We start from the raw sequence: 115343 nt of genomic DNA, 5'->3' as shown, positions 1-115343 counted from the left end.
CGTATCGTGTCGACGGCAAGCGAGGCTAAGTCGCCGAGGCATGCACGTGGCCGTGCACGTTCTGGCAAACTTCCTTCATGCCGCATGGTGACTGGAGTGCCGTTGTCATCAGGACTGCCTTAGAAATGCTCAAGGCAGTGGCGCCATCAGAAGTTTCGACCGCACTCGATCTTGGCGGACCTAGCTTTGACTGGGGAATCGACAAAATTCGTGATCAGCTGAATGGCAATACTGAAAATGCCCTAACTACGGCATGCTCATATGCGGACTTGAATCCGGCTGCCCTAATCGCCGCCTTGACGAAGAGTTCCGAGCACATCGCAGCTCTCGCCGCAGCCCTGAATGCCGCGAGGGAGACAGGGCTCGACGCCAAGGTTCGGGCGCTGGGGAGGTCACTTGGGGCGCTCGCAGTTGACGACGCCAAAATCGACGAAGAACCGCTGTGGATCAACATCTTGAGAGATGTCGAAGCTCCCCACATACGGGTGATGCAGACTCTCCATACCGACCCGGCTGCTTGGCCACTCGGAAGCGGAGGTCCCGTGTCATACGTCCCTTGGCGTGGTTACTCCATATCGGAGGCAACCGGTTTGCGTTCGACTCTACAATCAGTGATGGCCACATTAGAAGCACACGGCTTAGCCTATCGACTCTCAAGCGATGATTATGCCCTCATGGGCGCCGAGCACCGCAAGCAATATGGCATGGCCGACTCGTCCATCCAAGACCGCCGAGAAAATATCTACTTCTGGCGAGAGACGCCAATGGCCCATGAATGCTTGCAGCGATTGCAGGCCTACTGAAACACAGCTAGGGGAACTCCAGCGTCACGGGCGAGAGCTCGCTGCCGACTCGCCGCCCGTGGTCATCGCGCGCGCACGCCATGGAACGATACGCTCATCGGGTGACGTTCCAGGCGCTCGGGCGCATGCAGCAGCGGGTACAGCTCACGAGAACCGACTGCGACGACACGACACTATTCCTAGAATTCTTGTACTTGGGCGAGCTAACGCTGAAGCTCATGGTGGCCGGGATGGTCGCCGCAATTGACGACGACCGAGATCGGCATCGCTACCGGCTGGAATATAGCTTGGTGCGGGCTAGCGGGGTGGGGGAGTGGGCCAGTGCGCTTGACGATCTACTCAGCGGCCCCGCGGCTGCCACGCTCGCACCGTCCGCGCAACGCCTCAGCGGCGAGCTCAAAAAGAACTTCGACTTAGTATCGGACACAACATGGCAGATCGATGCCGTCGCTGGCATCCTCGACGCCTGCCGAGTGCTAGACCCGCGCTATGCCTTTGACGCCCGAAAGGTCTCAGCCCGCGCATGGGCACGACACTTCGCCTGGCTCCGCAACAAAACCCGAGGACACGGAGCGACCACCGCGACGAACTGCGGCCTGATGGCTCCGATGCTCGAAAGGTCAGTCTCCGCCATCATCGGCGGCTTCAGCCTGTTCCATATAGACTGGGCATATCTACACCGCAATCTCTCAGGTAAGTATCGCATCATTCCAATCACGAAGACCGCTGAAAGCTTGGAGCCCCTTAAACGCGCCAATGATGCGTCACTGTCGGACGGAATACATGTTGTGTTTGACAGTCCGCGGCCCGTCCGACTCGTGATGAGCGATGTTGAACTCTCCGACTTCTTCATCTGCAATGGCGGATACAACGGCTCGACTTATGAGACCTTGTCCTATGTCACCGATCAGCGTAAGCACGTCGACGCCGCTGACTTCAGATTTCCTCCGACGCCCCTACCGGAGAGCGAGACGGAGGGACAAGGGACGCTCGAGCCTCAAGGCGCGCTGTTTGGCAACCTTCCTCCGCGCCGCGAGGACTACGTACGGCGACCGCAGTTGGAGGAGGAACTCAGCAGGGTCCTGCTTAATGATCGTCACGCCGTGGTCACCTTGGTCGGCCGCGGCGGTATTGGGAAGACCTCGCTTGCTCTCGAAGTGCTTCATGGATTGGCCGGTGGAGCGCTTGCTGACCGATTCTTCGCGGTCGTGTGGTTCTCGGCCCGCGACGTCGATTTAACCGAACGCGGCCCCAAACTCGTCCGGCCCCGCGTCGTCAGCATCTCAGACATCGCGGATCAGTTTGTGGACCTACTCCGCCCCGCCGCCGCAGGGGAAAAAGGGTTTCGCAAAGTCGACTTCCTTATGGATCAGCTCGGAGCAAAGCATGACGAGCCGATGCTGTACGTTTTTGACAATTTCGAGACGGTCCTCGATCCTCAGCAGATGTATGAATGGCTTGACAACTACGTCAGGACCCCGAACAAGATTCTGATTACTACCCGCCTCCGAGATTTCAAGGGCGACTACCCCGTCGAAGTCAGCGGAATGCGCCGCGTCGAGTTCGACGAGCTGGTCGACCAGACCGCTAGGCAGCTCCGCATCGGCACTATGATGACGCCAACCTTGCGGGATGACCTGTTCGACCAGTCTGATGGACATCCTTACGTCGCAAAGCTTCTCCTTGGCGACCTAGCTAACCTCGGGAAGCCAGTCAACTTCCGTCACCTCGTCGCCAACCGGGACGACGTTCTTCAAGCACTTTTCGAGCGAACCTATAATCAGCTTGCACCCTTGGGTCAGCGGCTGTTCCTCACGCTGTGCGGTTGGCGCTCTGCGGTACCTCGCCTCGCAGTAGAGGCGACACTGCTCCGAGCCGCTGAAGAACCGCTTGACACTGGGCGGGCGGTTGACCAGCTCATCCGGAGTTCGATGGTTGAATCGACGCGGACACCTGATAATGACGAATTCCTTACCATCCCCCTCGCTGCCGCGCTATTTGGACGCAAAAAGCTCGAAGTCAGCGCCCTCCGCAGCGCTATCGACTCCGACTTGGATTTCTTGCGCCTATTCGGGGCGGCGCGCGAAGCGGATGTTCGTCAAGGACTGATGCCGCGACTCCGCCGTCTTGTCAAGGCAATTGCCGAGAAGGCGCAAGGCGATCCGGAAGTTTTGATGACTAACCAGGCCGTGCTGGAGCACATCGCCCGGCAGCACGCGCCAGCATGGCTGCTCTTGGCCGATCTTTATGAGGAACAGCAGGATCTACAGTGGCTGGCCGCCGCTGCGGAAGCAGTCCGGCATTACCTTGAAGAGCAGCCTCAAGACATCATCGCCTGGACTCGGTTGGCGTTGCTGTGTCGACGGCAGGGTGATTTTCATGCGGAGGCGCAGGCGCTCGTCAGCCGCAGCGCTCGGCCCGGCGTGACATATGACCTTGCCAGCGAAGCCGCCTATCGATTGAACAGCCTCTACGCCGACAATCAGCTCCAAACGATGCCAGAGGACGACCGTGCAATTCTGTGCGCTACCCTTCTTGATGTACTGGACGGTGCTCCTAAGGGCGAGCTCACCGCCACAGACCTGTCGCGCATGGCCTGGCTTGCGCTCCACACCAACGACCAAGTTCGCGCTAAGCGGTACATTGCGGAGGGGGTAAACCGCGACCCAGACAACATTCACATTAAGCGACTCGCCGACCGCCTTTTGGCTCACTGAACTCTTATCGGTGGCGTGCGACCTCGACTGGAGGTCGCGCGGCATGACCTGCTGCCGAATCCGCCTTTACTCAATCAAGCGGCCCGCTGCGCGGGCCGTGGCAGCCGCCGGCCCCGGGCTGCGCCGCTTCGCGTCGGTCCCGTGGCCGGCGGCTGCCTGGCGACGGTCGGAGGACTGGCGGAGCAGTCATCACCTGTGCTCCTCGGGGCGACCCGAGTGTCGTAGCGCTGCCGCGGCGAGGAGCATCCGGCTAATCCAGGCGCGGCGTGTTCGGGCAACACTGCGTGGCGCAGGCTTGCCTGCTCACCGGAGGATGGCCTGGACGAGGGGTCGGTCGGGTGCGCGGCCGGCTGCCGTGCCCTCGTCGCTGCCGAGGGCGGCTGCATCTCGACGTCGGCTCACGGCCCCGGTTGGCGAGTCCAAGACGTTCGACCCGGCAGGCCACCCGCTAGGGCGCCATGGCAGTACCGCTTGCGGTAGCCCGGCGGTGTGCCTCTCGCTGCACCGTGTGGCCACCGCCTCAGCCGCCCCTGCGGAAAGGCCTAGTTGTGCTGCCACGGCCCCTACTAAGGTGCCATGCCGCGGAACATGCCTAAGCCTTGCTGCAGACATGACGAGTATGTGGCTCGGGGGCGCCCTGGGGCAGCATGTCCCTTTTTGCGATAGGTGCTTCTCGGTTCACCGCGATGGTATGACGTGGACCCCCTGTGTGATTTTCACGTATATCCCTTGCGTCGGTTGCGCGTTATGAGGCGCGTTCCGGTAGCCAGCGCACTAAGTCGCCCCTCGTAAGCTAGAGCTTCCCGCTTAGGTCAAACCACGCCTGAACCGCCTTACTAGAAGCCGTCATCACGTCCCCAGCGCCGGAGATTGCTCCGCGAATCCGATCCATCCCTGAAAGGATGGCATCTGGCGCAGGCTCGTCTCCGTCAACGGCCTCTTCAAGTTCATTAGCCGCTGCGCGAATCTCTCCACGCAGCGGCTGCGGTGCAGCTTTTGCGTCCGAACGCACAATCTCCAGCAATTCATTGATAACCTTCGGCGTGAAGGCATCGGATGGGGCGGCATTCGTAATATTCCCAACGGAAACTGTCGCATCATTGCCCGCGTTGATTACGGGCGAGTTGTCGAAGTTGCCTTCTACATGCTGGTAGGTCACCGTGCCTCCAATGATTGTCCATCCTGTGACTTCAGGCTGTAGCATGCGCTGAAATGTGCCATCTGTGAGCCGGACCGCCTCGGGTGGCACGGCAAAAGAGTAATTGAGAAACGAAGCAGAAGTGTTGACGAAACCGTCAATTGCGCCTTGAAGCGCATCGTTGATGCTGTCGTGGTACGTGCGCTCCAGGGCGGGCTTCTTGGGCTTTGGTGGGATCACTGGATCCCTGACCCACTTAATATGCTTCTTCTTCTCTAGATCGCTTAGGATTTGCGTACGGTACCGAAGGGCTACTCGCCGACCGAAGGTCTCGCCGGCACCTTTCGACGCCTTCGACTCGCGGCGCCAGAATGTATCCAGACGCACTACTTCCTTCGCGTCTCCACTTTCGCCTTTAATGTAGTCCAGCAACCGCGCTTCGAGTTTCTGCCGTTCCAGCTTTGGGAGAGGCCGCTTATGCTCCAGTCGGTAGCGATTTAAGCAGCCAATCGCAATCAGTGCCAGAATGACAAGGCAAATTTGAACTAGAAGGGTCATCCAGCCGGGCATATCCAAGAAGGGCACGGAACCTCCTGATCGCCTTGAGATGCTTCGAAGAGTACCCGAAGGGCGGTCAAGAAAGTATGTTTTGGCGGACTAGGAAGAGTTTGCGTGCTGCGAGTCGCCTCTCCTCCTAGCTAGAGTCGAGGTCCTCGACCGCCCGATGGCGTCGATGGCCCTTGCTTGGGTAGCGGTCGTCTAGCGTGTTCCATCCGCTCAACTGCGATCCCTCGAGTGTTCCTGGCGTCGCTAGGGCTGCAGCAGGGCGAGTGTCCTGCCTCGAAGGCGCACGCCCGACAGCACATGCAGGCAGAACGTGGAGCCACGGCCAGGCCGCGTCTGTCGCCTTCACTGTCATGCGGTTGCCGTCAAGGATGAGTGCTCGCTGCCTCGTGCCCCCGAGGTGCCCCCGGTGCCGCCGCGCCTGCCCCCAGCAGCCCCCACCAACCGACTGCCGGACAAGCACGGCGGCATCCTCCACGCCACCCCTCCGCACCCGAGAACTGGCTCGTAATGCGTAGGTCCGGGGTTCGATTCCCCGAGGCGGCTCCAAGCAGCCCCGCAGGTCACAGACCTGCGGGGCTCTTCGCGTGCCGAGGTCAATGAGGTTTTGTCAGTAGCTGCCGACCGCTACTGACAAAGGCTCACTGTGCCCGTGACGGGTGGTCCTGGACGAGGTGCGCTCGCGGGCCGGCGCGGACGAGGCGGCGTCCGGGTCGTTCGCGACCGCCACGCGCCTCCTGGCGCCTGCGACGCCCTGACCGTGGGCTGACCCGTGGCCGGTCCTGGTGGTCCCGGGCCCCGACGCCGTCAGCGAGACTGAGAGCATTGCCCGCTCTTCCGACCTGGAGCTTCCCATGCCGCACGCGACCGTCCGCTGGTTTGACGCTGAACGGGGGTTCGGCTTCCTCGCGCCCGAGGACGGCTCACCGGACGTGTTCGTGCACGCCTCCGCGATTGTCGAGGACGGAGGGCCGAAGGTGCTCCGCGAGGGCCAGGCCGTCGAGTTCGAGGCCGGCGAGAACGACCGCGGTCCCCAGGCGCTGCGCGTCCGCGTCACCTCCGAGGCGACCGCCGGCGGCGCCGTGGGCCTGCTCGGCACGGTCAACTGGTACGAGCCGACCAAGGGGTACGGGTTCGCCTCGCCGGACGGCGGAGGCCCCGACATCTTCGTGCACAGCTCTGCCATCGTCACGGGCGGCGTGGTCACCGAGGGGCACCGGGTGGCCTTCGTCGTCGTCGAAGGCGAGCGCGGCCCGCAGGCGGCGCACGTGGTCCCGCTGGGGCCGGGGGCCGGCCTGCCCGTCGGGGTCGACGGTGCCGACGGGGCGGACGGCACCGTCTCCTGGTACGACGAGGACAAGGGCTTCGGCTTCATCGCCCCCGACTCCGGCGCCGGAGACGTCTTCGTCCACGCCCGATCCCTGGCCGAGGGGCTCACCCGGTTGACCGAGGGCGACCGCGTGGCGTACGCGGTGGTCAGCGGCGACAAGGGCCCGCAGGCCCGCGACGTGCAGCTCGTCCGAGGGGCCGAGCCCGCACCGCCACCGCGACAGCCGGCACCGGCCGGGCCGGCACACACCGGGAGGAGGGAGCCGGGGTCACGGGGCGTGCCTGCACGCGCCGGTGAGGGCGTCGTTGCACGTTACGACGGCGACCGCGGGTTCGGGTTCATCACCCCGGACGCCGGAGGTGACGACCTGTTCGTCCACGTGTCCGTGGTCGCAGGGTCGGAACCGCTGCAGCGGGGCGACCGAGTCCGGTACACAGTGCGTCAGAGCGACCGGGGCCCGCAAGCCGATCGCGTGGAGCGCCTCTGAGGCTTCCTACTTCACTCGCGAGGAACTGCGCCCTGGTCATGGTGACAAGGTCGTCGCGCACGCTGGGCGCGTTAGCGCCGCGCGGTCCTGTCGGACCGGCCCGCCATGGTGCGCACCGTGTTCGACGTCGCGCTGCTCACCGCTCACCGGCTGACCAACTCGCTCGGCGGTCGGGTGTCAGCGGAATGGACGGACGCCCCGGAGCCCGGCGAGGTCGTCGTGCGGCTGGTCTGGTCGGACTCGGGTCCGGTGGAGGTTCACGGCTTCGCTGACGCATGGACGACGAACGCCGTGCGCGTGACGTGTAGGGCCTCGCGAGGGGCGAGTGGTTCCCGGCGCACGAGGTGCGGAGGGCGTAACAGGGCCTCGTCCCGCGGGATCGGCCGACGCGGAGGCCTACTCAGGTGCCCGGGTGGGACCGGGCCAGCTCCACCTGTCGGGCGCGCGCCTGCTTGAGCACACTGGGCCTTTGTCAGTAGCGACAGGTCGCTACTGACAAAGGCTCAATGCCCGTCGAGGTGCTGCAGTAGGCGTTCGACAGCACTGCGGAGCTGGGGCAGGTCGTGGGTGACGGTGCTGGCGACGATCGAGTGCCTGTGGGGGCACCTCCCGCGCGAAGCGTGGGGGACGAAGACGAGCCCGTCTGAGACGTCACCTCGGCTGGTGTGGCTGTCGACGGCATCCAGGGCAGCGATGATGTCCGGCAAGCGCCGATGCTCTTCGCGGCTCACAGGATCACCAGGTCGGCTTCGATGCTCGCGCGTACATCAGCTTTCAGGCCGTCAGCCGGGATCACGTCGACAGGGGCGGTGAGCAGCTCCTCCAAATCCTGCCGAAGCCGCCCGAGTGTGAACAGCCCCACGCCCTCAGGCAGGTCGAGCAGGAGGTCGACATCGCTGTCCGGCCGCTCGTCGCCGCGAGCGACGCTGCCGAAGATGCGCACGTTGCCCGCTCCGTGCGCTGCGGCGATCTCTTTGATGCGGTGGCGGTGGCGGTGGACCCGACGTCCGAGGCGGCCGGAAAGGGGGCGAGGAACCGAAGGGGCCGGGACCAGATCGGCGTCCAGAGCGTGGCCGGTCGCGGCGATCAATGCGAGCAAGACCGGTAGGGATGGTTGGCGTTGTCCCGACTCGTATGCGCTGACGACGCTCTGCGTGACTCCGGCGCGTCGGCCGACCTCAACTTGGGTCATGCCCGCGCGCCGACGGGCGTCACGCAGCAGGGTCGCCGCCGAGTCGATGACTGCCATGTCCGCACTACAGCGGATCGTCGATGCTCACTTCCGGAATTCCCGAGGCGGCTCCAGACGGCGAAGAGCCTCGTAGGTCACAGACCTGCGGGGCTCTTCGCCGTCGTGGGGCTGACACTCGCGCTGCACCGCCACCGCGACGCACCGGTGGGCGGGCTCATTGGAGCGGCGTGTCGCGGTGGCGGTGCAGCGCGAGTGTCAGCCCGAGCCGAAACCAGCCCACCACCGCGCCGGGTCAGCGCGGCGGCTCTCCCGCGATCTCGCACCACACCTGCGTGAAGCCGGGCAGCCGGCGCCAGCCCCACTCCCCGCTCAGGGCGTTGAGCAGGACCGCGGCGTCGTCGCGCACGTCGACCTGCTCCAGCCCCGCGAGGTCGACGAGCACGGTGAGCCTGCCGCCGTCCTCGTGCACCGCCACCGCGATCGCCTGGTGCACCCGCCCGCCCAGCGCCATGAGCTCCGCGGCGGCCTGCACCAGGTCATCGGCGCGGTCCTCTCCCAGGCCCGACCGCTCGGCGCAGTGGTGCAGGAAGCGGCGTGCCTGCACCAGCGCGTCGGCGTCCGGGGCCAGGGGCATCCGGAACCGTTCCCCGCTGCGGGTCGTCACGCTCACCGGTCGACCTCCTCGTCGCCGCCGCCCCGGAGGGTTCCACCGCGGGGTGTGAGGTGCACGTCGTCGTCCGGGCCGGCCATCCCGAAGGCCTCCTCCAGGTCGAACATGCGCACCAGGTTCCGCGGGCACCGCTGCAGCCCCGTCACGCGCAGGCGACCGCCGGTTGCCTCGGCCTGGTGGGACAGGGCCACGAGCAGGCCGAGGATGGAGCAGTCCATGAACGTCACCCCAGCCATGTTGAGGCGCACGGGACCCGGCTCCTCCAGCAGGGGAGCCACGCACGAGCGGATGGGGGCGACGGTTCCCATGTCCAGCTCACCGCAGATGACGACACCACGAGGTTCGGATCGCTGAGCCGTGAGCAACAGGTCCACGGGTACCTCCAGGAGCGGGCGACAGCAGGCCACGCTCCGGACCACCAGCCACGTTACGGCGGGACACCTGCCGCGGCAAGCAGACGCCGGCTCCGGGCTCCCGGGAGCGAGCGCTGTCCGGGATCCCCGGACAGCGCCGGGCGGCCTCGCGCCACCCGGGGATCTCCCACCACGACGCCGGGGGGTTGCCGTGTACCGGTGACCTGCGGCGTCGACGCGCCCCCCGCCCCGCCGCGGGGCTGCGGGGAACCGCCGCCGGCAGTCTGGTGGGCCGCTGCCTGACCCACCAGACCCGGCGGGGAGAGGTCGGGACGACTCCCCGCCTGACCAGCCGCGCGGGCGGGTGGCGCAGCCCCGAGCCGGCCGCTGGGCCTCGACCGGGGTCCGGGGTCGTGACACGACAGCGGACCCAGTGAACACCTCGACGGGCCCGGTGCGGTAGCCGCCTGCGCGGATCCGGTCCCGGTCAGCCGAGGGCGGCGCGGGCGACGATGTCGGCGGCGAGGTCGCGCAGCTTGCGGTTGGTGTGCTGGGAGAGCTTGGCCAGGTGCCGGAAGGCCTCTTCCGGGGTGCAGCGCAGCTGGGCGACGAGGACGCCCTGGGCCTGGTCGATCACCGCGCGCGAGCGCATGGCCTGCTGCATCTGCGCGGCCAGGGCGGCGGTGGAGGCGAACAGGGAGGCGTTGGCCAGGGACACCGCGGCGAAGGAGGCGAAGGTCTGCAGGACCTCCACGGCGTGCTCGTCCAGCGGTTCGTCGCTGAAGCGGTAGACGTTGATGCTGCCCAGGATGCGCTGGGGCATGGGCATGCCGATGGAGATGGTGTTGCGCACCCCCTGGCGGGCGGCCGCCGCGGCGAAGTCGGGGTAGGCGGTGTCGGCGGCGGTGTCGTGGATGCGGATGGTGCGCCCCGACTGGGCGGCGTCCAGGCAGGGACCGAAACCGGCGTCGTACTGCCGCTCGTCCAGGGACGCGGCCAGCCTGCCGGTGAAGGCGGCGCTGCGGGCCTTGGAGCTGTCGCCCTCCAGCAGGGTGACGGACACCTCGTCGGCACCGGGGACGCAGGCGTGCGCGAGTTCCGCCACCCGCTGCAGCACCTGCGCCAGGGGCGTCTCGCTCAGGACCAGGCCCCCGAGTTCGGTGAAGGCGTCCCGTGGGTCCATCACGGGACGTTCCGCCTGCGGCGCGCCCGCTCCGTCGCGGTCGGCGGAACCGAGAGGTGTGGAGCCCGGGGGGTGTTCCGGTGATGCGGACGCGAGCCCGTTTCGGGACGAGCGGCGCTGCTCCAGGGGAAAGGGGTGCTCGACCGATTCGGTCATGGCGGATCCGTCCGCTCGTGCGCACGAGCCGAGGTGCTCGACGCCGCCCGCGATGTGGCCTGTCACGGCGGGGAGCCGGGACGGGCACCGCGGGGGGCCGTTGCCTGACCCTGGCCACCGGCCTCCTCCACCGGAGGAGGCGCAGCGGTCGCGCAGATGCAACCCAGGATACCCGGGACCGGGCCAGGTCTCCCCCCCGGCGCCGACGAACCCGCCCGGCCGCGGTGCAGGGGGCGAAGGTCCGCAGCAGCACCACCGCACCGTCCTCCAGCGGTCTGGCGTCGGAACCGTGGACGGTGATCGCGCCCGGACCCCGCAGGCCCACCGAGACCACGGCGCACAGCCCGTCGTCCGCCGAGCACGCGGCATCCGGCACCGCACGACGAGATCGGCACTGCACGTCCGCTTGCGGTGAGGGCCCGTCGGCGGTCAGCCTCTCGTCAGCTCCTCGGCGAGCATCACGATGATGCCGCTGGGGCCGCGGACGTACGTGAGCCTGTAGACGTCCCCGTAGGTGGCCACACCGCGCAGCGGGTGGCAGCCGTGCCGCGCGGCGACGGCGAGGGCCTCGTCGAGGTCGTCGACCGAGAAGGCGACGCGGTGCATGCCGATCTCGTGGGGCCGCGTGGGTTCCGTCTCGATCGCCTCGGGGTGGAGGTACTCGAAAAGCTCGAGGCGGCCGCCGCCGTCCGGCGTCTGCAGCACGGCGATCCTGACGTGGTTGCCGTCGAGGCCCACGGCCGTGTCCGCCCACTCCCCGCTGACCGTGTCCCGGCCCAGGACGGTCAGCCCGAGGTCGGTGAAGAAGGAGATCGTCGCGTCGAGGTCGCGGACGGCGATGCCGACGTTCTCGAGCTTGATGGGCACGCGCCGCACGGTACCGAGCCGACGGGTGGTCACCAAGGGGTCGGGCCCGGAGACGGCCGGTCACGTGGTGGCACCCACGCCGCTCCGCGTCCCGGGACCGGCTGACGATGCGCAGGCCCGGGGTCCGGTTCCCGGAGGCGGTACCGAGCAGCCCTGCAGACCACGGACCCGCGGGGCTGCTCACACGCGCGGTCCGCTGCCCTGTGCCGCGGGTACCGCCGGACGAGCACGGTGGCGCCCGGCCCCGGTCGGGTGGCGACGGGCACGCGGTCGCCGGAACGGCGGAACCCGCTTTGCCGGTGCTCGTCGAACGGTGGCACAGTGATGACCCGACCCCAGCTGGTGGGGTCGATGACGAGCGAGAGGACCTGCGCCGCCGTGCGCGACGACGCAACGCCAGACCCCCCGTCCACCGACACCGAGGCCGACCCCGGCTCATCAGAGCCCTCCAGACCTCAGCGCTCCACCACAGTCCGCTCCCGACCGGGGTGGAGGTGGAGCGCGCGATGACCGAGGTGCTGCTCCTCCTGGCCTCCCTGGTGCTGATCGCCGCGTGCGGGGCGTTCGTGGCCGCGGAGTTCGCCTTCCTGACCGTCGACCGTGCCACGGTGGACCGCGCCGCCGAGGCCGGTGACCGCGGCGCCGCGGGTGTGCAGCGGGCACTGCGGACGCTGTCGACGCAGCTGTCCGGCGCGCAGGTCGGCATCACGATCACCAACCTGGCCATCGGCTTCCTCGCCGAGCCGGCCATCGCCGGGCTCGTCGGGCCCGGTCTGCGGTCGGCGGGCCTGCCGGCCGGCGCGATCCCGGCGGTGTCGGTGACGCTGGCGCTGGTCGTCTCCACGCTGCTGACCATGATCTTCGGTGAGCTGGTCCCGAAGAACCTGGCCATCGCCCGGCCCCTGGGCACCGCCAAGGCGGTCCAGGGCTTCTCCCGGGCCTTCGTGACCGTGATGGCCTGGCCGATCCGGTTCCTCAACGGCGCGGCGAACGTGATCCTGCGGCGGGTGTTCCGGGTCGAGCCGCAGGAGGAGCTGGCCTCGGCCCGTTCCGCCGACGAGCTGCTGTCGCTGGTCCGCCGCTCCGGGGAGCAGGGCACGCTGGAGAGCGAGACCGCGGTGCTGGTGCAGCGCACTCTGGCCTTCGCCGAGCGCAACGCCGCCGACGTGATGACCCCGCGACCGCGCCTGCACACCCTGGGGGCGGAGGAGACCCTGCTGGACCTGCTGCGGGCGGTGCGGTCCACCGGTCGCTCCCGCTTCCCCGTGCTCGGTGAGGGTCTGGACGACCTCGTCGGCGTGGTGCACGCCCGCGCCGTCCTGGGGGTTCCGGAACAGCAGGCCACCTCCACCCCGCTGCGTGCCGTGGCCCAGGCGCCGGTCCTGGTGCCGGAGACGATGGACCTCGACGACCTGCTCGACGTCCTGAAGAACTCCTCCCTGCAGCTCGCCGTCGTGGTCGACGAGTACGGCGGCATCGCCGGGGTGGTCACCCTGGAGGACCTGGTGGAGGAGATCGTCGGTGAGGTCGTCGACGAGCACGACACCGAGACCGCCTCCGTGCGCGAACTCGGCCCCGGTGAGTGGTCGGTGTCCGGACTGCTCCGCCCGGACGAGGTGGCCCGCCACATCGGTGTGCCCCTGCCGGAGGAGGAGGGCTACGAGACCGTCGCCGGCCTGCTCACCTCCCGTCTGGGGCGCCTCCCCGTTCCCGGGGACTCCGTCGAGGTGCCCGTGCAGGGCCGCGTCGACCTGGACGAGGACCCCGGCGACGACCAACCGGGCGAGCGGGTCCGAGGACTCCGCCTGACCGCGGAATCGGTGGACGGCCTGCGTGTCGCCTCCCTCCGCGTCCGCGCCCTGCACGAGGCGCCGCTCGGCGCCCGCGAGCGGCCCGGGGACCACCACCACGAGCAGCAGCGGAACGGGGAACACCGATGAGCGACACCGTGGCGATCGTGATCGCCGTCGTGCTGCTGGGCCTGAACGCCTTCTTCGTCGGCGCGGAGTTCTCCCTGATCTCCGCCCGGCGCACCGTGGTCGAGCCGCAGGCCGCCGCGGGCAGGCGGTCCGCGCTGACCACGCTGAGGGCGATGGAGAACGTCTCGCTGATGATGGCCTGCGCCCAGCTCGGCATCACGCTGTGCTCCCTGGGCCTGGGCGCCATCGGCGAGCCGGCCGTGGCGCACCAGATCGAACCCCTCTTCGCCGCCCTGGGTGTGCCCGAGGCCCTGCTGCACCCGGTGGCGTTCGTCCTCGCCATGTCCGTCGTGGTGTTCCTGCACGTCGTCCTGGGCGAGATGGTGCCCAAGAACATCGCCCTGGCAGGCCCCGAGCGCGTCGCCCTGGTCCTCACCCCGCCGCTCGTCCTCACCGCGAAGCTGCTCCACCCGGTCATCTGGCTGACGAACTGGATCGCCAACCACCTGCTGCGGCTGGTGGGGGTCGAACCCAAGGACGAGGTGACCAGCGCGTTCACCCGCGACGAGGTCGCCGCCCTGGTGGAGCAGTCCCACCGCGAGGGTCTGCTCGACGAGGGCGAGGAGAAGCTCACCCTCGGTGCCCTCGGTTTCGCCGACCGGACCGCCCGGAGCGTCCTGCTGCCGCTGGCGGAGCTGACGACGGTTCCCGCGGACGCCACCGTCGGGGACGTGGAGCGGGCTGCGGTCGGCTCCGGCTACTCCCGCTTCCCCGTCCGCGACGCCGCCGGTGGTCTCGCCGGGTATGTCCACATCAAGGACGTCCTCACCGTCGAGGAGGACGTCAGGACCCGGCCGGTCCCGGCCCGCCACGTCCGCCCGCTGACCACCGTGGCGGCCGACGACCGGCTGCGCACCGTCCTGCGCCGGATGCAGCTCAGCGGCGCCCACCTGGCCCGGGTCCTCGACGACGGGCGTCTCCTCGGCGTCGTCGCGCTCGAGGACGTCCTGGCCGAACTGGTCGGTGAGGTCCGGGCCAGCACCGCAGGCCCGGGCGGCAGGTCCGCATGAGCCGGGCAGGTGGCCGAGGGATCCGCCGGGCCGCGGGAGCGGTGCGTCCACGTGCTGGTGCAGCGCCGTAGGACCTGTGCCCGAGGTGCCCCTGATGCCGCGCCCACCCCCGTCAGCCCCCTCCCACCGACTGCCGGACAGTCACGGCGGCACCACGTCGAGCACCCTCCACACCCCTGGACCGGCTCGTGCTGCGCAGGTCCGGGGTTCGACCTCCCGAGGCGGTTCCAAGAGCCCCGCAGGTCACGGACCTGCGGGGCTCTGCTGTGTCGTGGGACCACACCGGCAGTGCCTCCGGCCGCGCGGGGTCCGCTTCGCTGTGACCGCGTCCCTCTCGCGCCGGCCGTGGTTCAGCTGGTCCTCTTCGCCCGGTACATGCGGGCGTCGGCGGTCTCGACGAGGGCGGCGGGGTCGCTGCCGTCACGGGGTGAGAGGGCGGAGCCGATGCTGGCGCCGAGCCGCACGCTGCCCCCGGCGATCTCGACGGGCACCTCCAGGGCGGTGTGCAGGTGCTCCACCACGCGCTGCACCGCCGTGTCCCCGTCCTGGGGCAGGCCGGGGAGCACCAGGAGGAACTCATCACCTCCCAGGCGGGCGAGCAGGTCTCCCGAGCGCACCACGGACTGCAGCCGCCGGGCGGCGAGGATCAGCACCTGGTCACCGCCGGAGTGACCGAACCGGTCGTTGACGGTCTTGAACCCGTCCAGGTCGATGAAGACGACCCCGACCCCGGCCCCGGACCGTGCGCTGCGCCGCAGTTCCAGGGCGAGGCCCTCCAGCACGTTGGCCCGGTTGGGCAGGCCCGTCAACGAGTCGTGGTACGCCAGGTAGGCGGTGCGCTCCTCGCGGTCGACCCGGTCGCTGACGTCGACCTGGTTGCCGATGAAGTGGGTGAGGCGGCCCTGCGCGTCGTGGACGGGGCTGATGGTGACCTCGTTCCAGAAGCTGCTGCCGTCACGGCGGTAGTTCACCAGCGTCACCCGCACGTTGCGCCCGGCGCGGAGCCGCCGGGCGATGACCCGGACCTGGGTGGGGTCGGTGCCCGGTCCCTGCAGCAGACGGCAGTTGCGGCCCACGACCTCCTGCCGGGTGTAACCGGTCAACTCCTCGAAAGCGGCGTTGACGTAGACGAGCGGCATGTCCGGGGCCCGGGCGTCGACGATGACGATGCCGTTGCTGGCCGTCGAGATGGCCCGGTCCAGCAGGGCCGGCAGGTCGGCGGGGGAGACACCGGGCACCGACGTCGCCCCGCCCACCGGCCCCGGCGGACGCGCTCCCGGTTCCCCGCCGCCGGGGGTGGCCGCGGGCTCGGGAACCGCGCCGGCAGCCGGCCCGGGTCCCTGGCGCCGAGGGGGCGTGCGAGGACCGGCGGCCCGTGCCTGGACCTTGGCCATGAGCAGGCGGGCGGCGGCGATGACCTGGTCCCGGTCGTAGGTGAGCACGTACTCCATGTGCCGCGGCTCACCTCGGCGCTGCGCGGCACCCGCCCCACCGTCGACGCGCTCACCGCTCGGCGCGCGATGGGGTGCGCGCACGTCGCGGGCGGCGAGGGCGGCGGCGAAGTGGGGGGAGACCACGGTGACCACCCACTCCTGGCTGAGGGGGTCGCTCTCGTGGATGGCCGTGCCCAGCACGCCGGGGGCGGGCTCGGAGCGGATCCCGGGAGCCAGGATCGCGGTGAGCGCGGTCACCTCGGCCAGGGACTCGTAGCGGCGCAGGGTGGCGGGGGTGAGGAAGTCGGCGTGCTGGAAGGAGGCCAGGACGACGGTCGTCTCGTCCATCAGCATCGCCTGCCGCTCCACCTGCCGGGTCAGGGGCGCCAGCAGTGCCGGGGTGGTCGGCTGTGCCGGCACGCTGCGGCTGATCAGCTCGAAGGCGGTCGTGGCGAGCCGGGGTCGCGCCGGTGCGGGGGGCAGCTGCAGCGAGGCGTCCCAGTTCCGGGGGAGGGGGCCGGGGTGGGCGAAGTACCAACCCTGCCCGAGCCGGGCACCCGTGCTCAGCGCGCGCTGCAGGTGCTCCGGTGTCTCGATGCCCTCGGCCAGCACCAGCGCACCGGAGCGCTGGGCCTCGGCGTTGACGGCGTTGATGATCGCCGCGGCGTCGAGGGTGGGCCGGGCGCGGACCAGGGCGAGGTCGAGCTTGATGACGTCGGGGTGCAGGAACGGCATGAGCGCGAGCGCCGCCGGCTCGGCACCCACGTCGTCCAGCGCCACCTTCCAGCCCAGTTCCCGCACGTGCTGCACCCCCGCCAGCAGCTCTGCCGGCTGCCGCAGCAGGTCCCGCTCGGTCACCTCGACGACCACCTGCACCGCGGGGGACAGCTGGGCCGCCAGAGCCGCCAGCGCACGGCTGGAGAGCGCAGCCAGGGTCGCCGGCTCGACGTTGACGAAGATCGTCGCATCGGCGCCGAGTGCCGTCGCCGATCCGATGACGCACCGCATGCAGGCCTCGTCCAGGTGCAGCACCGCTGTGGGCCCCGCCTCGCCGGCGGTGGCGAAGAGTTCTGCGGGGGAGATGTTCACGCCCCCGCGTGTACCTCGGACGAGACCCTCCACGGCGACCACCCGGCCGGTGCGCAGGTCGATGATCGGCTGGTACACCCCCCGCAGCTGGGCGCCGTCGGACGACCCGGGGGCCTCGCCCCCTCCGCCCGCAGCGTCCGGAGCGAGCCGTGGCACCGGATCAGCCATCGGTTCACGCTCCTCCACGGCCGACGTGCCGTTGTCCCCACCTCACCATAAGGACATCCACGACCACGGCGCGGCGGAGCCGGCCCGGACGGCGGGAGAGCCGGTCGGGTCGCGTGCCGGTCCCGGGTGTTCCCGACCCTCCTGCTCAGCCCGTACGGCCGAGGAGCCTGCCGGTCCGGCGGGCGGCCTTGCGGATCCCCGCCCTCTCGTCCAGCCAGCCGCCGGCGACGCCGACGACGGGGAGCTTGCCGATCGCGCGGGTGAGGAGGCCACCGCGCGGGCGCTCGTCGAGGAGGTTCTGCACCTCGAAGAAGGCCCGGGCGAGCCGCCAGACGGTGCGGGCCGCCCGCTGGGCGCCGCGGCCGAGCGTCGCGGCGCGGCCGCTGTCGTCCCGCTCCTCCCCGCCCTCGGCGTCGAGGCGGTGCTCGCTCTCCTCCGGTGCGGGGATGGGCGCGGCGACGGAGCGCACGTCGCGGTCGAACAGGACCTTCGCCAGGAGCGGCACCCAGTCGGCGGGTTCGGTCCGGCCGTGCTCGCGGGCGGTGGCGCAGACCGCCAGCCCGGCCGCGGAGGCACCCAGGGCGGCCTGCAGCGGCACCCGGTCCGCCAGGGCCCCGGCGAAGCGGGGGGCGGCGGCGGCGAGCCCCGCGCTGATCCCGATCCGCGTCGTCCACCAGTCCACGCGCTGGGAGACGGGGCGGCTGCGCCACGCCGGTGAGGCGGGGGTGACCTCCCCGAGGGCGCGGTCGCGCAGGGCGTCGAAGGCGCGGGCGGGGAAGGAGGCGGTGGGCGGCGGGTCGTCGTCGAGGCCCAGCCAGCGCTGGGGGTCGCCGAGGATGTGGTCCACCATCCCGGCGTAGAGACCCAGGGCGCGCGTGAGCTGTGCGTCGCTGACAGCGGGGGTCCTGCTCATGTCCGGTTCTCCTCCTGGTCGACGCGTCGCCCGGAACGGCTGGGCCCCGGCGGACGGGAGCCACCCTCCGGTACGGGGGCCGGCCGCGCGAGTCCGACCGCCCGGGGCGTCCCACCCACGCCGGCCGGGCCCGCTACAGCGGCCGGCGCGCCACGAACGTGACGTGCGTGTCCGGCCACGGCACCTGCCTCCCGGTGGAGGCGTCGCGCAGTGCGGCTCCGGCCGAGAGCCGGTTCTCCACGAGCCACTCGTTGCGCCACGACCCGCTCACGGGCTCGACGGTGAACCCGGCGCCCTCCAGCAGCGCGACCCAGTCGGGCCACGTCATGTCGCAGAACCGCTCGTGGCACTCCGACAGCCAGCTGTCGACGTAGTCGCGGGTGTAGAGGAACTCCATCGCGGCCCGCAGGGTGAGCTCCGCGACGCCGTCCGCGACCCAGTGCACGTCGCACGCGCCGCCGGACAGCGCCGGGAAGTCCTGCGCGAACTGCACGAGGCGCTCCGCCGGCGACAGGGCGGCCACGTGCGCGGTGACGGCCTCACCCGTCCACCCGCCCAGGTCCACGGGCGCGACCCCCGCGCCGGTGTCGTCGAGCACGAGGTGCACGAGGCGGTCCCCGCCGGCCGGGCCCAGCACGTCCGAGCAGACCCACACGCCGCCGGGCGCGGTGTGCTCGTGGATCCGCCGCGCCAGGAGTTCCAGGTCGTCGCGGCCCTCGCCGTAGCTGGCGATCTCGTGGGTCAGGGCGACGGTCAGCGTCGTGCTGACCGAGGCGACCGGGAACACCGCCGAGCGCAGCAGGTTCCGCTGCGCGAAGAAGACGTTCGGGTTCGCGAACACGCCCTGCGCGCGCCGGTGCTCGGCCTCGGCGACGAGGTGGCGGGAGACGTCGACGCCGTAGAGGTCGGACTCGGCGAGGCGCGGGTCGCGGGCCGCGCGCTCCAGGAGCCCGCCCGCCGCGCAGCCGAGGTCCACGACCCGGCCGGGCTCGACGAACGGGGCGAGGAGCTGCCACTTGCGGTCCGAGGCGTCGTCGAACGCCGCGGTGTAGCTGCGGTAGTCGCGCGTCGTGGTGAGGTCGCCCTCCGTCGAGACCGTGGGGTCGGCGTGGATCAGCGCGATCTGCGCGTCGAGCCGGTACCTCTCGTAGAAGCGCACGGCCTCGGGGTGGGCCAGGTCGCGCCAGCTCCGGTCGCCGGCGGCCAGGAGTTCGAGCACGTCCCACGGGCGGGCCGGGGCGTCCTCGTGCGCGTCCTCGACCGGGACGACGCGGAACCCCAGGTCGGCGTACATCGCGGCGACCTGCGGGGTCGAGCACGCCACGACCGTCTCGCCGGGGGTCGCCGTGACCCCGGTCGAGAGCTCGACGCTCGCGAGGACCGTGCGCGCGAACCGGGGGCTCGGCGGGACGTCGGCCACGGGGGCGACGAGGGAGGGGAGGCCCTCGACGGCCGAGACGCGCTCGATCATCGCCTCCCGCCGGTGCGCGGGGACCGGGTTGCGCCGCGTGCCGCTGTGGGTGGCCGAGGTGACCGCCCAGACGACGTCCGCGTCCGGGGCGCACCCGACCGGCGCGCCCGAGGAGTCCGCGAGCTCCCCGGCGAGCAGCGCGTGCAGGTACGCCGTCTGGAAGCGCGTCACCAGGTGGTGCCGGCCGGGGAAGAGGACGTGGCGGACACGCGTGGACATGCCGACCACCATGCCAGCCCCGCACGCCGGGCCCCCGGCGTGCGGGGCTGGCCCGCGCCGGTATCACGCCGCGCCCCCGCCCCCTCTTCCCGGGTACGACCGACCCGGGACGCACACGAGCGGATTCCCGGGTCGGCCGCACCAGGCGACGATCACGGATGTGCGGAACCGTTCCCGTCCGGGGGCGCGGCGGGCATCATGGCTGGCACGGCGGACGGGCTCCACCGCACGCCGCGACGGGGAGGCGCCATGGCGCAGGACGGGTCCACACCGCAGGCCACCGGGCCCGTCCCCCCGGGCGTGCCGGACGGGCGGTACCTCGGCACCACCGGGCGCTGGTGGGTGGAGCTGCGGGTCGACACCGCGGGCGGGGGCCTGCTCAGCGCGGACCTGCACACCACCGGCGCCGACGGCCGGGTGCGGCGCCTCAGCGGGCGCAGCAGCGGCCCGGCGCCCGCGGCCACCCGCAGCCCGCGCCGGCCGGTGCGCTGGTCCACCGGCGACGGCACCCCCCGGGACGGCTGGATCGCGCTCACCCCCTCCCCGGACGTGCCCGCCGCCGCGCTGGCGAGGTTCCACGTCGAGGGGGGCGAAGGGGAGGCGGTGACCGTCGCGGCCCGCGTCGCACGCACCGGCGGCCTGCTGCGCGACCTCGGCCTGGAGGTGGAGATCGAGGCCGGGGTGGAGGCGCCCCGGCGCGTCGTCGTCGACGGCGAGCACCTCGACGTCGAGGAGTGCCTGCGCCGCAGCGGTTTCGACGTGGCCCCCATCGGCTCGCCGGGCCGCGTCGAGGCCCCTGCCCGGGGGCGCTGGCACACCGTGGACGCGCTGGAGCAGCTGGGCAGGCTCCACACGACGATGGCCGGCAGCGCCCAGGCCCCCCTGGACGTCGCCGCCTGGGAGGCGCACCTGCTGCTGCTGTCGCGCTCGGACCGCGAGGGCCTGCTCGGGGTGATGTTCGACCTGGAAGGGCCGCTGCCCCGCCAGGGCGCGGCCGTCTTCCTCGACGAGGTGCGGGCGGGGCGGGAGGGCGCCGACGCCGACCGCCGCGTCCTGCAGATGCTGCTGCACGAGCTCGGCCACGTGCTGAACCTCCCGCACCGCTTCGCGGTGGGCCGCTGGGACTCCACGTCGTTCATGAACTACGACTGGTGCTACCTGGGCGGCCGCAACGCGGCGCAGTTCCAGGAGCACTTCGGCTGGTCGTTCGACGACGACGAGCTGGCGTTCCTGCGACACGGCCCCCGGGAGGCGGTCGTGCCCGGCGGCGGTCCCTTCGGCGCCGGCACGGACTGGGCGGACGCAGCGGCGGCGGGCACGGCGCCCGGTCCCGACGGCGGGGCGCCGGGGTTGTCGCTGTGGCTGACGCCCCCGGGCGGCGAGGGCCCCCTCACCATCACCGAGGGCGACCCGGTGTTCCTGGAGGTGTCCCTGGCCAACACCGGCGAGGACGACGTCGCGGTGCCCCGGCACGCGCTGGACGCCAAGGCCGGCCTCCTCGACGTCCTCGTCCTCCCCCCGGACGCGGCGCCCCAGGCGTTCGTGCCGGTCCTGCGCCGCTGCTACGCCGTCGGCGACGACCGGATCGTGCGGCTGCGCTCCGGGGAGTCCCTGCACGAGAACGTCAACCTCACCCTCGGCTCCGCCGGTGCTCCCTTCGACGAGCCGGGCCGCTGGCGCGTGCGCCCCGTGCTGCTCCTGCCGAGCGGTGGAGGCGAGCCGGACGGCACCGCGGTCGTCGGGGAGGAGCTGGAGGTCCTCGTCGAGGCGCGCGCGGCGGACGGGGACGGGGCCCTGGCGCGGCGGCCGGACGTCCGCACCGCCCTCGCGCTGGGCGGGACGGCCGGTCGCGGGGAGGTCCGCCGGACGCTGCAGGCCTACGCCGACGGTGCGGCGCCCGACCCGCTGAGGGCTGCCGCGCAACGGGTGCGCGGCCTGGAACTGGCCCGTGACGCCGGCGACCCCGCGGGGACGGCGGCGGACCGGATCGCGGCGGCGGACCTGCTGGAGGAGGCGCTCGACCGCGGGGAGGACGTGTTCGACCCCCACACCCGCGAGCACACCCGCCGCCTCGCCGCCCGCTGCCGGGCCGGCGCGGACGGCGCGGCGGAACCGCCGCGGGCCGTCGTCGAGTTCGCCACGGGTTCCGGCGATGTCGTCTCGATCGCGGCCGGTTTGCGCGGCAACGCGTCCGGGGCCGCGTGGCGCGTCCTCGTCCCCCTCACCGACCTGCCCGCGCCGCTGTCGGACGCGGTGGCCGGCGCGCAGGAGCTGCACGTCGCGGTGGTCCTGGCGCACCGCGACGGGCTGACCGAGCGCGTCGTCCCGGAACGGGTCGAGCTGCTCGCCCGGGCCGCCGGGGAGGCTCCCTGCCTGGCGGTGCTGGAACTCGCCCGGCCGGTGCCGGCGGCGCCCGCGACGCCGTTCGACGCCTCCCGCGCCGCGGGTGCGGGACAGGACGTCGCCACCGTGCTGGCGGAACAGGGGGTCGTGCCGGCCGGCTCCGCGGACGGCCCCCGTGCGGCGGAGTGGGCGGCGGCGGCGAGCACCGCGCTGGCCGGGCGTGCCGTACCCGCCCCCGCGGTGCCGGTGGTGCGGCCGCAGGTGCTGCGGGACCTCGGCGACGTCGGCGCCTGGGTGTGCTGGTTGATCCGCATCTGCGGCGAGGACGAGCCCGACCGGTTCCGCGGGGACCGGGATCGCTACCCGTGGCCCCCGCCGCGACGGGGGCAGCCCCCCGCGCAGTCCGCGGGGTGAGGCGGTGCGGACGCGCGCCCGCGGGGCGGACCGGCTCCCGTCCCGGCTGTGGGCGACGCCGACGGCAGGGGCGGACGCGGCGCTGGCCGCCGTGCTGGCTGCGGCGGACCTGGTGCTGTTCTCCGCGGTCCTGCCGTCGCAGTCGTGGTGGCAGCCCGCCTACCTGGCGCTGGGTTTCGCGCCCCTGACCTGGCGGCGGCGGGCACCAGGGGCGGTGTTCGCCGCGGTGTGGCTGCACCTGCTCGGCGCCGTCCTGCTGGTGCCGGACCACCTGCCCGTCCTGGCCCTGCTCGTCGCGCTGGGAACCGTCGCCTCCCGGCTGCCGCGGCGGGCCGCGGCGGCGGCGCTGCTGCTGGCGATCCTGCTCTACGTGCCGGCCTCGATCGGGTCCGAGGTGCGCAGCTTCGACCCCGCCGACCCCGTCGGCGCGGCCGCGGTCGTGGCGGTCATCCTCGTCCTCCTGCTGTGCACCGCGACGGGTCTGGGGATGTGGGCGGGGAGCGGGCGCCGCCGCGTCGCGTCCCTCGAGGCCCAGCGCGAGCGCGCCGCACAGGAGGCGGTGGCCGCGGAGCGGCACAGGCTGGCCCGCGAACTGCACGACGTCGTCTCCCACTCGGTGAGCATCGTGGTGCTGCAGGCGGCCGGTGCCCGCCGCGTGCTCGCCACGGACCCCGCCCGCGCCGAGCGCGCCCTCGCGGAGATCGAGAGCCTGGGCAAGGAGTCCATGAGCGAGCTGCGGCGCCTCCTCGGCGTGCTCCGCGACGGGGCCCTGGCCGAGGGGGCTCCGGAGGAGTCCGGCGAGGGCGGTCTGCACGGGCGTCCGGGACTGGCGCGCCTGCCCGAGCTGCTCGAGGGGTTCCGCGGCGCCGGGCTCGTCGTGCGCCGCGACGTCGTGGGCCGGGCCGTGCCCCTCGACGGCAGCGTCGACCTGTCGGCGTACCGGGTCGTGCAGGAGGCGCTGACGAACGTGCGCAAGCACGCGGGTGCCGGCACCTCCGTCCTCGTCCGCGAGGTCTGGTCCGGTGAGGTGCTGCTCGTGGAGGTCGTCGACGACGGCGCCGGTACCGCCCCGCCGGAGGGGCTGTCCACCGGGTACGGGCTGGTCGGCCTGCGCGAGCGGGTCCGGGCGGTCGGAGGCCGTTTCGAGACCGGGCCGCTCCCGGGAGGCGGCTACCGCGTCAGCGCCGTCCTGCCGGTGCGGGCCGAGACGGCCCCGGCCGGCCGGCGCGCGCGGGCGGAGGCCACGTGACCGCGCGCCCCGGTCCCACCGGCCCGGCGCCCGGCGCCCGCGTGCGGGTCCTGCTGGCCGACGACCAGCCGCTCGTGCGCGCCGGCCTGGCGATGCTGCTGGCCGCGGAGCCGGACCTGGAGGTGGTCGGCGAGGTCTCCGACGGGCGCGCCGTCCTCGACAGCCTCGACGCGCTGCGCCCCGACGTCGTCCTCATGGACGTGCGCATGCCCGGCATGAACGGGCTGGAGGCCACCCGCCTCCTCACGCGCGACCCGCCGCCGGACGAGCCCGACCGCATCGTGCGGGTCATCATCCTCACCACGTACCACGTCGACGAGGCGGTCTACGAGGCGCTGCGCGCGGGCGCGTCGGGTTTCGTCCTCAAGGACGCCGCCCCCGACGAGCTGGTCTCCGCGATCCGCGCCGTGGCGGCGGGGGAGGCGTGGCTGGACCCGGCCGTCGCCCGCCGCCTCCTGGCGGACTTCGCCTCCCAGCCGCAGGCCGCCGCGGCCGCACCGGGGCGCCTCGACGTGCTCACGCCCCGGGAGCGGGAGGTCCTGGCCCTGCTCGCGCACGGGCTCTCCAGCCAGGAGATCGCCGCCCACCTCGTCATCGGTGGCGCCACCGTCAAGACGCACCTGGCGCGGGTCCTGGTGAAACTGGGCCTGCGCGACCGCGCCCACGCCGTGGCGCTCGCCTACCAGGCCGGGCTGGTGCGGCCGGGCGACCCGCTGCCGCCCGCCCCGCGCCGCGGCCGGGCCTAGGCCGTGTCTCGTCGGTTCCGGACGGCAGCACACCTCACCACCGGCACGATCTCCCCGCGCCGGGCACGGCCGTCCGGCCCGCCCCCGCGGGGATGGCGGTGCGTCGCAGCGGGACCGAAGAAGGTGACCCGTGGTTGATCGGGTCGTCACCGCTGGTTACGGTACGACGATGATCTCCTGGAAGTCGCGGGCGGCGGGCCTCGGTGCCGCTGTCGTCGTGGCCATCACCACGGCCACCCCCGCCGGGGCCGACCCGCGCGTCAGCGGCGACATCGGCGTGGCCTACGAGCGCGACTACGGCGGTGCCCGCGGCGTGCTGGGCGAGCCGCTCACCCCTGAGGTCCGCACGCCCGGCGGCCGGGGCGCCTACGTCGGCTTCCAGCACGGCTCGATCTACTGGAGCCCGCGGACTGACGCCCACGCCGTCCGCGGGGAGATCCGCGACGGCTACGGCCGACTCGACTGGGAGAACGGCTACCTCGGCTTCCCCGCCGACCGGGAACGGCCCACCCCGTCGCGACGCGGAGCGGTGCAGCAGTTCGAGTTCGGCACCATGTACTGGTCACCCTCCGCCGGAGCGCACGCACTCCGGGGCGACATCAGGAAGACCTACGAGAGCTTCCGCGACTGCACCGGCGGGTGTGTCGACGGCGAGGGCGTCCTCGGCTTCCCGACCACCTCCGAGATCGTGACCCCCGGTGGGCGCGGGGCCTACACCCACTTCCAGCGAGGCTCGATCTACTGGTCCCCCGGGACGGGAGCCCACCCGATCTACGGAGCCATCCGTGACGCGTGGGCCGGCCAGGGCTGGGAGCACGGCCCGCTCGGCTTCCCGCTCTCCGAGGAGACGAACGGTCACGACGCGGGCACGCGTTTCCAGCAGTTCGAGGGCGGCTTCGTCTCCTGGGATCCGGGCCGGGGCGCGACCACCGACTTCCACGTGTCGCCCTCCGCCCGCTGACGCCGAGCCCGCACCGGAGGGCCGGAGCGGGAACTGCTGACGGACCGACCCGCACGGTCCTGCCCGGTACGTGACTCCGCGTCCTGCCGGCTGCGACGCCCTCGCCCGGTCCTGGGCGGCCGGCGGAGCGGACGGTGCCACCCCGGACCACCGGGCCGTGCGCCGCCGGTGCACCCGGGGACGACGGTGCCTGCACCCGGGGACGACGGTGCCTGCACCCGGGGACGACGGTGCCTGCACCCGGGGACGACGGTGCCTGCACCCTGGGACGACACGGTGGCCCTTTCCTGCACCGGAGGACGGCCCGCGGATCACCTCCGGCGGGGACGACCGGCCGGGGTGCCGGCGAGCAGGCTCGGTCCCGGCGGCCACGGTGGCCGCCAGGGATCGACCGGGGGAAACCGTGAACGAGAACATCTGCGAGGCAACGACTTCCACCGCTGCGACGGGCGAGGAGCGCTGCTCGTCGCTGGCCGCGGTGCGGCGGGGGGACCTCGGGGCGTGGGAGAGCCTCCTGCGGGAGTGGCGTCCCCTGGTCGCCGCGACGGTGCGGCGCCAGGGCCTCCGCGACGGCGAGTGCGAGGACGTCGTGCAGACGGTGTGGCTGCGGCTGCTCGGAGGCATCGACGGCATCCGCGACGAGGCCGCGCTGCCCGGCTGGCTCGTCACCACGAGCCGCCGGGAGGCGTGGGCCGCCCGTCACCGCGCCCGCCGGGAGGAACCCTGCGCCGACCTCCCCGCCGACGAGCCGTCCAGCGGCTGCGACGACGTCTTCGACGAGGTGGACCGGAACCTGGCCGCGGCGCGGCTGCGCCCCTGCGTGGCGCTGCTGCCCCCGCGCGAGCGCCGCCTCGTCGAGGCGCTGCTGGACCCGCGGGAGTTCTCCTACCGCGAGATCAGCCGCCGGCTCGACATGCCGGTCGGCGCCATCGGCCCGGTGCGGTGCCGGGCGGTGGCGCGGCTGCGCCGGCTCCTGGGCGCGCGGGACGACTCGCTGCCCGCGGCGGGCTGAGGAGTTCCGGGCGCCGAGGAACGGCGCGTCCCCGCGAGGAGCAGCGCCGGCGCCACGACCGTCCACCCCAGCGCCAGCACGGTGCCGGCCTGGTCGAGCGGCCCGTGCAGGCCCAGGTGGTGCAGGTGGTAGGTGAGGTGGGGGACGCCCGAGGCGAGCCACGCCCACGCCGCGGTGCGGACCTGCCGCACGGCGGGGTCCCGCAGGGCGGCGAGCGTGACGACGAGCAGGGCGAGGTACAGCGCCCCGACGTCGCGGACCAGGTGCTCGTTGAACGGGCCGTCAGCCGACACCCAGCGGCGCCCGGGTGCGGGGAAGTCGCGGTAGAACGACACCGGCTGCAAGAGGGCCCACCCCCCGACCGGCGCGGCGGTGGCGGCCAGCAGGGCGAGGAGGGCGCGGCGGATCGGGAGCGTCATGCCTCCAGGACGAGGCGGCGGCCCCCCGTGTGACACGGGGCCGCCGCGCGGGCCTCAGCCGCCGCGCGGGCCTCAGCCGCCGCGCGGGCCTCAGCCGTCGCGCCCGGCGCCGCGGTCGGGTGCGCCCATGTCCCCCGTCGCGGGAACGCCGTCCGCGAGCCCGTAGCGCAGGTACACGGTGCCCTTCGGGCCGGCCGCCGGCGGCTCGAGGAGGGTGAGGTTCGTGGGCACCGCACCACCGTCGAACACCTTCTTGCCGACGCCCAGCACGATCGGGTGCACCCAGAGGTCCAGGCGGTCGAAGAGCTTCTCGCGCAGCAGGGTCTGCACGAGGTCCAGGCTCCCGACGACCTTCACGTGCTCGTGCCGCTCGCGGATCCCGCGCACCCCGGCGGCCAGGTCCGGGCCGAGCTGCGTGGACCCGGCCCAGGAGAGGTCGGGCCTGCCGCGGGAGGCCACGTACTTCGGGACGCCGTTGAACAGCGCGGCGATCGAGCCGTCCTGGCCGCTCTCCTGGTGCGGCCAGTACGCGGCGAAGATGTCGTACGTGCGCCGCCCGAGCAGCAGGGCGTCCGTGCCCTCGTACGCGGCGCCGACCTGGGCGCCGGCGACCTCGTCCAGCAGGGGTGCCTGCCAGCCGCCGAACGGGAACCCCGCCGGGTCCTCGTCGGGACCGCCGGGCGCCTGCCCGACGAGGTCGAGGGTGGCGAACAGCTCGATGTGGACGAGGCCCATGTGTCTCTCCGGAGGTCGGTCGTCGCGGTCGGGAGGTAGACCTCCGGGCGCGGTGGAACTCATCGCCGCCACGCCGGGCGGCCGGCGTCTCCGGCAGGGATGTCGACCGGTCGCCGGTCTCGCCCACCGGGCGGACTAGTCCGGTGACCGGCTGCACGAGCCGTGAGCACCGAAATTTTCGGTGTGCATGGCCCGCGGCCATCGCGCGATCGAGGCCATCATCGTTGCCCTGCTTGGGTGGAGAGGTGGAGAAGCCACCGCACCGCCGGTTGGGGCAGATAGTTGCACTCGATAGTTTCGGGCGGCGGGTTGACATCTTCCGGAAGATTAACGCAAACTTGGTGTCCCGATGACGACCTCGACGAGGAGGAACTCTTGTCCGGTACCGAAGTCCCCCTGCCGTCCCACCGGCCCCCGTCCCGCCGCTCCGTGCTGCTGCGCAGCCTGGTCGCGTTCGGCCTGGCGACGACCGGGACGACCGTCGTGGCCGGGGTAGAAGCCCCTGCGGCGCAGGCCAACACCACGATCACCAGCAACGGCACGGGGACGAACAACGGCTACTTCTACTCGTACTGGAAGGACAGCGGCAACGTCACCATGACGTTGGGCAGCGGCGGCCAGTACAGCTCGAGCTGGAACAGCATCAACAACTGGGTCGGCGGCAAGGGCTGGCAGACCGGCGGGCGCCGGACCGTCCGCTACTCCGGCACGTTCAACCCGGGGGGGAACTCCTACCTCACGCTGTACGGCTGGACGACCGGTCCGCTCGTCGAGTACTACATCGTCGAGAACTGGGGCACCTACCGCCCGACCGGCACGTTCATGGGCACCGTCTACAGCGACGGCGGCACGTACGACATCTACCGCACCCAGCGGGTCAACCAGCCTTCCATCCAGGGCACGGCGACCTTCTACCAGTACTGGAGCGTGCGGCAGCAGCGGCGCACCGGTGGGACCATCACGACCGGCAACCACTTCGACGCCTGGGCGCGCGCAGGCATGCGGCTCGGCAGCTTCAACTACATGATCATGGCGACCGAGGGGTACCGGAGCGCCGGTAGTTCGAACATCACCGTCAGCTGACGGCGCCGGTGTCCTGACCTCCTCCGGGTCCGTCGCGCCGGTGGCGAACTGCTCGCCACCGGCGCGGCACCACCGCGGCGCCGCGCTGTCGCCCGGAGCCCACCGGGCGGCGTGTCGCGGTGCGGGTGCAGCAGGGGTGTCAGCCGAACCCGGACCGCCGGCGTGCGCAGGACGCTCGCGACCGGACGGGACGCCCGCGTCAGACGTGGACGGGCGGCGTCGGGGAGGGGCCGAAGCGGTTGTGCGCGGGCTCGGAGTCCAGGCAGCACAGCACGACGGCGGCGACCCACCCGAAGATCGGGACGAACCAGAGCAGGACCCACGCCCCCGAGCGGCCGGTGTCGTGCATGCGGCGCCAGAACACCGCCAGACCCGGCACCAGCAGCGCCAGGCTCGTGATCAGCCCCACGATCCCCAAGCCGCTCCCGGTCTCCAGGTCGCTGCCGATGGCGCGGTCGACGAGCCCGGCGACGGCGCTGACGGCGAGGGTGAACAGGGCGAAGTACCAGTACTCCGAACGGCGGGCCCGGCCGGAGAACCCGGCGTACCGGTGCAAGGAGGACCTGACGGCCTCGGCGGCGTTCACGTGCACATCTCCTCGGAGGTGGCCCGGCGGATCCGGGCGTCCGTGGTCCACCGTGCGGTGCTGTGATCGCCTCGTGAAGACCTCCCGGGGTGTCCTGTCCGATCGCCGCGGCATCGGCTCCGAACGCCCGACCTGCCGGGGGAGCGGGTCATCACATCGGTGACCGTCCCGTCCCCACGGCGGACGAGGCACCCGGGCACCGGGCGCCTCCGCGGCCCCGGCGGTTCCGCCCCGGCCGGCGGCACGGTCACCACGTGCGAGTGCGGAACCGTCCGGTGGAGCCCGGCGACCGGCGCCCGGGACGTGGGGGTGCCGTCCTCGACCGGTTCGCCGACGTTCTCCCGGTCCACGGGGCGCGTCGGTCCCAGGGCGCGGGAACTTTCAGGTGGCGGGACGACGTGACCCGTGACACGTTGGGCACATCAGCGGCGTGGACGGCCATCTGGCTGTCGCGCCGCTTTTGTCATGCCCACCCCCAGAAGGAGTTTCGTGAGCACTGCAGGTACCCCCGGCGTTTCCACCCACAGCGACACCGTCGGCGCCGTCCGGCCGCACGAGTCCCGCCGTGCGCGGTCCACCGGTCTCGCGGTGGCCGGCGCCGGCATCGTGCTCTTCAACGTCGCGCCCTTCCTGAACTGGTTCGACCCGAACAGCGAGGAGAACCCCCGCACCGGGTACGAGAGCGACTCGCTCGTCCCGTTCATCGCCTACCTCGGCCTCGGCCTGCTGGCCGCCCTGGTCTACGCCGGCAAGCGCGCCCGCCGCGGCCAGCACCGCGGCCTCACCCTGGTCTCCATGGCCACGGGTATCGCTGCGGCCCTGTGGTGCGCCGCCAACGCCCTCAACCCCATGGGCGGCATGGAGCGCGGTGACGACATCTCCGCGCAGATCGGCATCTTCGTCGCGCTGCTCGGTGCGGCGGTCTGGGCCATCGGCTCGGGTCTGCTCGCCAAGGAGATCGAGGGCGACGACGACGACCGCACCGACGCTTACACCCGCGACGGGTCCCGCAACCGCTGACACCGCGGTGATGCGGGTCGTGCGGGGCGCCTCACCGTCCCCGGTGATCCGAGCCGCACACAGCACTGGACGAGGGGAGCGGCGTGACGCCGCTCCCCTCGCGTCGTCCGGCCGGGGTTCCCCACCGCTCCCGGGCCCGCGGGCGGCGGTGGGCGTGCGGCGGCTAGCGTGCGGAGGGTGAGGCCCTTCCTCCTGCTCGCGACCCGCGCGGACGACACCGTCGCCGACACCGAGCACGCCGCCGTCCTGCGCTACGGCGGCCTGCGCCCCGACGAGCTCGTCCGGGTCCGCCTCGAGCGCGAGCCGATGCCGCCGATCGACCTCGACGACCTCTCCGGCATCGTCGTCGGCGGCAGCCCGTTCTGCACCAGCGACCCGGAGGAGACCAAGTCGCCCACCCAGCACCGGGTCGAGCGGGAGCTCGCTGCGCTGCTGGACCGCGTCGTCGCCGCGGACTTCCCGTTCCTCGGCGCCTGCTACGGGATCGGCACCCTCGGCGTCCACCAGGGCGGTGTCGTCGACCGCACCTACGGCGAGCCCATCAGCACCGTCCCCGTCACCCTGACGGATGCGGGCCACACCGATCCCCTCCTGGCCGGGCTGCCCGGGACGTTCGACGCGTTCGTGGGGCACAAGGAGGCGCTGACCGTCCCACCGCCGCACGCGGTGGTCCTGGCCTCCTCGCCCGGCTGCCCCGTGCAGGCGTTCCGCGTCGGGCAGAACCTCTACGCCACGCAGTTCCACCCCGAGCTCGACGTGGAGGGGATCGTCGAGCGCGTCGCCGTCTACCGCCGGGCCGGGTACTTCCCGCCCGAGGAGTACGACGAGGTCGTCGCCCGGCTGCGCCGCTCCCACGCCGAGGTGCCGCAGCAGGTCCTGCGGCGCTTCGTCGAGCGCTACCGGCGCTGAGCCTCGCGCCGGAACCCTGGTGCGCCGAAACCCTGGTGCGCCGAAACCCGGAGATGGGCGGGCGCGGGGGGTGCCCTGGTGCGCCGAAACCCGGAGATGGGCGGGCGCGGGGGTGCCCTGGTGCGCCGAAGTCCGGAGATGGGCGGGCGCGGGGGTGCCCTGGTGCGCCAAAACCCGGAGATGGGCGGGCGTGGGCGGGCGCGGGTGAGGGCTGCGCTCCCCGGTCAGCGCGCCGGAACCCCGTCGCCCGCAGGGCCGGGCACGACGGGGCCGGGGACGGCGGGGCCGGGCACGACGGGGCCGGGGACGGCGGGGCCGGGCACGACGGGGCAGGGCTCCGGCGCCGTGGCCGTGCGGTCGCGCCCCGCGGCCTTGGCGGCGTACACCGCGGCGTCGGCGGCCGTCAGCAGGTCCGCGGGACGCAGCCCGGAGCGGCTCCGGGCGGTCGCGATGCCGATGCTGACCGTCAGCCACGGCCGCACCGGCGAGCCGCGGTGCTCCACCCGCAGCCGCCGCACCTCCCGGTGCACCCGCTCGGCGACGGCCAGCGCGTCCCCGGTGGAGGTCCCGGGCAGCACCACCGCGAACTCCTCGCCGCCGAAGCGGGCGGCGAGGGCCGCCTCGTCGCCGCACGCCCCGGCCAGCGCGCCGGCGACCGCGCGCAACGCCTCGTCACCGCGCAGGTGGCCGTACGTGTCGTTGTACGCCTTGAAGTGGTCGACGTCGACGAACAGCACCGACAGGGGCCCGCCCGCGGCGGCGGGCAGCTCCCACGCCCGCTGCAGGTGCTCGTCGAACGCCACCCGGTTGGCGATGCCGGTCAGCCCGTCCAGGTGCAGGGAGCGGCGCAGTTCCGCGTTGGCCAGGCGCAGCTCCTCGGTGCGCCGCGCCACGGCCGCCTCCAGCTCGTGCCGGCGGGCGATGGTGTCGAGGCGGGTGCTCAGGTCCATCCGCAGCACCTCCGCGGTGTGCTCCCGCAGCTCCGGCTCGTCGTAGAGGACGTAGCCGATCTCCCTGCCCCGCACGGACAGCGGCTGCACGACGAGGCAACCGCGCCGCAGCTCCCCGCGCAGCGCGGGCGGCAGCAGCTCCGCCACCGGGAAGGGCCCGAGAGCGGCGGGGTCGCCGGCCGTGCGCGGGTGGGCCAGGTGCACGCGGCCGGCCGGCTCCGCGGTGCCCGGCTGCGCGGGCTCGCGCAGCACGACGAAGCAGCGCGTCACCCCCAGCCGCGACAGGCACGCGTCCAGCGCCTGCATGGCCTCCCGCTCCGTGGTGCAGCCCATGAGGGTGCGGTTCAGCGTCAGGACGGTGTGCAGCGTCGCCACGTCCTCGGCGGCCCGCGCGGCCGGGGCGCCCCGCCCGTCGGCCTGCCCGTCGGCGCGGGCCGCCCGCGCCGTGGACGCGCGCGGCACCAGCCGGGTGGGGACCTGGACGAGACGGGCGGGGGTCCCGGAGGCGTGCCGGGGGGTGCCGGTGGCGACCAGGTCCAGCAGGAGCTCCACGGCCAGCTGTCCCTGCCGGGTCAGCTCCTGCGACACGGTCGTCAGGGGGCAGCGGGGCTGCTGCATCAGGTGGTCGTCGTCGAAACCGGAGACGACGACGTCCTCGGGGACCCGCAGCCCGTGGTCCAGGACGGCGTCCATGGCCCCGAGGGCCGAGGCGTCGTTGAGGGCCACCAGCGCGTCGAACCGCTCGCCCGCGCGCAGCAGGTCCGCCACCGACCGGTAGGCGGTCTCCCGGTCGAACATGCCCTCCACGACGAGGGCCTCGTCCAGGGCCAGGCCGTGCTCGGCGAGGACCTCGCGCACCACCGCCTCCCGCTCCGAGGAGTCGGGGTGGTGCGGCACGCCGCGCACGAGGGCCACCCGCCGCACCCCGGGCTGGGCGAGGACGTGCCGCACGAGCTGCGTCATCCCGGGGCGGTTGTCGGCGCGCACCGCGGCGTGGCCGGGAGTGGTGCCGCTGATGTCGACGACCGGCAGCTCGGGGTGCTCGTCGAGGAGCCGCACCACCTCCGGCTGGGGCTTGTCCGCGGGCAGGGTGATGATGCCGAGGACCGCCCCCTGCTCCACGGCGTGGCGCAGGGACGTCGACACGTCGGCGGTGAAGAAGTCCTTGATCTGCACGTGCATCGGCACCCCGCGGCGCTGCAGCTCCTGGCGGACGGCGCTGACGATGCCGAGGATGTACGTGGAGGTGCGATTGACGACGACGGCCACGACGCCGCTGTCCGACTCCTCCACCCGTGGTGTGTCGGAGGCGGCGGGACCGTCCTTGAGGAGGCCCGCGCGGCCGGGCCCGCCCGGGGGCGTCAGGGGCACACGGTGGACCTCACCGCGTCCACCACCTTCTGCGCCTGCTCGGGGGTCAGCTCGGCGCCGGGGCCGCCGAACAGCTCCTGCGCCCGGGTCACGACCTCCTCGGTCCCCCGGCCGGCCCCCACCTCCGCGCACACCCGCGCGGCGCCCTGCGCCAGCTTCTGCGGGTCCGCGGCGAGGTTCGGGTCGATCGCGGTGACGTCCTCGGTGAGCCTGGTGAGCTGCTCGCCCGAGGGCAGCTCCACCGCGGGCAGGTCCGGCGCGGAGCGCACGGCCTCCTCGGCGGCACCACAGCCCGCGAGGAGCGCGGCGAGGACGAGCGCGGCGAGGGAGCGGGACGTGGTCACCCCCGCATTGTCGCCGCCGACGCCGACACGCGCACCCCGCACCGCAGGTGCCGGTGGCGCACCCCGGGAGAGGGCGGGCCGCCGGCACGCGCGGGCCGTGCGCGGTCCTTGCGGAACAGATTCGTGGGCATGGACGCGGCGAGCGCGTCGTACCCGGCGGCGTTGAGGTGCAGGTGGTCGCCGGTGTCGTAGGCGGGCGGCAGCCGGCGAGGGGCCGCGGGAGACCCGGTCGAAGTTCAGGACGGCGTCGAACTTGCCGCTGGTGCGGATCCAGGTGTTGACCTTCTGCCGCGCCGCCTCGCGCTGCCCCTGCGGGTTGTCGTAGCCGGTGTTGCCGCCGACGGGCGCGATGGTCGCGCCGTAGATGCGGATGCCCTGGGCATGGGCGCGGACCATGATCTGCTCGTAGGCGCGGATCAGCTCGTCGGCGACGGCGGCCTGCGCGGCGGTAGTCGCCCCGGCGGTGCCGATGTCGTTGACGCCCTCGAACACGATCAGCCACTGCACGCCGCTCTGAACCAGGACGTCGCGGTCGAGGCGGGCCAGGACGTTGGGCCCGAGGCCGTCGTTCAGGACGCGGTTGCCGCCGGCTGCCTGATTCGGCACGGCGACGTCGTCGGTGCGCTCGTCGGCCTGCAGGCGCGCGAGGAGGCGGTCCGGCCAGCGGTCGTTCCGGTTCGTGGTGGAGCCACGCCCGTCGGCGAGGGAGTCGCTGAGCAGGGCGAGCGCCGGCCTTCGGGTGGGTGAGGACCCCTACGCCGTTGAGGAAGTACCAGTGGTCGGTGCGAGTGGCGCCGAGCATGTCGGTCCCAGCGACGTGGTCCCCGGCGAGCAGACGAAAGCTGGTGCGAGAGCGAGGGTAGGAGGTGAGGTCGTTCGACGCCTGGCCCCGGGCGACGCGGAGGGGGATGGTGAGGCTGGCGTCCACAGGGAGGTCGAAGCCGAGCTCGTCGAACACAACGAACGTCCCGCGGCACGCTCGCCCCCGGCCGTCCGCCGAACGCAAGCTCGCTGGTGCTGCTGGGCTCCACCATTGAGGGGTGCCGCACCCATGTGGTGGGCGTCTGCACGAGCCAGTCGCGGGCGACATGCACCTCTGCGGTGGCCTGCAAAGGCATGAGGGCGAAGGTGACGGCGGTGACTATCAGGAACAGGCCCCGCCAAGGCCACAAGCCGCGTCCCACCCAGGTTCCAGCGCCAGCAGGACGGCGACCGGCGCGCCGACGAGACACAGCGCCGGTCGCAGGCACCGCACAAGTCGGTCTCGGCGCAGCCGACCCGCTACCGAGCAGGCACTTTCCGTGCGTTTGCGAGCGACCCGGCGCACCGAGAGCGCCACCTCCGGCAGGAGCACCACCGGTCGAAGCACCGACGCCGCCAAGTCGGCGCCCGTGTCCCCGAGCCGTTCCCGCAGACCCGGACCCCGACGGGCGGCGCCAGGCCCTGACAGACGCCCACCACCAGGAGGACCGCGGTCACGCCTAGGGCCAGGGCCAGCAGGACCTCCACCAGCGGACGCCACCACGACGTCCGCCTGGTGTGCGCCAGTTGCGGGTGCGGGAGGTGCGCTCTGCCTACGGGGCCAGCGTCGCGAGCGAACATGCCGCCGGGAACGCGTCCGGCGCCCACCCGCGGAGGGGGAGCGCCGGTGTCCGCATCGAGAGCGGACGCTTAGGATCTGGTCCTGCAGTTAGCTTGGCCATCCGAGCCGAGCCGAGCCCTCCACGGCGGTCCAGGGCTGGAGGACGCCTCATGCGGCGGCCGACGCAACAAGGACGATGGCCTCGGCCTCGGAGCGGGTGGTGGCCTCGATGGTGGCGTTCATCGCCGGCATCCGCAGTCCCCGCGATCGCGGAGAAGGCGGACCTGCCGGACGGCTGTGGCGACCGTTCCCGCCTCGCCGGAGGTCCCGTCCGTGTCGTTCCGTGGCATGGTCGTGTGACCCGAATGATGCCCTGCTCCGGTCGGCGATGACGCACACGTTCCGGTAGGAGCGTGAGCGGCCGGATTCTGGGCATTTGGGTGGTTCCCCTGTTCCGATGGGAGGCCCGTCGGCAGATGATGACCTAGGCTGCGCGCCCACCCCAACACGTGACGTCGTTCGATGCCCGGGCGGGGGAGCCGAGTAAAGGTGCTTAGGTGGAACTCGCGACTGTGCAAGGTGAGCGGGGACCCGATTGTAGTCAGACAGACCTCAATGATCTGCCACCCTCCCGGGGAGCGCCGGGCCGGCCGCAGCCCTCGCGTGGGGGTCAGCCGCGGCTTGCGGAAGATTCGTCAGATCATGGCGACCGGATTGGTGGGGACCTTCCCTGCTGACTCTGACCAGTGTACGGTCGCGGCACCAGAGAGGTTCGGTCGACGAATGGCGCCAACCTCATCGACGAGGTCAGCGGGGGCATCGTGCGGAACGTGCGCGACTGGCTCGATGGAGTCGCAGTCCATCCTGAAGTCCTCGAGTTGCGTCCTGATTACCGAGCGCTGTGCATCGTTGCCACTGGTTTGCATCCAGGGCCGAGCGATGAGGTGAGCGATCGCCTGCTCGCTGAGTCCGAGATGCATGCTCGCGCGTTCTTTGATTCTCAACCGCTCGAGGAACACCCCAACGTCGTAGCCTGGCGCGAGGCCTACCGGGCCTTCGGAGCCAAGCCGCAGCGAACCCGTCCGAGCATGGAAGCGCTGTTGCGGCGCGTCCCGGACGGCCTGCCCCGAGTAGACCGCATCACAGACATCTACAACGCCGTCTCCGTCCGGTATGTCATCCCGATCGGCGGTGAGGACCTGACCGGCTACTCCGGGCCAGCCAGGCTCGTGCGCGCTAAGGGCAGCGAACTGTTCGAGGCGACCGCTCACGGTTCTCTCGTCATCGAGCACCCTGAACCAGGAGAAGTGGTATGGGCCGACGACGACGGCGTGACTTGCCGTAGGTGGAACTGGCGACAGTGCTCGAGGACACGAATCACCACGAGCACGACCTCGGCGTTCTTCGTATTCGATGCCCTCGGTTCTACCAATGACAGTGATCTGCGCGTCGCTGAGGAGTCGCTCGTCCGTATGCTCGCTCGTGACGGTGCCGCGCCTGAGACGGCTAGTCGCGTCATAGGTGCATTCCCGGCTTAGGATCACTGTTGCACGGGTCAATTCCGACCGGGGCGGTCGACGTCCGAAGCTGGATGAGCATGTCCTTGAATCTTGGACACTTCGACTATCCGGGGCGGGACTCCCGGGGTGTACTTGGCGCCGCGACTCGCGGCGGCTGCCGCGCATCGCGGTGGAGACCGAGAGTGGCACCAATATTTGAGCGCTACACCGCTTCGGCGCCGGAAGTTGCGCGTGGAAGGGTGCTCCGATCGTGGGTCGAGAAGGCGTTCGCGTGCTGGCTGTGCCCCCACAGTGCCTCAACCTCAGCGGCATCGATGTCCCGCGCGATGAGACCGCCGCCAATATAGACCGAGTGAGCGCCTCGACTCCGCGGCGAGCACGTAGACGAATGCCTTCGCGGCGTCGCCATGATGTGGGAGCAGCCCCAGCGTCCAGACTCTCGCCAGGCTCGCTCAACTGCTGAGCCCTTCCGTCAGAGCGGCCCATTCCGGCTGTGCTGACCGCACATCCGCGCTATATTTGGTCGGGAAGTCGACTCGATCCGCTACGGTCCCGATGCACGAGAGTGTGGCGTACTAGCCTCGGCAGTTGGGATGACGATTCTACCTGAATGACTTCTTGTTCGTGTTCTTGCAGTATAGAGGTACCTCCTTCTGTATCCCGGTCCGCGTGCTCGAACAAGGCGAGAGGAACGACTGACGTGAGCGATCTTGTGATCTTCAGGCTTGGCGACACTGCGAGCCTGGTGGTGGAGTCGCAGGAGCCTGTCGCCGAAGGTGCCGAGCACGACATGGGACTCTTCTCCGGACGCCGCGTCCGAGAGGCCGACGAGTCGCTCGAGAAGTCGATGGGACGATTCATTCCCGCTGCGCGGGCGATACTGGAAAGCATCACCGACCTGCAGGCGGACGAGGTGAGCATCGAGTTCGGGCTCAAACTGACGGCCGAAGCCGGCATCACCGTGGCTAAGACTGCGCTGGAGGGGCACATGCAGGTCACCGTCAACTGGCGCCGGAAGGACCTGGGTGACGGTCAGGAAAGCGAGCACTGCTGACGTGGACCCGACCTGGCCGGTTCTCGTCATGGTCGGGCAAGGGCTCGGCGGTGTAGGTTTCCACGTCACTCCGGACATGTGCGTCACATGTGCGCACGTCATCGATCCTGGACGCCCGGGACAGGCGCCACCTGCCAAGGTCGAAGTTGCTCCCCTGTTCAACGCAACGTCGCTCCAGGAAGCATCGGTCGTCGGATGGGCTCCCGCGCTGGATGCCGCACTGCTCCGCGTCGCCTATCCGATCGGTCCATCCGAGGTGCCGCCCCTGCGTTACGCCGAAAGGCGCAGCATTGCCGATCAAAATGGGCGCTGGAGGGCGTGGGGCTTACCGGGGTCGGCCATGCAGGGCCTTGAGCTGCTTCACCAGCCGAGTGATATCGTCCGCCGTGCTCGCAGCTCAGTCAGGGCGACCAGTGGATCGATCAGCGATCGCGTCGGTCACCACCGATACCAAGTTGTGAGCGACTCAGATCTCCCGTTTGAAGGTGGGTACAGCGGAGGTGCTGTCCGGGAAGATGGTTCCGACGCGGTCATCGGCATGCTCACGAGCCGAGCCAGCCGCCCCGCCGCCCCGACTGTGGGCTTTATGGTGACGCTAGACGGGCTCGTGTCGGCCTTCCCGGTCCTCGCTCGCAGCGTAGGGTGGATGCCCCATCTCGACACCGAGCTCCGGGCCGCTTGGCGCTGGGAGGACGACGACCTTCGCCGCCCCTCACTGGGGTCCCACTTCACTGGGCGCACCAACGCCCTCTCCGCCCTTCGCGCCTTCGTCGACGGGGCGATCTAGCGGTGCCCCTGATGCTCGTGACGGGTCCGGCGGGCTGCGGGAAGTCCGCACTCCTGCGGGAGATCGTCATGTCCGCGGATCAGCGGGTCGACTTCGCTGCGCACCTGCGCAACTGGACGGTGGATCGCCTGGTCGACGCAGTCGCCGACGGGTTGTCGCTGCCGCCTCGTGATCCCGGTGCGACGTCGGAGTCGTCACGCAACGCCTTGATCGAGCGGCTCCCCAACTTTCGAGGCAGAGCACGTCCGCGCGCCCTGCTCGTGCTTGACTCGCTCGATGAGTCTGGTGTTTCGGCGCACCAGATTGCAACCTTCCTGAGACGTGTCTCCCGATTCGCGGACGTGGTGGTCGCTCTGCGCTCCGGCCACCCGGATCTCGTGCGCCTCCTCGACCCTGACTCGGCAGTCGATCTGGATGACGACCACTTCTTTCGGGCCGATGACATCGTCGACTTTGTCCACCACGTCCTGGGCGCTGAGGCTCCCGACATGCCGGGGGACGCTATCGATGTAGCCGTCACGAGCATCGTCACGGCCGCGGGCCGAAACTTCCTGATCGCTGGCTTATTGGCCTTGGCACGGGCGCAGTCGCATCACCGCGGTCAGGCCTGGGCCCGCGACGATCTGCCGGAGACCGTTTCGGGGGCCATGAAGCTGTTCGTGGAGCGGTTGGCGAACCCTGACCGCGCCTGGCAGTTGCTCCTGCCCGTTGCTCTCTCGCTCGGCCAAGGCTGGCCCGTCAACCTCTGGGCCGGCGCAGTGGCACGGTTGACCGGACAAGTTTGTACCAAGGCAGAGATCGACGAGTTTCGCCGTACCGCCGCCGAGTACCTTCTCGAGCAAAACTTGGCAGCGGGAGAACGAACTGTTCGGATCTTTCACGAAGCGCTTACCGCGACGGTTCTGGCTGAGCGCCAGCAGCAGCTCCTGTGGTCGGCGGAGTCCATGCCCGGAGCCGGTGACGTCGACCAGCGCGCTCTCGTGATGTATCTGGTGGAGCAGGCGGAGAACATGGAGTGGCGCCATGTCCACTCATATATCAGGCGGTTTCTTCCTGGACACGCCAGGGCAGCGGGCGAGCTGTCAGGCCTCGTGCGGAACCCCCGTTTCCTCAGCACTTGCTCGCCTGGAGAGCTCCACTTGGCCTTGACGCGTATGGCCGGTGGCACGCCTCCTCCGGCCGAGGCCCGCGTGCACTCGTTGGCCCTTCCTCAATTGGGAGACCGCCCGGAGACGAACGCGGCACTCCTGGCTCTGGCGGCACACTACTCGAGGGAGGGCGGTGTTGCTGCTCGTTTGCGAGAGGCCTACCCGACCGATGAGACCGGAGGTGTCATCTGGTTCAGACCTACGGATCAGTCCAATGATCTAGGTCATGCAGACTGGGTCACAGCGGTCCATGTCGTGCAGCGCGGTGGACGGCACCTGCTTCTGTCCGGCGGCGCGGATCGGACCGTCCGCTCTTGGCCGATTGGGTCCGAAGGGGAGTCGCGCGTCGTCGCACGGAGCGGTGGCACCGTTAGGGCCCTCGCCCATCTCGGCGGCCACGTGGCAGACCGCTTGGCCATGGCATGCGATGACGGCGCCGTCCACGTGCATCGGCTCAGTGGAGTCGGTGCCTCGGAGTCGGTCCTACTGCTGGGACACACCGACTGGGTCCGTACCGTCATAGCATGCGATGTTGCCGGGGTCGAAGTGCTCGTAAGTGGCGGCGATGACGGGACTGTGCGCGTGTGGAGAGGCCAGCAAGCAGAGGTTCTACACGTGGACCATGGGTGGGTGCTTGCCCTGGCTGCATATGCAGACGCGGACGGAAAGGCGAGTCTCGCCAGCGGGCACGCTGACGGCACTGTGGCGCTGTGGGATCTCGAAGGCCTCGAGAGCGTGGGCTCATTTCATGCCCACGATGGAGCTGTGCGCGCACTGGCAGTACTCGAGCGCCCAGATGGCATCAGGCTGATTAGTGCTGGAGACGACGGTGCCGTGAGGTTGTGGTCGCCTGGAATGTGCGAGGGCCAAGCACTCGGATCGCCGAGCCGGCGTTCCCTGCGATGCGTTGGCACGTTCCAGACCGCTCATGGGTGGAATGTGGTCACGGGCGGGCTTGAGCAGGAGGTGATCGTGCATCGCCTCGACGATCAAGATCGGGTCCTGGACACCAGACGCTACCGAGGACACAATGATTGGGTTCGCGATGCTGCTGTGATTTCGTCGCCGTCGGCGGAAGGTGCGATCATCTTCACCGGCAGCGACGACGGATCCATCCGTGCGTGGTCATACCCCCCAGGTTTCACGGAGAGTTCCATCCGCCCGCCCGCTCAGACGTGGTACAGGACGATCTGTGCACTGGGAGACGGTAGGAGCCGCTTCGCGACCGGAGGAACTGATGGTTTCGTCCGAGTTTGGGAGCCTTCCCGTGCGGAGCCCGAGCAGTTCGCTGTACGGCTTCACGACGACTGGGTGCGTGCACTCTGCCGTGTCGGTGGGCCAGGGCCCGTTCGGTTGGTGTCTTGCGGGGACGACGGTCGAGTCGTGATTTGGAGGCCGGGGGAGAAGGGGGTAGATGCCGAGCTCGATGTGGCGAGTGGATCCCTCAGGGCTCTTGCGGACGTTCCGGGGCGGTCAGAGCATGACTTGATTTTCAGTGTTGGAGACGACGGCCTGCTCCGGTTGTGGGATTTGCGGCATCTTCGGTCGGGGCCTCTCCAATCGGCTCGCGCCGGCGATGATTGGCTGCGTGCCGTCTGCTGCTTCCGGCACGACAACCGTGTTCTCGTCGCATGTGGAGGGGATGACGCGAAAGTCACTGTCTGGGAGGCATCCGACCTCTCGGCCGGTCCTGTAGCCACCTTCCAAGGTCACACCAGCGCCGTGAGGTCATTGGTCGCGGCTACTTGCGACGGCACCACGTCTCTGTTTTCCACTGGCGATGACGGCAGGATCTGCTCGTGGGCGATCGGGTCTGGCAACCACATGAGCGTTGCAGGTCACAAGGGCTCTGGGCTGGGGATTGTCGTCGCCGGAGGGAGGTCGCCTGTGCTCATTAGTGTAAGTGCAGATGAAACCATACGTGGATGGGACATGCCCACCCTCTCTCCGGTGCTGAACATGCCTGTGATGTCGCCCGTCTTCGCCGCTGCGGAGATCGAGTCGGGGAGGTTGGCAGTGGTCAATCAGCGGGGAGTCGGCGTGTTCGAGGTTTCTCGGGGCGTTGAGGGCTCCTAGCTCGTGATCAAGGGTTGCTAGGATTCTTGATCAGTACAGCACTCGTGACCGCGCGGTGCGGCGCAGATGCCGAGACGCGCGGATGTCCATGGTCACAGTTGCCTTCTTCAGCCAGCGATCGCGTCCGTCGAAACGCGCACGAAATGCCGCGCGGCCGTGCACGGCTGTGTGATTATCTATGATCAGCAGCGTGCCAGGCTGCACGTCTACCGACGACAGTTTCGAGTCCAGGCATCGCACGAGCTGGTCGAGTGCCGCCTGCGCAGCGGGATTCACCCCTTCGACGCATCGCATGAAGTACGGGTCGACGCACATGTACGGCGCCAGGTGGTCGCCGTAGAGGATCGGAACTGGTTGCGGATTGTCGCGCATAGTTCTCAACTGCTCCAGTGCCCGGTGTGTCGGATCCGTGGCAGTGAGCTGCCGGATGTGCTCATTGTCGGGCAGAATGACGAAGTGCGGTTGCCGGAGCAACCCGGCGCACTGCTCAGGGAGTTGGATGTCGCGGATCGACGCCACGGTCGTCGGAACTCGGTCATCATTGCGCAGTCCGAGAAGCAGCAGGTAGTCACAGCGCTGCGGATGGAAGGCATCCTCCGTGTGCCACTCGAGAAGAGTCTGTCCGTGACCGCTCTGCTGTGACTGCTCCCCAGGTATGGGCAGCACGTCCGTCACGAGCCGGCCTCGTTGCAGTGTGGACCAGCCGAAGACATCACCACCCAAGCACAGCGCGTAGAGGAGTAGAGCGGTAGCGCTGGGGCGCGTTCGCAGTTGCGCCTCCAGATCGGACCAGTGCAAAGGAGTTGCGCCAATCTCCCGATCGTTGACCCGGAGGCCACGCACGAGGCAAGCGGATGTGCGCTCCTCGTGCTTGAAGGCGTGAATGAAGTTTTGAACGTCCTCGGGCACCTGGCGGAGCAGGCGCCACGAGTGCCCTGATAGGCCGTGGCCGTCGGTGTCATACCCGTGAGTAGCCAGTTGTCGGCTGAGCTCGTCAAGATCCTGTGCTTCGGCTGCCGAGAGCGTGTACTGCGCCATCTCCATGCCCGGCTCCTACCTCTGCGTGTCGCCCGCCTCGGCGAGCGCTCGCTCGACTGCGGCTCCGGCTGTTTGATGGCCGGTGCGTCGACCAGGTCGCGTGGTTGTCATTCTGCGCTCGGCGGAGGAATCTCGCAAGGGTTTTGCGACGGTCCGCGTGAGTCGTCGGTAACGGTAGCCGAGCAGGACAAGAAGCACTCGGTGCCGCAGGGCACCCTTCGGGAACCAGCGGTTCACCGCTCCGTCAAGACGGCGACAGGTGGTACGGCGACCTCAGGCCGTCGGAAGCGGCTCTGAGGCGTCCAAAAGCATCTGATAGCGGCGGACGTACTGGTAGACCTTCTCCGGTGCGGTGTGCACCACCGCACTGTTGACAACTCCGGTATCGGGATCCAGTTGACCCACCGACACCGCTCGGTCACCGAACACGAGGAAGTCCAGTGAGTCTGGATCCAGTGACGCCTCATCCCGGAAGAGCACACGAATCTCAAGGTTGCGGTGTCGTCGACCGATATCCCTTAGATGGTGGGCGACATCGGCGTCGGTCATCATCGATCTGCTCCGGAGCAGGTAGATGCGGTGTACCTTCACGCCTCTACGGGCGGCCGCTTCGTGGGCGCGCATCGAGGCTTGGTACTGGGGCTTAGAGAACTGACGGAGCGCTTCAGCAGGTGATCGTGTGTCAACGGGGGCCGTGGATCGGAGCACTTCACCGCCGCGCATCCGCTCAATCCTCCTCGTGTCGTCCGAGTAGGTCTCCACCAGCGTGCGGATCCGGTAGGAACCTTGGCTGAGCAGGTCGAGATCCTCGCGTGTCGACTCGTAGGCCGCACGCAGCTCCGGAGATCCCTCCGTGCGCCGACGGATGTCTCGGTGGACGGCGAGTTCGCGCGAGGATGACATGATCGTCGCCTCCATCTCGTGCAGACGCACCCTGTTCTCGCAAACGACGGTCAAGATGAGGCCGATGAAGGCCATGATCAGAGCGTTGCTCACCTGGCTCGACTGAGGCCACAGGTAGGCCGCGCCTGCCGCGCCGAGCGTTACGACGGCGCCGATCAGCAGAACGGTCAACGAAAGGCTCGCTCCACGCATCGTGTGCCTTCCCTTCGTGAGACCTCGCCGGCAGCGACAGGCGACATCATTCCCGGGGGCAAGCATCCGTGTGAAGCGCTTCGCGAGGATCGGGTGCCGCGAGGTTCCCGAGCCGACGGCAGCCTGCCGCCCTTCCGGAGGCGATCGAGCGAAGTCTCGGGAATCGAGGCACGCCCTCGGTCCCGTGCCTGTGTCGGGCGCCGCAGGGCCCACGCCGCCCACTGTTCTGCCCGTAGCCGTTGTGCACCGCTCGTCGCACCGGCTTCTCGTGCAGTCGATCGTTGGTGCTGTCGGGGCGCTTCAGCAGGAGTCGTGCAGCCACGCTCGACGCGGTGCTGCGTGCCGACGTCACCATCGACGCCGGCACAGTCTGCGCTGCCAAGCGCAACGGGATGAGTAGCCCAGGCGCAAGGACTGCGGATCAACTGGGCCTCGTTCTCGGCAGGTCGTGAATTCTCCTATAGGTCGCCATCTCCGTGCGGCGATCGGGTGAGACGGCTCAAGCCCGTTGCGCCGGGTGCCGATGGTCGGGCATGGCGGTGTGGGTCTTCCGGGCGTACGCGGCGGCGGGTGCCGTCGCGCTGGTGGCGTTCGCGCTGCTGCCCGTGGGCGCCGTGAAGGACGTCGCCGTCGGCGGCCTGGCGCTGGCCGGTGCGGTGGCCGTGCTGGCGGGTGCCCGCGGCCACCGGCCCCTGCGCGCGCTGCCGTGGCTGTGGCTGGCCGGTGCCGTCGCGCTGCTCGCCGCCGGTGACCTCGTCTGGTCCTGGCAGGCGTGGGTGCTGCACGAGGAGCCCTTCCCCTCGGTCGCGGACGTCCCCTACCTCGCGGCGTACCCGGCCCTGGCGGTGGCGTTCATGCTGCTGGTGCGTGGCCGGCAGCCCGGCCGGGACCGCGAGAGCCTCATCGACTCCAGCGTCTTCACCATCAGCGTCGCCCTGCTGTGCTGGGTGCTGCTGCTCGGTCCCACGCTGGCCGACCCCGACGCCGGCCTGCTCACCACCGCCGTCGCGGCGGCCTACCCCCTCGGGGGCGTCCTCGTCGTCGGCCTGCTCGTGCGGCTGCTGACCACCCCCGGCGCCCGCACGGCCTCGTTCCGGCTGCTCGCCGCGGCGGCGCTCGCGCTGCTCGGCGGCGACGCCGGCTTCCAGCTCTCCGAGCTGCACGGCCTGACCGAGGTGCTCGGCGTGGACGCCTACGCCGCGGCCAACGTGCTGTTCGCGGCGTCCTACCTGCTGTTCGGCGCCGCGGCGCTGCACCCCTCCATGCGGCAGCTCTCCGAGCCCGCCCCGGAGTCCGCCGCCGTCTTCACCCGAGCCCGCCTCGCCGCGCTCACCGTCGCCAGCCTCGTGGCCCCCGGCGTCCTGGCGGTGCAGCTCCTGGCCGGTGCGCGGCTGGACGCCTGGGCGGTCGTCGTCAGCTCCACCGCCCTGTTCGTCCTCGTGGTGCTGCGCATGGCGGGCCTGCTCGCCCGCGTCCAGGAGCAGGCCGGTGCGCTGGCGACGATGGCCCGCACCGACGGCCTGACGGGTCTGCCGAACCGGCGCACCGCCGACGCGGAGCTGCAGCGGCTGCAGGAGAAGGCGCTGCTGGACGGGCTGCCGCTCGTCGTCGCGATGCTCGACCTCGACCGGTTCAAGAACTTCAACGACACCTTCGGCCACCAGGCCGGCGACAGCCTCCTGCAGGGCGCGGCGACCGCGTGGCGTACGGGCCTGCAGGGCTCCGGCATCGTGCTGGCCCGCTACGGCGGGGAGGAGTTCCAGGCCATGGCGGTCGGCTGCACCCTGCGCGAGGTGCAGGAGGCCCTGGAGGGGCTGCGCGGCACGACGCCCGCGGGGCAGACGTTCTCCGCGGGCGTCGCCGAGTGGGACCGCCGCGAGAGCGTCACCGCGCTCGTCGGCCGCGCGGACGTGGCCCTCTACGCCGCCAAGCGCGCCGGGCGGGACCGCGTCGTCACCAGCGGCGAGGCGGGGGTCCCCGCGATGCTGTGAGCAGCCGCTCCGCCGGTCACCGGCGGGCCCCGAGACGGCCCGGGGAGGGCCCGGGGACGCCCCGGAGATGGCCCGGGTGAGGCATCAAGGTCCGTCGCGTGCGTGCCGATACAGGAGCGGGGCACCCCCGCCCCCGCCGCCGACGTGAGGACGCACCCCTGTACCAGGCAGCTGACCACGGGCCGACCCGTCGCAGGGTGCTGCCCCGGGGCACCCCCCTGCCCGACGCCGTCTGGCTCTCCCGGCACCGGGTCTTCCTCGCCGCCGCCTGGGCCTCCGGCGCCGTGGTCCTGGTCTGGGCCGCACTCGCCGGGGGACCCCTGCACGCGCTCGTGGACGGCGTCCCCGTCGTCGCCGCCGCCGCCGTGGCCACCCTCGCCGGCTCCGGGCGCAGGGGCCGGGAGGCGGCCTCGTCCGCGGTGATGCTCGCGCTGATGATCGCGACCGCGATGGCGGTCCACCTCTCCGGCGGCCTCATCGAGGCGCACTTCCTCTTCTTCGTCGTCGTCGGCGCCGCTGCCGCCTACCAGACGTGGGCGCCGTTCCTCACCGCCGTCGGGTTCGTCCTCTTGCACCACGGCCTGCTGGGCACCCTCGCCGGGCACACGATCTTCAACCACCCGCAGGCGCAGGAGCGCCCGTGGCTGTGGGCGCTCATCCACGCCGGCCTGCTCGCGGCGGCGGCGGCGGTGGGCATCGCGTCCTGGCGCGCCGACGAGATGGTCCGCGAGCGCCTCGCCGAGCTCGGTGCCCGCAGCCGCCTCATCATGAGCACCGTCGAGGACGCCATCGTGGCCGTCGACACCACCGGCTGCGTCGTGGAGGCCAACCCGGCCGCGACCCGGCTGCTGGGCGCCGGCCGCCCCGTGCGCCGGCGCCCGCTGCAGGAGCTGGTGCCCGGGGTGTGCGACGTCGCGCAGATGCGGGACCTCGCGCGCGGGCAGCGGCCCGCCGTGCCCGGCGAGGCCGTCGTGCCGTCCGCGCAGGGCGGCCCCGTGCGGGTCGGGGTGCGGGTCGTGCCCGTCCGCGGCGACGAGTCCGTGCGCGCCGTGGTGACCCTGCGGGACCTGTCCACCGCGGAGCGCGCGGACAACGCCGAGCGGGCGCTCGTCGACCTCACCGAGCGCGAGCGCGCGCAGCGGCGTGACGTGGCCGCCCTCTCGGGCGCGGTCCGCCCGCCCGCCCTGGCCGTCGAGGGCCTGGAGCTCGCCGTCGCCTACGAACCCGCGGCCAGCGCCCCCGCCGGCGGCGACCTCTACGACTGGCTCGTGCTGCCCTCGGGGGAGGTCCTCGTCGTCGTCGTCGACGCCATGGGACGCGGCACGGCCGCCACCCGCGACGCGCTCGCCGTGACCACCACCGTGCGCACCCTCGCCGTGGCGGGCTGCCCGTTGGAGGACCTCGTGGCCCGCGCCGCGGCGGTCCTGGACGTCACGAGCCCCGAGCTGCTCGCCACCCTCCTCGTCGCCGTCGTCGACCCCCCCACCGGTCGGGTGCGCCTCGCCGGTGGCGGGCACCCGCCCGCGCTGGTGGTGTCGCCCGGCGCGGCCCGCGAGGTCAGCGCCGAGGGCCTCGGCATCGGCTACCCCGACCCGGGCAGCTTCGCCGTCCGCGAGGTCGTCCTGGCGCCGGGGGAGTCCCTCGTCCTCTACACCGACGGCCTCATCGAGGGCACCCACGACGTCTCCGCCGGGCTGCGCGAGCTCGCCGGGACCGCCGCGGAACTGGCCGCGGAGCTCGCCGCGGTGCCGCCCTCCGAGCTCGCCGCGCGCCTGCTCACCGACGTGGTGACGTGCGCGCTGGACGACGACGACTGCCTCGCCCTCGTCGTGCGCCGCCCCGGGGTGCCCGCGCCGGAGCGGCAGGCGCCTCACGGGGTCCCGTTCACCCACGACGTGCCGGCCGATCCCGCGCAGGTGCGCCCGGCGCGCTCGGCCGCGGCGGTGTGGCTGGCGGGTCAGGGCATCGGCGAGGACACCGCCGACACGTGCCTGCTGCTGCTGAGCGAGCTCGTCGGGAACTCCGTGCGCCACGGCGGCTCGGCGGCGCGGGTGCGGCTGTCCCGGACCGGGCGGGAGGTCCTGCTGGAGGTCGAGGACTGCTCCGCCGCCCTGCCCGTGGTCCGCGAGGACGACGTGGAGGCCACCGGCGGCCGCGGCATGCAGCTCGTCGGGGTGCTGTCGTCGCGCTGGGGCACCCGGCCCACCGCGGAGGGCAAGACGGTGTGGTGCGCGGTGCCGCTGGACGGGCTGGACGAGGCGCCCGCCCTGCGGCCGCTGCACGACCTCGCGGCCCGCTGACCCGGGCCGGTCCCGCGGCGGGCCGTGAGCGCCGCCGCTCCCGGGCGCTCCCCCCGCGAGGCACCCGGGAGCGGCGGCGCTCGAACCGTGGTGCTCGGTGCGATCAGCCGAGCTGGCCGCGCAGCGCGCCGGCGGGGAACTCCGCGTTGTGCACGTTGACGTGGTGGTCCTCCGTGGACGCGAGACCCGTCCCCGCGCCCCCCGTTCGGTGCGACGCCCTCCGCGGATGGGGACGGGGCGGACCGTTCCCGCCGCCCTCGCGCGCGAGCTGACCGGTCCGCGCGAACAGGCGGACCCGGTGGGTGCCGGCCGGGACCGCTCCGGGCGGGACGGCGCCGGTGGCAGACTCCGCGACCGTGACGACCGGGCCGAGGGACGTGTACGCCGAGGCCGCCGCGGTGGCGGTGGACCTGGTGGGGAGCGGCGAGGTGGCCGCCCGGTGGGGGCAGGACTCCGTGCTGCCCGGCATGGCGGTGGGCGCGCTGGCAGCCCACCTGGCCCGCAGCGTCCTGCAGGTGGAGTGGTACCTCGACGCCCCCGTCACCGACGGCCCGCTCGTGACGGCCCGCACGTACTACGCCCGGCTGGAGGGCACCACCGTGCCGGGCTCGGACCTGAACACCGGTGTCCGCCGGCGCAGCGAGACCACCGCACTGGACGGCCCGGCCGCGGTGGCCGCGCAGGCCCGGGAGGCGCTGGGGCGGCTGCGCGGCCGGCTGCCGGGGGAACCGCCCGGGCGGCGGGTCGCCGTCCTGCACCGGCAGGGGGAGGAGATGCTGCTCGACGAGTACCTGCGGACCCGCTGCGTGGAGATCGCCGTCCACACCGAGGACCTCGCGCTCGGCGTCGGCAGCCCCGTGCGGGCGCCGCGGCGGGCGGTCGCGCTCGCCGTGGACCTGCTCGTCGCCGCGGCCCGGCAGCGCTCCGGGGACGTCGCCGTCCTGCACGCCCTCGCCCGGCGGGAGCGCGACACGGCCGGGGCCCTGCGGGTGCTCTGAACCCGGGTGAGCCCCGGAGCGGGCACCGGAGCGGGTAAACCGGTGGACGCGCCCGCCGCCCGGTGGCGATCGTGAAGCCCGTGGACCAGGAGATCTGGGGCGAGGGGACCGCCCGGAACTACGACACCCCCGGCACCGGGATGTTCGCCCCCGAGGTGCTCGGACCGGCCGTGGACCGCCTCGCGGAACTCGCCGGGGGCGGGCGCGCGCTGGAGTTCGCCGTCGGCACCGGCAGGGTGGCCGTGCCGCTCGCCGCGCGCGGCGTGCCGGTCACCGGCATCGAGCTGTCCCCCGCGATGCTCGCGCGGCTGCGGACGAAGGCGGACGAGGCGGCGCTCCCCGTCGTCGTGGGCGACATGGCCGCAGCCCGGGCGCCCGGGGAGTTCACGCTCGTCTACCTCGTGTACAACACCGTCTCCAACCTGCTCACCCAGGACGCGCAGGTCGCGTGCTTCCGCAACGCCGCCCGCCACCTCGTCCCGGGCGGCCGGTTCGTGGTGGAGCTGTGGGTCCCGGAGCTGCGCAAGCTCCCGCCGGGGCAGCAGGCCGTGGTGTGGGGCTGCGAGCCCGGCTACCTCGGCCTCGACACCTACGACGTCCTGGACCAGCAGGTCGTCTCGCACCACGTCCGGTTCGGCGGGGACGGGCCCGTGGAGCTGTTCCGCAGCCCCCCACCGCTACATCTGGCCGGCCGAGCTGGACCTCATGGCGCGGCTCGCCGGCCTGGAGCTGGAGAGCAGGCACGCGGACTGGGCGGGAGCCGCCTTCACCGCCGACTCCCGCTCCCACGTGTCCGTCTACCGCCTCCCGGCCGAGGCCGCCGTGCCGTGAGGGCCGGTCCGGCCGGGCGTCCTCGTCGGCGCCCGCCGGGCGTTGCGCCGCAGCAGGTGCAGCACCGCGTCGCGCAGCGGCCGCTGCAGGGGGCGCTCCACGCAGCGGTGCAGCAGCCAGGCCAGCCCCGCGCAGCCCGCCACGGTCAGCAGCAGCGTGGCGCCCCGTCCCACGGCGGGGTGCAGCACCTCCACGAGCGCCCAGCCGACGTACTCGTGCGTCAGGTACAGCGGGTACGTCAGCGCCCCCAGCCAGGTGAGCACCCGCCACCGCACGTCCCGCACCACGGGCACGAGGACGGCCACCGCCACCAGCGCGACCCCCGTGGCGACCACCGCGGCCAGCACGGCGGGCGAGGTGGGGCGGCCGGAGGTGATGGCGTCGATCGCGCCGGCGTGGTGCGCCGCGGCGACGACGGCGGCCAGCGCGGTGTTCAGCACCACCAGCGCCCAGCGGCCCGGCGTGGAACCGTCGCGGTGCACCACGTGGAGGACCATCCCGGCGGCGAACAGGGGCGCGAACCCCAGAAGGGTCACCGCCCCCGCCGCGGCCGGCGCCGCGAGCGTCACGGCGGTGCACACCGGCGGCACGAGCGCCGCGGCGGTGAGCACCGCCCGGCGGGTGATCCCGAGGAGCAGGAGCAGCACCACGGCGAGGTAGAACTGCAGCTCCACCCACAGCGTCCAGTACACCCCGTCCACCCGCGCCACCCCCACGAGGTCCTGCAGCATCGTGAGGTTCACCAGGACCTCGCCCGCGCTGCGGTCCCCAAACGTCGGCCAGGCCCACCGCAGCGCCGCCGTCAGCAGGACCGCCGCCCAGTAGGCGGGGTACAGGCGGCCCACCCGGGACGCGAGGAACTCCGGGACGCTGCGTCCCCACGCCGACATCAGCACCACGAAACCGCTGATGACGAAGAACAGGTGGACCCCGGCGTAGCCGTAGCGCGTCGCCTCCGACAGGTGCGGGAAAACCTCCGCGGGCAGCGGCCCCCAGCGGGTGTGGTCGCGGGCGGTGAGGTGGAACAGGACGACGGCCACCGCGGCGAGCAGCCGCAGCGCGTCCAGCGACCGCAGGCGGGTTCCCGGCGGCTCCCGGTGCGGCGGGGACGGGAGGGCGGGGGGCGGCCGGTGCACCGGCGGACTGTAGGGCACCGGCGCCCCCACCCGGCCGCGCGCCTGCGGAAGGGAGTGACGTGGATCACACGGGCTGTGGTGTCCTCCCGGCCGGGGCGGGTGCGTCATGTGGTCGAGTGGCCACCGGGGCCACGCCGACGAGGAGTGATCATGCAGTACGTGCTGTTCATCTGCACCGACCCGACCGGTGAGCCCTACGACGAGGCGTCGGACGACGTCGAGAAGTGGTTCACCGGGTTGCAGGAGCAGGGCCGCCACCTGGCCGGCAACCGGCTGCGCCCGGTCGAGGACGCCACGACGGTGCGCGTGCGCGGCGGCGAGAGGCTCGTCACCGACGGGCCGTTCGCGGAGACCCGGGAGTGGATCGCCGGTTTCGACCTCGTCGAGGCCGACGACCTCGACGACGCGGTCTCGATCGCGGCCGCGCACCCGATGGCGCGTTTCGGGCGCATCGAGGTCCGCCCGGTCTGGCCCCTCTGAGCCGTGCGCCGGCCCACGGCGGCGGAGGTCGCGACCCGGGGGGGGGGGGGCCCCCCCCCCCACCACGCCCGGATCGCGGCCGCCGTCATCGCCGCCGTGGGCGACTGGCAGGTCGCCGAGGACGCCCTGCAGGACGCGTGCGAGCGTGCCCTGACGTGCTGGGAGCGGGACGGCGTCCCGGACCGTCCCGCCGGGTGGCTCGTCACCACGGCGCGACGCCGCGGGATCGACCTGCTGCGCCGTGCCGGTGGGCGGGAGTCGACCTCCCAGCGCTACGCGGTGGCCGTCGAGCGCGGGCTGCTGGTGCGGGACGCCGAGCACGAGATCGGGGACGACCGGCTGCGGCTGGTGCTGACCTGCGCCCACCCCGCGCTCCCGCTCGAGGCGAGGGTCGCCCTGACGCTGCGCACGGTGCTGGGCTGGACGCCGGAGCGGATCGCGCGCTCGTTCCTGACCACCGAGGCCGCGGTCGCCAAACGCCTGGTCCGCGCGCGGGCGAAGATCTCCCACGCGGGCATCCCGTACCGCGTGCCGTCGCGGGAGGACCTGCCGGGCCGGATCGACGGCGTGCTCGGCGTGGTGTACCTGTTGTTCACCACCGGGTACGCCGACGCCGACCGCACCGACCTCGCGGAGGAGGCGCTGCGGCTGGGCCGGCTCGTGCGGGAACTCCTGGGCCCTGAGGCCCCCGAGCGGTACGAGGCCTCCGGCCTGCTGGCGCTGATGCTCGCCCAGCACTCCCGGCGCCGGGCCCGCTCCGGCCCCGGCGGGGTCGCGGTCCTCCTGGACCGGCAGGACCGCTCGCTGTGGGACCGCGACGCCATCACCGAGGCGCAGCAGCTCGTCGCCGGGGTCCTGCAGCACGCCGCGCACCGGCGCCGGCCGGTGGGCCCGTACACCCTGCAGGCGGCCATCGCCCTGGAACACGTCCGGCCCCCGGACGCGGCCGGGACCGACTGGGTGCGCATCGCCCAGCTGCACGCGCTGCTCGACCGCGTCGCCGGCTCTCCCGCGCAGCGCATCGCGTGGGCCGTCGCGGCCGGTCGTGCGCACGGCCCGCACCGGGGGCTGGAGGTCCTCGACGGCGTCCGGCACGGCGAGGACCTGTTCCTTTACCACGCAGCGCGTGCCGATCTGCTGGAGGCGGCGGGGCAGGACGCGGCGGCGCTGGGCGCGTACGCCCGCGCCGTCGCGCTGGCACCGGGTGAGGCGGAGCGTGCGGCGCTGGGCGCCAGGCAGCGGGCGGTCGGTGAGCGCCGCGGCCGGGGTGCGGGGACATGACATCCGTCACCGGGCAGGCGTGAACCCGGCACCGGAACCCGTGACGCGGCGCACCCGTGCGGGCCCGGGGGCGGTGCCAGGCTCGGAGCACGAACCGGGAACCCCCTGCCGAACACCTGGAGGCACCGTGGACAGCACCACCGCCCGCACCGCTCCGAGCCGCCGCACCCGTGCGGGCAGCGGTCTGAGCACGTCCGACTCGCTGGTCCTCGTCCTGTGCGTCCTCGCCACCGTGGTGTGCACGGTGCTCGACGTCTCGCCCGTCGCGACGTGGGCGTTCGCGGGTGCCGCGGCGGCCGGTGGGCTGACCGCCGCCGTCCGCGCCCGCCGGGCCGGGGGGCGCTGCGGCTGACACTCCCGCTGCAGCGGGCCGGCGCCACGCCGTCGCAGGCGCCGGCGGTGTGTCGCGCAGCCGCCGCAGCAGGGGTGTCAGCGCGCGCCGCCCGCTCGCGTGGCGGTCCGGGGCGCCGCGCACCTAGGGTCCGAAGGTGCGCAGGCGAACACCGCAGGCCCGGTGACGGGCACGTGCGGAGCGAGGTGGTCACACCACCGCACGGGCTGGACGAGGAGCAGGTCCGGCAGGCCCGCCGCCGGCACGGGCGCCCCCTGCGGCGCGCGGCCGGAGGACGCACCTACGGGCAGATCCTGCGCGCCAACCTCTTCACCCTCGTCAACAACGTCCTGTTCGGCATCGGCCTGGCCCTGCTGGCCCTCGGCCGGTACGGCGACGCGGTCGTCAGCGCCGGCCTGGGGCTCCTCAACGCGCTCATCGGTGCCGTGCAGGAGATGCGCGCCAAGCGGGAGCTGGACGCCCTGAAACGCCGGCACGGCGCGCGGGTCCGCGTGGTGCGCGACGGGCGGGAGGCGCAGGTCGCGCCGGAGGAGCTCGTCGTCGGGGACCTGGTGTGCCTGGAGCCGGGGGAGCAGGTCCTGCTGCCCGGTCCCGTGGAGGGTCCCGGCCGCGTCGAGGTGGACGAGCCCGGGCCGCACGACCGCCCGCCCGTGAGCCGGGGCGCGGGGGAGGAACTGCCGCCCGGCGGTGTCGTGGTGGCCGGTTCCGCCCACCAGCGCGTGCGCGCCCCGGAACCCGCAGGCGCCGGTGCCGCCCCGTCGTGGCGGCCGTCGAGGACGCCGCTGCAGCAGCGGATCGACCAGGTGGTGCGGGTCGTCATCCTCGCCGCGGTCCTCATGGGCTCCGCGATCCTCGCGCAGGCCCTCATGGAGGGGCTGCCGCTCGTGCGGGTCGTGCAGATCAGCGCGGTGCTCACGGGCCTGGTGCCCTCGGGGCTGTTCCTGCTCGTGACGCTGTCGTACTCCGCCGGCGCCGCGCGCATCGCGCGCCACGGCGTGCTGGTGCAGCAGGTCAACGCGGTGGAGTCCCTGAGCAACGTCGACGTCCTGTGCAGCGCCACGACGGGAACGCTGACGACCGGCCGGGTGGAGCTGTCGGAGGCGCACCCGCTGCACCCGGCGGCCGGGGCGGAGCGCCTCCGGTCCCTGCTGGGTGCCCTCGCCCACGGCTCCTCCTCGCCGGACCCCGTCGTGGCGGCGCTGCGGGAGGCGCTGCCCGGCGGGACGAGCGGTGCGGGACAGGAGGTCCGCGAGGAGGTGGCCGCGGCCCGTCCCGGGAGCTGGAGCGGGGTGGTCCTGGACGGGCCCGCCGCCGGTGCGGACCGGGTCCTGGTGCTGGGGGACGCCGAGGTCCTGCGCCCGGCCCTCGCCGGCGCCGCGCCCCCGGACGCCGCGCTGCACTCCGCCGCGCGGGCCGGGCTGCGGGTGCGGCTGCTGGCGCGCGCCGCGGACCCGGGCGGCCGGCTGCGCGACGCGGCGGGGACGCCCACCCTGCCCGCCCTGGAGGCGCTCGCCCTGGTGACGTTCGCGGACGAGCTGCGCCCGGGGGCCGCGGAGGCGCTGGCGGAACTGCGCGCGCGGGGCGTGCGGGTCGTGCTGCTCTCCGAGGAGGGCTGCGCCGACACCGCCGCGGTGGCCGCCCGGCTGGGCCTGCCCGCGGAGGACCCGGTACCCGCAGGCGACGTGGCGCGCGCGGAGGACCCCGCGCTGGAGGCGCTGGTGGCGCGGCGCTCGCTGTTCTGCGGGACGTCCCGCCGCCGGCGCGAGCGGGTCGTGGAGGCCCTCCTCGGCGCGGGGCACTACGTCGCGGTGGCCGCGAACTCCGCCGCGGACAGCGGGCTGCTGCGCCGCGCGCACGTCGGCATCGCCACCCGCAGCGGCAGCGGGGGCGCGCGCGACGCCGCGGACGTGCTGCTGCTGGAGGACTCCTACGAGCCGCTGCCGCTGGCGCACCGGGAGGGTCAGCGCGTCATCGGCGCCATCCCGCCGGTCGCGACGCTGTTCCTCACCCGCGTCGCGGTGTCGATGGGCGTCATCGTCGGGGTCGCCGTCCTCGGGCTGGGGTTCCCGTACGAGCCGGCGCAGGGCTCGCTGACCCTGTTCACGGTGGGCGTGCCGACGTTGTTCCTCACGGCGTGGGCGCGCCCGCAGCGGCCAGATCCGCACCTGATCGGCAACCTGGTGCGTTTCGTGGTCCCGGCCGCGGTCGTCACCGGGGGTTTCGCCATCGCCCTGTACGCCGCGATGTTCACCATCCTGGGCCGGCTGACGGCACCCGGCGGCCACCTGCCCGAGGACGCCTGGCTGAAGTTCGAGGCGTTCACCGGCCTGGCCCGCGACCACCCCGACTTCGCGCAGACCACGGCGACCGCGGTCGCGCAGATGGGGCTGTCGTTCTTCGCCTGCCTCACCGGGTTCCTGCTCGTGCTGTTCCTGGAGCCGCCCACGCGGTTCTTCACCGGCTGGGCGCCGGTGAGCCGGGACAGGCGCCCTGCCCTGCTGGTGGCGTGCCTGCTCGCCACCCTGGTCGTGGTGCTCTCGGTGCCGGCGCTGGCGCGCTGGTTCGGGCTGGTGCAGCCGGGGGGTTTCGAGGCCCCGCTCGTGGTGGCCGCGGCGGTCGTGTGGTTCTTCGTGATGCGCACCGTGTGGCGGCGCGACCTGTTCCGCAAGGTGCTGGGCCTGCCCCCGCCGCCCGGGTGAGCGGCGGGGGCGGGCGGCGGGCTCAGCCGCGCACGGGCCGGTAGGTGCACACCAGCACGCCGGTGCCGGCGGTGGTGGTGGAGACCAGCTCCAGGGGGCGGGCCCGGCCGTCGCGGGGGAAGAACCCCTTGCCGCCGCCCAGCAGGACCGGCTCGACCATGATCCGGTACTCGTCGACGAGGTCGTGCTCGACGAGCTGCGCCGCCAGGGACGCACTGCCGTAGACCTGCAGGCCGCCGCCGTCGCGCTCGCGCAGCGCGCGGACCGCGCCGATCGCGTCGTCGGCGGGCAGCAGTTCCGAGCCGGCCCACACCGACAGCTCGTCCGTGGTGAGGGTGCGGGAGGCGACGTACTTGGGGATCGCGTTGATCTTGTCGGTGAACGGGTCGCCGGACCGCCCCGGCCACGCGGCGGCGCTGGCCTGCCAGGTGCGCCGGCCGAAGAGCATGGCGTCGGTGCCGCGCATGACCTCGTCCATCACCGGGCCCATGACCTCCACGTCGAAGTACGGCATGGACCAGCCACCGTGGGCGAAACCGCCGTCGGTGTCCTCCTCCTCGCCGCCGGGGGCCTGGATCACGCCGTCGAGGCTCATGAACTCGCTGACGATGATGCGCATCGGTGCTCCTCGCGTCCTGTTCGTGGTGTGCGTCGGGGGGTTGGACCACGGGGCCGCCGGGAAGTCATCGCCCGCGTCCACCTCCCCACCGGGGATGATCCCGGTACCGCCGGGCGGGCACGGGGGACGACACGCGCCCGGGTGCGGCTCAGCCGTCGGGCAGGCGGTGCAGGGCGGCCTCGGCGACGGCGTCCCCGGCGGCCGCCCCGGCGCGGAAGCACTCCCGCGCGCCGGTGAGGTCGCCGCGGCGCAGCAGCAGGACGCCGAGGTTGTGGTGGCAGTTGTCGTCGCCCGCCGCGATCCCGGCCCGGTAGGCGTCCTGCGCGGCGTCCTCGTCGACGCCGGTGCCGGTGTCCGGGGGCCCGTCCGCCAGGAGGTTGCCCAGGGGCAGCCAGCACTCCCGCTGGCCGAGCTTCGCCCCGAGCTCCAGCTCCGCGCGGGCCGCAGCGACACGGCCCGTGGCCAGCAGCAGGTCCGCCAGGGCGGCGCGCACGAGACCGTCCCCCGCGGCGCCCGCCCTCAGGTCGGCCTCCAGCGCGGGGGCGGAGGCGGGGTCGGGGGAGGCGTTCCAGCGCCAGGCCGCCAGCACGCCCGCGGCACGGCGGAGCCCGGCCCCGGCGGCGCGCGCCGCGGCGGCCTCCGCGCCCGGCTGGTCGCCCTCCTCGTGCAGCAGCCACCCCAGGGCCAGCCACCCCTCCGGCTGCCCGGCGACCTCCGCGGCGCTGCGCAGGGCCTCCGCGGCGGCGGCGCTCTCGCCGAGGTCCTGCAGGACGAGGCCGAGGTTCAGCCAGGCGTCGCCCTCCCCGGCCGCCAGGGCCCTGCGGTAGGCGGGGACGGCCTCCCGCGGCCGGTCCAGGTCGCGCAGGGTGTTGGCGACGTCGAACCACGCCCACGCCGCCCCGAGCTCCACGGCGCGCTCGAAACACCGCAGGGCCTCGGTGTGGCGGCCGCGTTCGGCCAGGTCGCACCCGACATCGACCAGGTCGTCGGCGCGGCCGGCACCCAGGGCGCGGGCCAGCCGGTCGTCGAGGTCGTCGTCCACGCCCCCAGCATCCACGTCCCCGGCGCCCTCGTCCCCGGCGCCCTCGTCCCGGCGCCCTCGTCCCGGCGCCCTCGTCCCGGCGCCCGCGCCGGATCCCGGCCCGCCGCGCGAGGATGGCGCCGTGACGGGAACGGGCGGCGGCGAGGACGTCTGCTGGCTGCACCGGGTCTGCCCGGAGTGCGGCCGGCTCGCGGAGGACCCCGTGCCCGCGCGGTGCCCGGGGTGCGGGGTGCCGCTCCCCGGGCCCGGGGACGGCTGAGCCGCGCTCAGCCGGGCCAGGTCTCCCACACCGGGCGGACGAGGGCGGCCAGGCGCGCGTAGCCCTCCGCGGCCGGGTGCGCCCCGTCGTCCGCCGCGACCTGCGACCTCCACACCGCGTCGGCCAGCAGGGCGCCGAGCACCGGCACGTACGGCACCCCCCGCGTCGCGCACACCCCGCCGAACGCCTCGTCCAGGACCGCCGTCCGCCCGTTCTGCGCCGTGTCCGCCACCGGCGGCGGCCCCACGACGAGCACCGGCCACCGCCGCGCCGCCGCGCCGTCCAGCAGGGCCGCGAGGTGCAGCGGGGAGCGCTCCGGCTCCACCCGCGGCCGCCCGTCCTCCAGCGTGGTGTCGTTCACGCCGAACGAGACCACGACCCGCGCCGCGCACCCGCCGGGCAGGCGCGGGACGCACTCCGCCTCCCAGCGGGCGAGGACCTGCGCGGAGGTGTCGCGCCGCACGCCCAGGTTGTACGCGGTCAGCCGCCGGCCCGCGGCGGAGGCGGACGCGGCCAGGCGCCCGGCCCAGCCCAGGTGCGCCGGGTCGCCCACCCCGGCGACGAAGGAGTCCCCGAGGAAGCACACCCGCTCGTCCGCGTCCACGCCGGGACGCTCCCACGTCCGGCCGGGCGGTGTCCTGCGGTTTCCGCCGGTGCGCCGGGCATCGTCCGGCACGGGGTGGGTACCGCGCGGGCAGCGGGCGGCACGGGGCCGCCGGTGGGGACGAGGGGGACGACGTGAGCGGGACGGAACGCCAGGCGCTGGCGCAGGCGGTGCACGACCTGGGGTCGGCGCTGTGGTTCGGCGGGGCGGTGATGGGCATCGCGGGGGTCAACAAGTCCGGGGCCGACCTGACCCAGGGCATCGACCGGATCCGCGTGGCGAGCTCGGCGTGGACGAGGTTCGCACCCGCGCAGTGGGGCGGTGTCGCGGTGACCCTGGTGATGGGCGCGCGCCTCACCCAGGGCAGCGGCCACCGCCTGCTCGCGCAGGAGGGGTACGCCGCCGTGGGCGCCGCGAAGGCCGCCACCGTGGTCGCCGGCGCGCTGGCCACGGGTTTCGCCGCCTACAGCGGCATGAAGGTCGGGCGCCTCGCCGAGGAGCTGCACGCCCGCGGTGAGCTGGTGGACGTGAAGGACGCCTCCATCCCCACCGAGCGCACCCCGGCGGAGCTGGCCGCGTGGCAGCGCCGGCAGCGGCTGTCGCAGTACCTGGTGCCGGTGCTGGCCGGGGCGAACATCGCCCTGAACGCGACCCTGGTGCAGTCCTACCGCACCGGGCCGACGGTGCAGGGTTTCGTGCGGCGGCTCCTGCCGTCCTGAGCTCCGCCCCGGGCGCGCCGTGTGCGGCGCCCCGGGGCGCCGCACACGGCCGGGGTCGTCGCTCAGGTCAGCTCGCCGCGCAGCAGGTCGAAGCGGAGCATGTCCTCGCGCCGCCCGTCGCGCAGCAGTTCGGCGTCCCGGTCGACGCCCGACCGCCGCGCCCCGAGGCGCTCCGCCACCGCCCGCGAGGGGGAGTTCGGGGCCGCGACGCGCACCAGCAGCCGGTGCAGCCCCAGCCCGCCCTCCTCCGGGGGCGCGAACGCGTGCCGGGCCGCGAGACGCGCCGCGCGGGTCACGACCCCGCGTCCCCGCGCGGCCGGGTGCGCCCACCAGCCCAGCTCTCCGGCGCCCGGGCCGCGGCCGGTGAGGAAGAGGGACACCGCCGCCAGGCAGCGGTCGGCGTCGTCGACCACACACCACGTGAGCTCCTCGCCGGACGCCTCGACCTCCGTCCGTGAGGTGATGAACTCCTCCGCGTGCGCCACGGTGTACGGCGAGGGCAGCGACGGCAGCCAGTGCTGCGTGGTCGGGTCCGTGCAGGCCTGCGCGACGCGGGCGGCGTCCCGGGGGCGCAGGGCGCGCAGCCGCACCCCGTCCCCGTGCAGCTCGGGAACCTCCAGCCAGGGGGTGGCCGGCTCCAGCGGCTCCCCGCGGCGCAGGGAGCCGACCCACCCGTCGTGCCGCTGTCCGCGTTGCAGGCACAGGCCGCGCACGGTCCCCTCGACGCGGAACCCGCACCGCCACGCCACCCGGCGCGAGGCCCGGTTGCCGACCTGGGCGCGCCAGCGCACGCCGTCGAGGTCGAGCTCCTCCAGACCCCACCGCAGCAGGAGCCGGACGGCGCGGGTCGTCAGCCCCCGCCCCCGGGCGTGCGGGGCGGTGCCGAAACCCACCTCCGCCCAGCCGCCGCCGTCCGGGCGCAGCCGCACCGTGCCCGCGTAGCGGCCCTCGTGCTCCACGGCGAACGAGGCCACCCCCTGCCGCAGGCCGTCCTCCAGGTGCGCGAGGTAGGCCTCGGCGTCCGCGCGGCCGTAGGGGACCGGCACGACCGTCCAGCGCCGCGTCTGCTCGTCCAGGGCGGTGGCGAGCAGTCCGTCCACGTCGGCGGGGGTGTGCCGGCGCAGCAGGAGGTCCCCGTCGCGCAGGTCCGGCAGGTGCAGGGGCGGGCTCGTCGTTCCCATGTCCCGCATGATCCCGGTCCCTCCCGGGGCGGGCGAGCGGTCCGCCCCGGCAGGTTCCGGCGTCAGGGGCGAGGATGCCGTCGTGACCGCCCACGTGCCCACCCCGGCCGAGCAGTTCCCCGCCGCGCCCGGCACGGCGCCGGGGCCCGCGTGGGTGCGCATCGCGGCGGTGGAGGCCGGTGACGCGGGGGAGGTCCTCACCCTCCAGCGGGCGGCGTACGTGGGCGAGGCGCGCCTGTACGGCGACCCGGAGCTGCCCCCGCTGGTGCAGACCCTGCAGGAGCTCGCCGCCGAGCTGGCCGGGTGCATCGCCCTGAAGGCGTTGCGAGGCAGCAGGATCGTCGGATCGGTGCGCGGCCGCCTCGATGGTGGCGTGCTGCACGTCGGGCGGCTCGTGGTGGCGCCGGACCTGCAGGGACGGGGGATCGGCGGTGCGCTGCTGAGCGCCGTGGAGGAGGCGGGCGCCGCCTCGGCGCGGCGCGCGGCGCTGTTCACCGGTGCCCGCAGCGCCGGGAACCTGCGGCTGTACCGGCGTCACGGCTACGCCGAGGAGCGCCGGGAGGTGCTGCGACCGGGCGTCGAGCTCGTGCACCTCACGAAGGAGCTGTGCCGTGCCGAGGAGCTGCGCCGTGCGGAGGAGCTGCGCCGTGCCGGGGAGTCGCGGCCGGCCGCGCGGTGAGGTCCCGCCGCCCCGCCGGGGTGGGGGCGGTCGCCACCCACCCCGGCGCCGGGTGTCAGCGCCCGCCGGGGTGGGGGTCGTCCCCGGCGAGGATCCGGTACATCGAGCGGCGGGCCTCGTCGAGCACGTTGCGCGCCTGCTCGACCTGCGCCTCGGTGCCGAGGTGCGCCACCTCCCGCGTGGCCAGGCCCAGTGCGCCGATCCCCTCCAGCAGGGAGGTGACGCCCTCGGAGGGCCCGGCCTCACCCGTGCTCCACGGCTCGCGGAACTCCTCGGGGTTGTCCCGCACGAGCTCCTCCCCGGCCGCGGTCAGGGAGAACACCCGCCGGCCCTCCGTCTCGGCGCCCTGGACGAGGCCCTCGTCCTGGAGCTGCTGGAGCACCGGGTAGACGGAGCCGGGGCTGGGTCGCCAGGTGCCGCCGCTGCGCTCGGCGAGCTCCGTCATGACGGCGTAGCCGTGCCGGGGCCCCTCCGCGAGCAGGGCGAGGACGGCGGCGCGCACGTTGCCGCGCCCGCGCCGGCGCCCCCAGCCGCGCCCGGCCCTGCCGCGGCCGCCAAAACCTGGACCACCCGGACCGAAACCCGGACCACCCGGCCCGAAACCACCCGGCCCGAAACCCGGACCACCCGGCCCGAAGCCGGGACCGCCGGGTCCGAAGTCGCGGGGACCGAAGTCACCCGGACCGAAGTCGGGGCCGCCCGGCCCGAAACCACCCGGTCCGAAACCACCCGGCCCGAACCCGGGGCCGCCGGGGCCGGAACCCGCGCGCGGGCCGTGGCCCCACCGGTCGCGCCCCCCGCCGTGCCTGCCGCCGCGTCCCGGGCGCTCCCCGGGACCGTCCCCGGCGCCGTTTCCAGGGCCCTCCAGCGGGCTCTCCTCGTGCCAGCCGCCGTGCGGCGGCCGATCTCCCCTGCCGAACATGGCATCTCCTCTCGACACATCGACGATATATCGCTGAAGTGTCGTTCGCAAGAGCATCTCGGGAGGACGGCGCCGGCCGGAACCTCGCCGTCGACCGGCCGCGCAGGCGCCTGCGAGGTTTCGGCGTCCCGCCGCCGGTGTTTCCGCCGCATGACGGCACCCCGGTGCGGCGCGGCGGTCTTGGTGGATCCACCAACACCTGACCTCCGAGGCGCCCGGACTCTGGAGGAACGACCGGCCACCGCGTGCCGTACCGGCCCCCACGCTGGTCGGACACCGGTGCTCCCCGCACGGATGCGGGGGTGCTCGGGCGGGGAGCACCGGTGCGGACGGCCGGCTGCCGCGCCGGCCCCGGTCCGCGAGGACCGGACGAGCGGAGAGGAGCGCCCATGATCGTCGTGCAACCCCGCCGACCCGGCGACGACGAGCAGGACCTGGACGACGCGGGCGGCCGGGACGGCAGGCTGCTGTCCTGGGCCGTCGACCTGGCCACGCGCAGCGTCGACCGCGGCGGCGGGCCCTTCGGCGCCGTCGTCAGCCTCGGCGGTGTCGTGCTCGGCACCGGGCAGAACCGCGTCGCCCGGGACAACGACCCCACCGCCCACGCGGAGGTCGTCGCCATCCGCCGCGCGTGCGCCGTCGCCGGGACGTTCAGCCTCGCCGGCGCCACCCTCCACAGCAGCTGCGAGCCGTGCCCCATGTGCCTGACGGCCGCCCTGTGGGCGCGCGTGGACCGCATCGTCTACGCCGCCGACCGGCACGACGCGGCCCGCGGCGGGTTCGACGACCCCGCGTTCCACGAGATGCTCCGCCGGAACCCCGCCACGTGGAGCACGCCCGTGCTGCGCCTCCCCACGGACGGGGCCGAAGCGCCGTTCGAGGCGTGGCGCGCGGCCGCGGCCCGGGTGGAGTACTAGGACCGGCACTGCGGACCGGGGGAGCACGCGACGCCGGCCGCCTCCCGTGCCCGGAGCGGCCCCACGCCGCGCCTCCCCGGCACCGGTGGCGCTGGTGCCGGGGAGCGAGGTGAGGGTGAGCGGTCCCGGCTCCGCCGACGGCTGTGACGACACCGGCGACGGACCGGGCTGCGAGGGACCACCTCCGATGGTGCCCATGCGCGAGGTCGAACTGGTCCTGGAGCAGGGTGGCAGAGCCTGGCCGCTGGGCACGGCCGACGCCGAAGGGGCCGAGGACGCCTCCCGCACCACCTGGCCGGTGCGCCTCCCCGAGGACCTCGTGCCAGGTCCGGCCCTGCTGCGTGCCGGCTCGGCGGACGAGACGATCCGGATCGCGGGCTGAACCGGCCACCTCGACGTGCCCGGAGGCAGCTCCACCGCACGATCACGCATCCCTCCAGCAGTTGCGAGCGCGCCCGCGGGGCGGCGGTGAGCGGACGTTCGTCGTTGACCGAGCGCAGACCGGTGCCGCGACCGCGCCGGGCGGGGAGGACGGCACAGGAGATGTTGACCTCACCCGGCGCCGGGTCGGCCAGCGCCAGGTGGGTTTCGACGTCGCCGACGAGGGCCGCACGGACCGCGGCGTGACCGGGTGGTCGTGTGAGCGGCGGTCACATCGCAGCAGCGGGAGGTGTCGGGAGCGCCCGACTGCCTACGCTGTGGTGGTGTTCGATCCGGGGCACTTCGAGGCCCACGCCGAGACCTACGAACGTGCCAGACCGCCGTACCCCGCGCAGCTGTGGTCGTGCCTGGGCCGGATGGGCCTGCTGGCACCAGGCGCCCAGGTGCTCGAACTCGGTGCCGGGACCGGGCAGGCCACCGGCCCGATGGTCACCGCCGGTGCCGAAGTCCTGGCCGTCGAGCCCGGCGCCGCACTGGCCGGGCGGCTGCGTCGACGCTGGCCACAGGTGGAGGTGCTGATCGGCACCGCGGAGGGTGTGCCGTTACCGGTTGCCGGGTTCGACCTGGCGGTGGCTGCCACATCGGTGCACTGGTTCGACCTGGACGTCGTGCTGCCGAAGGTGCACCGGGCACTGGTGCCCGGTGGCCACTTCGCCGTGTGGCGGACGGCCTACGGCGATCCCTCCGTCCCCCCGACGCCCTTCCGGGAGAGGGTCGCGCAGATCACGGACCGCAGGCGGGAACCACCGCGGCCGCCGGGCCCCGGGGAGCTGGACACCGCGGCATGGGTGGACCGCCTGACGTGCAGCGGGCACTTCCGCACCAGCCGTGTCGAGCACTTCACCTGGGCGGTCGAGCTGAGCACCGAGCAGGTGCGCGACCTGTTCACCACCTTCAGCAACTGGAACGCGGCCGAGGTGGCTGAAGCGGCACGTGCGGTCGAGGAACTCGGCGGACAGGTGCTCGAGCACTACGTGACCCCCCTGATCGTGCTGCAGCGCGCCGCCACACCGTGAACCGTCCGGCGCCGGGGACCAGCAATCCCCGGGATGCGCAGCGACTTCCACCTTCACGCGCCCGACGTGGTGCACCGCCGACCGGGCTCGTCGTGCCGGACTCGTCGGCGCTGCGCGCGGAGGGACCTGTGGAGCTGCCGACCACCCCCGGGCGCACCGGGCCGGTGGCGCCGCAGGAGCGGCACCGGCTCAGGCCAGGACTGTGCGCAGCCGCTCGGCGAAGGCCTCGGGGTCACCGTGCTGGCCGAACTCGCCGCCGAGGAAGCCCGCGTGATGGCTCGGGAACTCCACGGCGGCACGCCCGATCCGCTCGGCGACCGCACGGGCGCCGCGGGCAGGGCTCTCCTCCCCCGACCCTGTGCCGTAGGCCAGGACCACGCGGTCGCCGAGCGCGGCGAGGGCGTCGTAGTCGGGCCGGTAGGCCTGACACGTCGGGATGTTGCGCATCAGCGGGTCGGTGCGGTCGCCGTCGTCGTGCGTCGGCAGCCCGAACCGCGCCGGGTCGGGAGCCGGGCGGTCGAGGTAGTCGTCCGGGGTCGGGCCCTGGTGCATCACGTAGGTGATGAACCTGGCCATCGCCGGCCCGGTGCCCGACGCCTCGTAGGTCGCCTTGATGTCCCGGCAGACGGCGAGGTGGGCCTCGCGGTCGGGGAGGGGATCGGCGATCGGGGGTTCGTGCGCCACCAGCCTGCGGATGTCGTCGGGGTGGGCGGCCGCCAGGGCCAGCGCGTTGATCGCGGCGCCGCTGCTGGCGAGGATGTCGACCGGTCCGGTGCCGAGGTCCTCGATGACCCGGTGCAGGTCGTGGCCGTGCAGTTCAGGTGAGAGCGCAGAGGTGCCGGTCGGGTTGCGTCCGGCGCCGCGCGGGTCGACGGTCACGACCGGTCGGTCGGCGAAGCGGGCAGCGAGCGATCCGAACCCGGTCGCGTCCATGGGCGATCCCACCATGACCAGAACCGGTCGCTCTGCCGTGGCGGCTGTGAGGTCGCCACGAACGTCGTAGTGGATGGTGTCCTCGCCCTGACCCACCGTGTGCGTCCGGGGCGGGGTGCTCGTCGTGTCGGTCATGCCTGGTCGGACCCGGGCACGTACCGGAAATCATCGGTCAGCGGCGCGGACGGGGAGCGGGATGCGATGGGCGGTGGGCGATGGACCGGGCCCGGCAGGAGCACGGGGTGGGCAGGTGGTCGGCGCACCGCCGCAGCGACGGTGCGCTCATCGGTCGAGGTGGCCTGTCCCGCACCGTTCCGGAGGATCGCCCGGTCCCGGAGCGCTCGGGCACGCGCCACGAGGGACGAGTGCTGCGCCCCGGGCTGGTCCCGGGGGGTGGCCGGTGCCCGGGAGACGGCGCCCTTCGCGCTGCGCCGCACCGGCGTCCGGCGCACCACTCGGCTGCCTCAGCGCGCCCGGGTCCCTCCGCGGGTACCCGACCGCCTCACCGGCCACCGCCTCAGCCATCCCGGGGGCCACCGGTCGGGCGACGCGGCAAGCCGGACGCATGACGTCCGTCCCGCGCGTGCGCTACACCTGACGGGGGAGGAGGTGGTCGTCGTGGACGAGCAGGGGCGGCGGATGGGCCGGTGGGGTGCCCGGTTGATGTGGCTCTCGGTGCTGCTCGTCGTGGTGGCGGTGGTGGGTACGCCGTCTACGGCGGGCCTGTCGCTGCTGGTGGTCGCGCCGGCGGTGGTGCTGTTCCCGGCGGGGTGGCAGATGTGGGCCGTCCGCTACGGCGGCAGCGCCTGACGACGGAGGGCCCCGCGGACGGTCATCCTGCTGCGTCCGTGGCCGGCGTCTCAGGGCGCTGTGTGGAGCAGCGAGCAACGCCAGAAGAGGTGCCGGTGCAGCACCGCCAGGGCCGTGATGACGTCGTGGCCGCCGGGGAGGTCGGCGGTCATCGCCTCACCGCAGAGGAACTCCACCTCGCCCGTCCCGGTGGACAGGCGCTGTGCGGTCCGGATGCTCGGCGGGTCCGAGTCGATCCCGGTGACGTGCCTGCTGCGCTGAGCCAGCCGGCGCGCGAGATCACCGGTGCCGCAGCCGACGTCCGGAGCGGCTCCCACCCGCTCCGGCAGGCGGCGCAGGAGCCGGTCGTGGTGGTGCGCGTCGTGATCCCAGGGGTGCGCCTCGTTCCACCGGTGACACCAGTTCGGGGCCCGCTCGCTCACGCCCGCCACCGCCACGGCTCCTTCCGCCACCTTCCTGTCACCGCGTGACAGCACCCGAGCAGGAGCGAGCAGCCCGAGCACGATCAGCGCTCGGACGACGCGGCCGACCGCCAGCCGCACATCGACGGGCGGGTGCGTCCGGGCCGGTCATGATCGCGCCCGCCGTGCGGCGTGGGCGTGCGTTCACGGGACGGTGTCGCGGCTGCCGGGGTGGAAGCAGAAGCCGGCGCCTGCCCAGTTGTCGTCGAGGACCAGTCCGCTGACGTCGGTGGACTCGGCCGGTCGCTGCAGCGCCTGGTCTGGTGAGGTGACGGAGTCGAGGCCGAGTGCGCTGAGCCCAGCTGACTGCTCGTTCATCACCGGACGAGGACGTCAGCCGACCGCCCGTGGGTGCGCCCACAGGGCGTCAGGAGCGGACGCTCGCCGTGAGTGCTGCGCGGTCGCCGACGCGCCGGGTCCGCGGGACACCCTGTGGTCGTGCCCGAGCCTCCTCCTCCCGCACGCGCGGTGATCTTCGACGTCGACGGTGTGCTCGTGGACTCCCACGGCGCCTACCGCCAGGTGTGGCAGCGCTGGGCGCTGCTGCACACCTCGGACGCCGAGGTGGAGTACGCCCGCCTGATCGCGGGTGCACTGCCCGTCCCCGGTGTCCTCGTCGACGGGCACGCGGTGAGCCGGGGCAGGCCGGACCCGGAGGGTTTCCTGCTCGCCGCGGACCTGTTCGACCGGGTGGGGCCCGGGCGGCTCCCGCGCTGAGCGCCGCCCGCGGGGTGCCCGGAGCGATGACCGGCGGCGTGCTGTCAGGCGGTCGCCCCGTGCAGCCGTCCGGGCGAGAGGTGCCGGGCCAGCTCCAGCAGGGTGCTGATCCGGTGCGGTTCGTCGTGCGGGCCGGTGTCCTCGCGGTCGAGGTGGACCGCGCGCAGGCCGGCTGCGCGGGCCGCGAGGACGTCGACCTCGTGGTCGTCGCCGACGTAGAGGGCTTCGTGCGGGGCGACGCCGAGCCGCTCGCACACGGCGGTGAAGGCGGCGGGGGCGGGTTTGGCCACGCCGATCTCCTCGGCGGTGACGACGGGACCGAGCCGGCCGGTGAGACCGATGGCGGCGACCTTGGCGTTCTGCTGTTCGCGGGTGCCGTTGGTCAGCACCGCCGTCAGCAGACCCGCGTGGTGCACGGCGTCCAGGGCGGCTTCGACGTCGCCGTAGCCGCACCAGGCGTTCCGGTAGGCGCGCAGGAAGCCGTCGGCGAAGAGGGCGTCGAGGTCGTCGTCAGCGCCGACGGGCCGGCCGAGCAGGGGCAGGAAGGCGCGCAGGCGCCGGCGCCGCTGCTCGGCGAAGCTGATCCGGCCCTCGCGCCAGGAGCGGAAGTGCTCCTCCTCCGCCGCGAACCACGCCGTCTCCAGCTCCGGTGTGGCGACGGCCCCTAGCGAGGCCGTCCAGGCGCGCAGACCCGCCCGTGCCGCCGCGGGGTGGTCGAAGAGCGTGCCGTCCAGATCGAAGATCGCTGCCCGCAGGGTCACCGGGGGAGGGTAGGGCGACACCCGGACGTGGACGGGAGGCGCCCGGACTGGGACGGTGCTGGGCGTGCCGCTCACCGCCGTCCAGGCAGCTGTCCGAGCCGTCCAGGTGCACGCGCCGCACCTGCAGCACCAGGACGTCGTCCTGCTCGGATCAGGTGTGGACAACGTGGCCTTCCGCTGCGGCGAGGTCGTCGTCCGGGTGGCGAGCGGGCACGACACCCGACGGGAAGGGGAGCTGCTGACCCTCCTGGGTCCCCGCGTGTCCCTCCCGGTCCCCGCTCCGATCTTCTCCGACGAGGAACTCGGTGTGCTGGCCTACCCGGTGCTGCCCGGACGGGCCCTGCTGGGCCGCACGCCCCCGGCCGGTGCGGCCAGGCAGCTGGGCACCTTCCTCACCGAGCTGCACTCCGTCGACGCGTCGGTGGTCGCCTCCACCGTCGAGGAGGAGCCCGCCGATCCGCGCGAGTGGCTCGACGAGCTGGCCGGGCCGGAGGAGCTCCTCGCCGTGGTCCGTGCGAGCGTGCCACCGCCGGGGGACCGACGCGTGCTGGCCCACGCCGACCTGGGGGCCGAGCACCTGCTGGAGGACGGCGGCGCTCTCAGCGGTGTCCTCGACTGGTCGGACGCCGCCCTCACCGATCCCGCCGTGGACTTCGCCCGGTTGTACCGCGACTTCGGCCCCCGCTTCCTGCGCGAGGTCCTCGACTCCTACGAGCTGCACCCACCCGGTGCCGAGGCGATGGCCCGCGTCGAGTTCTTCGCGCGCTGCGCGGCCCTGGAGGACCTCGCCTTCGCCCGCACCAGCGGACGCCGGGAGTACGCCGACGCCGTGCGCCCGAGCCTGGGGTGGCTCTTCCCCGGCGCCCGGCTCGACTGAGGTCGCCGCCTGGCGTGCAGGGGGGCGACACCGGCCGCCCCGGTGAACCGCCCCCCGGCCGGCATCGGCGCGGGCCTGGGTGAAGCCGGCGAGGCCAGGTCCCGGACCCGTGGGCCGGGAGAGGCGGTGTCCCGGTCGATGACCCCGCTGAGCCGGCCATCGGCGAAGACCACGTCGTCGGGGGCGAAGTCGTCGTGGCAGACGTCCTCGACCGGCTGGTGGGCGGGCAGCTGCCGGACGGCACCGGTGGTGTCGAAACCGGCGGCACGGCCCGGAGCTCCACGCGGTGCCGGTCCTGCCGCGCGTCGAGGCGGTGCGAGCTCCGCTTGACGGCACCATCGGGTCCGGCGCACCGCACCGGGTGCCGCCCGCGACCGCGGAACCGCGGTGACCGCGTCACGACCTCCTCGGGAGACCACCTGTGAGTTCCGGGACCCACCCGCCGAGCACCGGGGCCGGAACGCACCTGCGGCTCGGTACCTACCCCACACCGGTGGAACCGGCTCCCCGGCTGGCGGCCGCGCTGGGGCTCGGTGCGGAGGACCTGCTCATCAAGCGGGACGACCTCATCGGGCTCGCCGGTGGTGGCAACAAGGTCCGCAAGCTGGAGCACACCCTGGGGGCGGCGCTGCGCTGCGGTGCCCGGGCGGTCGTCACCAGCGGTGCACCGCAGAGCAACCACGCACGGCTCACGGCTGCGGCGGCGGCACGGCTGGGTCTGCAGGCCGTCCTCGTCCTGGACGGTGAGGCGCCGGAGGAGGCGCAGGGGAACCTCCTGCTCGACGGGCTCCTCGGTGCCCGCATCGTCTGGGCCGGGGATGTCGGGCACGACGGGTTGACCGCGCGCGTGGAGGAGGAGGCGGCGGCGCTGCGGGCCGGTGGGACGCGGGCCGAGGTCGTCCCGTTCGGAGGTTCCAGCGTCGTCGGCGCGCGCGGTTACGCCGAGGCCGGGGTGGAACTGCTGGCGCAGGTCCCCGACCTGGCCACGGTGGTCGTCGCGGTGGGGTCCGGCGGGACCATGGCGGGTCTGGTCCACGCCCTGGGAGCGGAACGGGTCCTCGGCGTCGACACCGGCGCGGTCGACGACGCGCAGGCCCGCGTCCACGCCCTGGCCGAGGGTCTGGCGCGCGGGTCGGGTCGGTCCGGGCCCGGTCGGCTGCGGATCCGCCACCAGGAGGTGGGAGCGGGGTACGCCGTCCTCACCCCGGCGGTGCGCGAGGCCGTGAACCTCGTGGCGCGCACCGAGGGCGTGGTCCTGGATCCGGTCTACACCGGTCGGGCCGCGGCGGGGCTGGTCGCGGCCGTGGCCTCCGGTGAGGTCACCGCGGGCCGTCGCACGGTGCTGCTGCACAGCGGCGGGCTGCCCGGCCTCTTCGGCCACCCCGACGCGAGCTCGATCGCGGACCGCCGGACGGTCGGCTGAACCGTACGACCACCCCGGGGCCGGCGCAGGAGCACGTCGCCGGCCGGTCGTGGTGGCGCGCGAGCGGCGTCACGAGCGGAAACCCCACCTGCCGCAGGTCCCCGGGGGGACCACGGGACCTCCTCGTCGGCCTTCTCCCCGATCCGAGCGCGTCGGCAACGACCCGGGCGCCCGCAGGTCGACGCGGGCGGAGGACCGTCGGGCCCCCGCCGGGACGGCCGCCGCTCAGGGCACGCTCAGAGCACGCGCAGGGCGACGTGGACGTCCACGAGGTCGTCCAGGGTGCGCAGGTCCCGGCCGAGCAGCTCGCCCACCCGGCCGATGCGGTAGCGCACGGTGTTGGGGTGCACGTGCAGGCGCTCGGCGGCCCGCGCCCAGGACCCCGAGCACTCCACGAACACCCGCAGCGTCGTGAGCAGCTCCACCTGCGCGGGCGAGCCCGGGTCCAGCAGCGGGCCGAGCACGTCCGCCGCGAACGCCGAGCGGACCGGCCCGGGAACCGCCCGCAGCAGCCGGTCCACGGACACCAGCCCGTCCGCGGGCACGACCGCGACGGCGGCACCGGACCCGGCGGCCACCCGCCGGGCGTGCAGGGCGCCCTGCAGCGCGTCGGCGAGGCCGGGCGCGGCGGCGGGGACACCGAGGCCCACGGCCACGCGGGCACCGCCGAGCGCGGGTGCGGCCCGGGCCAGGGCCCGCCGCAGCGCGGCCGTCCGCTCCTCCGGCGCCGCGCCCGTCCCGGCGGCGGGCAGGAACGCCACCGCACCACCCGCGCCGCCCACCCCGACGACCGGCGGGGCCCCGGCGGCGGGCGCGCCGAGGCCGGTCACCGCGTCGGCGAGCAGGTCCCGGCACAGCCCCGGGGGGAGGGGGACCGCCCCGCCCTCCTCCCGGGGCAGCACGTCCGCGGCGACGGCCACCAGCTCCGCGTCCGGGTCCAGGCCGCAGCGCGCCAGGCACCCGCCGAGGGTGCCCGGGTCCGCGCCGTCCTCCACCGCCCGCACCGCCTCGTCGGCCAGGGCCCGCGCGGTGCGCGCCTCACCCCGCAGCCGCGAGCGCTCCAGCGCGGCCACCGCGGCCAGCTCGGCCACCAGGTCCGCGGTGGCCGGCTCCCACGCCGTGTGGTCGCCGTCCACGACGAGCAGCCAGGAGGTGGCCCGGTGCGGCTCCGGCCCCCCGACGTGCAGGACGCTCCACGTCCCCGCCGCCAGGCGCACCACGTGCGGCAGGCCGGGGGCGGACAGCGCGGCCCGCACGACGTCGTCGACGGTCTCCTCCGGCAGCGGCCACACCCCCGGCACGACCGCGCGGCCGGTGGGCGTGAGCACCCGGATCCGCAGCCGCAGCTCCCTGGACGTCGCCAGCGCCAGGTCCGCCAGGGCGCGGCCCTCGGCGACGTCGCGCAGCAGCCGGCGCTGGCGGGCCAGGTCCGCGGTGAGCCTGCGGACCCGCTCGGACTCCGCCCGGCCGCTGACGTGCGCCTCGACCAGACCGAAGGGCACGTCCGCGGGGACGGCGAGCAGCGGCAGGCCGTGACGCCCGGCGGCGGCCATCACGTCGTCCGGCACGTGCCCCAGCAGCCCCTCCCCGGCGGCGAGCGCGCTCGCGCCGGCCGCGGCGACCTCCGCCACGAACGTCTCGCTGTCCGCCGGGCCGCGCCGCCACACCAGCCCGGTCAGGACGAGCTGCCCGGGTCCGACGTAGCGGCCGGGGCGGGGCAGGTCCACGGTGCACGTGCCCACCACCGGGCGCGCGGAGCCCGCCGCGTCGCCCAGCAGCCGCAGCCGCAGGCCCGGCACGCCCAGCAGGTCCCGCACCAGCACCGCGCCGCACCTCCCGTCCCCGGGACCGGCCCGCCCGGAGCGGAGATCCTCGCAGGTGCGCGGCCCGCGGACCTCCCCGCCGGGGTCGCCGCCGCCGGGGCCGCCGCCTAGGGTCGCACCCGACCTGGAGGGCCACGAGAGGAGTTTCACGTGCTGGGGCTACCGGAGGGCGTGAGCGCCTGCCTGTTCGACCTCGACGGGGTGCTCACGGACACCGCCGCCGTGCACGACGCGGCGTGGACGGACATGTTCGACGCGTTCCTGCGGGCGCGCTCGGCCCGCACCGGCGAGCCGTTCGTGCCGTTCGACCCGGTCGCGGACTACGCCCGCCACGTCGACGGCAAACCCCGCCCCGACGGGGTGCGCGACTTCCTCGCCAGCCGCGGGATCGTCCTGCCCGAGGGCGACCCGGAGGACCCGCCCGGGACGGGGACCGTCCACGGCCTCGGCAACGGCAAGAACGTGGAACTGCTGCGGCGCATCGAGCAGGACGGCGTCACCGTCTACGAGGGCTCGCGCCGCTACCTCGCCGAGGCCACCGCCGCCGGGCTGCGCCGCGCCGTGGTGTCCTCCAGCGCGAACACCCGCCAGGTCCTCGACGTCACCGGCCTGGCCGCGTTCGTGGAGGGCAGGGTGGACGGCCTCACGCTGCGCGAGCGCGGCCTGCGCGGCAAGCCCGCCCCCGACACGTTCCTCGCGGGGGCCGTGCTGCTGGGGGTGGAACCCGCCGCGGCGGCCGTGTTCGAGGACGCCCTGGCCGGGGTGGAGGCCGGGCGCGCGGGAGGTTTCGGGTTCGTCGTGGGCGTCGACCGGATCGGCGGCGGGCACGCGCAGGACCTGCTCGCGCGCGGCGCGGACGTCGTGGTGCGCGACCTGGCCGAGCTGCTGGTGGACGGTGGGGGCCGGTGAGGGAACCCGCGCCCGCCGCGTTCCCCGTCGAGCCCTGGTGCGTCCGGGAGGAGCACCTCGACCTCGACGTGCTCGCCCACTCGGAGTCGGTGTTCGCCCTCGCCAACGGGCACATCGGCTTCCGCGGCAACCTCGACGAGGGCGAGCCGTACGGCATCCCGGGCACGTACCTGAACTCCTTCTACGAGAAGCGGCCCCTGCCCTACGCCGAGCGCGGCTACGGCTACCCCGAGTCCGGGCAGACGGTCGTCAACGTCACCAACGGCAAGCTGCTGCGGCTGCTCGTCGACGACGAGCCGTTCGACGTGCGCTACGGGCACCTGCGCTCCCACGAGCGCGTCCTGGACCTGCGCGCCGGCACCCTCACCCGCACGGTGGAGTGGGTGTCCCCGGCGGGCAAGGGGGTGCGGATCCGCTCCACCCGGCTCGTCTCCTTCACCCAGCGCGCCGTGGCCGCCGTGGAGTACGCCGTGGAGGCCCTCGACGAGCGGGTCCGCGTCGTCGTGCAGTCCGAGCTGGTCGCCAACGAGGACGTCCCGGCGCAGTCCGGGGACCCGCGCGTCTCCGCGGTCCTGGAGCGGCCCCTCCTCCCGGTGGAGCAGGACGTCGCCGAGCAGGGGGCGACCCTGCTGCACCGCACCGCCGCCAGCGGGCTCCAGGTCGCCGCCGGCATGGACCACGAGGTCGAGGCGCCCGGGCGCACCGACGTGCGCACGCGCGCCGCGGAGGACTGGGCCCGCACCACCGTCGTCACCTCCCTGGAGCCCGGGCAGCGGCTGCGGATCGTGAAGCACCTCGCCTACGGCTGGTCGAGCCTGCGCTCGCGGCCGGCGCTGCGCGACCAGGTCGCCGCCGCCCTCACCGGGGCCCGCGCCTCCCGCTGGGAGGGGCTGCTGGCCGAGCAGCGCGCCTACCTGGACACGTTCTGGGACACCGCCGACGTGCAGGTCGACGGGGACCCGGAGGTGCAGCAGGCGATCCGCTTCAGCCTGTTCCACGTGCTGCAGGCCGGCGCGCGGGGGGAGGGGCGCTGCATCCCCGCCAAGGGCCTGACCGGACCCGGTTACGACGGCCACGCCTTCTGGGACACCGAGGCGTACGTCCTGCCGGTGCTGTGCCACGTCGCGCCCCCCGCCGCCGCCGGGGCGCTGCGCTGGCGCCACGAGTGCCTCGACCTCGCCCGGGCGCGCGCGGCGACCCTGGGGCTGCGGGGTGCGGCGTTCCCGTGGCGCACCATCCGCGGGCACGAGTGCTCCGGGTACTGGCCGGCGGGCACGGCCGCGTTCCACCTCGACGCCGACATCGCCGCCGCGGTGGAGCAGTACCGGCTCATCACGGGCGACGGGGAGCTGGAGCGGGAGGCCGGCCTGGAGCTGCTCGTGGAGACGGCGCGGCTGTGGATGTCGCTGGGGCACCACGACCGCGAGGGGCGCTGGCACATCGTGGGGGTGACGGGGCCGGACGAGTACACCGCCCTCGTGGCGGACAACGTGTTCACCAACCTCGCCGCGGCGCAGAACCTGCACGTGGCGGCGGACGCGGTGAACCGGCACCCGGAGCTGGCGCGCACCCTCGGGGTGGACCTGGAGGAGACCGCCGCGTGGCGGCACGCCGCCGACGCCGTGCACGTGCCCTACGACGCGGACCTGGGCGTGCACCCGCAGTCCGAGGGGTTCACGCGCCTGCCGGAGTGGGACTTCGCCGGCCGCCAGGAGTTCCCGCTGCTGCTGCACGCGCCGTACTTCGACCTGTACCGCAGCCAGGTCGTGAAGCAGGCGGACCTGGAGCTGGCGATGCTGTGGTTCGGGGAGCGGTTCACCCCGGAGGACAAGGCCCGCAACGTCGACTACTACGAGCGGCGCACGGTGCGCGACTCGTCGCTGTCGGCGTCGGTGCAGGCGGTGCTGGCCGCGGAGGTCGGCCACCTGGACCTCGCCCACGACTACGCCTCGGAGGCGGCGCTCATCGACCTGCACGACCTGCACCGCAACACCCGCGACGGCCTGCACATCGCCTCCCTCGCCGGGGCGTGGCTGGCGCTGGTCGCCGGGTTCGGCGGGCTGCGCCACAGCAGCGACGGGGAGCTGTCCCTGGCGCCGCAGCTGCCGCCGGGCATCACGCGGCTGCGCTTCACCGCGCGCTGGCAGGGGCACCGCCTCGGGGTCGACGTCGGGTCGGACCGGGTGACGTACACGCTGCGCGAGGGCAACGGCGCAGTGCTGCGGTTCCGGCACGAGGGGGAGGAGGTGGAGGTGAGCGCGCGGGCGCCGCTGACCCGGCCGCTGGTGCGCAGGGTGCCGATGCTGCCCCGGCCGCCGCAGCCCCCGGGGCGGGAGGTGCGCCGCCGCGGCGGTCCGGTGCCGTCGGCCTGAGCGGGCCGCGGTGGGCGGGAGCGCGCCTCCCGCCCACCGCCTCAGCCCGTCCGCTGGGCGCGCTGGAGCCGGGCGTAGCGGCCGCCGGCGGCGAGGAGCTCCTCGTGGGTGCCGACCTCCACGATGCGCGCCTCGTCGAGCACGACGATGCGGTCCGCGGAGCGGATCGTGGAGAGCCGGTGCGCGACCACGAGGGTCGTGCGCCCGCGCATCAGGCGCTGCAGGGCCTCCTGCACGGCGAGCTCGGACTCGGGGTCCAGCGCGGAGGTCGCCTCGTCGAGCAGCAGGATGCGCGGGTCGCGCACGAGCGCCCGGGCGATGGCGATGCGCTGGCGCTGCCCGCCGGACAGCCGCGCGCCGCGCTGCCCGACCACCGTGTGCCAGCCCTCGGGCATGTCCTCCACGAGCCGCAGGGCGTTCGCGTCGGCCAGGGCGGCGCGGATGCGCTCGTCGCCGACGTGCTCCAGCCCGTAGGCCACGTTGTCCCGGATCGACCCCTCGAAGAGCACCGACTCCTGCGGGACGACGGAGACGTGCCGGCGGACGCTGCGCAGGTCCAGCTCCGAGGAGTCCCGCCCGTCGAGCAGGACCCGCCCCGCGGTGGGGCGCAGGAAGCCCAGGACGAGGTTCAGCACGGTGGACTTGCCGGACCCGGAGGGGCCGACGAACGCGACGGTCTCACCGGGCCGGATGTCGAGGTCGAGCCCGTGCAGCGCGTCGGAGGCCGCGCCGGGGTAGCGGAAGCGCACGCCCTCCAGGGTGATGCGGCCCCGCACGGCGGGGACGAGGGCCCGGCCCGCGTTGACCTCCAGGTCCGGCTCCTCCAGCACCTCGGCGATGGAGCGCACCGACTCCAGGCCGCGGGCCCCGACGGGCAGCAGCATCAGGACGTTGGTCACGGCGCCGGTGAGCAGCGCGAAGTACGCCGAGAGCTGGACGACCTCCCCGGCGCTGATGCCGGTGACGCCGGTGAGGGAGGCCCAGGCGGCGAGGACCAGGCAGAGGATGCCGAGCATCTGCAGGCTCACCCACGACATCGACGCGAACCGGCCGTTGAGCATGTCGAGGGTGAACCCGGCGGCGCGCACCCCCTCGGCCCCCGCCGCGACCCGCTCCGCCGCGGTGCGCTCCAGGCCGTGGGCGCGCGTGACGGGCATGAGGGTGGCCATCTCCCCGACCCGCGAGGACAGCGTCTCCACCTCCCGGCGGAACACCTCGTTGGTGGCCCGCGAGCGCCGGGTGAGGAAGTACCGCAGCGCGACGGCCACGGGGATGGTCAGGGCGTAGACGGGCAGGAACGCCGGTGCCGACACCGCCGTCACGGCCAGCGCCCCGAGCACCACCATCGTCGCCGACAGCAGGGGGTGGGTGATCTGCTGGAGCATCAGCTCGACGTTCTCCACGTCGCGCACGACCTTGGTCTGCACGATGGAGGAGCTGACGCGGGAGTGGAACCCGATCGAGAGGGACTGCAGCCGCTCGGTCAGGACGTTGCGCAGGTCCGCGCCGATGGTGCGCACCGCGCCCATGAAGCGCTTGGTGTACTGGACGTGGTTGACGTAGTTCTGCAGGAGCGCGACCACGGCCACGGCCGTCCAGAGCCACATGGTGCGCTGCGGGCCGCCGGCGACGACGACGTCGATCACCTTGCCGGTGACGACGGGGGTGAGCCACATCGGCACCTCCTTGACCGCGAAGAAGGCGACCGCGGCGAGGACCTGCCAGCGGTGCCCGTCGAGGAGGCGCAGGACCGAGCGGAGGGGGTGCGCGCCGTCGATGACGGGCCGGCCGGGGCTCGGGCGGAGGGGCATGACCGCATCGTGACACTCGGACCCCGCGATTGGAAAGCGCTGTCCAGAACCGGTTCAGCACAGGGATCGCGCGGGCCGGGTGCGGGGGGCCCCGCACCCGGCCCGCGGCGGCCTCAGCCCTTGACGGAGCCGGAGGCCAGGCCCGCGACGAGGTAGCGCTGGGCGATGAAGGCGAACGCGACGACGGGCAGCGTCAGCAGCATGGCCGCCGCACCCGCCTGCTGCAGCATGGGCAGGGTCTGCCCGAGCTGGGTGGCGACGAACACGGGGACCGTGCGGGCCTGGACGTCGGTGAGGACGACGGCCGTGAGGTACTCCTGGAAGGCGAACAGGAACACGAAGATCCCCGCGGTGAGGATGCCCGGGCCCATCAGCGGCACCATGACGCGGCGCAGCACCTGGCCGCGGGTGCAGCCGTCGAGCATCGCCGCCTCGTCGAGCTCCTTGGGGATCTCGGCGAAGAAGTTGCGCAGCAGCCAGATGCTGAAGGGCTGGTTGATCGCGACCAGCGCCGCGGCGACCGCCACCGTGGTGTCGTAGATCCCCAGCGACCGGGCGAGGTCGTACATGGGCAGGACCACGGCGAAGCGGGGCACCGCCCGGAAGACGAGCGCCAGCACCAGCAGCACCGCCGAGATCCAGCTGGGGAAGCGGGACAGCGCGTACGCGGCGGGCAGGCCGATGAGCATCGCCACCACGGTGCTGATGACGGCCACGACGAGGGTGTTGGCGAGGTACTGGTAGAAGAGCGTGGTCTGCCACAGGTCGACGAACGCCCGCAGGGTCGGGGTCCAGGTGAGGACCGGCGGGTCCAGGAATGCGACGGCCGTGGGCTTCGTCACCGACGCCAGGGTCCACAGGACCGGGCTGAGCATGACGAGGCAGACGAGGACGAGGAACCCGGCGACCACCAGGCGCCCGCTCGGGTTGCGCAGGCTCCCGCGGGGGCGCCGCGGGGCGGTCACGATCGCGCTCACGGGGTGCGGGCCTCCTTCACCACGCCGCGCACGAACGGCACCAGGAGCACGAGGATGAGCAGGATCATCAGGACGTTGATGGCGCTGCCCAGCCCGAGCTGCTGGCCGCCGTCGCGGAAGGCGACGTTGTAGATGTAGAGCATCACGGACTCGTTGCCCAGCTGCACCGCCTGCGGGGAGAGCGGCACCAGCGCGTCGAACGTGCGCAGCACGTCCATGACGGAGATCAGCGCGACGAACCCGATGACCCCGCGCATCGACGGGATGATGGCGTAGCGGTGCGTCTGCACGGTGGAGGCGCCGTCCACCCGCGCCGCCTCGATGATCTCCGCGGGCACGCCCTGCCGGCCCGCCAGCAGCACCAGCATCGAGAACGGCAGCATGAACCACACCACGTCGAGCGCGATGATCAGCCGGTTGGGCCAGACGCTGGTGAACCACAGCACGTCCTGGCCCGTCACGAGCTCGACGAGGTGGCCGACGATGCCGCCGAAGTTGCTGTTGAAGAGCCAGGAGAACATCGTGGCGCCGACGATCTGGGGCACCACGTAAGACACGAGCAGGGCGCCCAGGACGTACGGCCGCGCCCGGCCGAGGTTGTTCACCACCATCGCCAGCACGTACCCGGCGACCAGCAGCACCGCGACCACCACGACGGTGAGGCCGACGGTGAAGAGCACGGCCCGCCCGAGGCGGGGGTCGCTCAGCGCGGCCCGGTAGTTCTCCAGGCCCACCCAGGTCCCCGGTGCCCCGTAGTCCACCCGCTGCAGGCTCCACTCGAACGTCCGGTACAGCGGCAGCAGGAGCAGGCCGCCCATGACCAGCACGCTCGGCGCGACGAGCGCGGCGAACTCCCGCCTACGCACCCCGCCACCCCGCCCCGGCCGGACGCTGCGTCGTGCCGCGCCTCACCGGTACCCGGCCAGGATCTCCTCGGCCTTCGCCTGCATCTGCGCGGTGCCGTCCGCGACGCTGGTGCGGCCGGTGACCACGTTCGCGACGATCTCGGTCGTGGCGGTGCTGATCTCGGACGTCCACGGGAACGGCTCGGCGGGGGGCATGTTGTCCAGGGACTCCCGCGCGGCCGCGGCGTAGGCGCTGCTGTCGTCCGTCACGATGCCGTCGCGCGCGGGGTAGGCCGCCGGCACGGAGGCCTTCGACGCCTCCTCGCTGACGGAGGAGGCCACGATCTCGAACAGCAGCGAGGGGTCGACGTCGGTGTTGGCGGGCAGGGACCAGCCGTCCACGGACAGCGCGCCGTAGAACGGCCCGTCGTCGCCGACGGTGGGGGGCGCCGCGAAGGCGAACTGCTCGGCGTACTGGCTGTTCGTCGCCAGGGTGAGGTCGTTCATGCGCCCCGAGAACATCATCGCGATCGCCGCGGTGCCGTTGTACATCTGCTGCTGCACGGTGGGCTGGTCGAAGGTCGTGACCTCGGGGTCCATGAAGGGCAGCAGCGAGCGCAGCTCCTCGAACGCGCGGGCGGCCTCGGGGGTCCCGAAGTTCGCGGTCTTCGTCGCGGGGTCGACGTAGTCCACGCCGAGGGAGCCGAGCGCGGCGTCGTAGGCGGTGGCGATGTCGCCGCTGGCCAGCAGCGGCAGGGCGAGGGGGTGCTCGATCTGCCCGGCGGCCTGGATCTTCGCGGACACCTCGCGCAGTTCCGCGAAGGTCTTCGGCGGGGTCAGGCCCAGCTCGTCGAAGACGTCCTTGCGGTACGCCATGACGTAGGTCTGGGCCTGCATGGGCAGCCCGTACAGCTCGCCCTCGTAGGTCATGGCCTGCACCATCGCGTCGTTCAGCTGGTCGAGGCCGTACTCCTCGGAGTGCTGGGCGACGAGGTCGTCCAGCGGCTGCAGCTTCTCCTGCGAGGCGAGCTGGGGGAGGATGAAGCCGTAGGTCTCCACGACGTCGTAGGTGCCCGAGTCCCCGGCGAGGGTGGCGGTCGTCTTCTGCACCTGCCCGGCGAAGTCGACGGGTTCGTGCGTGACGGTCACGCCGTCCTTGGTGCAGCTCTTCACCATGGTGTTGGTGAAGGGGTCGATGGCGGAGGAGTTGTAGGCCAGCACGTCCACGGTGACCGGTTGCTCGGGCGCGGTGAAGCCGCAGGCGACCGCGGTGGCGTTCTGCTCCCCGGTGCGCGACCCCGCGCCGCAACCGGCGAGGACGAGGGAGAGACCCGACAGCACGGCGAGTGCCGTGGTGGGGCGGTAGCGCGTCATGACTGCTCCTGGGTGTGCAGGGGTGCTCCGCGGCCGTGCGGGAACCACATCGGACGGTGGAGGTGGGCGCGCCCGCGCGCGGGAGGACGGGACCCCGGCACGCATGGGGCGGTGGATCTCGCGCTCACGCTAGAGGCGCCCCGGGAGACCGGCAATCCGCGATGCGGTGACGCAGGACACCACCGGGGGCCGCGTGGTTCCGGCGCTCGCCGGTGGGAGGGGGCGCGGAGCCGTCGGGGTGCCCGGTCCGGGGTGAGCCCGTCGGGGGAGGGGCACCGGCGCGTCGCCCTGCGGGCGTGCTCCGTTCACCCGGAGGACGCACCATCGGGAGGACCGGTCCACGCCGCGCCCGCGCGGCTCCCGATCCGAAGGGCTCCCACGTGCTCCACCGCTCCCGGGCGACCGCCGCGCGCCGCGCCGTCCTCGGCGCCGCCGCCGCCTCCCTCACCGTCGCGGGCCTGCCCGCGGCCGCGCAGGCGGCACCGCCCACCACGCCGTACATCTCCGAGATCCACTACGACAACGCGGGTACCGACACCGGCGAGTTCGTCGAGGTCACCGTGCCCGCGGGCACGAGCTCCACCGGCCTGTCCGTGGTGCTCTACAACGGCGACAACAGGGCCACGTACGGCACCGCCGTGGCCGTGCCCGCGGTCACCGCCCCCGCCGACCGCCCTGCCGCGGCGGTCGTCGAGTACCCGTCCAACGGCCTCCAGAACGGCGCACCGGACGGCGTCGCGCTCGTCCGCGGCGGCGAGGTGCTGGAGTTCCTGTCCTACGAGGGCGTCTTCACCGCGGTGGGCGGCCCCGCCGCCGGACGCACGAGCACGGACATCGGTGTCGCCGAGGCCGGGAGCGAGCCCGCCGGGCAGTCCCTCTCCCGCACGTACGACGCCGCCCGCGACGCCCTGGTGTGGGCGGGCCCCGCCGCGGCGACGAGGGGCGTGGTCAACACCGCTCCCGGTGGTCAGCCCGGCCCCGGCCCCGCGAACCCGTGCGAGGCCGCGCCGACCCACGAGATCGGCGCGGTGCAGGGTCCGGGTGCGGCCACCCCGCTCGCGGGGCGGCAGGTCACCGTCCGCGGTGTCGTCGTGGGCGACGTGCCGGGCATGTCCGGGTTCTACCTCCAGGACGGGGACGGCGACGGCGACCCCGCCACCTCCGACGGCGTCTTCGTGTTCAGCCCCGCCGCCGTCGACCTCGGCGACACGGTGGCCGTGACCGGCGAGGCGCAGGAGTTCGGCGGGCAGACGCAGATCGCCTCCCGCGCCGGCGCCGCCGTCTGCGCCGAGGGCACCGTCGCGGACCTGCCCGCCGCCGCACCGCTCGACCTGCCCGCCGACGACGCCGCCCGCGAGCGCCTGGAGGGGATGCGCGTCGTGCCCGCCGACGCCCTCACGGTCAGCGAGGTGTTCGACCTGACGCGGTTCGGCGAGCTGACCCTCTCCGAGGGCGGTCCGCTGGTGCAGCCGACCGAGGTGGCGCGCCCCGGCACCCCGGAGGCCGCGGCCGTCGCGGCGTCGAACGCCCTGCGGCGCATCGTCCTCGACGACGCCGTGAGCGCGCAGGTCACCGTGCGCACCCGCCCGTACCTGACGCCCACCACCCCGGTGCGCGTCGGGGACGTCGTGCAGTTCACCGAGCCCCTCGTCCTCGGGTTCGGCTTCGGCTCCTGGCGGCTGCAGCCCGCCGACGGCACCGCCGCCGACGTGTTCGCCCCGCAGAACACCCGCCCCGCCGCACCGGAGCCGGTGGGCGGGGACGTGCAGGTCGGGGCGTTCAACGTCCTGAACTACTTCCTCACCTTCGGCGGTGAGGGCCGCGGCGCCCGCAACCAGGCGGAGCTGGACCGGCAGGCCGGCAAGATCGTTCCGGCGATCCTGGGCCTCGGTGCGGACGTGGTGACGCTCATGGAGATCGAGGACAGCGACTCCACGGGTCTCACCCCCGGCAACGCCGACACCGCCCTGGCCGACCTGGTGGGGCGGCTGAACACCGCGGCCGGCGCGGACGTGTGGGCGTACGTGCCGCTGCCGCGGGAGCTCTACGCCGTGGACCGCGACGTCATCCGCAACGGGATCATCTACCGCCGCGACGTGGTGCAGCCCGTGGGTGCGCCGGCCGGCCTGGCCGACGAGAGCGTGTGGGCCAACGCCCGCGAGCCGATCGCGCAGACCTTCGCCAAGGACGGCGACGCGTTCACGGTCGTCGCGAACCACCTCAAGTCCAAGAGCCCGGGTGACGCCACGGGGGACAACGTGGACGCCGGCGACGGGCAGGGGCAGTGGAACGGCGACCGGGTGCGCCAGGCGCGCTCGCTCGCGGCGTTCACCGCGGCCCTGCGCGAGCGCACCGGCGAGGCGGACGTCCTCCTGCTCGGCGACTTCAACGCCTACACGCGGGAGGACCCGATCGAGGCGCTGCGGGAGGCCGGGTTCACCGACCTCGGCGAGCAGTTCGACCCGGGCCGCTACAGCTACGTCTTCGACGACATGTCCGGCTCCCTCGACCACGCCCTGGCCACCGCGGCGCTGACCGCGAAGGTCACCGACGTGGCGCACTGGAACATCAACTCCGTGGAGTCGTTCGCGTACCAGTACACGGGCGACCCGGCCCTGTACGCGGCGAACCCCTACCGCTCCAGCGACCACGACCCCGTCCTCGTCGGCATCGACCTCGACGAGCGCTGCCGGGGCCTGGCGCCCACGATCCGCGGCACCGCCGGCGCCGACACCCTGCGCGGCACCGCCGGGCGTGACGTCATCATGGGCCTCGGCGGGGACGACACGATCACCGGCGGCAACGGCGACGACGTCGTCTGCGGCGGGGCCGGCGCGGACCGCCTCGCGGGCGACAACGGGGACGACATCCTGCTCGGCGGGTTCGGCGCCGACGTCCTCGACGGCGGCAACGGCGAGGACACCCTCGTCGGCGGCCCGGGCACCGACACCCTCGTGCAGGGTCGCGGCACCGGCCCCGAGGACCAGGAGGGCGCCGAGTCCTGACGGACCCGGCACGCACGACGAGGGCCCCGGCGGACCACCTGCCGGGGCCTGTGTCGTCCCGGGCGCGACCGCCGGTGCCCGGGTGCCGGTGCTCAGGTGGTCGGTGCTCAGGTGGTCGGTGCTCAGGTGCCAGGTGCCCCGGGTGCGCCCGGCCCGGGCAGCACGGCGACCACCTCCACCTCCAGGAGGAAGCCGGGGGCGAACAGGGCGGGCACCGGGACGAGGGTGCTCGCCGGGGGCCGCGCGACGCCGGCGCGCAGCGGCCCGAACACCTCCGGCAGCAGGGCGGGGGACCAGTCGACGACGTACAGGGTCTCCTTCACGACGTCGCGGCGGGTGGCCCCGACGGCGGCGAGCGCGACGTCGAGGTTGGCGGCCACCCGGGCGGCCTGCGCCCCGTGGTCCCCGGCCCCGACGAGCCGGCCGTGCTCGTCCCAGGCGACCTGCCCGGACAGCAGCACCAGCCGGGTGGCCGGGGCGGTGACGACCTGGGTGATGAGGTCCGGGAGCGCGTGCAGCCCGGAGGGGTTGGTGTGCGTGACGGTCACGGCGCGCTCCTCGGTGCGCTCGGGTGGGGTGCCGGCTCAGGCGGGGACGGGAACGGCAGGAACGGGAGGAACCGGCGCGGACGTCGTGCTGGCCCAACCCACGTAGGCGTCGGGGCGCACGACGAGCCCGGCGAGCCCGGCGTAGGCGGCGGGCGCGTCCACGAGGCAGGTGTCCCCGTCGAGCGCGAGGGAGACGGGGACGCCGGCGCGCAGGAGCTCGTAGACCCGCCGCTCGCGACCGCCGGTGGACACCCGCAGGTCCGGCAGGCGGGTCCCGGTCAGGGGGTGCCCGTCGCCGGGGCCGTAGCGCAGGGCGAGACCGGAGATCTGCTCGGCGAGCATGCGGTTGACGTTGGGGAGGGGGAGCAGCTCCTCGGCGAAGAACCGGCGCAGCGCGGGGGCCTCGTCGGCCAGGCCGGCCATGAGGCCGCTCTGCCGGGACACGTCGTAGAGCAGGCGCTGCCCGGCGGGGCGGCGCTCGGCCTCGTAGCTGTCGAGGAGCGCGTCGTCCGCCTCGCCGAGGACGTGGGTGGCGAGCTTCCAGCCGAGGTTCGCGGCGTCCTGGATGCCGTGGTTGAGGCCCTGCCCGCCGGTGGGGAAGTGCATGTGGGCCGCGTCGCCGGCGAGGAACGCCCGGCCGGCGCGGTAGCGGGTGGCGAGCCGGCTGGCGTTGCCGAACCGGGACAGCCAGGCGGGCTCGTGCACGCCGTGGTCGGTGCCGATGACGTCGAGCAGGACGGCGGAGACCTCGGTGAGGGTGACCGGCTCGTCCTTGGGTGCGCGGGAGCGCTCGCCGTGCACGACGACGAACCGGACGCGCTCGCGGTCCAGGGGTGCGGCCATCACCTGCCCGGTCGCGTTGTGGGCGTTGAGCCGGCCGCCGGGCAGGGGTTCGCGGACCCTCACGTCGGCGACGATGGCGGTGCGCGTGGTCGGCGTGCCCGAGAACCCGATGCCCGCGGCGCGGCGCACGGTGCTGCCGGCGCCGTCGCAGCCGACGACCCAGCCGGCCTCCACGCGGACCTCGCCGGCAGGGCCCTGCGCGCGGGCAGCCACCCCGTCGGCGCCGAGGGTCAGGGCGGTGACGTCATGGCCGCGCAGGAGGCGCACGCCGAGGCCGGTGGCGCGCTCGGCGAGCAGGGACTCGGTCTCCTGCTGCGGCAGCCAGAGGGTGAAGGGGAACCGGGAGTCGAGCAGGTCGAAGCGCAGGCCGGGGAGGGTGGCGAAGTGCCACACCGGGATGCGCGGGTCGCGGCCCAGCAGTTCCTCGCTGCGGGCGACGAAGCGGTCGGCCCAGCCGCGTGCGTCGAGGACCTCCAGGGTGCGCGGGTGCAGCGTCGTCGCGCGGGACTGCTCGACGGGGCCGGTGCGGCGCTCCAGGACCACCACGACGAGGCCGCGCACGGCGAGGTCCCCGGCCAGGGCCAGGCCGGTGGGCCCGCCGCCGACGACGACGACATCTGCATTAACGGTGTTAACAGGCATGGTGGAAAACTAGGATTAACGACGTTAACAAGTCAAGGCGGTATGCTGCCGGTGTGACGACGCGACGGGAGACGGTGGTGCTGGCGGCCCTCGGGCTCGCCGACCTGCGGGGCGTCGACGCCCTGACGATGCGCGGCCTCGCCGATGCGCTCGGGGTCCAGGCCCCCGTCCTCTACCGCGACTTCGCCGGCAAGGAGGAGCTGCTGGAGGAGATGGCCGACGCCGTCGTCGCCGTCGCGCTGCAGGGCCCCGAGCCGGCCGGCCCGTGGAACGCGCGTGCCGCCGCGCGCGCGCGCCGGCTCCGCCGCGCCCTGCTGACCCGGCGCGACGGCGCGCGCATCGTCGGCGGCCGCACCGTGCCCCGCCGCAGCACCCTCCGCTTCGCCGACGCCCTCGTGGGCGATCTGCTCGACGCGGGCCTGGGGCAGGCCCGGGCCCTGCAGTTCAGCGCGGTCGTGCACTCCTTCGTCCTGGGCGAGGCGCTGGAGCAGCAGGGCACGGCCGAGGGTGCCGTGTCGGACCCGCGGCTCCACCGGGCCCTCGCCGGGGACCCCGCGCTGCGCAGCCTGGGGCCGGGAACCTCCCTGGCGGCGCTCGTCGACTTCGACGCCCGGTTCGAGCTCGGCCTGGCCGCGCTGCTCACCGCGGCGGCCTCGGACGCGGGAGGCCCTTCCCGGGGGGAGCGGGACGTGGTGGACCCGGACGTGGTGGACCCGGACGTGGTGGACCCGGAGCGGGTGGGCTGACGGCGGGCGCCAGCCGCACCGGTGCCGCGCCACACTGGGCGGGTGGAGCAGAACCGGCGCGCAGCCTCGCGCCAGGAACGCCGTGCGGTGGCCGCCGCGTGGCGCGCGGTCCCCCTCGCGCGACGGCTGGAGATCGCGCGCGCGGCGAAGCGGGGGGTGCGCCACCCGGACGAGGCGGCGGTGCGCGCGGCGCAGTCCTACGCGCGCCTCGTGCTCAGCCCCGGGCCCCGGTGGATCCAGCGGCCGCGGGTCCGCCACGTGAGCGCGTGGCTGCTGTTCCCCCTCGCCGGCGTGCTCGTGCTGGAGGCCGTCCTCCTCGTCCTCCTGGGCGCGGGGCCGCCCGTGGTGTGGGCGGTGAGCGCGCTCGCCGTGATCACCGCCCTGGTGGGGTGGTTCTGGGTGGACCTGCTGCGGGACTGCAGGCGCCTGCTCGCCCTCGGGGACCCGGAGGGGCCGCCGGTCCCCTGAGCCGGGCCACCCACGCTCTGGTGCCCGCTCCCGCACTCTGCGTAGGGTTCCGGCACCGCCCGTGCGGCACCCCGGCTTCCAGGAGGCATCCCGTGAGGATCCGTCGTCGCGCCCTCGTTGCGACCGCCGTCGCCCTGCTCACCGCGCTCACCTCGGCGCAGCCCGCCGCCGCCATCACCGGCGGGCAGCCCGACGGCAACCGCAACCCGAACGTCGGCCTGATCGTCTTCTACGACGGCACCGGCCGCTACCGCTGCTCCGCCACCCTCGTCAGCCCCACGGTGCTGCTCACCGCCGCGCACTGCACCGAGGGGACCGTCGGCAGGACCGCCGTCACCTTCGACACGCGCATCGCCGAGAACCCGCCCAGCCCGCTGCCCGTCGCCGCCGACCCCGCCGCGGGCTACACCCGGGCGGAGCTGGAGGCGGCCGGGTACCTCTCCGGCACGGCCGTCAGCCACCCCGCGTACTCCGACTTCACGGACCGGGACAACTGGAACGACGTCGGCGTCATCGTCCTCAACCGCGCGGTCACCGGCATCACGCCGGCGCGCGTGGCGCCCTCCGGCTACCTCGACCGGTACGCGCAGCCGGCGCTCAACAAGACGATCTTCGAGGTCGTCGGCTACGGCACGGAGGTCCGCAAGCCCGAGAGCGGCCCGCAGAAGCCGCAGCCCATGAGCTTCCCGCTGATCCGGCGGTACACCACCTCCCCGGGTCAGAAGCTCACCCCGCAGCTGCTGCAGATGAACGGCAACCCCGCCGACACCCGTGGCGGCGGCGGCACCTGCTTCGGCGACTCCGGCGGCCCGGTGTTCCACGGCGGCTACCTCGTGGCGGTCACCAGCTACGGCTACACCCAGAACTGCCGCTACCTCGGCGGCTACCAGCGCGTCGAGATCCCCGTCGTGCAGGACTGGCTGGCCGGGTTCGGCGTGACGCCCTGACCTGCCCGCGGACGAGCACAGGGCCCGGTCCCTCCCCGGGTGGGGAGGGACCGGGCCCTGTGGCGCCGGCACCCGCCGGGCGGTGGGGTCACCGCCCGGCGGGGTGGGTCAGGAGCGGGAACCGCGGTCCGCGCCGTTGTCCTGGTCGGCGATGAAGGAGGCCACCCACGACAGCGGGGCGTTCCAGTTGATCGTCAGCTCGTTGGTGGACCAGGAGCCGATGTCGTCGACGTAGCAGAACTGCGCCACGCAGCCGTCCGCGAACAGCGCGGCGGTGACCGGGTCACCGCTGGTCGCGGTGGGCGAGTACGGCCCGCCCGCCACCGTGCCCGCGGGCGGGTTCGGCAGCGACGGGTCGAGCTGGTTCGAGTACCACCGCGAGTGCTGGTTCTTCGAGAACACGTCGCCGTAGCCCGTGACGTAGGAGTTGTTCAGCGCGTTGCGCCCGAACAGGTAGTCCATCGAGCGGAGCACCCCGTCGCGGTACTTCGCCTGGCCGCTGAGGTCGAACGCGGTGCCGAGGACCTGCATGTTGTTGAGGATCTCGGCGTTGGAGCCCCAGGCGTACCGGCCGCCCTCGGGGGCGTACGCCTGCCCGAACGGCTGCCGGGCCTGGTCGGCCAGCAGGTCGTCCGCCCCCGCGAGGACCGACTGCTGCACCTTGCGCAGCTCGGCCTTGTTGAGGTTGCTGGGCACGGTGGCCAGGTCCATGCGGGCCAGCGGGGCGACGTGGCCCCAGTCGAAGCCGTTGGGACCGAAGACGTCGGCGGTGTGGACGGGGGAGCCGAGGACGTCCTTGCGGAACTGCGGCTCGTTGGTCGTCAGGTACAGCTCGACGGCCGCCCAGTAGAACTCGTCCGACACGTCGTCGTCGTTGTACGGCCCGCTGCCCGGGTTCGGGTCGAGGGCGCCGTCGGGTGCCGGGGCGTAGACGTCGGGGTTGGCCTGCGCCGCGGCGTAGGCGGTCCGGGCCGCAGCGAGCAGGCGCTCGGAGAAGGCCTTGTCGTACTTGGCGAACAGGCGGGCGCCCTGCGCAGCAGTGGCGGCGACGTTCAGGGTGGCCGCGGTCGACGGGCGGTACAGGACCCGCTTCTGCGGGTCTGCGGCCGGGTCCATCGGCAGGCCGGTCCAGTTGACGTCGGCGACCTTGTGGTAGGCCATGCCGGCGTACTCGCGGCCGGGCTGCACCTGCATCTTCAGGAACCACTCGAGCTCCCAGCGCGCCTCGTCGAGGACGTCGGGCACGCCGTTGTGGGCCTCGGGGATGCGCAGGGTGCCGTCGGCGAGGGCGCCGCGGTCGGCGGTGGGCGCGGTCAGGCTGCGCTCGTACTCCTGGAGCAGCTGGGCCACCGCGATACCGCCGTTGACGACGTACTTGCCGTGGTCACCGGCGTCGTACCAGCCGCCGGTGACGTCGACGGTGTAGTCGCAGGTCCAGGGCTCGTCGCCCTGCTTGACGAGGATCTTCTGCGAGTCGTCGTCGAGGCTCTGGCACGGCACCGCGGTGTCGCCCTGGTTGGGGGCGACGCCGACGTGGCCCGCCGCGCGGCCGTAGCCCGGCGCCAGGGCGTCGTCGATCGCGATGCCGCTGCGGTTGGTGTAGAAGAGCGTCTTGGCGTCGTCGCGCAGCCGCTCGTAGGCCGCCTCGCCGATGTCGAACTTGTAGCTCGTCTCGCCGTCGGCGGTCAGCGTGTAGCCGGCGCCGGCCGTCGTGACGCCGCTGAAGTCGATGGTGTGGACGTTGAGGGCGGCGGACGGGTCCACGCCGCGCGGGGTGGTCGTGCCGGAGGCGACGACCTTGCCGGCGGCGTCCTTGAGCTGCCACGGCAGGGCGGTGGTCTTCTCCGTGACCAGGGTGGCGCCCTTGGGCCCGGCGGGCAGGTAGGTCTCCTGGTTGACGCGCACCCGCGGGCCCGTCTCGGGCTCGTACTTCGGCGGCGCGGCGCCGCCCTGGAGGGAGACGTCGTCCACGCAGAAGGTGTACGCCGAGCTGGTGGCGATGTCCTGCTGGAAGGCGAGCTCGGCCTTGGCGTAGTCCTGGTCGGCGGTGAAGGTGTACTCGTACGCGGCGAAGCCGGTGGTGAACGTCGGCTTCACCGCCGGCAGGAACTGCTTGTAGTTGATGTCCGGGCCACCCTGGACGATCACCCGCACGGCGCTCGGCACGACGGGGTTGCTGCGCGCCTTGAAGGTGAGCTTGTAGCTCTCCCCCGCCTGGAGCTGGACGTTCTGGATGATGCCGGCGCCGTACGGGGCCTCCCCCTTCGCCGACGTGGTGAAGCAGCCTGCACCGTCGACGACCGTGGGCGTGGGGTAGATGTTCCAGCCGGTGGTGCCGTTGGCGAAGTCGCCGTTGGTGACCTGGTCCGCGGCGAGCGCCGCCTGGGAACTCAGGATCATGGTGGACGGCACGAGCAGAGCGGTGGCCAGGCTGAGCGCCCCGACGCGGCGCTTCCGGTGGGATTGCGGCGACACGGTGTTCCTCCTCGTTGAGAGCGCTCTCACAAGCGCGTGGAGGAAGCGTGTGCTCCGTTCGGGGTGTTGTCAAAGTGAACGTTCACGAACTGCGCCGTCGGAGGGGTGGACGGCCCTGGCCCCCGGGACCCCGGCCGCTACAGGTGCGGGGCGCTCCTGACGATGCTCGCGGGAGGGGCCGCCGGACGGCGCCCGCGGGAGGAGGTGGACGTGCTGCTCTGGCAGCCCTGGGCGCTGCTGTTCGCCGTCTCCGCCCTCGCCTCCCTGTTCGCCGGCCGCATCATGTGGCGCCGCCGCCGCGACACCGGCGCCGCGGCCGCCCTGCTCGTCGTCCTGCTCGGCACGGCCGAGTGGTCCGCGGCCAAGGCCGTCGGGCTCAGCCTGGGCTCCGTGGCCGGCCAGTTCCACCTCAGCCAGGTCGCCTTCCCCGGCATCTGCGCGGTCGTGCTCGGCTTCCTCTGCCTCGCCCGCGCCATGTGCGACCGGCGCTGGCGCTGGCGCTGGCGGCGCGAGGGGCTGCTCCTCGTGCCGCCCGCCCTGCTGACGGCCGGGCTTCTCACCAACCACCGGCACGAGCTGTTCGCCCGCGGGCTGCGGCTCGCGGGCGAGCCACCCGTGCTGACGTACGAGCAGGGACCGCTGTTCTGGATCCACACCTGCTACAGCTACGTGCTCCTCGGTGCCGCCGTCGTGCTGCTGCTGCACGGGGCGCGGCGCGTCTCGCGCGGGCACCGGCGCCGCTACCTCTGGCCGGTCGTCGCCGGTGTCGTGCCGACCACCGGCAACGTCGTGGGCCTGTGGCTGCTGCCCGGCGCGCTGCCCGTGGACCTGACCCCGGTGCTCTTCCTCGTCACCGCGGGCGCCTGCTGGTGGGCGCTGGAGCACTCCGCGCTGCCCGACGTGGTGCCCATCGCGCTGCACCAGGTGGTCGCCGCGATCGGCGACGCGGTCGTCGTCGTGGACCGGCGCGAGCGCGTCCTGGAGGCCAACCCGGCGGCGGTCGCGCTCCTGCTGCGCGCCCCCGTTCCGCCCATCGCGGCGCACCCCGGCGGGCAGGGGGGCCGGCCGCTGCTCGGCGTACCCCTGCAGGAGCTCACCGGCGCCCTCGGGATCCCGCTCGACGAGACCTCCCCGCGGCAGCGGACCGTCACGGCGCCCAGCGGCGGGACCGTCCTCGACGTGCACACCTCCCCCCTCACCGACGACCGCGGCACCTGCATCGGCTGGGCGATCGTGGCCCGCGACGTCACGGAGTCGCTGCGGCAGCAGCAGGAGGTGCTCGCGGCGAACGAGGCGCTGCGGGAGCAGCTGGAGCTGGTGGAGCGCCTGCGGGCGGAGCTGGCCGAGCAGGCGCTGCGCGATCCGCTGACGGGGTTGTTCAACCGCCGCCGCATGGTGGAGGTGCTGGAGCGGGAGGTGCCGGCGACGCTGGCGGCGGGGCGGCCGGTGAGCCTGCTGATGATGGACGTGGACCGCTTCAAGCAGGTCAACGACACCCACGGCCACGCCACTGGCGACGCCGTCCTCGTCGGCATGGCGGCCGCCCTCGCCGGGGGTGTCCGCCCCCGCGAGGTCCTGGCCCGGTTCGGCGGGGAGGAGTTCGTCGCCGTCCTGCCCGGCGTGGGCGAGGCCGAGGCCCTCGCACGGGCCGAGGACTGGCGCGCCCGCTGCGCCGCCGTGCGCGTGCCCGGCGGGGGCGCGGCGGTGGGCACCACCATCAGCATCGGGCTGGCCACCGCCTCCGGCTCGGCCCCCGTGGGCGCCGAGGCCCTCCTGGCCTGCGCCGACGCGGCACTCTACGAGGCCAAGCGCGGCGGGCGCGACCGCGTCGTCCACGTCCCCGCGGGCACCGCCCGGGTCGCCGCCCGGCGCTGACACCCGGCGCTGACGCCCGGCACCGACGCGGCAGTGACGCCCGGCGGCTCCAGCGCGGCGGGCCGGATGCCGATGCCAGAGCAGGACCCGGGACGGACCCGGTGCGGATCCGGTGCGGATCCGGGCGTGGAGGAGGTGGGCGCGTGCTGCACTGGCAGCCGTGGGCGGCGATCTTCGCCGTGTCCGCGCTCGGCTCGCTCCTGGCCACCGCGGTGATCTGGCGCCGGTGCGGCCGCTCACCGGCGGCCGCCTCCCTCCTCGCCGTCACCCTCGGCGCGACCTGGTGGTCCGGGACGCGCGCCGTCGGCATGAACTTCGCCGACCTCGGCGTCCAGACGGTCTTCTCCTCCCTCATCTACCCCGGCGTCGGTGCCGTCGTGGCCGGGATCTACTGCCACGCCCGGTCCCTGTCGGACCGCCGCTGGCGCTGGCGCTGGCGCCGGCACGGCTGGCTGCTCGTGGAGCCGGTCCTCGCCTCCGCCGCGGGCCTGACCGACGTGTGGCACGGCCTCTTCCGCTCCGGCTACCGCTTCGTCGGCGACCCGCCCGTGCTGCACTCCGGCCCGGGGCCCCTCTTCCAGGTCCACACCGCCTACAGCTACGCGCTGCTCGGGGTGGCGTTCGTGGTCCTCCTGCGCAACGCCTTCCGCGTCACCCGCGCGCACCGGGCGCGCTTCCTGTGGCCCATCGTCGCCGGCCTCGTGCCCACCGCGGGCAACGTCGTCAGCGTGTGGGTGCTGCCCGACATGCCGATCGACCTCACCTCCGTGCTGTTCCTCGTCACCGCCCTGCTGTGCGCCTGGGCGCTGCACAACTCCGCGCTGCCGGACGTGCTGCCCGTCGCCCTCAGCCAGGTCGTGGAGACCATCGGCGACGCCGTGCTCGTCGTGGACCGCGCCCAGCGGATCGTCGAGATCAACCCCGCCGCCGAGGACCTGCTGCGCCGGCTCGTGCCCACCGCGCCCGAGCGCCTCGTGGGCGCGTCCCTGCGCGGGCTGGCCGACCCGCTGGGGGAGAGCCCCGACACCACCGCCCGCACCGAGCGCACCGTGGAGGTGGAGGCGCTCGGCCTGCACCTGAACCTGCGCACCGCACCCCTGACCGACTCGGGGGGCGCCTGCATCGGCTGGGTGCTGGTGGCCCGCGACGTCACCGAAAACCTCCGCCAGCAGGCGGAGCTGGAGCGGCAGCGGGCCGAGGCGGTGGCGGCGAACGAGGCGCTGCGGGAGCAGCTGGACCTGGTGGAGCGCCTGCGCGTGGAGCTGGCCGAGCAGGCGGTGCGCGACCCGCTGACGGGGCTGTTCAACCGCCGCCGCATGGTGGAGGTCCTGCAGCGGGAGGTGCCGGCGACGCTGGCGGCGGGGCGGCCGGTGAGCCTGCTGATGATGGACGTGGACCGCTTCAAGCAGGTCAACGACACCCACGGCCACGCCACCGGCGACGCCGTCCTCATCGGCATGGCCCGGGCCCTGGCGCAGGGCGTGGGCGAGCGGGAGCTGCTGGCCCGCTTCGGCGGGGAGGAGTTCGTCGCCGTCCTGCCCGGCTCCTGCCTCGGGGACGCCCTGGAGCGGGCCGAGGCCCTGCGGGTGCGCTGCGCCCGGGTCGAGGCCGCCGGCGCCGGGGGTGCGGCGGTGCGCACCACCATGAGCATCGGCGTGGCGACCCTGGACGCCGGCGTGCACACCGCCGACGCCGTGCAGAGCCTCCTGCTGGCCGCGGACGGGGCCCTCTACGCCGCCAAGGCCGGAGGTCGCGACCGCGTCGTCAGCGCCGGCGTGCAGAGCGCACCGATCGCGCACTCCCGTGCCTGAGCGGGCCACCCCCGCGTCACCGGCGGACCGGGCGGGAGGCAGGGTGAGCACGTGGCGAGCGTTCTCCAGTGGCAGCCGCTGAGCCTGCTCTTCGTCGCGGCCTCGGTCACCTCCCTGCTCGCGGCCCGGGTCATGTGGCGCCGCCGCCACGAGACACCCGCCCTGGCGACGCTGCTGGTGACGATGCTGGGCCTGGCCCAGTGGTCGGGGGTGACGGCGCTCGGCATGAGCGTCGTGGGGCTCACGGCCCAGTCCGTGCTCCTCGACGCCATCTACCCGGGGGTCTGCGCCGCCGTCGCGGGCATCTTCTGCCACGCGCGGGCCATGGCGGACCGGCGCTGGACGTGGCGCTGGCGCCGCGAGGGCCTGCTGCTGGTGGAGCCCGTCCTCGTGGTCCTGGCCACGGTCACCAACCCCTGGCACCACCTGTTCCGGGGCGGCTACCACCTGGTGGGGGACACCGGGGCGCTGCGCTCGGTGCCCGGCCCGCTGTTCTGGGCGCACACGTACTACAGCTACGCGCTGCTGGCGGTGGCCGCCTTCGTCCTCCTGCGCAGCGCCGTCCGCTCGCCCCGCGTGCACCGGCGCCGGTTCCTCTGGCCCGTCCTCGGCGGGCTGGCCCCGGCCGTGGGCAACGTGGTCAGCGTCTGGCTGCTGCCGCACGGCCGGAGCGTGGACTTCACCTCGATCTGCTTCCTCGTCACCGCCGGGACGTTCTGGTGGGCGCTGCAGCGCTCCGCCCTGCCGGACGTGCTGCCCGTCGCGCACGGCCACGTCGTGGAAACCATCGACGACGCCGTGCTCGTCGTGGACCGCCGCTACCGGATCGTGCAGCTCAACCCCGCCGCCGACGCGCTGCTGCGCCGGACGGTGCCGTCGGCGCCGCCGCAGCTCGTGGGGGTGGAGCTGCCCGGGCTCACCGGCGCGCTGCGGCTGCGCTTCGACGAGAACGCCCGCGCGCAGCGGACCTTCCCGGTGCCCGCGGCGGACCTGGAGCTGGACCTGCGCACGACCCCGCTGACCGATGCGCGGGGCGCCTGCATCGGCTGGGTGCTGGTGGCCCGCGACGTCACCGAGGTGCGCCGGCGGCAGCAGGAGCTGGAGCGGCAGCAGGCGGAGCTGGAGCGGCAGCGGGCGGAGGCGGTGGCGGCGAACGAGGCGCTGCGGGAGCAGCTGGAGCTGGTGGAGCGCCTGCGGGTGGAGCTGGCCGAGCAGGCGGTGCGCGATCCGCTGACGGGGTTGTTCAACCGCCGGCGGATGGTGGAGGTGCTGGAGCGGGAGGTGCCGGCGACGCTGGCGGCGGGGCGGCCGGTGAGCCTGCTGATGATGGACGTGGACCGCTTCAAGCAGGTCAACGACACCCACGGCCACGCCACCGGCGACGCCGTCCTCGTCGCCGTGGCCCGGGCCCTGGCGCAGGGCGTGGGGGAGCGGGAGCTGCTGGCCCGGGCCGGTGGTGAGGAGTTCGTCGTCGTCCTGCCCGGGGTGGGGCGCGCCGAGGCGCTGGCCCGCGCCGAGGCGCTGCGGGTGCGCTGCGGGCAGGTCGAGGTGACCGGTGCCGGGGGCCGGGCGGTGCGCACCACCATGAGCATCGGCGTGGCGGGGCTGCCGGGAGGGATGCTGCCGCCTGATGCGGCCGGGCGCCTGCTGGCCACCGCGGACGCGGCCCTCTACGCCGCCAAGACGGCGGGCCGCGACCGCGTGGTCGACGGCGGCGTCCCCTCCCCGGTGCTGCCCTCGCCGCGCTGACGCGGGGCGGTGGCCGTGGCCTCCCGCCCCGCGCCGGCGGCGGTGCCGGGGTGCTGCGTCAGGGGCGCTGCGTCAGAGGCGCGGTGTCAGGGGTGCAGCAGGACCTTCAGCGCGCCGGAGCGGCTGCCCAGCAGGTCCAGCGCCTCCTGGGCCTGCTCGATCCCGAACTCGTGGGTGACGATCACCGAGGGGTCGAGGATGCCCTGCGCGAAGGCGCGCACCGCGTACGCCCACGCCCGCCGGGGGGCGCCGAAGACGGTGAGCACGTGGACCTGGCTGGTCACCAGCTCCAGGGAGGACAGGTCGTCGGCGTCCTCGCCGGGGATGCCGGTCAGCACGACCCGGCCACCGGGGCGGCCGAGGCGGGTGGCCAGGCGCGCCACACCCGGCACGCCCGCGGCCTCGATCACCGCGTCGAACGTGCCGAACAGGCCCTCGCGCTCCGCCTCGGCGGACAGGGCGTAGTGCGCGGCCCCGCAGCGGCGGGCCAGCTCCTCGCGGGAGGCGTTGTGGTGCAGCACCGTGACCTCCGCGCCGGTGCCCCTGAGCAGCTGGGTCGCGAGCAGGCCGAGCGCGCCGGCGCCGATGACCGCGACCTTCGAGCCGACGGTCAGGTCCGCCAGCAGCACGGCCTCCGCGACGCACGCGGCCGGCTCGATGCCCGCGGCGGCGCGCAGGTCCGCACCCTCGGGCAGGAGGTGCAGGAGGCTGGAGGGCAGCACGAGGTAGTCGCTCCAGCCGCCGGGCAGGGTGAAGCCGGTCTCCTCGTAGGGGGTGCTGCCGCCGTCGGGGTCGCCGGCCACGGACGCGGGGTTGGTCAGGGAGGGGCGGATGCCCTCGCCGACGACCGGCCTGCCGACCAGCGCGGCGTCCACGCCCTCGCCCACGGCGGCCACGGTGCCGGACCACTCGTGGCCCGGGACGACGGGGTAGCGCACGTACTGCGCGGGGCGCGTGCCGGCGAGGACCTCGCGGTCGGAGCCGCAGATGCCGCACCAGGCCACGCGGACCAGCGCCTCGCCGGGGCCGGGGGTGGGCACCTCCACGTCGACGACGGCGAGCTCGCCGGGGCCGCTGACGAGCACGGCCCGCGCCCGGCCGGGGAGCTGTGCGCCGTCGGCCGGGACGGCGGCGTCCTGCCCGCCCCGCCCGGTGGTCTCCTGTGCGGTCATGCTCATCCCCGTACCCCCTCCGGCACCTCACCGTGCCTGACCTGCGCAGCGCGCAGCCGTGCCTGTTCGCGCGGAGCCGGTCGTGCATCCGCTGGCACGACTGTAGAGCAACTTGTTAACGCTCACATCGAGGTCACCCGACTGGGTGCCCCTCGCGGGGCCCCGGCGTGCGCCGGCCGCCGCCCGCCGGGCGCCCACGTCCGCGCCTCGCGGGTCGATCTGCCTGTGCCGCAGGGAATGTGCTGCCGGTAGGGGGTGTTGTACAGGATGTCCGCGCGCTGCGGCGAGATCTTCGCCGGCGGTCCCGCCTCCTCCCCGTGCGGCGCCGGGGGAGGTCTGCCCGACGGAAGGGGCGAACATGAAGGGCGATCGGGTCGAGGTCGTCGTCGACGCGGGTGGCGGCACCCGCACCTACGAGATCGGGGCCACCCGCGCTGGGCGCAGGGTGGAGGTCAGCCACGGCCGCGGGCTGGTGGAGGTCACCGAGGTCACCCGTGGCGGCACGCCCGTGCGCACCGCGAGGTTCCTCTCCGCGCGGGTCGTCGCCCTCGTCGAGCACCCCGCCGCCGACGTGGTGGCGGAGGACGACGAGCCGGTGATCCCGCTGCGCCGCGGCGCCTGACGCACCCGGCCGCGCACGCGGGGACCTCCCGCGCGCGTGGCCCGGGTGCGGCCCCCCCCCCGGGCCCGTCAGGTCGCCGGGCCGGTGGCCGCGCGGTGGAGCGCGGTGAGGTCCCGGTACGCCGGTGCGTTGCCGCGCACGCGCTCGGCCTCCTCCGGGTGCAGCGCCCGGCGCACCACCCCCGGCACCCCCGCCACGAGCGAGCCCGCCGGGACGAGCGCGCCCTCGCGCACCACCGCCCCGGCCGCGACGAGCGAGCCGCCGCCCACCACCGCCCCGGTCAGGACCACGGCACCCATCCCGACGAGGGCGCCGTCCTCCACGGTGCAGCCGTGCAGGACGGCCCGGTGCCCCACGGACACCCCCGACCCCAGCACCACCGGCCCGTGCTCGTCGGCGTGCACGACGCAGCCGTCCTGGACGTTGCTGCCCTCGCCCACCTCGATGGCGGCGCCGTCGGCGCGCAGCACGCAGCCGTACCAGACGCTCGCCCCCGCCGACAGCGTCACCGAGCCCACCAGCACCGCTCCCGGCGCCACCCAGGCCTGCGGGTGCACCGACGGCACCCGCCCGCCGAGCGCGATCAGCACGGGCCCCGGCGCGCTCACCGCGGCACCCCCGCCCGCACGCCGAGCCCGTACCAGCGGGTGGCGGTGCCGCCCGTGACCTGCGCCAGGTCGTCCCCGGCCACCCCGGCGGCCGCGACCGCCGCCCGCAGGTCGGCCCACGCCCGCCCGTACCCGGCGCGCAGCAGCACGACCGGCCAGTTGCTCGCCAGCAGCAGGCGCCCCGGCCCGAACCGCTCCACCGCGACCGCGACGTACGGGCGCAGCTCCTCCGGCCGCCAGCGGCCCCAGGAGGTCAGCACGTCCAGGCCCACCGACACCTTCAGCGCCACCCCGGGGCACGAGGCGAGCGCGGCGACCTGCCGCTCCCACGGGGCGCGGTCGCCGGTGTCGAGGGGCGGGCGGGCGAGGTGGTCGACGACGACGCGCAGCTCCGGCACCGCCTCGGCCAGGCGCAGGACCGCCGCGACCTGCCCGGCGGTGACGGGCACGACGTCCCACGCCAGGCCCCGGGCGGCCAGGTCGCGGAACAGCCCGACCGTCGCCGGGGCGGCCAGCCACTCCAGCGGGTCGCGCGCCACCAGGCAGCGCACCCCCCGCCAGGTGCCGTCGCCCGCGCGGTCCAGCTCGCGCCGGGCGGCCGCCGGCTCGCGCAGGGGCAGCCAGCCCACGACCCCCGCCACCGAGGGCGTGGTGCGGGCGTACGCGGCGAGCCGGTCGTTCTCCGCCGCCTCGTCCACCGACTGCACCAGCACGGTCGCGTCCACGCCGGCCGCCGCCAGCTCAGGCGCGAGGTCGCCGGGCCCGTAGTCCCGCTCGATCGCGCCGTGCGCCGCCGTGCGCCACGCCTGCTCCTGGGCGGCCACCCGCCAGAAGTGGTGGTGCGCGTCGACCGTGCGGGCCGGGGCGGGGGAGCCGCCGGGGTCCTGCACGGGGTCCTGCACGGGGTCCTGCACGGGGTCGGGTGCCTGCGTGGTCAACGGCCCTCCCAGCGGGGTGCGCGGTGCTCGAGGAACGCGGTGACGCCCTCGCGGAAGTCGGCGCTGCCGTAGCAGCGCAGGAGCAGGTCGGAGTCCTCCACCGCCGCGGCCGCCGCGGCCAGGCGCCGGTCGACCTCCTTCAGCGCGGCCAGGGTCAGCGGCGCCCCGGCCAGCACCCGCCCCAGCAGGCCCGCCACCGCCTCCTCCAGCCCGTCCTCCTCCACCAGGAGGTGCACGAACCCGGCGGTGGCGGCCTCCCGGGCGTCGAGCAGCCGCGCGGTCAGCAGCATCGCGGTGGTGCGGCCGGTGCCCAGCCGCCGCTGCAGCCGCGCGACGACGGCCGCGGGGATGCAGTTGCCCAGCGTGCGGGCCACCGGCACGCCGAAGCGCGCGCCGGGGGTGGCCACGAGCACGTCGCAGAGCGCGGCCAGGGCCAGGCCCGCACCGACCGCCGGGCCCTCCACGACGCCGACGACGGGGACCCGCACTCCCGCCAGCCGCTCCAGCACCGACCCCACCCGGCGCTCGTAGGCCAGGCCGTCCGCCCCGTCGAACCCGGCGAACTGGCGGATGTCGGTGCCCGCCGCGAACGCGCCCCCCGCTCCGCGCAGGACGACCACGCGCACCGACGGGTCCGCCGCCACGTCGTCGCACACCCCGACCAGCCGGTCGTACATCTCCCACGTCAGCGCGTTGCGGCGGCCGGGGTTGGACAGCACCACGTGCAGCGCCCCGCCCTCCCGGTGCACCAGCACCGCCCCCGCGGTGGGGGTGCCCGCGTCCCGCCCGGCGGCCGGGGCGCTCACGGCTGCGCCGGGACGGCACCCGGCTGCGCCGGCACCTGCACGCCGGCCACCTCGCCGAGGACCTCCTCGGTGTGCTGGCCCAGCAGCGGCGGGGGGCGGCGGACCACCGGCGGGGACGCGCTCAGCCGCAGCGGGGACGCCAGCACCGGCACCGTGCCCTCCACCGGGTGCTCCACGCTCGTCACCATGCCCCGCGCCCGCACGTGCGGGTCCTCCTCCAGCACCTGCCGGTAGTCCTGGATCGGCCCGGCGGGCACCCCGGCGGCGAGGAGCACCTCCACCCACTCCGCGGTGCCGCGGGCGGCGAGACGTTCCTCCAGCACGGCCTCCAGCTCCCCCCGGTGGGCCATCCGGCCGACGTTGGTGGCGAAGCGCGGGTCGTCCGGGAGGTGCCCCAGCTCCAGCGCGCCGCACAGCCTGCGCCACAGCCGGTCGTTGTTGGCGCCCACGGTGACGTACCCGTCGCGCGTCGCCAGCGCCTGGTAGGGCGCGGACATGCGGTTCGCCGAGCCGAGCTTCTGCGGCACCAGCCCGGTGTCCCACCACTCGGTGGACTCCCACACGGCCAGGGCGAGGGCCGACTCGAACAGCGACGTCTCCACCCGCTGGCCCCGGCCCGTGCGCTGCGCCACCACCCACGCGGAGAGGATGCCGATGGCGCAGAACAACCCCGAGCCGAGGTCGGCGACCGGGATGCCGCTCTTGACCGGCCGCCCGCCCGGCTCGCCCGTGATGCTCATGACCCCGGTCATCGCCTGGGCGATGAGGTCGTACCCCGGCCGCTGGGAGTACGGGCCGTCCTGGCCGAAACCGGAGATGCTCGCGTACACCAGGGCCGGGTTCAGTGCCGAGAGGGTCGGGTGGTCCACGCCGAGGCGTGCCGCGACGCCGGGGCGCCAGTTCTCCACCACGACGTCCGCGCCGCGCACCAGCCGGTGGAAGGCGGCGAGGCCCTCGGGGGACTTCAGGTCCAGCACGACGCTGCGCTTGTTGCGGTTCAGCGACAGGAACGCGCGGCTGTCCTCCCCGCGGCCGGTGCGCCCCCACGAGCGGCGGGTCTGGTCCCCGCCGTCGGGGTTCTCCACCTTGATGACGTCGGCACCCAGGTCGGCCAGCACCATCGTGCAGAAGGGCCCCGCCATGATCTGCGTCAGGTCCAGCACCCGCATGCCGCTGAGGGCGCCGGGGGCGTCCGGCTCGACGGCTTCGTCCACGGTTCTCCTCCAGGTCCGGTGGGGTGGCTCGGGTGGCCGGGGCGGGGGGGGGGGGGGGGGGGGGGNGGGCGCGGCGCGTCGCCACGCCCACCACCGCGTCCTCAGCCCGCCGCGAGGGCGGCGTCCACCTCGTCGACGAAGGCGGCCGCCACGTCCTCGACCTTCTCGCCGCCGAGGCTGATCCGCTCGTAGGCGCGGGTGAAGGCCGCCTCGAAGTTCGCCTGGTAGCCGGGCGGGTAGACGACCGTGGGCGGGTCCTCGGCGACGATCTCCTGGAAGAGCTCCAGCAGGTGCTTCTGCGCCGGCGGCAGGTCAGGGTTGCCCAGCTGCGCCTCGAGGTGCTCGCGGTTGGTCACCGCCCCGTTGTTGGACGCGAACAGCGCGGCGCCCTCGTCGTCGTTGATCCAGAAGTTGACGAACGCCGCGGCGGTCGGCACGTTGTCGCAGTTGACCGGGATGGCGAAGCCGGACGTGAACAGCACGTTCCCGGAGCCGCCGGAGTCCGAGGGGTAGCGCACCGTGGTGAGCTGCTGGCCGGTGCCCTTGCCGTCCAGCGTCTTCTGGGCGGGGCCGAGGGCGTTGCCGGGGTTGGTGTCCAGCATGACCTGGCCCTGGGCGACGTAGCTCTGCTCCGTCTGCGTCGGCTGCTCGGAGGTCTGCTGCGGCGTCGTCGTGGCGCCCTCGGCGCGCAGGGACTCCCAGAAGTTCCAGTACTCCACCAGCGTCTTCTCCTGGAACCCGATCTTCGTGCCGTCGAAGAGGTCCTCGCCGTGGCTGCGGACCCAGGCGATGAAGTAGTTCGGCCGACCGCCGCCGAGGTTCGCCGCGGGCACGCCCTGCGGCAGGCCGGCCTTCGCGCGGCGGATGTAGTCACCGAAGTCGTCCCACGTGTAGCCGTCCGCGGGCAGCCCCACCCCGGCCTGCTCCGCGAGCGTCTGGTTGACCATCACCGCGTCGTAGGCGGCGCCGTACGGGATCTCGTACAGCTTCCCGTCGAGGCCGCGGCCGGTGTCGAGGACCTCCGGCGGGATGGCGGAGACGTCGATCGCCCCGGAGTCGATCATCGGCTGCAGGTCGAGGAACACGCCCTTGGTGGTGTAGTCGTTGAGCTGGCGGCCCTGGACCTGCGTGACGCACGGCATGTTGCCGCTGGAGGCCTGGACGTTGAGCCGCTGCCAGTACGCGCTGAAGTCGGCGAACTCCGACGTCACCGTCGTCCCCGGGTTGGCGTCCGTGAACAGCTTGGCGACGCCGTTGGTGAGCTCCACGCGCGGGCCGGACCCCCAGAACGCCAGCCGGATGTCGCCCTTCACCTCCCCCTTGCCGTCGACGGCGGCGCCGCTCGACGTGCCGGGCCCCGGTGCCTCCGCGGCACCGCGCGAGGTCCCCCCGGAGCAGGAGGTGGTCAGGAGGGCGAGGGTGGCGAACCCCGCGGTGAGGGCGGTGGCGTGCCGCCGGGAGCGGGCGGGCCCGCGGGGTGACCTGCGAGTGGACATCGTCGTTCCTCTCGTGCGGTGCATCGGGGTGGGCTACTTCAGGCCGCTCGTGGCGATGCCCTCGACGAGCAGGCGCTGGGCCAGCAGGAAGAAGGCGACGATCGGCGCGAGGGAGAGGGTGGCCATCGCGAACAGCGGGCCGAAGGCGGACTCCCCGCCGGTGGAGTCGAGGAAGGCGTTGAGGCCCTGCGTGACGGTCCAGCGGTTGGGGTCGTTGAGGTACAGCAGGGGGCCGAGGAAGTCGTCCCAGGTCCGGATGAACGTGAACAGCGCGGTGGTGGCCAGCGCGGGGACCGACAGCGGGAGGATGACCCGCCGGAAGATCCCGACGTGCCCGCAGCCGTCCAGCCGGGCGGCGTCGTCCAGCTCCCGCGGCAGCGTGCGGATGAACTGGACCATGAGGAAGATGAAGAACGCGTCGGTGGCCAGGAACTTCGGGACCACCAGGGGCATGATCGTGTTGATCCAGGCCAGCTCGTTGAACAGCACGTACTGCGGGACGAGCGTCACGTGGTACGGCAGGAGCAGCGTGGCGAGCATCAGCCCGAACAGGGTCCGCTTGAGGGGGAAGCGCAGCCGGGCGAACGCGTACGCCGCCAGCGAGCAGGACAGCAGGTTGCCCACGATGCACAGGACCGTGATGACCAGGGAGTTCAGGAAGTAGCGGGAGAAGTTCAGGCCGCTGTACGTCCACCCGTCCCGGTAGTTCGCCAGCGTCGGGTTCGAGGGCCAGACGCTCGTGGTGCCGAACGTCTCGTTCCCCGGCCGCAGCGAGGCGCCCACCATCCACAGCAGCGGGTAGAGGACGACGAACAGGACGGCGAGCAGGAGCATGTGGCGGGCCGCGCCCCGCACGAGCGGGTTGCGGGACTCCCGCCGCCCGAACACCTGCGTCGCGGGGCCCGGCAGGGGGGCGGTCGGGGCGCTCATCTCTCGTCTCCGTAGTGGACCCAGAACCTGGCGGTGGCGAACAGCACCGCGGTGAACAGGCCGAGGGCGACCAGCAGCGCCCAGGCCATCGCCGAGGCGTAGCCCATGTCCAGGTCGGTGAAGCCGCGCTGGTACAGGTAGAGCGTGTAGAACAGCGTCGAGTCGAGCGGGCCGCCGGTGCCGTTGCTGACGACGTACGCCGGGGTGAAGGCCTGGAAGGCGTTGACCGTGGTGAGCAGCACGTTGAAGAAGATCAGCGGCGACATCATCGGCAGGGTGACGCTGACGAGACGCCGCAGCGCCCCCGCCCCGTCCACGGCCGCCGCCTCGTACAGCTCCCGGGGCACCTGCCGCAGGCCGGCGAGGAAGATGATCATCACGGACCCGAAGGTCCACACGCTGAGCAGCACCAGGGTGTAGATCGCCGTGCCGGGGTCCCCGATCCAGCTGCGCCCCTCGATGCCGAACCGCGCGAGGACGGCGTTCAGGACACCGCTGCCGCCGAAGACCTGCCGCCACAGCACGGAGACGGCCACGCTGGCGCCGATGAGGGAGGGCAGGTAGAACGCGGCGCGGTAGAACGGCAGGAAGCGCATGCCGGTGTTCAGCACCATCGCCACGAGCATCGAGGCGACGAGGATGGCCGGCACGGCGATCCCGACGTACTTCAGCGTCACGGCGACGGAGCTGAGGAAGCGCGGGTCCGCGGCCATCAGGCGGTAGTTCGCCAGGCCGATCCACTCCGGCGGCGTGAGGAGGCCGTAGCGGGTGAACGACAGGTACAGGGAGTACAGCATCGGGCCGAGCGTCAGGGCCACCATGCCCACGAGCCAGGGCGCGAGGAACCCGTAGCCGACGAGCGCCTCGCGGGTGGCGAGCGCCCGGCGGGGCGCGGGGCGCGGCGTGCGGGCCGCGGTGCCCGCGGCGGCGCGGGGGGCCGGCAGCGCGCGGGGGGTGGGGTCGACGTCGGTCACGCCCGGTCCTCCCCGGGCCCGCCGGCCGCGCGCGCCGCGGCGGCCGAGGCCTCGACGCGCTCGGCGAGGACCTGCGCCAGCAGACCCGCCACCGGGACCCGCACGTCCGCCGCCCGGGCGGCGGCCACGACCTCGAACAGGTCCTTGCTCCACGGCCGCTCGCGGGGCGGGGTCCCGGCCGCGTCGTAGGCGGCGGCGGTGCGGTCGAAGAAACCCCAGTTCCTGCTCACCCACGACCCGCCCGTGCCGGTGTCGACGACGTCGAGGACGTCGCGGGCGGCGACCCCGTACGCCGCGGCGAGGTCGAGCGCCTCGTGCGCCCCGGCGAGGGCGGTGAGCATCATGAGCTGGTTGGCGAGCTTCGTCGCCGCCCCGGCCCCCGGCGGGCCGACGTGGACGACCTGCCCGGCGAGCGCGTCGAGGAGCGGCCGGGCCCGCTCCAGGTCGGCGGCCGCGGCGCCCACCATGACGGTCAGGTCGCCCTTCTCCGCGCGGTCGGCGCCACCGCTGACGGGGGCGTCGAGGAACGCGACGCCGTGGCCCGCGGCCTCCTGCGCCAGGCGCGCTGCGGTCTCCGGCAGCACCGTGCTGTGCACCACCACGGTGCGCCCGGGGCCGGCGCCGGCCAGCCAGCCGTCCGGGCCGCCGAGGACGGCGGTGACGGCCGCGTCGTCGGGGACGGCGAGCAGCAGGACGTCGCAGGCGGTGAGGTCGCCGGGGCCGGACGCCACCTGCGCCCCGGAACCCGTGAGGGCCGCGGCGCGGGCGGGGTCGCGGTCGAGGACCGTCACGGACCAGCCGGCGCGCAGGAGCGCGAGCACCATCGGCCGGCCGAGGTTGCCGAGGCCGGCGAAACCGACCGCGGTGCCGGGAGGGGACAGGGGGTCCGGCTGCTGTCCTGGCTGCTGTCCTGGCTGCACTGCCATGGTCGCTCCAGCGGGACGGGGTGGGGTGGGCCGGGGGTGCCGGGGCCTCAGAGGCCCTCGTAGTAGGCGACGATCGCGTCGATGTCGACGGAGCGGTCCCGCGGCATGTTCTGCGCGTCGTAGTGCCTGCGGCGGGCGTGCATGTCCGCGAGGAGCACCGCGCGGGCGTGGACGGCGACCTCCTCCGCCACCTCGCGCGGGACGACGATCACGCCGTCGTCGTCGCAGCCCACGATGTCGCCGGGCCGCACCTGCACCCCGCCGCAGGCGATGGTGCCCTGGACCTCGACGACCTCGATGCGCCCGGGGATGATCGTGCGCCCCCGGTAGCGGGTGACGACGGGGGTGCGCTGCAGGACGACCTCGCCGGTGTCGCGGCAGTACCCGTCGGTGATGACCCCGACGGCGCCGCGCCCGACCGCGGCCATCGTGTTCTCCGAGCCCCAGAAACCGACCTCCCGGCCGCCACCGGACTCGGTGACGACGACGTGCCCCGGGGCGAGGTCGTCGGGCAGGCGGGTGTTGGGGTACCTCTCGAACCAGAGGCGGTGCGCCTCGACGATGTCCTGCGTGGACTCCAGCCGCCACATCGGCTTGTTGGAGGGGACGCAGCGGATGGTGGCGGCGTGGCCCCAGAACTTCATGCCGCTCCACAGCGGCCTGATGTCGGGCGCCATGAGGGTGATGTCGAAGTAGCCGATGCCGTCGAGGGCGTCGGCGACGTCGCAGACCCGCAGGTGGTGGTAGAGGCTGCGGACGTCGGAGGGGTCGGCCCGCACGGGCTCGACGGCGGCGGTGGTTGCGGTGGGGGGCATGGCATCTCCTCGCGGCTGGATCGCCCGGGAGAGCACCGCTGATCGCGTGAGAACGCTCTCCCTCGAGCTGGCGGCTATTGTCTACAGCAGTCGATCCGCCCCCCGCAAGGGTCTCGCGGCCCCGTCCGCGCCGGAGACGGGAACCCGGCGGGTGTGTGCGTTCACGCCCGCCGGGAACCGCCCCCGGGCCCGCCCGGGACCGTCCTCAGGCCCCCGCCGGCCCGGTTCCCAGCAGGCCGCGCCCCGCCAGGTTCGCCATCAGCGCGCCGATCCCGAACGTCCACGGCGGCGCCTCCTCCGCCGTGGTCACCGTCCCGACGAGCGCGCCGAGGCGCGGGCTGCTGATGCGGACCACGTCGCCGCGCTCGTGGGTGAAACCCCGCCCCGGCCCGTGCCGGTCCTGCGTCGGGGCGAACATCGTCCCGGTGAAGAGCACGAACCCGTCCGGGTACTGGTGGTGCGCCCCGTGGGCGTGCCGCACGAGGTCCGCCAGGTCCCTGCTGATCTCGCCCACCGAGCTGTGCCCGTCCAGCACGAAACCGTCCGCGCCCTCCACGCGCAGCCGCACCTCGCTGACCCGCGCGTCGTCCAGCGCGTAACCCTCGTCGAACAGCCGCAGGAAGGGGCCGATCGCGCAGGAGGCGTTGTTGTCCTTCGCCTCCGTCAGCAGCAGCGCGCTGCGGCCCTCGAAGTCGCGCAGGTTCACGTCGTTGCCCAGCGTCGCCGCGACGGGGACGCCCGCCGACGTCACCACCAGCACCAGCTCCGGTTCCGGGTTGTTCCACGACGAGCGCGACAGCACGCCGACCGCCGCGCCGTGGCCGACCGCCGACAGCACCGGCGCCTTGGTGAAGATCTCCGGGTCCGGGCCGATCCCCACCTCCAGGTACTGCGACCACAGCCCCTCGGCGGTGAGCACCTCCTTCAGCCGCGCCGCCTCCGGTGAACCCGGCCGCACCCGGGACAGCGCCCCGCCCACCGCGGCCGACACCTTCGCGCGCACCTGCCCGGCGCGCGCCGCGTCACCCGCCGCGCGCTCCTCGACGACCCGCTCCAGCATGCTGCGCACGAACGTCACCCCGGCCGCCTTGAGCACCTGCAGGTCCACCGGTGCCAGCAGGTGCGGGCGGCCGGGATCCCGCACGGGAGAGGCGGCCAGCAGGTCCGCGAGCGGCCAGCGCCGCCCGCCCGGTGCGCTGCGGGCGACCTCGACGGCGTCGGGGCGCTCCAGGAGCTGCGAGACGGTCGGTGCCACGCCCGTCAGGTCGACCACCTCCTCGCCGCGGACCGCCACCACGCAGGGCCCCACCCCGGGGTCCGACACCCTGCCCACCAGCGTCGCGCGCTCGCGGTCCCCGGGGAGCACGTCGTCGTGTTCCATCGCTCATCTCCTGTCCTCGTCCGGCGCGGCCGGCCGGTGCGGTGGTCCCCGTCCGCAGGCCGGAGGGGGTGTGCCGGGTGGTCGGCGGCGGGGTTCCGGCGGGGGTGCGGCGGGGGAGGACCCACCGGATCGCCGCCCCGCGTGGCAAACTCCGCCCGGACCGCCCGGCCGTGCGCGACGGCCCGGCGGCGGATCCGTGCCGCCGGGCGCAGGCCTACCACGGCGAGCTGCTCGCAGGCCATGCTGACGAGGAGGAAACCCATGGACGACGTCGTGAGCGTCGATCCCCGCACCGGGCGAGGCGTGGAGGTGGTCGCCCGGGAGGCGGGCCCCGCGGAGGTCGACGCGCTGTGCCGGCGGGCCCTGGCCGCCGCGCCGGCGCTGGCGGACCTCGGGCGCGCCGGGCGGGCCGCGCTGCTGCGCGCGGCGGCGGACGGGCTGGAGGCGCGGCGTGCGGAGGTCGTCGCGACCGCGGACCGCGAGACCGCCCTCGGCGCCGGTCGCCTGGGCGGTGAGCTGACCCGGACGTGCTACCAGCTGCGGTTGTTCGCCGAGGTGCTGGAGGAGGGTTCCTACCTGGAGGCCACCGTCGACCACGCCGGGGACACCCCGATGGGCCCGCGGCCGGACCTGCGCCGGATGCTGCTGCCGCTCGGGCCGGTCGCGGTGTTCGGGGCGAGCAACTTCCCGCTGGCGTTCTCGGTGCCCGGCGGCGACACCGCCTCCGCGCTGGCCGCCGGCTGCCCGGTCGTCGTGAAGGCCCACGCCTCGCACCCGGCGACGTCGCAGCTCTGCGCCGAGGTGCTCACCGCGGCCGTGGCGGCCTCGGGGGCACCGGAGGGCACGTTCGCACTGGTCCACGGGTTCCGGGCCGGCGCGGACCTGGTCGTCCACCCGGCGGTGCGGGCGGTGGGTTTCACCGGCTCGCTGGCGGGCGGGCGCGCGCTCGTCGAGCTGATCGGGCGGCGGGCGGACCCGGTGCCGTTCTTCGGGGAGCTGAGCAGCCTCAACCCCCTCGTGGTGACCCCGCGGGCGGCCGCCGAGCGCGGCGCGGAGATCGGCCGCGGCGCGGTCGCCTCCTTCACGCTGGGCGCCGGGCAGTTCTGCACCAAACCCGGGCTGCTGCTCGTGCCGGAGGGGCCCGCCGGTGACGAGCTGGTCGGGGCGATGGCGCAGGCGCTGCGCGAGGTCCCCGCCCAGGTCCTCCTCAACGAGGGGATCGCCCGCTCCTACGCCGGTGCCGCCGAGCGCCTGGCCGCCCTGCCCGGGGTGGCGGTCGCCGCGCGGGGCGGGGCCGCGCGCGGAGAGGGTTTCGAGGGGGTCCCGCTCCTGCTGCAGGCCGACGCCGCCGGCCTGCCGCCCGAGCTGACCGAGGAGTGCTTCGGGCCGCTCGCCGTGGTGGCCCGCTACCGGGAGGACGGACTGCTCGACGCCGTGGACCGGCTGCCCTCCTCCCTGACGGCCAGCGTATTCCGCGGGCGCGGGGAGACCGAGCTGCCCGGCGCCGTGGTGCGCCGGCTGGGGGAGCGCGCCGGGAGGTTCGTGTTCGACGCGTACCCCACCGGGGTCGCCGTGTCCTGGGCGCAGCACCACGGCGGCCCCTGGCCGTCGACGAACTCCCAGCACACCTCCGTCGGGGCGAGCGCGCTGCGCCGGTTCCTGCGGCCGGCGACCTGGCAGTCGGCGCCGGCGGAACTCCTGCCGGAGGAGCTGCGCGAGGAGTTCGCGGGGATCCCGCGGCGGGTGGACGGGGTGCTGCGGCCGGCCGGTTCCTGAACCGCCGGGAACCGGTGTGCCGGTCCCTGGCCGCACAGGGTGCCGCGCGCTATTGTCTACAAGGCGGGGGGCGCCCGGTGCCCCGAGACCGAACCCGGAGGCCACCGATGAGCCCACGCGGCGCACCCGCCGCGGTCCCGCCGGGACCGCCCGCCGTCACGGCGCGGATCGACCCGCCCAGCCTCGTCCAGCTCGCCGCCGAGTCGATCCGCCGGATGATCCTCTCCGGCAGGCTCGGGCAGGGCGAGCGGCTCGTCGAGGAACGCCTCACCGAGGAGCTCGGCATCAGCCGGCCCCCGCTGCGGGAGGCCCTGCGCCTCCTGCAGCAGGAGGGCCTCGTGGAGACCCGTCCCCGCCGCGGCTCCACGGTGGCGACCCTCACCGACCGGGACGCCTACGAGATCCTCACCCTGCGCTCGGCGCTGGAACGGCTCGCCGTCGAGCTGGGGGTCCCCGTGCGCGAGCCCGCGCGCCTCGTGCCCTGCCGCGCCGCGCTGGAGCGCATGGAGGCCGCGGCCCGCGCCGAGGACCGCGGGGCCCTCGTGGAGCACGGCTACGCGTTTCACGCCTCCCTCGTCGCCCTCGCCGGGCACCGGCGCCTCGACGACGGCTACGCCGCCGTGCAGAACCAGCAGATGCTCTGCATGGCGCGCAACCTCACCACCCGCGAGCACGAGTACGAGGACCTCCTCGGCCACGTCGCCCGCCACCGCCACCTCCTCGACCTCGTCGAGGCCGGGGACCCCGCCGCCGTGCTGGCGGAGCTGGCCGTGCACGGCGAGCGCTCGTTCCTGCAGCGCCCCGCCGCCGGGCGGTAGACGGGCGACGGGCCGGGGGACGGGTGCCCCCGCCCCCCCCGGTGACCTCAGTCGCCCTTGACGTTCACGACCTGCCGCAGGGTGTGGACGATCTCCACGAGATCCGCGGCGTCCGCCATGACCCGGTCCACGTCCTTGTACGCCAGCGGGTGCTCGTCGAGGAACGCGTCGGTGTCGCGGTACTCGATCCCCGCCATCGCCTCCCGCAGCTGCTCCACGCTGAACCGCTTGCGCGCCTTCGTGCGCGAGAGCCGGCGTCCCGCCCCGTGCGGGGAGGAGTTCAGCGACAGCTCGCTGCCCAGGCCCCGCACGACGTAGCTCGCGGTGCCCATCGACCCCGGCACCAGGCCCGGCCTGCCGGCGTCCGCCTGGATGGCGCCCTTGCGGGAGACCCACAGGTCGCGGCCGAAGTGCCGCTCGTGCTCGGTGAAGTTGTGGTGGCAGTTGATCCGCTCGGTCTCCACCACGTCCTCGCCCATGAACCCCGCGAGGCAGGCGACGACGCGGTCCATCATCTCCTCGCGGTTGAGCAGGGCGAAGTGCTGCGCCCAGCGCAGGTCGCGCAGGTAGGCGTCGAACTCCTCCGTGCCCTCCGTCAGGTGCGCCAGGTCCATGTCGGGCAGGTCGAGGCGGGCCTGCGCGGCCAGGCGCCGGGCCACCGCGATGTGCTGCTGCGCCAGCTTGTTGCCGATGCCGCGCGAGCCGGAGTGCAGGAACAGCCACACCGCGCCCGTCTCGTCCAGCGTCACCTCGATGAAGTGGTTGCCGGAGCCGAGGGAGCCCAGCTGCAGCGCCCAGTGCTCCAGCACCTGCCGGTAGTCGCGCTGCGCCATCGCCTCCAGCTCCGCCACGCGGGGCGCGGCGGTGGGCAGCACCTCCCGGTTGCGCGCGCCCGCCGACAGCGGCACCGCCCGCTCGACCGCCTCCCGCAGCGGCGACAGCCCGGCCCCGCGGGAGGCGCGGGCGCGCAGGTCGTCCCCGGTGAACTGGCTGCGCACCGCGATCATGCCGCAGCCGATGTCCACGCCGACGGCCGCGGGGATGATCGCCCGCTCGGTGGGGATGACGGAACCGACCGTCGCGCCCTTGCCCAGGTGGGCGTCGGGCATGAGGGCCAGGTGCGGCTGCACGAACGGCAGCTCGCTGGTGCGGCGCGCCTGCTCCAGGGTGTCGGGCTCGATGTCCGAGGCCCAGTTCAGCAGCTTGGGGGTGATCTTCTCCACGGTTCCTCCGCCGGTGCTCCCCGCCGGGGCGGGGCTCGGCCCCCGCGCGGGGCCGCCGTCGAGGGTGCAGGCCGCGCCCGGGCCGCCGCACCTGGTTATCCCCCGGGGGCGTCGTCCCCCCTGCCCGCGCCCCCTTGCCCGCGCAGATCCGGAGAAGGGCGCTCCCGGGGGCCCGCCCCGGCGCCCGGACCCGGGGAAGGGCGGGGGAGGGGGTGCCTCAGCCCTCCGCGGCCTCGGCGCGGTCGCACAGCTCGGTGAGGGCGGCGGCGAGCCGGCGCGCCTCGGGCACGGAGAGCTGGGCGAGGTCGCCGACGAAGACGCGCGGGCCGGTGCGGCGCAGCACCGTCTGGTGCCCGTCGGCGTAGGCGAGGTCCGTGCACTCCAGCCGGACCGGGCACGGCCGCTCGTCCCCCTCGTCGCCCTCGCGGGGCACGGTGGACGCCTCGCGCCAGTGCAGCCAGCCGCCCTCCACCTCCGAGCCGTTGGTCGCCCAGGCGGGGGTGCCCCACCGCAGGACGCGCAGCCCGTCGTCGCGGACGGCGGTCGCGGTCGGCGGGGTGGCGGTGCCACCCTCGCCCGGGACGCCAGTCGACTCCGGCATCGGAACCTCCCTGTTCCAAGCTGTGATTAAACAGTTGCCGAACGTGATCGGCGAACAGACTGCCAGAGGATCGCCCGCCGTGCCCGCTCCCCGCCCCGGCGCGCGGGCGGATCCCCCGGCGCGTCCCAGCAGGTGGGAGGAGTTGCTCAGCGGTGCCCCGATGACGGACCATCAGCCCCATGGCTCCCGGCGCGCTCCTCGACGAGTTCTGGCCGGGTCGTCGCCCCTACCTCTTCGACGGCTGGTGTCGGCGGGACAACGCTCCCCGTCCCTGACCGCACCACCCCACCCGGAGAGAACCGTGAGCGAGAACACCCCGTCGTCCGACGCTGCCCAGCCGCGCCCCCTGCGCTTCGAGACCCTCGCCGTGCACGCCGGCCAGGCCCCCGACGCCGCGACGAACGCCCGCGCGCTGCCGATCTACCAGACGACGAGCTACACCTTCCGCGACTCCGACCACGCCGCCGCCCTCTTCGGGCTCGCGGAGGTCGGCAACATCTACACGCGGATCATGAACCCGACACAGGCCACCGTCGAGGAGCGCATCGCGGCCCTCGAGGGCGGAATCGGGGCGTTGCTCGTCGCCAGCGGCCAGGCCGCCGAGACCCTCGCCATCCTCAACATCGCCCAGGCCGGGGACCACGTCGTCTCCAGCCCCCGCATCTACGGCGGCACGTACAACCTGCTGCGGCACACGCTGCCCAAGTACGGCATCTCGGTGACGTTCGTGGACGACCCCGACGACCCGGACTCCTGGCAGCGGGCCGTGCGGCCGGAGACGAAGCTCTTCTTCGCCGAGACGATCTCCAACCCCGCCGGTGACGTCCTCGACATCGAGGCCGTCTCGGGCGTCGCCCACGCCAACGGGGTGCCGCTGATCGTGGACAGCACCATCGCCACCCCGTACCTGGTCCGGCCGCTGGAGTGGGGCGCCGACATCGTCGTGCACTCGGCCACGAAGTACCTCGGCGGGCACGGCACCGCCATCGCGGGCGTCATCGTCGACGGCGGCCGCTTCGACTGGGCCGCCCACGCCGAGCGCTTCCCGGGCCTGACCACCCCGGACCCCAGCTACCACGGCGTCGTCTACACCGACGCCCTCGGCCCCGCCGCCTACATCACCAAGGCCCGCGTGCAGCTCCTGCGCGACCTCGGCCCGGCCGTCGCGCCGTTCAACGCCTTCCTCATCGCCCAGGGCGTGGAGACCCTCGCCCTGCGCGTGGAGCGGCACGTGGCCAACGCCCAGCGCGTCGCGGAGTTCCTCGAGGCCCACCCGCAGGTGGAGTCGGTGCGCTACGCGGGTCTGCCCAGCTCGCCCTGGTACGAGCGCGGCCGCAAGTACGCCCCGAAGGGCACCGGCGCGGTGCTGGCGTTCGAGATCGCCGGGGGCCGCGAGGCGGGCCGCGCCTTCGTCGACGCCCTGACGCTGCACAGCCACGTCGCCAACATCGGCGACGTCCGCTCCCTCGTCATCCACCCCGCGTCCACGACGCACTCCCAGCTCAACCCCGAGGAGCAGCTGACCAGCGGTGTCACGCCCGGCCTGGTGCGCCTGGCCGTCGGCATCGAGCACGTCGACGACATCCTCGCCGACCTCGAGGCCGGCTTCGCCGCCGCACGCGCGGCGGTCCCCGTCGGAGCGGGGGCGTGACGGCCACGGCACGGGACCTGGACGTCGCGGACCTGGACCTCCCGGTGCAGCAGGGGGAGCCGGGCGCCCCGGTGACGGGCACCGAGCCCGGGCCGCCGCCGGCCACGGGGGCGTGGCGGGAGGGCGACCCCGCCGCCGCCCGGCACCTCGCCGACCTCGGCACCCTCCCGCTGCAGCTCGGCGGCGAGCTCCCCGGCGTGCGCCTCGCCTACGAGACGTACGGCCGGCTCGACGCCGACGGCGGCAACGCCGTGCTGGTGCTGCACGCCCTGACCGGCGACGCGCACCTCGCGGGCCCCGCCGGCCCGGGCCAGCCCACCCCCGGCTGGTGGGACGGCCTCGTCGGGCCCGGCCGCGCGCTGGACACCGACCGCTGGTTCGTCGTGGCCGCCAACGTGCTCGGCGGCTGCCAGGGCAGCACCGGCCCGGCGTCGGTGCGCCCGGGCACCGGCGCGCCGTGGGGCTCGGCGTTCCCGCGCATCACCGTCGCCGACCAGGTCGCCGCCGAGGTCCGGCTGTCCGACCTGCTCGGCGTCCGGCGCTGGGCCACCGTCATCGGTGGCTCCATGGGCGGGATGCGGGCCCTGGAGTGGGCCGTGGGGCACCCCGACCGGGTCGGCGCCGCCCTGGTGCTCGCCACGAGCGCCGCCGCCACGGCCGACCAGATCGGGACGCAGTCCGCGCAGATCGCCATCGTCCGCGCGGACGCCGGCTGGCACGGCGGGGACTACCACGACCTGCCGCCCGGCTGCGGTCCGCACGTCGGCCTCGGCCTGGCGCGCCGCATCGCGCAGCTCACCTACCGCACCGCGGAGGAGCTGCAGCTGCGCTTCGGCCGCGACGCGCAGGAGGGGGAGGTGCCGGAGGCCGGGGGCCGCTACGCGGTGCAGTCCTACCTCGACCACCACGCCGACAAGCTGGTCCGCCGCTTCGACGCGGGCAGCTACGTCGTCCTGACCGACGCGATGAACACGTGGGACGTCGGGCGCGGCCGGGGCGGCACGGAGGCGGCCCTGCGGGCCTGCGCCACGCCGCTGGTCGTCGTGGGCGTGGACTCCGACCGGCTGTACCCGATCTCCGAGCAGCAGCTCATCGCGGACACGGCGGGTGCCGCGGTCGGTGGCCTGCGCGTCATCCGCTCCCCGTTCGGGCACGACGGCTTCCTCATCGAGGCCGACCAGCTCGTCCCGCTCGTCCTGGAGTCGCTCCGGCTCGGGCAGCGGGCCGTGCAGCGCTCGCTGCCGCGGTCCTGACCGACGCACGCGGGGGGCGCCCCCCGGGTGCGTGCGGTGGGGTCAGCGCCCGCCCGGGCGGGCGGCGCGTGTCTCGACCTCCACACCGTCCGGCCGGCCGTGGGCGTCGTGCGGGTCGCTGCTCATGGTGGACTCGTCGAAGGGCACCTCGCCCGCGAGGACGCGGCGCACCCGCTCGCCGTCCACCTGCTGCGTCCAGGCGCCGATGACGAGGGTGGCCACGGCGTTGCCGGTGAAGTTGGTGACGGCGCGGGCCTCGGACATGAAGCGGTCGATGCCCACGATG

The 115343-nt window shown here is 73.9% G+C and carries 94 protein-coding genes and 4 pseudogenes; 49 read left to right on the top strand and 49 right to left on the bottom strand.

The window, feature by feature from the left end; all coding sequences use genetic code 11:
* Positions 1-77 precede the first annotated feature (77 nt).
* Together ACYQBY_RS11325 and ACYQBY_RS11320 are read left to right on the top strand one after the other, a co-directional pair.
* Entirely contained in the window at positions 78-803 is a 726-nt protein-coding gene (locus ACYQBY_RS11325; RefSeq protein ID WP_459643962.1) for a hypothetical protein, read from the top strand.
* 101 nt (positions 804-904) lie between these two features.
* Positions 905-3520: a tetratricopeptide repeat protein gene (locus ACYQBY_RS11320; protein WP_459643961.1), complete on the top strand. Its 2616-nt coding sequence runs from the start codon at positions 905-907 to the stop codon at positions 3518-3520.
* Positions 3521-4313: 793 nt separating this feature from the next.
* On the opposite strand, the gene ACYQBY_RS11315 is transcribed toward ACYQBY_RS11320, so the two are convergent.
* Entirely contained in the window at positions 4314-5243 is a 930-nt protein-coding gene (locus ACYQBY_RS11315) for a hypothetical protein (RefSeq protein WP_459643960.1), read from the bottom strand.
* A gap of 833 nt (positions 5244-6076) precedes the next feature.
* Here ACYQBY_RS11315 and ACYQBY_RS11310 point away from each other — a divergent pair.
* The gene (locus tag ACYQBY_RS11310; protein ID WP_459643959.1) at positions 6077-7039 is read left to right on the top strand and encodes a cold-shock protein; all 963 of its coding nucleotides are present in this window, start codon (positions 6077-6079) and stop codon (positions 7037-7039) included.
* A 727-nt stretch (positions 7040-7766) separates the two neighbouring features.
* Here the strand turns inward: ACYQBY_RS11310 and ACYQBY_RS11305 are convergent.
* The 5 genes from ACYQBY_RS11305 to ACYQBY_RS11285 all read right to left on the bottom strand — a co-directional run bounded on the left by ACYQBY_RS11305 (position 7767) and on the right by ACYQBY_RS11285 (position 11460).
* Positions 7767-8288 (bottom strand): helix-turn-helix domain-containing protein, encoded by a 522-nt coding sequence (locus ACYQBY_RS11305; protein ID WP_459643958.1) that lies wholly within the window; start codon positions 8286-8288, stop codon positions 7767-7769.
* 235 nt (positions 8289-8523) lie between these two features.
* Entirely contained in the window at positions 8524-8901 is a 378-nt protein-coding gene (locus ACYQBY_RS11300; RefSeq protein ID WP_459643957.1) for an ATP-binding protein, read from the bottom strand.
* Complete coding sequence (locus ACYQBY_RS11295) at positions 8898-9275, bottom strand: STAS domain-containing protein (protein ID WP_459643956.1); 378 nt, start codon at positions 9273-9275, stop codon at positions 8898-8900. The genes ACYQBY_RS11300 and ACYQBY_RS11295 overlap by 4 nt, the downstream gene beginning before the upstream one ends.
* 466 nt (positions 9276-9741) lie before the next feature.
* Positions 9742-10437: a GAF and ANTAR domain-containing protein gene (locus ACYQBY_RS11290; RefSeq protein ID WP_459643955.1), complete on the bottom strand. Its 696-nt coding sequence runs from the start codon at positions 10435-10437 to the stop codon at positions 9742-9744.
* A gap of 585 nt (positions 10438-11022) precedes the next feature.
* Complete coding sequence (locus tag ACYQBY_RS11285; RefSeq protein ID WP_459643954.1) at positions 11023-11460, bottom strand: VOC family protein; 438 nt, start codon at positions 11458-11460, stop codon at positions 11023-11025.
* Positions 11461-11966: 506 nt separating this feature from the next.
* On the opposite strand from ACYQBY_RS11285, the gene ACYQBY_RS11280 reads away from it, so the two are divergent.
* Together ACYQBY_RS11280 and ACYQBY_RS11275 are read left to right on the top strand one after the other, a co-directional pair.
* On the top strand, positions 11967-13400 hold the full coding sequence (locus ACYQBY_RS11280; RefSeq protein WP_459643953.1) for a hemolysin family protein: 1434 nt from the start codon (positions 11967-11969) through the stop codon (positions 13398-13400).
* On the top strand, positions 13397-14449 hold the full coding sequence (locus ACYQBY_RS11275) for a hemolysin family protein (protein WP_459643952.1): 1053 nt from the start codon (positions 13397-13399) through the stop codon (positions 14447-14449). Before ACYQBY_RS11280 ends, ACYQBY_RS11275 begins: the two co-directional genes overlap by 4 nt.
* 350 nt (positions 14450-14799) lie before the next feature.
* On the opposite strand, the gene ACYQBY_RS11270 is transcribed toward ACYQBY_RS11275, so the two are convergent.
* The 3 genes from ACYQBY_RS11270 to ACYQBY_RS11260 all read right to left on the bottom strand — a co-directional run bounded on the left by ACYQBY_RS11270 (position 14800) and on the right by ACYQBY_RS11260 (position 19742).
* A complete protein-coding gene (locus tag ACYQBY_RS11270; RefSeq protein WP_459643951.1) occupies positions 14800-17049 on the bottom strand; it encodes a diguanylate cyclase domain-containing protein in 2250 nt (749 codons plus the stop codon).
* A gap of 235 nt (positions 17050-17284) precedes the next feature.
* Positions 17285-18052, bottom strand: a complete 768-nt coding sequence (locus tag ACYQBY_RS11265) for a hypothetical protein (RefSeq protein ID WP_459643950.1) — start codon at positions 18050-18052, stop codon at positions 17285-17287.
* A gap of 133 nt (positions 18053-18185) precedes the next feature.
* The gene (locus ACYQBY_RS11260) at positions 18186-19742 is read right to left on the bottom strand and encodes a methyltransferase domain-containing protein (protein WP_459643949.1); all 1557 of its coding nucleotides are present in this window, start codon (positions 19740-19742) and stop codon (positions 18186-18188) included.
* 249 nt (positions 19743-19991) lie between these two features.
* Between ACYQBY_RS11260 and ACYQBY_RS11255 the strand changes: the two genes are divergently transcribed.
* The 5 genes from ACYQBY_RS11255 to ACYQBY_RS11235 all read left to right on the top strand — a co-directional run bounded on the left by ACYQBY_RS11255 (position 19992) and on the right by ACYQBY_RS11235 (position 26467).
* Complete coding sequence (locus ACYQBY_RS11255; protein WP_459643948.1) at positions 19992-22499, top strand: hypothetical protein; 2508 nt, start codon at positions 19992-19994, stop codon at positions 22497-22499.
* A 4-nt stretch (positions 22500-22503) separates the two neighbouring features.
* Entirely contained in the window at positions 22504-23748 is a 1245-nt protein-coding gene (locus ACYQBY_RS11250) for a sensor histidine kinase (protein ID WP_459643947.1), read from the top strand.
* Positions 23745-24494 (top strand): response regulator transcription factor, encoded by a 750-nt coding sequence (locus tag ACYQBY_RS11245; RefSeq protein WP_459643946.1) that lies wholly within the window; start codon positions 23745-23747, stop codon positions 24492-24494. Before ACYQBY_RS11250 ends, ACYQBY_RS11245 begins: the two co-directional genes overlap by 4 nt.
* A gap of 169 nt (positions 24495-24663) precedes the next feature.
* Positions 24664-25455: an LGFP repeat-containing protein gene (locus ACYQBY_RS11240; RefSeq protein WP_459643945.1), complete on the top strand. Its 792-nt coding sequence runs from the start codon at positions 24664-24666 to the stop codon at positions 25453-25455.
* Positions 25456-25858: 403 nt separating this feature from the next.
* Positions 25859-26467: an RNA polymerase sigma factor gene (locus ACYQBY_RS11235; protein ID WP_459643944.1), complete on the top strand. Its 609-nt coding sequence runs from the start codon at positions 25859-25861 to the stop codon at positions 26465-26467.
* A 509-nt stretch (positions 26468-26976) separates the two neighbouring features.
* On the opposite strand, the gene ACYQBY_RS11230 is transcribed toward ACYQBY_RS11235, so the two are convergent.
* The gene (locus ACYQBY_RS11230; RefSeq protein ID WP_459643943.1) at positions 26977-27621 is read right to left on the bottom strand and encodes a dihydrofolate reductase family protein; all 645 of its coding nucleotides are present in this window, start codon (positions 27619-27621) and stop codon (positions 26977-26979) included.
* A gap of 375 nt (positions 27622-27996) precedes the next feature.
* Here ACYQBY_RS11230 and ACYQBY_RS11225 point away from each other — a divergent pair, with 375 nt between their 5' ends.
* Complete coding sequence (locus tag ACYQBY_RS11225) at positions 27997-28704, top strand: glycoside hydrolase family 11 protein (RefSeq protein ID WP_459643942.1); 708 nt, start codon at positions 27997-27999, stop codon at positions 28702-28704.
* Positions 28705-28903: 199 nt separating this feature from the next.
* On the opposite strand, the gene ACYQBY_RS11220 is transcribed toward ACYQBY_RS11225, so the two are convergent.
* On the bottom strand, positions 28904-29290 hold the full coding sequence (locus ACYQBY_RS11220; protein ID WP_459643941.1) for a DUF805 domain-containing protein: 387 nt from the start codon (positions 29288-29290) through the stop codon (positions 28904-28906).
* A gap of 489 nt (positions 29291-29779) precedes the next feature.
* Here ACYQBY_RS11220 and ACYQBY_RS11215 point away from each other — a divergent pair, with 489 nt between their 5' ends.
* Together ACYQBY_RS11215 and ACYQBY_RS11210 are read left to right on the top strand one after the other, a co-directional pair.
* Positions 29780-30310 carry a hypothetical protein gene (locus tag ACYQBY_RS11215; RefSeq protein ID WP_459643940.1) on the top strand — a complete coding sequence of 177 codons (531 nt, stop codon included), beginning with the start codon at positions 29780-29782 and terminating at the stop codon, positions 30308-30310.
* Positions 30311-30487: 177 nt separating this feature from the next.
* Positions 30488-31219 carry a glutamine amidotransferase gene (locus ACYQBY_RS11210; protein WP_459643939.1) on the top strand — a complete coding sequence of 244 codons (732 nt, stop codon included), beginning with the start codon at positions 30488-30490 and terminating at the stop codon, positions 31217-31219.
* Between the two features lie 224 nt (positions 31220-31443).
* Here the strand turns inward: ACYQBY_RS11210 and ACYQBY_RS11205 are convergent, their stop codons facing one another.
* From ACYQBY_RS11205 to ACYQBY_RS11195, 3 genes and pseudogenes are all read right to left on the bottom strand, one after another.
* On the bottom strand, positions 31444-33540 hold the full coding sequence (locus ACYQBY_RS11205; RefSeq protein ID WP_459643938.1) for a substrate-binding and GGDEF domain-containing protein: 2097 nt from the start codon (positions 33538-33540) through the stop codon (positions 31444-31446).
* Positions 33531-33662 (bottom strand): hypothetical protein, encoded by a 132-nt coding sequence (locus ACYQBY_RS11200; protein ID WP_459644384.1) that lies wholly within the window; start codon positions 33660-33662, stop codon positions 33531-33533. Before ACYQBY_RS11200 ends, ACYQBY_RS11205 begins: the two co-directional genes overlap by 10 nt.
* A 332-nt stretch (positions 33663-33994) precedes the next feature.
* Positions 33995-34915: pseudogene (locus ACYQBY_RS11195) on the bottom strand (SGNH/GDSL hydrolase family protein); the annotation flags it as partial.
* A 1381-nt stretch (positions 34916-36296) separates the two neighbouring features.
* Here ACYQBY_RS11195 and ACYQBY_RS11190 point away from each other — a divergent pair.
* The 4 genes from ACYQBY_RS11190 to ACYQBY_RS11175 all read left to right on the top strand — a co-directional run bounded on the left by ACYQBY_RS11190 (position 36297) and on the right by ACYQBY_RS11175 (position 42051).
* A complete protein-coding gene (locus tag ACYQBY_RS11190; RefSeq protein ID WP_459643937.1) occupies positions 36297-37004 on the top strand; it encodes a B3/B4 domain-containing protein in 708 nt (235 codons plus the stop codon).
* A 682-nt stretch (positions 37005-37686) separates the two neighbouring features.
* Positions 37687-38040 (top strand): CU044_2847 family protein, encoded by a 354-nt coding sequence (locus tag ACYQBY_RS11185; RefSeq protein ID WP_459643936.1) that lies wholly within the window; start codon positions 37687-37689, stop codon positions 38038-38040.
* 28 nt (positions 38041-38068) lie between these two features.
* On the top strand, positions 38069-38827 hold the full coding sequence (locus tag ACYQBY_RS11180; protein ID WP_459644383.1) for a trypsin-like peptidase domain-containing protein: 759 nt from the start codon (positions 38069-38071) through the stop codon (positions 38825-38827).
* An 11-nt stretch (positions 38828-38838) separates the two neighbouring features.
* Positions 38839-42051, top strand: coding sequence for an AAA family ATPase (locus ACYQBY_RS11175; RefSeq protein ID WP_459644382.1), 3213 nt, complete (start codon positions 38839-38841; stop codon positions 42049-42051).
* A 30-nt stretch (positions 42052-42081) separates the two neighbouring features.
* Here the strand turns inward: ACYQBY_RS11175 and gntD are convergent, their stop codons facing one another.
* Both gntD and ACYQBY_RS11165 read right to left on the bottom strand, forming a co-directional pair.
* Positions 42082-43095: a guanitoxin biosynthesis L-enduracididine beta-hydroxylase GntD gene (gene gntD / locus ACYQBY_RS11170; protein WP_459643935.1), complete on the bottom strand. Its 1014-nt coding sequence runs from the start codon at positions 43093-43095 to the stop codon at positions 42082-42084.
* Between the two features lie 267 nt (positions 43096-43362).
* Positions 43363-44163 carry a hypothetical protein gene (locus ACYQBY_RS11165; RefSeq protein ID WP_459643934.1) on the bottom strand — a complete coding sequence of 267 codons (801 nt, stop codon included), beginning with the start codon at positions 44161-44163 and terminating at the stop codon, positions 43363-43365.
* 554 nt (positions 44164-44717) lie between these two features.
* Here ACYQBY_RS11165 and ACYQBY_RS11160 point away from each other — a divergent pair.
* From ACYQBY_RS11160 to ACYQBY_RS11145, 4 genes and pseudogenes are all read left to right on the top strand, one after another.
* A complete protein-coding gene (locus ACYQBY_RS11160) occupies positions 44718-46175 on the top strand; it encodes a GGDEF domain-containing protein (RefSeq protein WP_459643933.1) in 1458 nt (485 codons plus the stop codon).
* Positions 46176-46372: 197 nt separating this feature from the next.
* Positions 46373-48475: an ATP-binding SpoIIE family protein phosphatase gene (locus ACYQBY_RS11155; protein ID WP_459643932.1), complete on the top strand. Its 2103-nt coding sequence runs from the start codon at positions 46373-46375 to the stop codon at positions 48473-48475.
* A 356-nt stretch (positions 48476-48831) separates the two neighbouring features.
* Positions 48832-49473 (top strand): maleylpyruvate isomerase N-terminal domain-containing protein, encoded by a 642-nt coding sequence (locus ACYQBY_RS11150; protein ID WP_459643931.1) that lies wholly within the window; start codon positions 48832-48834, stop codon positions 49471-49473.
* Positions 49474-49613: 140 nt separating this feature from the next.
* Positions 49614-50304, top strand: a pseudogene (locus ACYQBY_RS11145) (class I SAM-dependent methyltransferase).
* On the opposite strand, the gene ACYQBY_RS11140 reads toward ACYQBY_RS11145, so the two are convergent.
* Positions 50271-51440: an acyltransferase family protein gene (locus ACYQBY_RS11140; protein ID WP_459643930.1), complete on the bottom strand. Its 1170-nt coding sequence runs from the start codon at positions 51438-51440 to the stop codon at positions 50271-50273. The pseudogene ACYQBY_RS11145 and the gene ACYQBY_RS11140 sit on opposite strands and share 34 nt — an antisense overlap.
* A gap of 150 nt (positions 51441-51590) precedes the next feature.
* Here ACYQBY_RS11140 and ACYQBY_RS11135 point away from each other — a divergent pair, with 150 nt between their 5' ends.
* The 4 genes from ACYQBY_RS11135 to ACYQBY_RS11120 all read left to right on the top strand — a co-directional run bounded on the left by ACYQBY_RS11135 (position 51591) and on the right by ACYQBY_RS11120 (position 56252).
* Entirely contained in the window at positions 51591-51920 is a 330-nt protein-coding gene (locus ACYQBY_RS11135) for a YciI family protein (protein ID WP_459643929.1), read from the top strand.
* Between the two features lie 3 nt (positions 51921-51923).
* Complete coding sequence (locus tag ACYQBY_RS11130) at positions 51924-53201, top strand: RNA polymerase sigma factor (protein WP_459643928.1); 1278 nt, start codon at positions 51924-51926, stop codon at positions 53199-53201.
* Positions 53202-53328: 127 nt separating this feature from the next.
* On the top strand, positions 53329-53553 hold the full coding sequence (locus ACYQBY_RS11125) for a hypothetical protein (protein WP_459643927.1): 225 nt from the start codon (positions 53329-53331) through the stop codon (positions 53551-53553).
* Between the two features lie 185 nt (positions 53554-53738).
* The gene (locus ACYQBY_RS11120) at positions 53739-56252 is read left to right on the top strand and encodes a P-type ATPase (protein ID WP_459643926.1); all 2514 of its coding nucleotides are present in this window, start codon (positions 53739-53741) and stop codon (positions 56250-56252) included.
* A gap of 22 nt (positions 56253-56274) precedes the next feature.
* On the opposite strand, the gene ACYQBY_RS11115 is transcribed toward ACYQBY_RS11120, so the two are convergent.
* Both ACYQBY_RS11115 and ACYQBY_RS11110 read right to left on the bottom strand, forming a co-directional pair.
* Positions 56275-56871 carry a dihydrofolate reductase family protein gene (locus ACYQBY_RS11115; protein WP_459643925.1) on the bottom strand — a complete coding sequence of 199 codons (597 nt, stop codon included), beginning with the start codon at positions 56869-56871 and terminating at the stop codon, positions 56275-56277.
* A gap of 148 nt (positions 56872-57019) precedes the next feature.
* Positions 57020-57913, bottom strand: coding sequence for a tetratricopeptide repeat protein (locus ACYQBY_RS11110; protein ID WP_459643924.1), 894 nt, complete (start codon positions 57911-57913; stop codon positions 57020-57022).
* 121 nt (positions 57914-58034) lie between these two features.
* On the opposite strand from ACYQBY_RS11110, the gene ACYQBY_RS11105 reads away from it, so the two are divergent.
* A complete protein-coding gene (locus ACYQBY_RS11105; RefSeq protein WP_459643923.1) occupies positions 58035-58172 on the top strand; it encodes a hypothetical protein in 138 nt (45 codons plus the stop codon).
* 7 nt (positions 58173-58179) lie between these two features.
* Here ACYQBY_RS11105 and ACYQBY_RS11100 read toward each other — a convergent pair whose 3' ends face one another.
* On the bottom strand, positions 58180-58776 hold the full coding sequence (locus ACYQBY_RS11100; RefSeq protein ID WP_459643922.1) for a GDSL-type esterase/lipase family protein: 597 nt from the start codon (positions 58774-58776) through the stop codon (positions 58180-58182).
* A 134-nt stretch (positions 58777-58910) separates the two neighbouring features.
* Between ACYQBY_RS11100 and ACYQBY_RS11095 the strand changes: the two genes are divergently transcribed.
* Entirely contained in the window at positions 58911-59495 is a 585-nt protein-coding gene (locus ACYQBY_RS11095) for a hypothetical protein (protein WP_459643921.1), read from the top strand.
* 62 nt (positions 59496-59557) lie between these two features.
* On the opposite strand, the gene ACYQBY_RS11090 is transcribed toward ACYQBY_RS11095, so the two are convergent.
* Entirely contained in the window at positions 59558-60676 is a 1119-nt protein-coding gene (locus tag ACYQBY_RS11090) for a GNAT family N-acetyltransferase (protein WP_459643920.1), read from the bottom strand.
* 82 nt (positions 60677-60758) lie between these two features.
* Here ACYQBY_RS11090 and ACYQBY_RS11085 point away from each other — a divergent pair, with 82 nt between their 5' ends.
* Positions 60759-61355, top strand: coding sequence for a GNAT family N-acetyltransferase (locus ACYQBY_RS11085; RefSeq protein WP_459643919.1), 597 nt, complete (start codon positions 60759-60761; stop codon positions 61353-61355).
* Between the two features lie 55 nt (positions 61356-61410).
* Here ACYQBY_RS11085 and ACYQBY_RS11080 read toward each other — a convergent pair whose 3' ends face one another.
* Positions 61411-61857: a PadR family transcriptional regulator gene (locus ACYQBY_RS11080; protein WP_459643918.1), complete on the bottom strand. Its 447-nt coding sequence runs from the start codon at positions 61855-61857 to the stop codon at positions 61411-61413.
* A gap of 809 nt (positions 61858-62666) precedes the next feature.
* On the opposite strand from ACYQBY_RS11080, the gene ACYQBY_RS11075 reads away from it, so the two are divergent.
* The 3 genes from ACYQBY_RS11075 (at position 62667) to ACYQBY_RS11065 (ending at position 64651) form a co-directional block, all read left to right on the top strand.
* Positions 62667-63194, top strand: coding sequence for a nucleoside deaminase (locus tag ACYQBY_RS11075; protein WP_459643917.1), 528 nt, complete (start codon positions 62667-62669; stop codon positions 63192-63194).
* Positions 63195-63390: 196 nt separating this feature from the next.
* Positions 63391-63576 carry a hypothetical protein gene (locus ACYQBY_RS11070; protein ID WP_459643916.1) on the top strand — a complete coding sequence of 62 codons (186 nt, stop codon included), beginning with the start codon at positions 63391-63393 and terminating at the stop codon, positions 63574-63576.
* A gap of 322 nt (positions 63577-63898) precedes the next feature.
* Positions 63899-64651 carry a class I SAM-dependent methyltransferase gene (locus ACYQBY_RS11065; RefSeq protein ID WP_459643915.1) on the top strand — a complete coding sequence of 251 codons (753 nt, stop codon included), beginning with the start codon at positions 63899-63901 and terminating at the stop codon, positions 64649-64651.
* A gap of 189 nt (positions 64652-64840) precedes the next feature.
* Here the strand turns inward: ACYQBY_RS11065 and ACYQBY_RS11060 are convergent, their stop codons facing one another.
* Positions 64841-65680, bottom strand: coding sequence for an alpha/beta fold hydrolase (locus tag ACYQBY_RS11060; RefSeq protein ID WP_459643914.1), 840 nt, complete (start codon positions 65678-65680; stop codon positions 64841-64843).
* A gap of 522 nt (positions 65681-66202) precedes the next feature.
* On the opposite strand from ACYQBY_RS11060, the gene ACYQBY_RS11055 reads away from it, so the two are divergent.
* Positions 66203-66394 carry a hypothetical protein gene (locus ACYQBY_RS11055; protein ID WP_459643913.1) on the top strand — a complete coding sequence of 64 codons (192 nt, stop codon included), beginning with the start codon at positions 66203-66205 and terminating at the stop codon, positions 66392-66394.
* Between the two features lie 50 nt (positions 66395-66444).
* Here the strand turns inward: ACYQBY_RS11055 and ACYQBY_RS11050 are convergent, their stop codons facing one another.
* Both ACYQBY_RS11050 and ACYQBY_RS11045 read right to left on the bottom strand, forming a co-directional pair.
* Entirely contained in the window at positions 66445-66816 is a 372-nt protein-coding gene (locus tag ACYQBY_RS11050) for a class I SAM-dependent methyltransferase (protein ID WP_459643912.1), read from the bottom strand.
* A 183-nt stretch (positions 66817-66999) separates the two neighbouring features.
* Complete coding sequence (locus tag ACYQBY_RS11045; RefSeq protein WP_459643911.1) at positions 67000-67173, bottom strand: hypothetical protein; 174 nt, start codon at positions 67171-67173, stop codon at positions 67000-67002.
* 120 nt (positions 67174-67293) lie between these two features.
* On the opposite strand from ACYQBY_RS11045, the gene ACYQBY_RS11040 reads away from it, so the two are divergent.
* Positions 67294-67572 (top strand): HAD family hydrolase, encoded by a 279-nt coding sequence (locus ACYQBY_RS11040; protein ID WP_459643910.1) that lies wholly within the window; start codon positions 67294-67296, stop codon positions 67570-67572.
* Between the two features lie 44 nt (positions 67573-67616).
* Here the strand turns inward: ACYQBY_RS11040 and ACYQBY_RS11035 are convergent, their stop codons facing one another.
* Positions 67617-68333, bottom strand: coding sequence for an HAD family hydrolase (locus ACYQBY_RS11035; protein ID WP_459643909.1), 717 nt, complete (start codon positions 68331-68333; stop codon positions 67617-67619).
* A gap of 64 nt (positions 68334-68397) precedes the next feature.
* On the opposite strand from ACYQBY_RS11035, the gene ACYQBY_RS11030 reads away from it, so the two are divergent.
* Positions 68398-69210, top strand: a complete 813-nt coding sequence (locus ACYQBY_RS11030; RefSeq protein ID WP_459643908.1) for a phosphotransferase — start codon at positions 68398-68400, stop codon at positions 69208-69210.
* Positions 69211-69239: 29 nt separating this feature from the next.
* On the opposite strand, the pseudogene ACYQBY_RS11025 reads toward ACYQBY_RS11030, so the two are convergent.
* Positions 69240-69563: pseudogene (locus ACYQBY_RS11025) on the bottom strand (phosphotransferase); the annotation flags it as partial.
* A 68-nt stretch (positions 69564-69631) separates the two neighbouring features.
* Between ACYQBY_RS11025 and ACYQBY_RS11020 the strand changes: the two are divergent.
* Complete coding sequence (locus ACYQBY_RS11020) at positions 69632-70633, top strand: pyridoxal-phosphate dependent enzyme (protein ID WP_459643907.1); 1002 nt, start codon at positions 69632-69634, stop codon at positions 70631-70633.
* 236 nt (positions 70634-70869) lie between these two features.
* On the opposite strand, the gene ACYQBY_RS11015 is transcribed toward ACYQBY_RS11020, so the two are convergent.
* Positions 70870-72456, bottom strand: a complete 1587-nt coding sequence (locus ACYQBY_RS11015) for a helix-turn-helix domain-containing protein (protein WP_459643906.1) — start codon at positions 72454-72456, stop codon at positions 70870-70872.
* A gap of 150 nt (positions 72457-72606) precedes the next feature.
* On the opposite strand from ACYQBY_RS11015, the gene ACYQBY_RS11010 reads away from it, so the two are divergent.
* Both ACYQBY_RS11010 and ACYQBY_RS11005 read left to right on the top strand, forming a co-directional pair.
* Positions 72607-73365 carry a beta-phosphoglucomutase family hydrolase gene (locus ACYQBY_RS11010; RefSeq protein WP_459643905.1) on the top strand — a complete coding sequence of 253 codons (759 nt, stop codon included), beginning with the start codon at positions 72607-72609 and terminating at the stop codon, positions 73363-73365.
* Complete coding sequence (locus ACYQBY_RS11005) at positions 73362-75737, top strand: glycoside hydrolase family 65 protein (RefSeq protein WP_459643904.1); 2376 nt, start codon at positions 73362-73364, stop codon at positions 75735-75737. The genes ACYQBY_RS11010 and ACYQBY_RS11005 overlap by 4 nt, the downstream gene beginning before the upstream one ends.
* Before the next feature lie 41 nt (positions 75738-75778).
* Here ACYQBY_RS11005 and ACYQBY_RS11000 read toward each other — a convergent pair whose 3' ends face one another.
* From ACYQBY_RS11000 to ACYQBY_RS10985, 4 genes are all read right to left on the bottom strand, one after another.
* Entirely contained in the window at positions 75779-77548 is a 1770-nt protein-coding gene (locus ACYQBY_RS11000) for an ABC transporter ATP-binding protein (protein ID WP_459643903.1), read from the bottom strand.
* A gap of 113 nt (positions 77549-77661) precedes the next feature.
* Positions 77662-78525, bottom strand: a complete 864-nt coding sequence (locus ACYQBY_RS10995) for a carbohydrate ABC transporter permease (protein WP_459643902.1) — start codon at positions 78523-78525, stop codon at positions 77662-77664.
* Positions 78522-79391, bottom strand: a complete 870-nt coding sequence (locus tag ACYQBY_RS10990; protein ID WP_459643901.1) for a carbohydrate ABC transporter permease — start codon at positions 79389-79391, stop codon at positions 78522-78524. The genes ACYQBY_RS10995 and ACYQBY_RS10990 overlap by 4 nt, the downstream gene beginning before the upstream one ends.
* Positions 79392-79433: 42 nt before the next feature.
* Positions 79434-80744, bottom strand: coding sequence for an ABC transporter substrate-binding protein (locus ACYQBY_RS10985; protein WP_459643900.1), 1311 nt, complete (start codon positions 80742-80744; stop codon positions 79434-79436).
* Positions 80745-81124: 380 nt separating this feature from the next.
* Here ACYQBY_RS10985 and ACYQBY_RS10980 point away from each other — a divergent pair, with 380 nt between their 5' ends.
* Entirely contained in the window at positions 81125-83749 is a 2625-nt protein-coding gene (locus ACYQBY_RS10980) for an ExeM/NucH family extracellular endonuclease (protein ID WP_459643899.1), read from the top strand.
* Positions 83750-83871: 122 nt separating this feature from the next.
* Here ACYQBY_RS10980 and ACYQBY_RS10975 read toward each other — a convergent pair whose 3' ends face one another.
* Complete coding sequence (locus tag ACYQBY_RS10975; RefSeq protein WP_459643898.1) at positions 83872-84297, bottom strand: RidA family protein; 426 nt, start codon at positions 84295-84297, stop codon at positions 83872-83874.
* A 36-nt stretch (positions 84298-84333) separates the two neighbouring features.
* The gene (locus tag ACYQBY_RS10970; RefSeq protein ID WP_459643897.1) at positions 84334-85782 is read right to left on the bottom strand and encodes an FAD-dependent oxidoreductase; all 1449 of its coding nucleotides are present in this window, start codon (positions 85780-85782) and stop codon (positions 84334-84336) included.
* 53 nt (positions 85783-85835) lie between these two features.
* On the opposite strand from ACYQBY_RS10970, the gene ACYQBY_RS10965 reads away from it, so the two are divergent.
* The 3 genes from ACYQBY_RS10965 (at position 85836) to ACYQBY_RS10955 (ending at position 87943) form a co-directional block, all read left to right on the top strand.
* Entirely contained in the window at positions 85836-86528 is a 693-nt protein-coding gene (locus ACYQBY_RS10965) for a TetR/AcrR family transcriptional regulator C-terminal domain-containing protein (protein WP_459643896.1), read from the top strand.
* Between the two features lie 42 nt (positions 86529-86570).
* The gene (locus ACYQBY_RS10960) at positions 86571-86996 is read left to right on the top strand and encodes a hypothetical protein (protein WP_459643895.1); all 426 of its coding nucleotides are present in this window, start codon (positions 86571-86573) and stop codon (positions 86994-86996) included.
* 98 nt (positions 86997-87094) lie between these two features.
* Complete coding sequence (locus ACYQBY_RS10955; protein ID WP_459644381.1) at positions 87095-87943, top strand: S1 family peptidase; 849 nt, start codon at positions 87095-87097, stop codon at positions 87941-87943.
* A gap of 108 nt (positions 87944-88051) precedes the next feature.
* Here the strand turns inward: ACYQBY_RS10955 and ACYQBY_RS10950 are convergent, their stop codons facing one another.
* The gene (locus ACYQBY_RS10950; RefSeq protein ID WP_459644380.1) at positions 88052-90343 is read right to left on the bottom strand and encodes a glycoside hydrolase family 9 protein; all 2292 of its coding nucleotides are present in this window, start codon (positions 90341-90343) and stop codon (positions 88052-88054) included.
* 285 nt (positions 90344-90628) lie between these two features.
* On the opposite strand from ACYQBY_RS10950, the gene ACYQBY_RS10945 reads away from it, so the two are divergent.
* From ACYQBY_RS10945 to ACYQBY_RS10935, 3 genes are all read left to right on the top strand, one after another.
* On the top strand, positions 90629-92293 hold the full coding sequence (locus ACYQBY_RS10945; protein ID WP_459643894.1) for a histidine kinase N-terminal 7TM domain-containing diguanylate cyclase: 1665 nt from the start codon (positions 90629-90631) through the stop codon (positions 92291-92293).
* A 143-nt stretch (positions 92294-92436) separates the two neighbouring features.
* Positions 92437-94104, top strand: a complete 1668-nt coding sequence (locus tag ACYQBY_RS10940) for a GGDEF domain-containing protein (RefSeq protein ID WP_459643893.1) — start codon at positions 92437-92439, stop codon at positions 94102-94104.
* 51 nt (positions 94105-94155) lie between these two features.
* Positions 94156-95853 (top strand): histidine kinase N-terminal 7TM domain-containing diguanylate cyclase, encoded by a 1698-nt coding sequence (locus ACYQBY_RS10935; RefSeq protein WP_459643892.1) that lies wholly within the window; start codon positions 94156-94158, stop codon positions 95851-95853.
* An 86-nt stretch (positions 95854-95939) separates the two neighbouring features.
* Here ACYQBY_RS10935 and ACYQBY_RS10930 read toward each other — a convergent pair whose 3' ends face one another.
* Positions 95940-97031, bottom strand: coding sequence for a zinc-dependent alcohol dehydrogenase (locus ACYQBY_RS10930; RefSeq protein ID WP_459643891.1), 1092 nt, complete (start codon positions 97029-97031; stop codon positions 95940-95942).
* A gap of 352 nt (positions 97032-97383) precedes the next feature.
* Here ACYQBY_RS10930 and ACYQBY_RS10925 point away from each other — a divergent pair, with 352 nt between their 5' ends.
* Positions 97384-97647, top strand: a complete 264-nt coding sequence (locus ACYQBY_RS10925; RefSeq protein WP_459643890.1) for a hypothetical protein — start codon at positions 97384-97386, stop codon at positions 97645-97647.
* Positions 97648-97715: 68 nt separating this feature from the next.
* Here the strand turns inward: ACYQBY_RS10925 and ACYQBY_RS10920 are convergent, their stop codons facing one another.
* The 10 genes from ACYQBY_RS10920 to ACYQBY_RS10875 all read right to left on the bottom strand — a co-directional run bounded on the left by ACYQBY_RS10920 (position 97716) and on the right by ACYQBY_RS10875 (position 107735).
* Positions 97716-98255 (bottom strand): gamma carbonic anhydrase family protein, encoded by a 540-nt coding sequence (locus ACYQBY_RS10920; RefSeq protein ID WP_459643889.1) that lies wholly within the window; start codon positions 98253-98255, stop codon positions 97716-97718.
* Positions 98252-99193: an amidohydrolase family protein gene (locus tag ACYQBY_RS10915; RefSeq protein ID WP_459643888.1), complete on the bottom strand. Its 942-nt coding sequence runs from the start codon at positions 99191-99193 to the stop codon at positions 98252-98254. Before ACYQBY_RS10915 ends, ACYQBY_RS10920 begins: the two co-directional genes overlap by 4 nt.
* A complete protein-coding gene (locus ACYQBY_RS10910; RefSeq protein ID WP_459643887.1) occupies positions 99190-99999 on the bottom strand; it encodes an enoyl-CoA hydratase in 810 nt (269 codons plus the stop codon). The genes ACYQBY_RS10915 and ACYQBY_RS10910 overlap by 4 nt, the downstream gene beginning before the upstream one ends.
* Positions 99996-101168, bottom strand: coding sequence for a CaiB/BaiF CoA transferase family protein (locus tag ACYQBY_RS10905; RefSeq protein WP_459644379.1), 1173 nt, complete (start codon positions 101166-101168; stop codon positions 99996-99998). Before ACYQBY_RS10905 ends, ACYQBY_RS10910 begins: the two co-directional genes overlap by 4 nt.
* A gap of 146 nt (positions 101169-101314) precedes the next feature.
* Positions 101315-102709, bottom strand: a complete 1395-nt coding sequence (locus tag ACYQBY_RS10900) for an ABC transporter substrate-binding protein (RefSeq protein WP_459643886.1) — start codon at positions 102707-102709, stop codon at positions 101315-101317.
* Between the two features lie 33 nt (positions 102710-102742).
* Positions 102743-103639: a carbohydrate ABC transporter permease gene (locus tag ACYQBY_RS10895; protein ID WP_459643885.1), complete on the bottom strand. Its 897-nt coding sequence runs from the start codon at positions 103637-103639 to the stop codon at positions 102743-102745.
* The gene (locus ACYQBY_RS10890) at positions 103636-104613 is read right to left on the bottom strand and encodes a carbohydrate ABC transporter permease (RefSeq protein WP_459643884.1); all 978 of its coding nucleotides are present in this window, start codon (positions 104611-104613) and stop codon (positions 103636-103638) included. Before ACYQBY_RS10890 ends, ACYQBY_RS10895 begins: the two co-directional genes overlap by 4 nt.
* Positions 104610-105539 carry an NAD(P)-dependent oxidoreductase gene (locus tag ACYQBY_RS10885; RefSeq protein WP_459643883.1) on the bottom strand — a complete coding sequence of 310 codons (930 nt, stop codon included), beginning with the start codon at positions 105537-105539 and terminating at the stop codon, positions 104610-104612. The genes ACYQBY_RS10890 and ACYQBY_RS10885 overlap by 4 nt, the downstream gene beginning before the upstream one ends.
* A gap of 47 nt (positions 105540-105586) precedes the next feature.
* Positions 105587-106354: an RraA family protein gene (locus ACYQBY_RS10880; protein ID WP_459643882.1), complete on the bottom strand. Its 768-nt coding sequence runs from the start codon at positions 106352-106354 to the stop codon at positions 105587-105589.
* Between the two features lie 205 nt (positions 106355-106559).
* Positions 106560-107735, bottom strand: coding sequence for a fumarylacetoacetate hydrolase family protein (locus ACYQBY_RS10875; protein ID WP_459643881.1), 1176 nt, complete (start codon positions 107733-107735; stop codon positions 106560-106562).
* Between the two features lie 261 nt (positions 107736-107996).
* Here ACYQBY_RS10875 and ACYQBY_RS10870 point away from each other — a divergent pair, with 261 nt between their 5' ends.
* Together ACYQBY_RS10870 and ACYQBY_RS10865 are read left to right on the top strand one after the other, a co-directional pair.
* The gene (locus ACYQBY_RS10870) at positions 107997-109511 is read left to right on the top strand and encodes an aldehyde dehydrogenase (NADP(+)) (RefSeq protein ID WP_459643880.1); all 1515 of its coding nucleotides are present in this window, start codon (positions 107997-107999) and stop codon (positions 109509-109511) included.
* A 107-nt stretch (positions 109512-109618) separates the two neighbouring features.
* Positions 109619-110329, top strand: a complete 711-nt coding sequence (locus tag ACYQBY_RS10865; RefSeq protein WP_459643879.1) for a GntR family transcriptional regulator — start codon at positions 109619-109621, stop codon at positions 110327-110329.
* 47 nt (positions 110330-110376) lie between these two features.
* Here ACYQBY_RS10865 and ACYQBY_RS10860 read toward each other — a convergent pair whose 3' ends face one another.
* Positions 110377-111552, bottom strand: a complete 1176-nt coding sequence (locus ACYQBY_RS10860) for an RtcB family protein (protein ID WP_459643878.1) — start codon at positions 111550-111552, stop codon at positions 110377-110379.
* 217 nt (positions 111553-111769) lie between these two features.
* Positions 111770-112153: a hypothetical protein gene (locus ACYQBY_RS10855; protein ID WP_459643877.1), complete on the bottom strand. Its 384-nt coding sequence runs from the start codon at positions 112151-112153 to the stop codon at positions 111770-111772.
* 301 nt (positions 112154-112454) lie between these two features.
* Between ACYQBY_RS10855 and ACYQBY_RS10850 the strand changes: the two genes are divergently transcribed.
* Complete coding sequence (locus ACYQBY_RS10850) at positions 112455-113804, top strand: bifunctional o-acetylhomoserine/o-acetylserine sulfhydrylase (RefSeq protein WP_459643876.1); 1350 nt, start codon at positions 112455-112457, stop codon at positions 113802-113804.
* Positions 113805-113875: 71 nt separating this feature from the next.
* Positions 113876-115057, top strand: coding sequence for a homoserine O-acetyltransferase MetX (gene metX / locus ACYQBY_RS10845; RefSeq protein ID WP_459644378.1), 1182 nt, complete (start codon positions 113876-113878; stop codon positions 115055-115057).
* A 42-nt stretch (positions 115058-115099) separates the two neighbouring features.
* Here metX and ACYQBY_RS10840 read toward each other — a convergent pair.
* Positions 115100-115343, bottom strand: a pseudogene (locus tag ACYQBY_RS10840) (C4-dicarboxylate transporter DctA); the annotation flags it as partial.

This window comes from Kineococcus anabasis (assembly GCF_054590795.1).
Note: the sequence above shows the minus strand (reverse complement) of the source record. Positions and strands in the feature narration are given on the sequence as shown.

What these genes read in the sequence shown, in the direction of transcription:
- ACYQBY_RS10875 (WP_459643881.1), bottom strand. Translation starts at nt 107,735, where the DNA reads ATGGAACACGACGACGTGCTCCCCGGGGACCGCGAGCGCGCGACGCTG.
- ACYQBY_RS11255 (WP_459643948.1), top strand. Translation starts at nt 19,992, where the DNA reads ATGGCGCAGGACGGGTCCACACCGCAGGCCACCGGGCCCGTCCCCCCG.
- ACYQBY_RS11230 (WP_459643943.1), bottom strand. Translation starts at nt 27,621, where the DNA reads ATGGGCCTCGTCCACATCGAGCTGTTCGCCACCCTCGACCTCGTCGGG.
- ACYQBY_RS11070 (WP_459643916.1), top strand. Translation starts at nt 63,391, where the DNA reads ATGCGCGAGGTCGAACTGGTCCTGGAGCAGGGTGGCAGAGCCTGGCCG.
- ACYQBY_RS10880 (WP_459643882.1), bottom strand. Translation starts at nt 106,354, where the DNA reads ATGCCCCCCACCGCAACCACCGCCGCCGTCGAGCCCGTGCGGGCCGAC.
- ACYQBY_RS11265 (WP_459643950.1), bottom strand. Translation starts at nt 18,052, where the DNA reads ATGAGCAGGACCCCCGCTGTCAGCGACGCACAGCTCACGCGCGCCCTG.
- ACYQBY_RS10900 (WP_459643886.1), bottom strand. Translation starts at nt 102,709, where the DNA reads ATGTCCACTCGCAGGTCACCCCGCGGGCCCGCCCGCTCCCGGCGGCAC.
- ACYQBY_RS11240 (WP_459643945.1), top strand. Translation starts at nt 24,664, where the DNA reads ATGATCTCCTGGAAGTCGCGGGCGGCGGGCCTCGGTGCCGCTGTCGTC.
- ACYQBY_RS11175 (WP_459644382.1), top strand. Translation starts at nt 38,839, where the DNA reads ATGCTCGTGACGGGTCCGGCGGGCTGCGGGAAGTCCGCACTCCTGCGG.
- ACYQBY_RS10930 (WP_459643891.1), bottom strand. Translation starts at nt 97,031, where the DNA reads ATGAGCATGACCGCACAGGAGACCACCGGGCGGGGCGGGCAGGACGCC.
- gntD (WP_459643935.1), bottom strand. Translation starts at nt 43,095, where the DNA reads ATGGAGATGGCGCAGTACACGCTCTCGGCAGCCGAAGCACAGGATCTT.
- ACYQBY_RS11180 (WP_459644383.1), top strand. Translation starts at nt 38,069, where the DNA reads ATGGTCGGGCAAGGGCTCGGCGGTGTAGGTTTCCACGTCACTCCGGAC.
- ACYQBY_RS10855 (WP_459643877.1), bottom strand. Translation starts at nt 112,153, where the DNA reads ATGCCGGAGTCGACTGGCGTCCCGGGCGAGGGTGGCACCGCCACCCCG.
- ACYQBY_RS11160 (WP_459643933.1), top strand. Translation starts at nt 44,718, where the DNA reads ATGGCGGTGTGGGTCTTCCGGGCGTACGCGGCGGCGGGTGCCGTCGCG.
- ACYQBY_RS11000 (WP_459643903.1), bottom strand. Translation starts at nt 77,548, where the DNA reads ATGCCCCTCCGCCCGAGCCCCGGCCGGCCCGTCATCGACGGCGCGCAC.
- ACYQBY_RS11075 (WP_459643917.1), top strand. Translation starts at nt 62,667, where the DNA reads ATGATCGTCGTGCAACCCCGCCGACCCGGCGACGACGAGCAGGACCTG.
- ACYQBY_RS10865 (WP_459643879.1), top strand. Translation starts at nt 109,619, where the DNA reads ATGAGCCCACGCGGCGCACCCGCCGCGGTCCCGCCGGGACCGCCCGCC.
- ACYQBY_RS10950 (WP_459644380.1), bottom strand. Translation starts at nt 90,343, where the DNA reads ATGATCCTGAGTTCCCAGGCGGCGCTCGCCGCGGACCAGGTCACCAAC.
- ACYQBY_RS11280 (WP_459643953.1), top strand. Translation starts at nt 11,967, where the DNA reads ATGACCGAGGTGCTGCTCCTCCTGGCCTCCCTGGTGCTGATCGCCGCG.
- ACYQBY_RS11290 (WP_459643955.1), bottom strand. Translation starts at nt 10,437, where the DNA reads ATGGACCCACGGGACGCCTTCACCGAACTCGGGGGCCTGGTCCTGAGC.
- ACYQBY_RS11115 (WP_459643925.1), bottom strand. Translation starts at nt 56,871, where the DNA reads ATGCGCATCATCGTCAGCGAGTTCATGAGCCTCGACGGCGTGATCCAG.
- ACYQBY_RS11325 (WP_459643962.1), top strand. Translation starts at nt 78, where the DNA reads ATGCCGCATGGTGACTGGAGTGCCGTTGTCATCAGGACTGCCTTAGAA.
- ACYQBY_RS10925 (WP_459643890.1), top strand. Translation starts at nt 97,384, where the DNA reads ATGAAGGGCGATCGGGTCGAGGTCGTCGTCGACGCGGGTGGCGGCACC.
- ACYQBY_RS11310 (WP_459643959.1), top strand. Translation starts at nt 6,077, where the DNA reads ATGCCGCACGCGACCGTCCGCTGGTTTGACGCTGAACGGGGGTTCGGC.
- ACYQBY_RS10895 (WP_459643885.1), bottom strand. Translation starts at nt 103,639, where the DNA reads ATGAGCGCCCCGACCGCCCCCCTGCCGGGCCCCGCGACGCAGGTGTTC.
- ACYQBY_RS11090 (WP_459643920.1), bottom strand. Translation starts at nt 60,676, where the DNA reads ATGGGAACGACGAGCCCGCCCCTGCACCTGCCGGACCTGCGCGACGGG.
- ACYQBY_RS11260 (WP_459643949.1), bottom strand. Translation starts at nt 19,742, where the DNA reads ATGTCCACGCGTGTCCGCCACGTCCTCTTCCCCGGCCGGCACCACCTG.
- ACYQBY_RS11305 (WP_459643958.1), bottom strand. Translation starts at nt 8,288, where the DNA reads ATGGCAGTCATCGACTCGGCGGCGACCCTGCTGCGTGACGCCCGTCGG.
- ACYQBY_RS10970 (WP_459643897.1), bottom strand. Translation starts at nt 85,782, where the DNA reads ATGCCTGTTAACACCGTTAATGCAGATGTCGTCGTCGTCGGCGGCGGG.
- ACYQBY_RS11275 (WP_459643952.1), top strand. Translation starts at nt 13,397, where the DNA reads ATGAGCGACACCGTGGCGATCGTGATCGCCGTCGTGCTGCTGGGCCTG.
- ACYQBY_RS11045 (WP_459643911.1), bottom strand. Translation starts at nt 67,173, where the DNA reads ATGAACGAGCAGTCAGCTGGGCTCAGCGCACTCGGCCTCGACTCCGTC.
- ACYQBY_RS10870 (WP_459643880.1), top strand. Translation starts at nt 107,997, where the DNA reads ATGGACGACGTCGTGAGCGTCGATCCCCGCACCGGGCGAGGCGTGGAG.
- ACYQBY_RS10985 (WP_459643900.1), bottom strand. Translation starts at nt 80,744, where the DNA reads ATGACGCGCTACCGCCCCACCACGGCACTCGCCGTGCTGTCGGGTCTC.
- ACYQBY_RS10905 (WP_459644379.1), bottom strand. Translation starts at nt 101,168, where the DNA reads ATGCGGGTGCTGGACCTGACGCAGATCATGGCGGGGCCCTTCTGCACG.
- ACYQBY_RS10885 (WP_459643883.1), bottom strand. Translation starts at nt 105,539, where the DNA reads ATGGCAGTGCAGCCAGGACAGCAGCCAGGACAGCAGCCGGACCCCCTG.
- ACYQBY_RS11135 (WP_459643929.1), top strand. Translation starts at nt 51,591, where the DNA reads ATGCAGTACGTGCTGTTCATCTGCACCGACCCGACCGGTGAGCCCTAC.